General features: G+C 66.8%; 106 protein-coding genes, 4 tRNA genes and 1 pseudogene (2 of these 111 cut by a window edge). 76 read left to right on the top strand and 35 right to left on the bottom strand.

The genetic code is table 11. From position 1 onward, the window contains the following. The 3 genes from ABDW31_RS16160 to ABDW31_RS16150 all read left to right on the top strand — a co-directional run. A protein-coding gene (locus tag ABDW31_RS16160) for a response regulator (protein WP_343699103.1) crosses the window boundary here: on the top strand, positions 1-992 show its 3' portion. Its footprint begins 643 nt before the window's first position; the window shows 992 of its 1,635 coding nt (coding positions 644-1,635); the start codon falls outside the window, past its left edge; it ends in the stop codon at positions 990-992. 126 nt (positions 993-1,118) lie between these two features. Continuing rightward, positions 1,119-2,426, top strand: a complete 1,308-nt coding sequence (locus tag ABDW31_RS16155; protein WP_343699102.1) for a serine hydrolase domain-containing protein — start codon at positions 1,119-1,121, stop codon at positions 2,424-2,426. A gap of 111 nt (positions 2,427-2,537) precedes the next feature. Next, on the top strand, positions 2,538-2,732 hold the full coding sequence (locus ABDW31_RS16150) for a hypothetical protein (RefSeq protein WP_343699101.1): 195 nt from the start codon (positions 2,538-2,540) through the stop codon (positions 2,730-2,732). A gap of 457 nt (positions 2,733-3,189) precedes the next feature. Here ABDW31_RS16150 and ABDW31_RS16145 read toward each other — a convergent pair whose 3' ends face one another. The 4 genes from ABDW31_RS16145 to ABDW31_RS16130 form a co-directional block, all read right to left on the bottom strand. After that, the gene (locus ABDW31_RS16145) at positions 3,190-4,683 is read right to left on the bottom strand and encodes a Ppx/GppA phosphatase family protein (protein ID WP_184719288.1); all 1,494 of its coding nucleotides are present in this window, start codon (positions 4,681-4,683) and stop codon (positions 3,190-3,192) included. Between the two features lie 65 nt (positions 4,684-4,748). Continuing rightward, the gene (locus ABDW31_RS16140; RefSeq protein ID WP_343699100.1) at positions 4,749-5,132 is read right to left on the bottom strand and encodes a hypothetical protein; all 384 of its coding nucleotides are present in this window, start codon (positions 5,130-5,132) and stop codon (positions 4,749-4,751) included. Further along, positions 5,129-7,360 carry an RNA degradosome polyphosphate kinase gene (locus ABDW31_RS16135; RefSeq protein ID WP_184723879.1) on the bottom strand — a complete coding sequence of 744 codons (2,232 nt, stop codon included), beginning with the start codon at positions 7,358-7,360 and terminating at the stop codon, positions 5,129-5,131. The genes ABDW31_RS16140 and ABDW31_RS16135 overlap by 4 nt, the downstream gene beginning before the upstream one ends. Positions 7,361-7,545: 185 nt before the next feature. Next, positions 7,546-8,211, bottom strand: a complete 666-nt coding sequence (locus tag ABDW31_RS16130) for a chromosomal replication initiator DnaA (RefSeq protein ID WP_184719293.1) — start codon at positions 8,209-8,211, stop codon at positions 7,546-7,548. Positions 8,212-8,480: 269 nt separating this feature from the next. Between ABDW31_RS16130 and ABDW31_RS16125 the strand changes: the two genes are divergently transcribed. Both ABDW31_RS16125 and ABDW31_RS16120 read left to right on the top strand, forming a co-directional pair. Continuing rightward, complete coding sequence (locus ABDW31_RS16125) at positions 8,481-9,260, top strand: hypothetical protein (protein ID WP_184719295.1); 780 nt, start codon at positions 8,481-8,483, stop codon at positions 9,258-9,260. A gap of 75 nt (positions 9,261-9,335) precedes the next feature. After that, positions 9,336-10,076, top strand: a complete 741-nt coding sequence (locus ABDW31_RS16120) for an EcsC family protein (protein WP_184719297.1) — start codon at positions 9,336-9,338, stop codon at positions 10,074-10,076. A gap of 744 nt (positions 10,077-10,820) precedes the next feature. Here ABDW31_RS16120 and parE read toward each other — a convergent pair. The 3 genes from parE to ABDW31_RS16105 form a co-directional block, all read right to left on the bottom strand. Next, on the bottom strand, positions 10,821-12,932 hold the full coding sequence (gene parE, locus ABDW31_RS16115; RefSeq protein WP_184723882.1) for a DNA topoisomerase IV subunit B: 2,112 nt from the start codon (positions 12,930-12,932) through the stop codon (positions 10,821-10,823). A gap of 103 nt (positions 12,933-13,035) precedes the next feature. Beyond that, the gene (locus ABDW31_RS16110) at positions 13,036-14,388 is read right to left on the bottom strand and encodes an amidohydrolase family protein (RefSeq protein ID WP_184719299.1); all 1,353 of its coding nucleotides are present in this window, start codon (positions 14,386-14,388) and stop codon (positions 13,036-13,038) included. Further along, a complete protein-coding gene (locus tag ABDW31_RS16105; RefSeq protein ID WP_184719301.1) occupies positions 14,388-15,839 on the bottom strand; it encodes an amidohydrolase in 1,452 nt (483 codons plus the stop codon). Before ABDW31_RS16105 ends, ABDW31_RS16110 begins: the two co-directional genes overlap by 1 nt. Positions 15,840-15,923: 84 nt before the next feature. Here ABDW31_RS16105 and ABDW31_RS16100 point away from each other — a divergent pair, with 84 nt between their 5' ends. Both ABDW31_RS16100 and ABDW31_RS16095 read left to right on the top strand, forming a co-directional pair. Next, positions 15,924-16,268 (top strand): Kazal-type serine protease inhibitor family protein, encoded by a 345-nt coding sequence (locus ABDW31_RS16100; protein ID WP_184719303.1) that lies wholly within the window; start codon positions 15,924-15,926, stop codon positions 16,266-16,268. Continuing rightward, positions 16,265-16,606 carry a putative quinol monooxygenase gene (locus tag ABDW31_RS16095; RefSeq protein WP_184719304.1) on the top strand — a complete coding sequence of 114 codons (342 nt, stop codon included), beginning with the start codon at positions 16,265-16,267 and terminating at the stop codon, positions 16,604-16,606. Before ABDW31_RS16100 ends, ABDW31_RS16095 begins: the two co-directional genes overlap by 4 nt. Before the next feature lie 101 nt (positions 16,607-16,707). Here ABDW31_RS16095 and ABDW31_RS16090 read toward each other — a convergent pair whose 3' ends face one another. The 3 genes from ABDW31_RS16090 to ABDW31_RS16080 all read right to left on the bottom strand — a co-directional run bounded on the left by ABDW31_RS16090 (position 16,708) and on the right by ABDW31_RS16080 (position 20,982). Continuing rightward, positions 16,708-18,885, bottom strand: a complete 2,178-nt coding sequence (locus ABDW31_RS16090) for a TonB-dependent receptor (RefSeq protein WP_184719305.1) — start codon at positions 18,883-18,885, stop codon at positions 16,708-16,710. Positions 18,886-19,187: 302 nt separating this feature from the next. Continuing rightward, positions 19,188-20,597, bottom strand: a complete 1,410-nt coding sequence (glnA, locus tag ABDW31_RS16085; protein ID WP_184719306.1) for a type I glutamate--ammonia ligase — start codon at positions 20,595-20,597, stop codon at positions 19,188-19,190. 46 nt (positions 20,598-20,643) lie between these two features. Then, positions 20,644-20,982 carry a P-II family nitrogen regulator gene (locus tag ABDW31_RS16080; protein WP_184719307.1) on the bottom strand — a complete coding sequence of 113 codons (339 nt, stop codon included), beginning with the start codon at positions 20,980-20,982 and terminating at the stop codon, positions 20,644-20,646. Between the two features lie 450 nt (positions 20,983-21,432). Here ABDW31_RS16080 and ABDW31_RS16075 point away from each other — a divergent pair, with 450 nt between their 5' ends. From ABDW31_RS16075 to ABDW31_RS16055, 5 genes are all read left to right on the top strand, one after another. Beyond that, entirely contained in the window at positions 21,433-22,002 is a 570-nt protein-coding gene (locus tag ABDW31_RS16075) for a histidine phosphatase family protein (RefSeq protein WP_343699099.1), read from the top strand. 18 nt (positions 22,003-22,020) lie between these two features. After that, positions 22,021-23,472 carry an NAD(P)H-hydrate dehydratase gene (locus ABDW31_RS16070; RefSeq protein ID WP_184719309.1) on the top strand — a complete coding sequence of 484 codons (1,452 nt, stop codon included), beginning with the start codon at positions 22,021-22,023 and terminating at the stop codon, positions 23,470-23,472. Positions 23,473-23,524: 52 nt separating this feature from the next. After that, positions 23,525-23,609: transfer RNA gene (locus ABDW31_RS16065), tRNA-Leu, on the top strand. Between the two features lie 183 nt (positions 23,610-23,792). Further along, a complete protein-coding gene (tig, locus tag ABDW31_RS16060; protein ID WP_343699098.1) occupies positions 23,793-25,151 on the top strand; it encodes a trigger factor in 1,359 nt (452 codons plus the stop codon). A gap of 182 nt (positions 25,152-25,333) precedes the next feature. Beyond that, positions 25,334-25,963 carry an ATP-dependent Clp protease proteolytic subunit gene (locus ABDW31_RS16055; protein ID WP_184723885.1) on the top strand — a complete coding sequence of 210 codons (630 nt, stop codon included), beginning with the start codon at positions 25,334-25,336 and terminating at the stop codon, positions 25,961-25,963. 93 nt (positions 25,964-26,056) lie between these two features. Here ABDW31_RS16055 and ABDW31_RS16050 read toward each other — a convergent pair whose 3' ends face one another. Beyond that, the gene (locus tag ABDW31_RS16050) at positions 26,057-26,728 is read right to left on the bottom strand and encodes an HAD-IB family hydrolase (protein WP_184719313.1); all 672 of its coding nucleotides are present in this window, start codon (positions 26,726-26,728) and stop codon (positions 26,057-26,059) included. A 338-nt stretch (positions 26,729-27,066) separates the two neighbouring features. On the opposite strand from ABDW31_RS16050, the gene clpX reads away from it, so the two are divergent. The 6 genes from clpX (at position 27,067) to ABDW31_RS16020 (ending at position 34,201) form a co-directional block, all read left to right on the top strand. Beyond that, positions 27,067-28,329, top strand: a complete 1,263-nt coding sequence (clpX, locus tag ABDW31_RS16045; RefSeq protein ID WP_184719315.1) for an ATP-dependent protease ATP-binding subunit ClpX — start codon at positions 27,067-27,069, stop codon at positions 28,327-28,329. Positions 28,330-28,724: 395 nt separating this feature from the next. Next, positions 28,725-31,124 carry an endopeptidase La gene (gene lon / locus ABDW31_RS16040; RefSeq protein WP_184719317.1) on the top strand — a complete coding sequence of 800 codons (2,400 nt, stop codon included), beginning with the start codon at positions 28,725-28,727 and terminating at the stop codon, positions 31,122-31,124. A 142-nt stretch (positions 31,125-31,266) separates the two neighbouring features. After that, a complete protein-coding gene (locus ABDW31_RS16035; RefSeq protein ID WP_172271492.1) occupies positions 31,267-31,545 on the top strand; it encodes an HU family DNA-binding protein in 279 nt (92 codons plus the stop codon). Positions 31,546-31,654: 109 nt separating this feature from the next. Further along, positions 31,655-31,729 (top strand) — tRNA-Val (locus ABDW31_RS16030). Positions 31,730-31,833: 104 nt separating this feature from the next. Further along, positions 31,834-32,724, top strand: coding sequence for an SPFH domain-containing protein (locus ABDW31_RS16025; protein ID WP_184719319.1), 891 nt, complete (start codon positions 31,834-31,836; stop codon positions 32,722-32,724). 265 nt (positions 32,725-32,989) lie between these two features. Continuing rightward, positions 32,990-34,201, top strand: coding sequence for a glycosyltransferase family 1 protein (locus ABDW31_RS16020; RefSeq protein WP_184719321.1), 1,212 nt, complete (start codon positions 32,990-32,992; stop codon positions 34,199-34,201). Here ABDW31_RS16020 and ABDW31_RS16015 read toward each other — a convergent pair. From ABDW31_RS16015 to ABDW31_RS16005, 3 genes are all read right to left on the bottom strand, one after another. Then, positions 34,198-35,196, bottom strand: a complete 999-nt coding sequence (locus tag ABDW31_RS16015; protein WP_343699097.1) for an LLM class flavin-dependent oxidoreductase — start codon at positions 35,194-35,196, stop codon at positions 34,198-34,200. The genes ABDW31_RS16020 and ABDW31_RS16015 overlap by 4 nt on opposite strands. Positions 35,197-35,278: 82 nt before the next feature. Then, positions 35,279-35,355, bottom strand: a tRNA-Asp gene (locus ABDW31_RS16010). A gap of 73 nt (positions 35,356-35,428) precedes the next feature. Next, positions 35,429-35,505: transfer RNA gene (locus tag ABDW31_RS16005), tRNA-Asp, on the bottom strand. 312 nt (positions 35,506-35,817) lie between these two features. Here ABDW31_RS16005 and ABDW31_RS16000 point away from each other — a divergent pair. The 29 genes and pseudogenes from ABDW31_RS16000 to ABDW31_RS15860 all read left to right on the top strand — a co-directional run bounded on the left by ABDW31_RS16000 (position 35,818) and on the right by ABDW31_RS15860 (position 60,324). Next, positions 35,818-36,195, top strand: a complete 378-nt coding sequence (locus ABDW31_RS16000) for an NADH-quinone oxidoreductase subunit A (protein ID WP_184719325.1) — start codon at positions 35,818-35,820, stop codon at positions 36,193-36,195. Next, positions 36,165-36,779 (top strand): NADH-quinone oxidoreductase subunit B, encoded by a 615-nt coding sequence (locus tag ABDW31_RS15995; RefSeq protein WP_184719327.1) that lies wholly within the window; start codon positions 36,165-36,167, stop codon positions 36,777-36,779. The genes ABDW31_RS16000 and ABDW31_RS15995 overlap by 31 nt, the downstream gene beginning before the upstream one ends. Beyond that, positions 36,776-37,378, top strand: a complete 603-nt coding sequence (locus ABDW31_RS15990) for an NADH-quinone oxidoreductase subunit C (RefSeq protein ID WP_184719328.1) — start codon at positions 36,776-36,778, stop codon at positions 37,376-37,378. Before ABDW31_RS15995 ends, ABDW31_RS15990 begins: the two co-directional genes overlap by 4 nt. 4 nt (positions 37,379-37,382) lie before the next feature. Beyond that, positions 37,383-38,633 (top strand): NADH-quinone oxidoreductase subunit D, encoded by a 1,251-nt coding sequence (locus tag ABDW31_RS15985; RefSeq protein WP_184719330.1) that lies wholly within the window; start codon positions 37,383-37,385, stop codon positions 38,631-38,633. Continuing rightward, on the top strand, positions 38,630-38,962 hold the full coding sequence (locus ABDW31_RS15980) for a nuclear transport factor 2 family protein (RefSeq protein WP_184719332.1): 333 nt from the start codon (positions 38,630-38,632) through the stop codon (positions 38,960-38,962). The genes ABDW31_RS15985 and ABDW31_RS15980 overlap by 4 nt, the downstream gene beginning before the upstream one ends. Beyond that, positions 38,959-39,648, top strand: coding sequence for an NADH-quinone oxidoreductase subunit NuoE (nuoE, locus tag ABDW31_RS15975; protein WP_184719334.1), 690 nt, complete (start codon positions 38,959-38,961; stop codon positions 39,646-39,648). Before ABDW31_RS15980 ends, nuoE begins: the two co-directional genes overlap by 4 nt. A 1-nt stretch (position 39,649) precedes the next feature. Continuing rightward, positions 39,650-39,874, top strand: a complete 225-nt coding sequence (locus ABDW31_RS15970) for a hypothetical protein (RefSeq protein ID WP_184719336.1) — start codon at positions 39,650-39,652, stop codon at positions 39,872-39,874. Then, a complete protein-coding gene (locus tag ABDW31_RS15965) occupies positions 39,871-40,137 on the top strand; it encodes a hypothetical protein (RefSeq protein ID WP_184719338.1) in 267 nt (88 codons plus the stop codon). Before ABDW31_RS15970 ends, ABDW31_RS15965 begins: the two co-directional genes overlap by 4 nt. A gap of 3 nt (positions 40,138-40,140) precedes the next feature. Continuing rightward, the gene (gene nuoF, locus ABDW31_RS15960) at positions 40,141-41,460 is read left to right on the top strand and encodes an NADH-quinone oxidoreductase subunit NuoF (protein WP_172271475.1); all 1,320 of its coding nucleotides are present in this window, start codon (positions 40,141-40,143) and stop codon (positions 41,458-41,460) included. A gap of 5 nt (positions 41,461-41,465) precedes the next feature. Then, the gene (nuoG, locus tag ABDW31_RS15955) at positions 41,466-43,529 is read left to right on the top strand and encodes an NADH-quinone oxidoreductase subunit NuoG (RefSeq protein WP_184719340.1); all 2,064 of its coding nucleotides are present in this window, start codon (positions 41,466-41,468) and stop codon (positions 43,527-43,529) included. Positions 43,530-43,532: 3 nt separating this feature from the next. Further along, positions 43,533-44,594, top strand: coding sequence for an NADH-quinone oxidoreductase subunit NuoH (nuoH, locus tag ABDW31_RS15950; protein ID WP_184719342.1), 1,062 nt, complete (start codon positions 43,533-43,535; stop codon positions 44,592-44,594). Continuing rightward, positions 44,594-44,833, top strand: coding sequence for a hypothetical protein (locus ABDW31_RS15945; RefSeq protein WP_184719343.1), 240 nt, complete (start codon positions 44,594-44,596; stop codon positions 44,831-44,833). The genes nuoH and ABDW31_RS15945 overlap by 1 nt, the downstream gene beginning before the upstream one ends. Positions 44,834-44,856: 23 nt before the next feature. Beyond that, positions 44,857-45,054, top strand: coding sequence for a hypothetical protein (locus tag ABDW31_RS15940; protein WP_343699096.1), 198 nt, complete (start codon positions 44,857-44,859; stop codon positions 45,052-45,054). Between the two features lie 10 nt (positions 45,055-45,064). Beyond that, positions 45,065-45,556 (top strand): NADH-quinone oxidoreductase subunit NuoI, encoded by a 492-nt coding sequence (gene nuoI, locus ABDW31_RS15935; RefSeq protein ID WP_184719347.1) that lies wholly within the window; start codon positions 45,065-45,067, stop codon positions 45,554-45,556. 82 nt (positions 45,557-45,638) lie between these two features. Further along, positions 45,639-46,256 carry an NADH-quinone oxidoreductase subunit J gene (locus tag ABDW31_RS15930; RefSeq protein WP_184719348.1) on the top strand — a complete coding sequence of 206 codons (618 nt, stop codon included), beginning with the start codon at positions 45,639-45,641 and terminating at the stop codon, positions 46,254-46,256. After that, positions 46,253-46,558 carry an NADH-quinone oxidoreductase subunit NuoK gene (gene nuoK, locus ABDW31_RS15925; RefSeq protein ID WP_184719350.1) on the top strand — a complete coding sequence of 102 codons (306 nt, stop codon included), beginning with the start codon at positions 46,253-46,255 and terminating at the stop codon, positions 46,556-46,558. Before ABDW31_RS15930 ends, nuoK begins: the two co-directional genes overlap by 4 nt. An 8-nt stretch (positions 46,559-46,566) precedes the next feature. Then, entirely contained in the window at positions 46,567-48,606 is a 2,040-nt protein-coding gene (gene nuoL, locus ABDW31_RS15920) for an NADH-quinone oxidoreductase subunit L (protein ID WP_184719352.1), read from the top strand. After that, complete coding sequence (locus tag ABDW31_RS15915; protein WP_184719353.1) at positions 48,603-50,105, top strand: NADH-quinone oxidoreductase subunit M; 1,503 nt, start codon at positions 48,603-48,605, stop codon at positions 50,103-50,105. Before nuoL ends, ABDW31_RS15915 begins: the two co-directional genes overlap by 4 nt. Continuing rightward, a complete protein-coding gene (gene nuoN / locus ABDW31_RS15910) occupies positions 50,098-51,558 on the top strand; it encodes an NADH-quinone oxidoreductase subunit NuoN (RefSeq protein WP_343699095.1) in 1,461 nt (486 codons plus the stop codon). The genes ABDW31_RS15915 and nuoN overlap by 8 nt, the downstream gene beginning before the upstream one ends. A gap of 1 nt (position 51,559) precedes the next feature. Further along, entirely contained in the window at positions 51,560-52,315 is a 756-nt protein-coding gene (locus ABDW31_RS15905) for a biotin--[acetyl-CoA-carboxylase] ligase (protein ID WP_184719357.1), read from the top strand. Then, positions 52,315-53,097: a type III pantothenate kinase gene (locus tag ABDW31_RS15900; protein WP_184719359.1), complete on the top strand. Its 783-nt coding sequence runs from the start codon at positions 52,315-52,317 to the stop codon at positions 53,095-53,097. The genes ABDW31_RS15905 and ABDW31_RS15900 overlap by 1 nt, the downstream gene beginning before the upstream one ends. After that, positions 53,097-54,776: a ribonuclease J gene (locus ABDW31_RS15895; RefSeq protein WP_184719361.1), complete on the top strand. Its 1,680-nt coding sequence runs from the start codon at positions 53,097-53,099 to the stop codon at positions 54,774-54,776. Before ABDW31_RS15900 ends, ABDW31_RS15895 begins: the two co-directional genes overlap by 1 nt. After that, entirely contained in the window at positions 54,773-56,011 is a 1,239-nt protein-coding gene (locus ABDW31_RS15890; protein WP_184719363.1) for a radical SAM protein, read from the top strand. Before ABDW31_RS15895 ends, ABDW31_RS15890 begins: the two co-directional genes overlap by 4 nt. A gap of 21 nt (positions 56,012-56,032) precedes the next feature. After that, complete coding sequence (mce, locus tag ABDW31_RS15885; RefSeq protein ID WP_184719365.1) at positions 56,033-56,449, top strand: methylmalonyl-CoA epimerase; 417 nt, start codon at positions 56,033-56,035, stop codon at positions 56,447-56,449. Continuing rightward, positions 56,449-56,709, top strand: a complete 261-nt coding sequence (locus ABDW31_RS15880) for a DUF1467 family protein (RefSeq protein ID WP_184719367.1) — start codon at positions 56,449-56,451, stop codon at positions 56,707-56,709. Before mce ends, ABDW31_RS15880 begins: the two co-directional genes overlap by 1 nt. Positions 56,710-56,813: 104 nt before the next feature. Continuing rightward, positions 56,814-57,025 (top strand): annotated as a pseudogene (locus ABDW31_RS15875) (hypothetical protein); the annotation flags it as partial. 8 nt (positions 57,026-57,033) lie between these two features. After that, positions 57,034-58,365 carry a proline--tRNA ligase gene (gene proS / locus ABDW31_RS15870; RefSeq protein ID WP_343699094.1) on the top strand — a complete coding sequence of 444 codons (1,332 nt, stop codon included), beginning with the start codon at positions 57,034-57,036 and terminating at the stop codon, positions 58,363-58,365. Next, positions 58,365-59,645, top strand: coding sequence for a lipoprotein-releasing ABC transporter permease subunit (locus ABDW31_RS15865; protein ID WP_184719371.1), 1,281 nt, complete (start codon positions 58,365-58,367; stop codon positions 59,643-59,645). The genes proS and ABDW31_RS15865 overlap by 1 nt, the downstream gene beginning before the upstream one ends. Next, positions 59,638-60,324, top strand: a complete 687-nt coding sequence (locus ABDW31_RS15860) for an ABC transporter ATP-binding protein (RefSeq protein WP_184719373.1) — start codon at positions 59,638-59,640, stop codon at positions 60,322-60,324. The genes ABDW31_RS15865 and ABDW31_RS15860 overlap by 8 nt, the downstream gene beginning before the upstream one ends. Positions 60,325-60,432: 108 nt before the next feature. Here ABDW31_RS15860 and ABDW31_RS15855 read toward each other — a convergent pair whose 3' ends face one another. After that, the gene (locus tag ABDW31_RS15855; protein ID WP_184723888.1) at positions 60,433-61,392 is read right to left on the bottom strand and encodes a nucleoside hydrolase; all 960 of its coding nucleotides are present in this window, start codon (positions 61,390-61,392) and stop codon (positions 60,433-60,435) included. Between the two features lie 150 nt (positions 61,393-61,542). Between ABDW31_RS15855 and sidA the strand changes: the two genes are divergently transcribed. The 20 genes from sidA to ABDW31_RS15755 all read left to right on the top strand — a co-directional run bounded on the left by sidA (position 61,543) and on the right by ABDW31_RS15755 (position 82,889). Then, a complete protein-coding gene (gene sidA, locus ABDW31_RS15850; RefSeq protein WP_156136740.1) occupies positions 61,543-61,632 on the top strand; it encodes a cell division inhibitor SidA in 90 nt (29 codons plus the stop codon). 48 nt (positions 61,633-61,680) lie between these two features. Then, a complete protein-coding gene (gene dnaE / locus ABDW31_RS15845) occupies positions 61,681-65,112 on the top strand; it encodes a DNA polymerase III subunit alpha (RefSeq protein WP_184719375.1) in 3,432 nt (1,143 codons plus the stop codon). A 119-nt stretch (positions 65,113-65,231) separates the two neighbouring features. Next, complete coding sequence (locus ABDW31_RS15840) at positions 65,232-65,582, top strand: GFA family protein (protein ID WP_184719377.1); 351 nt, start codon at positions 65,232-65,234, stop codon at positions 65,580-65,582. A gap of 371 nt (positions 65,583-65,953) precedes the next feature. Next, positions 65,954-66,775 carry a 30S ribosomal protein S2 gene (gene rpsB / locus ABDW31_RS15835; RefSeq protein ID WP_184719379.1) on the top strand — a complete coding sequence of 274 codons (822 nt, stop codon included), beginning with the start codon at positions 65,954-65,956 and terminating at the stop codon, positions 66,773-66,775. A 149-nt stretch (positions 66,776-66,924) separates the two neighbouring features. Continuing rightward, the gene (gene tsf, locus ABDW31_RS15830; RefSeq protein WP_184719381.1) at positions 66,925-67,863 is read left to right on the top strand and encodes a translation elongation factor Ts; all 939 of its coding nucleotides are present in this window, start codon (positions 66,925-66,927) and stop codon (positions 67,861-67,863) included. Positions 67,864-68,053: 190 nt separating this feature from the next. Then, on the top strand, positions 68,054-68,794 hold the full coding sequence (pyrH, locus tag ABDW31_RS15825; RefSeq protein WP_184719383.1) for a UMP kinase: 741 nt from the start codon (positions 68,054-68,056) through the stop codon (positions 68,792-68,794). A gap of 24 nt (positions 68,795-68,818) precedes the next feature. Beyond that, entirely contained in the window at positions 68,819-69,385 is a 567-nt protein-coding gene (gene frr / locus ABDW31_RS15820) for a ribosome recycling factor (protein WP_184719385.1), read from the top strand. Positions 69,386-69,434: 49 nt separating this feature from the next. Further along, positions 69,435-70,214, top strand: coding sequence for a polyprenyl diphosphate synthase (uppS, locus tag ABDW31_RS15815; protein ID WP_184719387.1), 780 nt, complete (start codon positions 69,435-69,437; stop codon positions 70,212-70,214). Then, positions 70,174-71,019 carry a phosphatidate cytidylyltransferase gene (locus ABDW31_RS15810; RefSeq protein WP_184723891.1) on the top strand — a complete coding sequence of 282 codons (846 nt, stop codon included), beginning with the start codon at positions 70,174-70,176 and terminating at the stop codon, positions 71,017-71,019. Before uppS ends, ABDW31_RS15810 begins: the two co-directional genes overlap by 41 nt. Next, positions 71,007-72,206, top strand: coding sequence for a 1-deoxy-D-xylulose-5-phosphate reductoisomerase (dxr, locus tag ABDW31_RS15805; protein WP_184719389.1), 1,200 nt, complete (start codon positions 71,007-71,009; stop codon positions 72,204-72,206). Before ABDW31_RS15810 ends, dxr begins: the two co-directional genes overlap by 13 nt. A 21-nt stretch (positions 72,207-72,227) precedes the next feature. After that, on the top strand, positions 72,228-73,424 hold the full coding sequence (locus ABDW31_RS15800; RefSeq protein ID WP_184719391.1) for an RIP metalloprotease: 1,197 nt from the start codon (positions 72,228-72,230) through the stop codon (positions 73,422-73,424). Positions 73,425-73,441: 17 nt separating this feature from the next. Next, positions 73,442-75,802: an outer membrane protein assembly factor BamA gene (gene bamA / locus ABDW31_RS15795; RefSeq protein ID WP_184723894.1), complete on the top strand. Its 2,361-nt coding sequence runs from the start codon at positions 73,442-73,444 to the stop codon at positions 75,800-75,802. 2 nt (positions 75,803-75,804) lie between these two features. After that, positions 75,805-76,440, top strand: a complete 636-nt coding sequence (locus ABDW31_RS15790) for an OmpH family outer membrane protein (protein WP_184719393.1) — start codon at positions 75,805-75,807, stop codon at positions 76,438-76,440. 53 nt (positions 76,441-76,493) lie between these two features. Then, positions 76,494-77,513 carry a UDP-3-O-(3-hydroxymyristoyl)glucosamine N-acyltransferase gene (gene lpxD / locus ABDW31_RS15785; protein WP_184719395.1) on the top strand — a complete coding sequence of 340 codons (1,020 nt, stop codon included), beginning with the start codon at positions 76,494-76,496 and terminating at the stop codon, positions 77,511-77,513. Between the two features lie 4 nt (positions 77,514-77,517). After that, positions 77,518-77,997, top strand: a complete 480-nt coding sequence (gene fabZ, locus ABDW31_RS15780) for a 3-hydroxyacyl-ACP dehydratase FabZ (RefSeq protein WP_172271426.1) — start codon at positions 77,518-77,520, stop codon at positions 77,995-77,997. Then, positions 77,994-78,785 (top strand): acyl-ACP--UDP-N-acetylglucosamine O-acyltransferase, encoded by a 792-nt coding sequence (gene lpxA / locus ABDW31_RS15775; protein WP_184719396.1) that lies wholly within the window; start codon positions 77,994-77,996, stop codon positions 78,783-78,785. The genes fabZ and lpxA overlap by 4 nt, the downstream gene beginning before the upstream one ends. 9 nt (positions 78,786-78,794) lie before the next feature. Further along, on the top strand, positions 78,795-79,637 hold the full coding sequence (locus tag ABDW31_RS15770) for an LpxI family protein (protein ID WP_184719398.1): 843 nt from the start codon (positions 78,795-78,797) through the stop codon (positions 79,635-79,637). A gap of 14 nt (positions 79,638-79,651) precedes the next feature. Then, complete coding sequence (gene lpxB / locus ABDW31_RS15765) at positions 79,652-80,809, top strand: lipid-A-disaccharide synthase (protein ID WP_184723896.1); 1,158 nt, start codon at positions 79,652-79,654, stop codon at positions 80,807-80,809. A gap of 92 nt (positions 80,810-80,901) precedes the next feature. Next, on the top strand, positions 80,902-82,629 hold the full coding sequence (locus ABDW31_RS15760; RefSeq protein ID WP_184719400.1) for a flagellar hook-length control protein FliK: 1,728 nt from the start codon (positions 80,902-80,904) through the stop codon (positions 82,627-82,629). Beyond that, positions 82,626-82,889 carry an EscU/YscU/HrcU family type III secretion system export apparatus switch protein gene (locus ABDW31_RS15755; protein ID WP_184719402.1) on the top strand — a complete coding sequence of 88 codons (264 nt, stop codon included), beginning with the start codon at positions 82,626-82,628 and terminating at the stop codon, positions 82,887-82,889. Before ABDW31_RS15760 ends, ABDW31_RS15755 begins: the two co-directional genes overlap by 4 nt. Positions 82,890-82,945: 56 nt before the next feature. Here ABDW31_RS15755 and gltA read toward each other — a convergent pair whose 3' ends face one another. Together gltA and gltX are read right to left on the bottom strand one after the other, a co-directional pair. Continuing rightward, positions 82,946-84,226 carry a citrate synthase gene (gene gltA, locus ABDW31_RS15750; protein WP_172271417.1) on the bottom strand — a complete coding sequence of 427 codons (1,281 nt, stop codon included), beginning with the start codon at positions 84,224-84,226 and terminating at the stop codon, positions 82,946-82,948. A 67-nt stretch (positions 84,227-84,293) separates the two neighbouring features. Next, positions 84,294-85,706 carry a glutamate--tRNA ligase gene (gltX, locus tag ABDW31_RS15745; RefSeq protein ID WP_184719404.1) on the bottom strand — a complete coding sequence of 471 codons (1,413 nt, stop codon included), beginning with the start codon at positions 85,704-85,706 and terminating at the stop codon, positions 84,294-84,296. Positions 85,707-85,868: 162 nt separating this feature from the next. On the opposite strand from gltX, the gene ABDW31_RS15740 reads away from it, so the two are divergent. Together ABDW31_RS15740 and ABDW31_RS15735 are read left to right on the top strand one after the other, a co-directional pair. Beyond that, complete coding sequence (locus ABDW31_RS15740) at positions 85,869-88,037, top strand: ComEC/Rec2 family competence protein (protein ID WP_184719406.1); 2,169 nt, start codon at positions 85,869-85,871, stop codon at positions 88,035-88,037. Between the two features lie 32 nt (positions 88,038-88,069). Next, positions 88,070-88,834, top strand: coding sequence for an isocitrate lyase/phosphoenolpyruvate mutase family protein (locus ABDW31_RS15735; RefSeq protein ID WP_184719408.1), 765 nt, complete (start codon positions 88,070-88,072; stop codon positions 88,832-88,834). Positions 88,835-88,894: 60 nt separating this feature from the next. Here the strand turns inward: ABDW31_RS15735 and lexA are convergent, their stop codons facing one another. The 7 genes from lexA to ABDW31_RS15700 all read right to left on the bottom strand — a co-directional run bounded on the left by lexA (position 88,895) and on the right by ABDW31_RS15700 (position 94,608). Then, positions 88,895-89,596: a transcriptional repressor LexA gene (lexA, locus tag ABDW31_RS15730; protein ID WP_184719410.1), complete on the bottom strand. Its 702-nt coding sequence runs from the start codon at positions 89,594-89,596 to the stop codon at positions 88,895-88,897. Positions 89,597-89,767: 171 nt separating this feature from the next. Further along, a complete protein-coding gene (locus ABDW31_RS15725; protein WP_184719412.1) occupies positions 89,768-90,613 on the bottom strand; it encodes a class I SAM-dependent methyltransferase in 846 nt (281 codons plus the stop codon). 51 nt (positions 90,614-90,664) lie between these two features. After that, the gene (lepB, locus tag ABDW31_RS15720) at positions 90,665-91,462 is read right to left on the bottom strand and encodes a signal peptidase I (protein WP_184719414.1); all 798 of its coding nucleotides are present in this window, start codon (positions 91,460-91,462) and stop codon (positions 90,665-90,667) included. Positions 91,463-91,532: 70 nt separating this feature from the next. Then, the gene (locus tag ABDW31_RS15715) at positions 91,533-92,099 is read right to left on the bottom strand and encodes a lysophospholipid acyltransferase family protein (protein ID WP_184719416.1); all 567 of its coding nucleotides are present in this window, start codon (positions 92,097-92,099) and stop codon (positions 91,533-91,535) included. 86 nt (positions 92,100-92,185) lie between these two features. Then, on the bottom strand, positions 92,186-92,974 hold the full coding sequence (gene trpC, locus ABDW31_RS15710; protein WP_184719418.1) for an indole-3-glycerol phosphate synthase TrpC: 789 nt from the start codon (positions 92,972-92,974) through the stop codon (positions 92,186-92,188). Continuing rightward, positions 92,971-93,996 carry an anthranilate phosphoribosyltransferase gene (trpD, locus tag ABDW31_RS15705; protein WP_343699093.1) on the bottom strand — a complete coding sequence of 342 codons (1,026 nt, stop codon included), beginning with the start codon at positions 93,994-93,996 and terminating at the stop codon, positions 92,971-92,973. The genes trpC and trpD overlap by 4 nt, the downstream gene beginning before the upstream one ends. A gap of 15 nt (positions 93,997-94,011) precedes the next feature. Further along, positions 94,012-94,608: an aminodeoxychorismate/anthranilate synthase component II gene (locus ABDW31_RS15700; RefSeq protein ID WP_184719422.1), complete on the bottom strand. Its 597-nt coding sequence runs from the start codon at positions 94,606-94,608 to the stop codon at positions 94,012-94,014. Positions 94,609-94,723: 115 nt separating this feature from the next. Between ABDW31_RS15700 and ABDW31_RS15695 the strand changes: the two genes are divergently transcribed. Beyond that, positions 94,724-94,933, top strand: coding sequence for a hypothetical protein (locus ABDW31_RS15695; RefSeq protein ID WP_172271399.1), 210 nt, complete (start codon positions 94,724-94,726; stop codon positions 94,931-94,933). Positions 94,934-94,957: 24 nt separating this feature from the next. Here ABDW31_RS15695 and trpE read toward each other — a convergent pair whose 3' ends face one another. Together trpE and ABDW31_RS15685 are read right to left on the bottom strand one after the other, a co-directional pair. After that, positions 94,958-96,493, bottom strand: coding sequence for an anthranilate synthase component I (gene trpE, locus ABDW31_RS15690; protein WP_184719424.1), 1,536 nt, complete (start codon positions 96,491-96,493; stop codon positions 94,958-94,960). After that, a complete protein-coding gene (locus ABDW31_RS15685) occupies positions 96,493-98,454 on the bottom strand; it encodes a peptidylprolyl isomerase (RefSeq protein ID WP_184719426.1) in 1,962 nt (653 codons plus the stop codon). Before ABDW31_RS15685 ends, trpE begins: the two co-directional genes overlap by 1 nt. 139 nt (positions 98,455-98,593) lie before the next feature. Here ABDW31_RS15685 and tpiA point away from each other — a divergent pair, with 139 nt between their 5' ends. Both tpiA and aspS read left to right on the top strand, forming a co-directional pair. Then, positions 98,594-99,355, top strand: coding sequence for a triose-phosphate isomerase (gene tpiA, locus ABDW31_RS15680; protein WP_184719428.1), 762 nt, complete (start codon positions 98,594-98,596; stop codon positions 99,353-99,355). Between the two features lie 87 nt (positions 99,356-99,442). After that, a complete protein-coding gene (gene aspS / locus ABDW31_RS15675; protein ID WP_184719430.1) occupies positions 99,443-101,281 on the top strand; it encodes an aspartate--tRNA ligase in 1,839 nt (612 codons plus the stop codon). A gap of 73 nt (positions 101,282-101,354) precedes the next feature. Here the strand turns inward: aspS and ABDW31_RS15670 are convergent, their stop codons facing one another. The 3 genes from ABDW31_RS15670 to ABDW31_RS15660 all read right to left on the bottom strand — a co-directional run bounded on the left by ABDW31_RS15670 (position 101,355) and on the right by ABDW31_RS15660 (position 105,596). Beyond that, on the bottom strand, positions 101,355-102,221 hold the full coding sequence (locus ABDW31_RS15670; RefSeq protein WP_184719432.1) for a pentapeptide repeat-containing protein: 867 nt from the start codon (positions 102,219-102,221) through the stop codon (positions 101,355-101,357). A 94-nt stretch (positions 102,222-102,315) separates the two neighbouring features. Beyond that, a complete protein-coding gene (locus ABDW31_RS15665) occupies positions 102,316-102,807 on the bottom strand; it encodes a pentapeptide repeat-containing protein (RefSeq protein WP_184719434.1) in 492 nt (163 codons plus the stop codon). A 62-nt stretch (positions 102,808-102,869) separates the two neighbouring features. Further along, positions 102,870-105,596 carry a ribonucleotide reductase gene (locus tag ABDW31_RS15660; protein WP_184719436.1) on the bottom strand — a complete coding sequence of 909 codons (2,727 nt, stop codon included), beginning with the start codon at positions 105,594-105,596 and terminating at the stop codon, positions 102,870-102,872. A gap of 281 nt (positions 105,597-105,877) precedes the next feature. On the opposite strand from ABDW31_RS15660, the gene ABDW31_RS15655 reads away from it, so the two are divergent. Then, on the top strand, positions 105,878-106,273 hold the full coding sequence (locus ABDW31_RS15655) for an NADH:ubiquinone oxidoreductase subunit NDUFA12 (protein WP_184719437.1): 396 nt from the start codon (positions 105,878-105,880) through the stop codon (positions 106,271-106,273). Positions 106,274-106,278: 5 nt separating this feature from the next. Continuing rightward, the gene (locus ABDW31_RS15650) at positions 106,279-106,953 is read left to right on the top strand and encodes a DUF2155 domain-containing protein (protein WP_184719439.1); all 675 of its coding nucleotides are present in this window, start codon (positions 106,279-106,281) and stop codon (positions 106,951-106,953) included. On the opposite strand, the gene aat is transcribed toward ABDW31_RS15650, so the two are convergent. From aat to aroQ, 4 genes are all read right to left on the bottom strand, one after another. Next, entirely contained in the window at positions 106,890-107,543 is a 654-nt protein-coding gene (aat, locus tag ABDW31_RS15645; protein WP_221444899.1) for a leucyl/phenylalanyl-tRNA--protein transferase, read from the bottom strand. The genes ABDW31_RS15650 and aat overlap by 64 nt on opposite strands. A gap of 13 nt (positions 107,544-107,556) precedes the next feature. After that, complete coding sequence (gene accC / locus ABDW31_RS15640; RefSeq protein ID WP_184719443.1) at positions 107,557-108,903, bottom strand: acetyl-CoA carboxylase biotin carboxylase subunit; 1,347 nt, start codon at positions 108,901-108,903, stop codon at positions 107,557-107,559. A 5-nt stretch (positions 108,904-108,908) separates the two neighbouring features. Then, entirely contained in the window at positions 108,909-109,421 is a 513-nt protein-coding gene (accB, locus tag ABDW31_RS15635; RefSeq protein ID WP_184719445.1) for an acetyl-CoA carboxylase biotin carboxyl carrier protein, read from the bottom strand. A gap of 61 nt (positions 109,422-109,482) precedes the next feature. Then, positions 109,483-109,923 carry a type II 3-dehydroquinate dehydratase gene (aroQ, locus tag ABDW31_RS15630; RefSeq protein WP_184719448.1) on the bottom strand — a complete coding sequence of 147 codons (441 nt, stop codon included), beginning with the start codon at positions 109,921-109,923 and terminating at the stop codon, positions 109,483-109,485. Between the two features lie 79 nt (positions 109,924-110,002). Here aroQ and thiS point away from each other — a divergent pair, with 79 nt between their 5' ends. Next, complete coding sequence (gene thiS / locus ABDW31_RS15625; protein WP_184719450.1) at positions 110,003-110,203, top strand: sulfur carrier protein ThiS; 201 nt, start codon at positions 110,003-110,005, stop codon at positions 110,201-110,203. A gap of 45 nt (positions 110,204-110,248) precedes the next feature. Then, positions 110,249-111,061 (top strand): thiazole synthase, encoded by an 813-nt coding sequence (locus tag ABDW31_RS15620; protein WP_184719452.1) that lies wholly within the window; start codon positions 110,249-110,251, stop codon positions 111,059-111,061. A gap of 48 nt (positions 111,062-111,109) precedes the next feature. Here the strand turns inward: ABDW31_RS15620 and ABDW31_RS15615 are convergent, their stop codons facing one another. Both ABDW31_RS15615 and ABDW31_RS15610 read right to left on the bottom strand, forming a co-directional pair. Then, positions 111,110-111,853: a DsbA family protein gene (locus ABDW31_RS15615; RefSeq protein WP_184719454.1), complete on the bottom strand. Its 744-nt coding sequence runs from the start codon at positions 111,851-111,853 to the stop codon at positions 111,110-111,112. Between the two features lie 25 nt (positions 111,854-111,878). Next, a protein-coding gene (locus tag ABDW31_RS15610; RefSeq protein WP_184719455.1) for a M48 family metalloprotease crosses the window boundary here: on the bottom strand, positions 111,879-112,756 show its 3' portion. The gene runs 529 nt beyond the window's last position; only the last 878 of its 1,407 coding nucleotides appear in the window; the start codon falls outside the window, past its right edge; it ends in the stop codon at positions 111,879-111,881.

Here is a 112,756-nt window from a genome sequence, read left to right as displayed (position 1 = left end):
GCACCTCCGCCGTGCTGATCCGCGACGCCGGCCTGATGATGCGCACCCTGCTGACTGACCTGCTGGACCTGTCCAAGATCGAGGCCGGGCGCATGGGTGTGGAGGTGGTCGACTACGATCTGCCAACCCTGATCGTCGACGGCGTCGACCTGTGGCGCAACACGGCCGAGGCCAAGGGCGTGGGCCTTCGCCTCAACGACCTGGAGGGCGCGCCGCAGTGGGTGCGGGGCGATCCGATGCGCACGCGCCAGGTGCTGAACAATTTGCTCAGCAACGCCATCAAGTTCACCTCGCAGGGCGAGATCGTCATTTCGGTGGCGATGAGCGGTCCGGACGGCCAACGCCAGATGGCGATCACGGTGCGCGACACCGGCCCCGGCCTGACCCAGGACCAGATCGCCCGCCTGTTCAGTCCCTATGAGCAGCTGGGCGTCGAGACCGCGCGCGCCTTCGGCGGCACGGGCCTGGGCCTGGCCATCAGCCGCAATCTGGCCCGCTTGATGGGCGGCGAGCTGAGCGCGGCCAACGCGCCGGAAGGCGGCGCCAGCTTCACGCTGCGCCTGCCCGCGCCGGAGGGGACGGCGACGCCGGCCGTCGACGAGGCCGAGGCCGCGGCCCTGGCCTTGCCCGACCGCTCGCTGTCGGTGCTGGTGGTCGACGACCACGACATCAACCGTCGCACCCTGCGCCAGATGCTGGAGGCCTTCGGGGCCCAGGTCGAAACCGTCGACGACGCCCTGGCCGCCCTGGCGATCGCGGAGCGCCAGGTGTTCGACGTCATTCTGATGGACGTGCGGATGCCGGGCATGGACGGGCTGGAGGCCTCGCGCCGCCTGCGCGATCACGGCGCCAACCGGCAGACTCCGATCGTCGCTGTCACCGGCGCGGTCTCGCCCGAAGAGATCGCCGCCTGCCATGAGGCGGGCATGACCGGCTGGGTCGAAAAGCCCGTCAACGCCAAACACCTGTACGCGGCGCTGTTCGAGGGCTGAAGGGCGGGCCATGGGCCTGTCCGCCTCAATTTGGCGCACCTTTTCCGTATGTTGCCGGGCGCATGACGGGGCGAGCAGGCGTAGACTGACGGCTCGCCGAGTCCCTTACCCGTTCCGAGAGTAGCCGTGCCGGACCACCGCATTTTCGACCCCACCAAGCGCCGCCGCCAGCTAAAGCTGCTGGCCGCCAGCCTGGTGGGCGTGGTGCTGGTTGGCGGGGCGATGATCCCGCTGGCCAAGTCGCTGAAGGCCAAGCCTGCGGCGGAAGGCGAGACGGCGTTGACCAGCCTGCCGGCCAGTCCGGACCACTGGCGCGGCCAGATCGACTATCAGGCGCTGAACGACCGCCTAGCCGAGCTGATGACCGATCCGTCGATGACGGGCCTGGCCGTCGCCGTGGTCGAGGACGGCCGGCTGTCGTTCGTGAAGGGCTATGGCCGCACGTCCGTCGACAACGGCGAGCCGGTCGACGCCCACACCGTCTTCCGCTGGGCCTCGCTGTCCAAGACCGTGGCCGGGACCCTGACCGCGCGCCTGGCCGCTGACGGGGTGCTGTCGCTGAACGACCCGCTGCAGACCTTCCACACCACCCTGCGCCTGCCGGGCGACGCCCAGAACACTCTGACGGTGGAGCAACTGCTGTCGCAGCGCACGGGTCTGGGCAAGAACGCCTATGATGGCTGGCTGGAGGATGGTCGCGACCCGATCGAGATCCGCACCGCCCTCGGGCAGCTGAAGCCTGTCTGCCCGCCGGGCACCTGTCACACCTATCAGAACATCGCCTACGACACGATCAGCGAGGTCATCGCCGAGCGTACGGGCGAATCCTACGGCGAGACCGTGCGCCACAAGCTGTTCGAGCCCCTGGGCATGAAGGGCGCCAGCCTCGGCTACGCGGCCCTGACCTCGTCGGCCCATTGGGCTCGGCCGCACCGCCACGGCAATCTGCTGACCCTGTCGGAGGCCTATTACCGGGTGCCGGCCGCGGCGGGCGTCAACTCGTCCATCCTGGACCTGGCCGCCTGGATGCAGGCCCAGATGGGGCTGCGTCCCGACGTGCTGTCGCCGGCGGTGCTGAACGAGGCGCAGCGCTCGCGCGTAGCGACGGCGCGGCCCTTCGGGCGCATGACCTTCGCCCGCGAGCTGAAGTCGCCCGGTTACGGCCTGGGCATGCGCAGCTTCGACTACAGAGGCCACCACCTGATCGGTCACAGCGGCGCCGTGTCGGGCTATCGCTCGACCATGCTGTTCGATCCGGCGACCAAGACCGGCATCGTCATGCTGTGGAACAGCGACGGCAACCTGCCTTTCCGCTTCCAGGCCGAGTTCTTCGACCGCGCCTACAAGCTGCCCTTCACCGATTTCCTGGAACTGGAGCGACCGGCCCTTGCGCCGACCCAGACGGCCGGCGGGGCGCATCAGGCGGAAGAGTAGGGCGGGGGTGCCGGGCTTCGACCCTTCTCAGACCTTGCCGCACTCCTTAGCGTAGCCGAATGACCTCGGCGTCCGATCATCCATTGCTGCGTCGCCTCCGAGGAGGGTGAGTTGTCCGTTCAGGTGAAACAGGGCCTAGTTCAGGCTTTGAACGACCCGGGCACAGCCGAATGGCGGGTCTCCTGCAACACGCTTCAGGTCGACGTCTACAAGGCTGATGGACGTGCCGAGCTGTTTGACTTGCTGGAAGGTCCGGACGCGCCCGCAGAAGCGATCTCGATCGAGGACTTGAAAGCGGCCTTCTAGAAAGCCCGAAAACCACCCTAGTCGGAAGTTTCCGATGTCTGCAGCCAGCCATCGCTCCTTGCAACTAAGATGCGCACGCGTCAGATGCCGCCACTACCCACGAAGAGCCCAGTGGCGAGAAGCGCAGCCCCGGCGGTTAGAACGACGCCGAGTGCGGTTGCTAGTAGGCGAGCCGCCCCGCGTGAGAGCATCACATTTCGCCATGACGAGTAAGCGATCCCAACGACCAGAAGGGGATAGAGGCCGAACATGAAGACGCTTGTCGCCCAGATGAGCGGCAAAGCGAGAATGATCGTTCCAAGAAGTCCTAAGGGTATGATGACGCGATACAACGCGGCACCTACGTTCCCCAAGCGATCTTCATGCCTCAGTTTCTGAGTTAGCATAGCCAGAGCTTGGCCCGTTCAGGTTCACCTGACAAGGAAGGCCACCCATAACCGACCTGGCGACGTCCGCCCTATCCCGTGACGATCTTCGGCTTCAGCCCCAGGTGATGCGCAGCCGTGTTTGCCCGTTTGCTGGTCTGTTCGCCCAGCAGGATGTCGGCGAAGCCGGGTTCGGCCGTCAGGATCAGATGGCTCTTGTCCAAGGTCAGGCGCGAATGAGCCAGCAGGCTGGGGCTGCGGCCCGAGAGGTCGCAGGCCAGGCGCATCGTGGCCCCCAGGGCGCGGGCGCGCTTCAGCTGGGCCGGCGTCAGCAGCCGTTCCAGCGTCGCCAGTTCGGGCGGATGGAAATTGGTGGCGTGACGGGCGTGGGCGGCCGTGGCCAGGAAGCAGCGCTCGGCATGGCCCAGGCCCGCGATCGGGGCGCGCAGCACCTGCTCGAAGACGAGGTCGGCGCGATGGTCCGGGTGCAGGCGCGCGCCAAGATCTGAAAGGCGGCTGGCGGCGGCCACCAGTATGCCGTCGCGCTCGCCGAACAGCGGCGGCAGGGTGGCGAAGGCCGGCGCGATCCAGGCCTCCAGCGCAGGGCCCAGGTCGTCGGCCACGCCCTGGCGCGCGCCCAGGGCGTCGCAGCCCTCGATCAGCGGATCCAGCCCGCGCACGCGCGGCGGCATGGCCTCGAACAGCAGGCCTTCGCGCACGCCGAAGGCCGAGATCTCGATGCGCTTCAGCTGCAGGTGCTCGATCAGCGTCTCCAGGACCACGGCCGCGTAGGGCAGGGTCTCCGAGCGCTTCTTGCTCATGCCCTCGATGCGTTCGAGCGAGCTCTTGGACTGGTGCGCGACCAGGCGCGCGGCCTGCAGGGCCTCCTGGGCGTCGATCTGGTACTGGTGGACGACGTGCAGGGGATAGCCGGACAGCCGCATGTGCAGCAGCGCCAGATTGCGCCAGGCGCCGCCCACGGCGTGGAAGGTGTCGGTGCGGAAGTCGGCGGCCACCGGGGCGATGCGCTCGCGCGCCAGGCGGCGGACACGCTCGGCGTCGAAGCTGCCGCCGTTCGGGCCGGCCAGGCTGAACGGCCCCAGCGGCAGGGTCACGCCCTGGCCCGCGCCCGTGGGGTTCAGGCGGACCAGCTCCAGGCTGGCGCCGCCCAGGTCGCCGACCACGCCCTCGGCGTCGGGCGCCCCGGCCAGCACGCCCACGGCGGCGTAGTGGGCCTCTTCCTCGCCGGTCAGGACGCGGACCGAGAAGCCGGTCTCCTCGCGCACGCGGCGGATGAAGTCGGGGCCGTCCTTGGCCTCGCGGGCGGCGGCGGTGGCGACGGCGAACACCTCGGCCGGCTTGACCGCCTCCAGCACGGCGCGGAAGCGCTTCAGCGCCTGCAGGGTCTGGATCACGCCCTCGGGCGACAGCCGGCCGGTCTTGGCCAGGTCGCGGCCCAGGCCCGCCAGGACCTTCTCGTTGAAGACGGTCCAGATGGCGCGGCCTTCCAGCCGGTACACCACCAGGCGCACCGAGTTGGAACCGATATCGATGACCGCCGCGTCGCGCGGCGCCGGGAAGGGCATGGGGCTGATTTAGCCTATTCGGCGCACGGGGGAAGCGGTGAAAACGCGCGGAAAGCCTTTTCCGATCACGGATTGATCCGGCAAGCCACCGTCTGCCAGCCCTGGCCGTCGTCGCGGTGATAGCAGGTGCCGTAGCCCAGAGGCCGGCCGTTCGCCCGCTGGCCGCCCTTGGTCAGGGCCCAGGGGCCGGGGCCGATCAGGATCATGTCGGTCGTGTCGGCCTGCTTAGGGCAGCGGCCCCACCAGGCGATGCCGCCGCCCGGCAGGACGCCCGGGCCGTAGACGTCGCCCTGCGTTTGGGCCGCCTGCTCGATGTCCGGCGAGGTCCCGAAGGCGTCGACGCCGGGGCGGGCGGGCAGGGCCTGGATCGCGCAGATCTGCGCCTGCCGCCCGGGCTCGGGTGCGCAGGCGGCAAGGGGCAGCAGGGCGGCGAAGGCTAGACGCCTCACCGCTTGCGCTTGGGTCCCACGTGGTCGAACGCCCGCGGCAGGTCGCGCGCGCCGTGGCCGCGGCCCGACAGGCTGGGATTGGTCATGAAGTAGTCGTGGGCCGAGAAGGCGCCCTTGCTGGCCCAGGCCGGGTCGCGGGCATAGTCGCCCTCGCTGTCCAGCTTCCAGCTCTGGGCCTCGTCGTTGAGGTTGGCGACCATGATCTGGTCCAGCACCTGCTGGTGGACGGTCGGGTTCTCGATCGGCACCAGGCTCTCGACGCGGCGGTCCAGGTTGCGCGGCATCCAGTCGGCCGAACTGATGAACACCCGCGTCTGGGCGCTGGGCATGTTGGCCCCGTTGGCGAAGGCCACCACGCGGGTGTGCTCCAGGAAGCGGCCGACGATCGACTTGACCCGGATGTTCTCCGACAGGCCCGGAATGCCCGGGCGCAGGCAGCAGATGCCGCGCACCACCAGGTCGATCTGCACGCCCGCCTGGCTGGCGGCGTAGAGGGCGTCGATGACCTGCGGATCCACGACCGCGTTCATCTTGGCCCAGATCCCGGCCGGGCGTCCTTCGCGGGCGGCCTGGGCCTCCTGCTCGATCATCGCCAGCAGGTCGGGCTTTAGCGTATGGGGCGAGAACGACAGCTTCTCCAGCCGCCCGGGCTGGGCGTAGCCGGTGATGAAGTTGAACAGCTTGCCCCCGTCGCGGCCTAGGGCCGGATCGCAGGTGAAGAGGCTGAGGTCGGTATAAACCCGCGCTGTCTGCGGGTGATAGTTGCCGGTGCCGAAGTGGCAGTAGGTGCGCAGGGCGTTGTCGCCCTCGCGGCGCACCACCACCGACAGCTTGGCGTGGGTCTTCCAGTCCACGAAGCCGAACACCACGTGCACGCCGGCCCGCTCCAGGTCGCGCGCCCACTTGAGGTTATTCTCCTCGTCGAAGCGAGCCTTGATCTCGACCAGGGCCGTGACGTTCTTGCCGTTGTCGGCCGCCTCGATCAGGGCCGCCACGATCGGGCTGTCCTTGGACGTGCGGTACAGGGTCTGCTTGATCGCCAGCACATTGGGATCACGCGCGGCCTGGCGCAGGAACTGCACCACCACGTCGAAGCTCTCGAACGGGTGGTGGACCAGGATGTCCTTCTCGCGGATCGCCGCAAAGCAGTCGCCGCCGTGGTCGCGGATGCGCTCGGGGAAGCGGGCGTTGAAGGGCGGGAACTTCAGGTCCGGACGGTCCGGCGGGATCAGCTCCGACATCTGGGCCAGGCCCAGCTTGCCGTCGACCAGCACCACGTCTTCCGGCTCGGCGCGCAGGCCCTCGATGATGAAGTCGCGCAGGTCCGGCGGCATGGTGGTCTGGATCTTCACCCGCACCACGCGGCCCAGGCGGCGCTTCTTCAGCTGCGCCTCGAACTCGCGCACCAGGTCCTCGGCCTCTTCCTCGATTTCCAGGTCGCTGTCGCGGATCAGGCGGAACAGGCCGCGGCCCTCGACCTCGTAGCCGGGGAACAGGTGCTCCAGGAACAGGATGATGAAGCTTTCCAGCGCCACGATCTTGCGCTGGCGCTTCTTGCCGCGCGTGACGACGCTGCTCAGCTCCCAGAACCGGCGCACCTGCGAGGGGATCGGCGCCAGGGCGTACAGGTGCTTGTCGTCGGCGATCCGGCGCAGCTTCAGCGCCAGGCAGAAGCCCAGGTTCGGGATGAACGGGAACGGGTGGGCCGGGTCGATCGCCAGCGGCGTCAGCACCGGGAAGATCTGGTTGCGGAAGATCTCCTCGGCCCGCTTGCGGTCATCGCCCTCGATGTCCTTGGCGTCCAACAGCTTCAGGCCCTCGTCCCACAGCTCGGTGCGGACCTGGCGCCAGATCTTCTGCTGCTCGGCCATCAGCTCGAAAGCCGAGGCGTTGATGCGGTTCAGCTGCTCGCTGGGGATCAGGCCGTCCTGGCTGATCACCCGCACGCCCTCGCGCACCTGGCCCTTCAGGCCGGCCACGCGCACCATGTAGAACTCGTCGAGATTGTTGGCCGAGATCGACAGGAACCGCAGGCGTTCCAGCAGCGGGTGGCGCGGATTGCCGCTTTCCTCGAGGACCCGCTGGTTGAAGGCCAGCCACGACAGCTCGCGATTGAAGAACCGCTCGGGCGAGGCCATCAGCTCGGCGTCCAGCACCCGGGGCGCGGTGTCGTCAGCTTGCGGAGCGATGGCGGGCGAGAGCGGGGCAGCGATGGGCAGGGCGGTCATCTCGTTCATCAGGTCACTTTAGGCGCGAGTGTGTTCCGCCATGGTGAACGAGGCAAGTGACGAGACGGCGACACCGAACAGACTGTCATCCCGGCCAAGTGCGCAGCACGTCGAGCCGGGACCGCCGGATGCTCGGCGCCTGTTGCGGTCCCGGCTCTCCGCTACGCTGCGGCCGGGATGACAGTTTATTCGGTGTCCTCGCCCTCGAAGTCGCCCAGCACCTCGCGCGCCAGGGCCTTGTTCAGCTCGCGCCGCAGCTGGGCCGCCGCCTCGTCCAAGAGGTCGGCCGCCGCGATCGCCTCGGCCGCCGAACGGGGCAGGCGCGACAGCAGATAGGGATAGAGGTCCGGATCGGGCTTTAGCAGCCGCTGCGCGAAGGCCCGCCGCAGCACCGCCTCCAGCACCGCCTCGTCGGGCGCGTCGATCAAAGCTGCCGACAAGGCGTTCAACCGCGAGCGCAGGTCGGGTACCGACGTGGCCCAGGCCAGCGGCGCTTCGCGGCCGGTCAGCAGCACGGTCCCGCCGTCGACCCCGGCCATATTGAGAATGTGGAACAGGGTCTCGTCGGCCCGTTGGTCGGCGTCCTCGACCAGCACCGCGCGGCCGCGCAGGGCCGGGAGGTCGACCTCGTCGCTGGCCTCGACGACCACAGCATCAACCGCGTCGGCCCAGGCCCGCGCCAGGTGCGTCTTCCCGCACCCCGCCGGCCCGACCAGCGCCAGCCGCCCCTCGGGCCACGCCGGCCACCCGTCCAGCCGCGCCACGGCGTCCGCATTGCTGGGCGAGACGACGAAGTCCTCGCGAGCATAGGTCGGCGCAGCGGTCAGCGGCAGTCTGAACTGGGTAGGCAAGCCTGGAGCTCGGCGTGGTGAACGTCAGGCTAGGGATATAGGCGGCGGCGGCGCGGAGGGGGAGGTGGTGAGGTTGGGGATAGTGGGGATAGGGCGAGGGAGGTGTGGATTGGGCTTTGGCGAACAGCCGCTACGGGGTGCTGTTACCTGGGCTGGGGTAGAAATAGGCGGCTCTCCCGACAATGGTTCGACCCAGGTCGTGGTTCGACATCGACCGTCGTTGTCAGCCTCACAAATGTATGAAAGCGTCCCCGGCAAGGATTGGGGGAATGATGCTTCAGCGTTTCTATGAACAGCGGACGCGAGTCCAAGAGGAAGATGGCCGCACATCCTGGACGATCGCACTAGCTCATGGCGCCGGACTTGCCACACTTGGGGGGCTGATTGGCAATGTCGAGGACGTGAATTTCGCGGTTGCTCAGCTATGGCCAGCGCTAACGTGCTTTGGCGCGGGACTCGCTTTCTCGGTCGCATCCGTCCAGCGACACGCGGTAGTGATGGCGATACAGCTCGGGATCACAGTCAACGAAGCTCATCGTGAACGAATTATCGAGCAGCGAGGGGTTAAGACAACGGACATTTTCGCCCCGTTAGATCTATCTGGAGCTCGCCATATCTATGGCTCCGAGGAGGCTGCCGTCAGGGCCTATCTCGATTTCGTCAAGGCTAGTATCGAACGAGACCGAGAACGCGAGGCGCAGCTTGAAGCTGCATTCGCGTCAAGCGAAGTCGAGCTCAAGCAAAAATTTGCTGAATCGGTGCGAGAAAAGACCTTGTTCTCCAACCTTCAGAATATTGCGGTCGTATGCGCTTTTGCTGCCACCGGCGCACTAGTTTACGCTGGTGTGAATGGCCTACAGCCCAAAGGGAAGTCGAACGACGGGCAGGTGCCGGCCGTAGCTTCCGCGCCGATCAAGCCGATGCTCAAGAACTCCGAGGCATCCGAAGCAGTGCCAGAGCCATCGCCGCCTCTTCCTCCAACTGTAGGTAGACCTGCCCCTCCGGCCACTCCGGACCCGAAACCTCGCCCTTCGACAAGCTCAGGGTGAGGTTTCTACTGAACCGCATTAGCCCTCATCCTGAGCTTGTCGAAGGACGAGGGCGGACCCGCTAGAGTGGCCGACATGACTCTCTCCCCCGACCTCATCGCCTGGCGCGCCGACCTCACCCGCCCGCCCAGCGCTCTAAACGGCGTCGCGCGCGCCGCGCAGCAGCGGATCAACCGGATTATCCCCGAGAAGGTCCATGCCGCCGTCACCGCCGGGATTTCCGGCATGACGCGGGCGATGCTGACGGGGGCAGACTTCGCGACGGGATCGCCGTTGATCGGGCTGTCGCTGGATGAGCGCCGCGCGCGGGCGGCCAAGGCGATCGACGGGTGGAAGAAGGCGGCGGCGGCCGAGGGCGGGGTCACCGGGTTCGGCGGCTTCCTGATGGCGGCGGCCGACTTCCCGCTGCTGATGAGCTTCAAGATCAAGCTCTTGTTCGAGATCGCCGCGATCTTCGGCCATGACGGCGCGGCGCTGCCCGAGCGCCTGTTCATCCTGCACATCTTCGAGCTGGCGTTCTCGGACGCCGAGCACCGGGCCGGAGTGTTCGCGGCGCTGGACGACTGGGAGGCGCGCGAGCACCCCCAGCACCTGAACGACTTCGACTGGCGGGCCTTCCAGCAGCAGTATCGCGACCACATCGACCTGGCCAAGCTGGCCCAGTTCATCCCCGTGGTCGGCGCGCCACTGGGGGCCATTGTGAACTGGCGGCTGGTCGAGCGGCTGGGGCATACGGCGGTGATGGCCTATCGGATGCGGGCGGAGCAGGGCGCTTCTTCGTCGACTGGGACGAGCGTTACGATCCCTCTCTCATAGAGAGAGGGAGGGGCCCGCGCCGCAGGCGTGGGAGGGTGAGAGGTTAGGCGAAGCCGGTATGGGGTTTCGCGCATCTCGCTTGTTTTTCAGGACTATTCGGTGAGCGGTGTAACCTCTCACCCTCCCATGCTGCGCATGGGCCCCTCCCTCTCTCTATGAGAGAGGGTTCGGGTGGAGCACGAGCGTTCGCGGGCTTGCGTCCCCGGCTTCGAAACCTGGCCTATGCTCTCTTCACCTCGTCGCAGGGAAAGGGCGCAAGGCCAGCGACCGGTTGCGGCGGCGGGGTGTGATCGAGCGAGGACAGGTTCGAGGGGGATACTCGAACGGTCCGGGGACCTGCATCGCTGCCAGGCCCGCCCGCCGTCGGCGTGGTTGAAGACCAAGGGGTGTGTCTTAGCCTGAATTGGCTCGCCTTCTTCGACCTCTGGAGCTTGCCGGAAACGGCGAGATCTAGGTCCCGGTAAGGCCTGAACAGGGCCACCTGACGGGACGCTGGCGGATAACGGTCACGCGGAGCGTTCGGGCTTCGTCGAAACGGTATTCTATTCAAACACTCCGGACGTTGTCCGGCGCTCCGTGTCCCTTTCCATCGACCCTTCAGCGGCTGGCCGCGTGAGGACGATGTCACTTGCCCCCACCTGACCGCTTCGCGGTCGTCCGCCCCCGGAGGGGGGCAGACGGAAGCGCCCGTCTTCCCCCTCCGGGGGAGGAGCGCCGCAGGCGCGGAGGGGGCAAGTGCTTGGTCTACAGATCCAGATCCGCCGCCGCGAACTCAGCGTTCTCCTGGATGAAGCGGAAGCGCAGCTCGGGTTTGCGCCCCATCAGGGTCTCGACCAGGCTTTCCACCGCCTCTTCCGAGCGCGGCAGGGTCACGCGGGCCAGGGTGCGCTTCTTGGGGTCCATGGTGGTCTCCTTCAGCTGGGAGGCCATCATCTCGCCCAGGCCCTTGAAGCGGCCGATCTCGGGCTTCTTGCCCTTGAACACCGTGGCCAGCAGCTCGTCCTTGTGGGCGTCGTCGCGGGCGTACTCGCTCTTGCCGCCGTGGGCGATGCGGTAGAGCGGCGGCAGGGCCAGATACAGGTGCCCCTGGCGGATCACGTCCGGCATGGTGCGGTAGAAGAAGGTGATCAGCAGGCTGGCGATGTGGGCGCCGTCGACGTCGGCGTCGGTCATGATGATGATGCGGTCGTATCGCAGGTCTTCCTCGCGATACTTGTTGCCGCCCTGAGCCCCCAGGGCCAGCATCAGGTCCGACAGTTCCTTGTTGGCGGTGAACTTCTCGCCGCTGGCCGAGGCCACGTTCAGGATCTTGCCGCGCAGGGGCAGGATGGCCTGGTACTTGCGGTCGCGGGCCTGCTTGGCGGAGCCGCCGGCCGAGTCGCCTTCGACGATGAAGAGTTCTGCGCCGTCGACCGCGCCGCCGGCGCAGTCGGCCAGCTTGCCGGGCAGGCGCAGCTTGCGGGTGGCGGAAGCGCGGGTGACTTCCTTGTCCTTGCGGCGCTTGAGGCGTTCCTCGGCCCGCTCGATGACGAATTCCAGCAGGGCCTGGGCGTTCTTCGGGCTGGAGGTCAGCCACAGGTCGAACGGGTCGCGCAGGGCCGCCTCGACGAAGCGCTGGGCCTCGGTCGTGGACAGCTTTTCCTTGGTCTGGCCCTGGAATTCCGGGTTCTTGATGAACACCGAGATCAGGGCGCCGGCCTGGGCGACGACGTCGTCGGCGGTGATGATCGTGCCGCGCTTCTCGCCCTTGAGTTCGGCATACGCCTTGAGGCCCCGGGTCAGGGCGGCGCGGAAGCCGCTCTCGTGGGTGCCGCCCTCGGGGGTGGGGACGGTATTACAGTACGACTGCATGAAGCCGTCGTGCTCGCCGAAGCCCTGGGGCGTCCAGCTGACGGCCCATTCGACGGCGCCGGCCTCGCCCTGGCGCTCGATGCGGCCCGAGAAGCTCTCGGGCGTGATCGTGGTCAGGCCCTTGGTCCGCTCGGCCAGGAAGTCGGCCAGGCCGTTGGGGAAGTGGAAGACGGCTTCGGGCGGGGTCTGGTCATGGATCCGCGATGGGTCGCAGGACCATTTGATCTGCACGCCGCGGAACAGATAGGCCTTGGAGCGGGCCATGCGATACAGGCGCGCCGGCTTGAAGCCGACGCCCTCGCCGAAGATCTCGTCGTCGGGCTTGAAGCGCACCATGGTGCCCTTCTTCTTCGACGGGGCGATCTGCTCGATCGGGCCCAGCGGCTTGCCGCGCGAGAAGACCTGCAGATGCTCGAAGCCGTCGCGCCAGACGGTGACCTCGACGCGCTCGGACAGGGCGTTGACGACCGAGGCGCCGACGCCGTGCAGGCCGCCGGAGGTCTCATAGGCCTTGCCCGTGAACTTACCGCCGGCGTGCAGGACGGTCATGATGACCTCCAGCGCCGACTTGCCGGGGTACTTCGGGTGCGGGTCCACGGGCATGCCGCGGCCGTCGTCCTTGACCGACAGGAAGCCGTCGGCGTCCAGCTTGACCTCGATGGTCTTGGCGAAGCCGGCCACGGCCTCGTCCATCGAGTTGTCCAGCACTTCGGCGAACAGGTGGTGCAGCGCCCGCTCGTCGGTGCCGCCGATGTACATGCCGGGGCGCTTGCGGACGGGCTCCAGCCCTTCCAGCACCTCGATGTCGGCGGCCGAGTACTCGCCCGGGGCGCTCGCCTTGGACGGCGGCGGGGGCGGGGCGGCCTTGGAGGGCGGCGGCGGCGGGATCGGACGCGGGGTCGGCTCGACATGCGGTTCGACGCCGCCCAACAGCGGGGCGGCCGGAACCGGGGCCAGGGCGTCGTCGTCGCCGAACAGGGAAGGGGTCTTATCTGAGGACATCAGGGGAAATCTAAGCGATTCGGACGCGGGGGCCTCGTATGGGCCGGGCGACTTCCACTGAAAAGGGAAATCCGCCCCCAGCGCAAGGCCGGGGGCGGGCAGGGATTCAGCGATAGGCGGCGGGATAGCCGCTCTGGTCGCCGCTGGCGTAGCGGTCGCGCAGCTGCGTCTGGCGGCTGTCCTGCGGCTGCTCGACGCCGCCGACGAAGACGTTCAGCGGCCAGCTGGTCGTTTCCAGCGGATCGCCGTTCCAGACTACGACGTCGGCGATCTTGCCCACGTCCAGCGAACCGATCTTGCTATCCTGGCCCCAGATCTTGGCCGGGATCAGGGTCACGCCGGCCAGGCCCGCCGCGTAGGGCAAACCGTTGGCGACGGCCAGGCCGGCGTTCAGCCGCTCCTGGCGCAAATTGTTGAAGTCCCGCGAGCCGTTGATCGCCACGGTCACGCCGGCGGCGTTCAACCGGGCGGCGTTGTCGAGGCGCGAGCCCAGGACCTCGAAGCTTTCCGGCAGGTCGGCCTGGGGATCGACGATGACCGGCACACCGGCCTTGGCGATCTCGGGGGCGACCATCCAGCCTTCCTCGGCGCCTTCCAGGACGATGCGGATCTTCTCGTCGGCGGCCAGTTTCAGGGCCTGGCGGATGTCGGCGGCGCGGGAGACGCGGACCAGCAGCGGCACCTTGCCCTGCACGACCGGGATGAGCGCCTGCAGGTCCAGCCGCGAGAGGCCGAAGTCGCGGGTCGCGCCCTGCTCGAAGGCGGCGCGGCGGGCGGCGAAGGCGCGAGCGTCCTCGAGCGCCGAGCGGATCAGCACCAGGCTCGCGCCGCGCGAACCGCCAGCGGCGCGGGCGCCGCTCTGGCCCAGCGAGACGGTGACGGCCAGCTTGCTGGCCTCGACGATGTCCGGCGCGCCGGCCTTCAGGCGGATGAACGCGGCCTGGCCGCCGAACAGCGGCGGATCGCCGGGTCCTTCCTTGCCGGCGGTCATCTCCTCGACCTCGCCATCGTCGGCATGGACGTGGCTGCCGGCGCCGCTGCCCGACAGGACAGGCGTGACGGCCGAGCTGGTGATGCCGCCGTCGCGGGCGAGACCGATCATCGGCGAGGCCGGGTTGACGCCGTAGGCGATGTCGAAGGCGGCAGACAGGGCGTTGCCGGTGCCGTCGTCGCGGGTCTCACGGACGCCGCCGATCTCGGAGGCGCCCAGGTTCGAGGACGGGGCGACCAGGCCGGGGGTGACGACCCCGCCCTTGGCGTCGATCACCTTGGCGCCGGCCGGGACCGGGACGCTGGCGCCGACGGCGGCGATCTTGCCGTCCTTGATGACCAGCGTGCCGGCCGTGATGGTGGCCGACGAGACGGGCTCGATGCGGGCGTTGACGATGGCGATCGTCTCGGCGGCCGCGGGGAGGGCCAGGGCGCAGGCGGCGCTGGCGAGAAGCAATGACCGGATCATCAGTTGAACGCTCCCTGGCCAGGCTGGCCGAGCTCGAAATCGGACTTGGGCTGGAAGCGCTCGTCCTTGCGGTCGTAAACGAGGGCGCCGTCGACGAAGACCTTCTCGGCCTGGGCGTAGACGCTGAACGGATCGCGGCTCCAGACCACCAGGTCGGCGGCCTTGCCGGCTTCCAGGCTGCCGGTCTTGCCGTCAATGCCCATGGACTTGGCCGGGTTGGCGGTGATCCACTTGATCGCCTCGGCCCGGCTGATGCCGTAACCCAGCTTGTTGCCGGCGGTCATGGCGATGGCGGCTTCCTGGTTCAGCCGCTGGGTCATGGTCGGGTCGTCGGAGTGGATGACGACGCAGGCGCCATTCTTCCAGAGGATGGCGGCGTTGGCGTCGATGGCGTCCAGGCTTTCCATCTTGAAGCCGGTCCAGGACGACCAGGTCGCCGAGCAGATGCCCTCGCGGGCCAGCAGCGGGGCGATCTTGTAGCTCTCCACCGCGTGGTGGAACATCGTGATCTTGTAGCCGAACTCCTTGGCGATATCGACCATCACCGCTTCCTCGTCGGCGCGGTAGCAGTGATTGTGCACCAGGATCTCGCCCTTCAGCACGCCGGCCAGGGTCTCCATCTGCAGGTCGCGCTTGGGAGCGTCGCCCTTTTCGCCCTTCTGCTGTTTGGACCGATAGTCGTCCCACTTGCGGGCGTAGTCGGCGGCGTCGATCCAGGCCTTGCGATAGCCGAACACGTTGCCCATCGCGGTGGAGGGAGAGCGGCCCTTGCCGCCGTAGACGCGCTTGGGGTTCTCGCCGCAGGCCATCTTCAGGCCGTAGGGCGCGTCAGGGAACTTCATGCCCTGCATGGTCAGGGACGGCACGTTCTTCAGCGTCACCGAGCGGCCGCCGAACAGGTTGGCCGAGCCGGGGAGGATCTGCAGGGTCGTGACGCCGCCGGCGCGGGCCCGGTTGAAGCCGGGATCCTGCGGCCAGACCGAATGCTCGGCCCAGACCTGGGCGGTGTTCGGGTCGGTGGCCTCGTTGCCGTCCGAGCGGGCCGAGACGCCGGGCGAGGGATAGACGCCCAGGTGGCTGTGGGCGTCGATGATGCCGGGGGTCAGCCACTTGCCGGTCGCATCGACCTTGGCGACGTCGGCCGGGATCGGCGTGTCGGGACCGCCGATGGCGACGATCTTGCCGCCCGACGTGATCACCACGCCGTTCTCAATCTGCTGGCCGGTGGCGGTCAGCACCGTGGCGCCGACGAAGGCGGTCGGGCGCGAGGGCAGGGGCTGATAGGTCGAGGGGAAGCCGCTTGAGGCCTGGCCGTCCAGGCCCTTGGGCAGCGGCCTGGCCTCGGCCTTTTCGGGCGGCTTGGCGGGCGCTGTCGTCCCGGTGGTGGCGCAGGCGGAAAGCCCAAGCGCCAGCAGGCTCGCGGCAGCCGCCGCGTTACGCCATCTAATCATGAAAAACCCCGACTCTCGAAGAGGCGGGAAGGACAGACGAAAAGAACCGGCTTATCAAGTCACACCCGATAACGGAGGTTGCTCATGCGCCGTCTGCTCGCCTGCCTGGCCCTGATCCTCGTGACCGCTTGCAGCGCGCCGGGACAGTCCACTCCGCCGCCGTCGGGAGGCCCGCGCACGCCGGTCGCCGAGGGCGGTATGTGCGGCGGCTTCGCCGGCTTCCAGTGCCAGTCGGGCCTGACCTGCGAGATGAAGGCCGGCCAATGCCGCACGGTCGCCGACGCCGCCGGCGTCTGCCGCAAGAAGCCGGACATGTGCCCGATGATCTACCAGCCGGTCTGCGGCTGCGACGGCAAGACCTACGGCAACGCCTGCCAAGCGGCCGGCGCCGGGGTCAGCGTCGCCGCTCAGGGCGAGTGCAAGGCATGACGATTCTCGACCGGCGCGACGTGCTGGCCGGCGGTCTCGCCGTCGTGGTGATCGCGCCAGCCGCCCAAGCTCAGGAGAAGAAACCGATGTACGGACTGATTGGTCAGATGCTGGCCGCGCCCGGCAAGCGTGACGACCTGCTGGCGATACTCGGCGAGAGCACCGGCGACATGCCCGGCTGTCTGTCCTACGTGATCGCCAAGGACCCGGCCAATGCTGACGCCCTGTGGATCACCGAGGTCTGGACCGACAAGGACGCCCATGCCGCCTCTCTGAAACTTCCAGCGGTGCAGGCCGCCATCGCCGAGGCCCGGCCGATCATCGCAGGTTTCCCATAGCACTTCGAGACCACGCCGGTCATCGGCCACGGGCTGAAGGCCTGACAAGAAAAAGGCCGCGGATCGCTCCGCGGCCTTTCCGTTTCGAAGTCCCGAAGGGCTTAGAAGCGAGCGTCGACCGAGACGCCGATGACACGCGGTTCGTTGACGAAGGCGGTCAGGTTGTTGAAGTCGATCGCGCCCTTGATGTTGTGCTCGTTGGTGATGTTGCGCGCGAACGCGGCCAGTTCCCAGCCGCCTTCCTTGTTGGCGTAACCCAGCTTCAGGCCGCCCTCGAAGTCGTTCTTCGAGTAGAACTCCTTCGACTGGTACAGGAACAGGTTGGTGTAGCCCTGGCGCTTCCAGTCGGTGAAGGCGAACAGTTCGCCAGAGGCGACCGGGTACGAGTAGCGCGCGGTGAAGTCGAAGGTGTAGCGCGGCGCGTTCGGGAACGGGTTGCCGTTGACCAGGGCCTGGCCGGCGGCGTTCAGCGGGTCGGTGACCGTGCAGGCGGCGCAGGGCGCGACGGCCAGGGTCGCGTCCTTGATCTTGGTCTGGGCGAAGCTATAGCCCGCCGTGACCACGAAGTTCGGGGTGATCACGAACTCGCTGTCCAGCTCCAGGCCGAAGGCCTCGCCCTTCTTGGCGTTGATCAGGCGGTTGGAGTTGCTGCCGCCGCCGACGGCGCTGAACTGCGGGTCGTCGACGGTGTAGGCGAACATCGCGCCGTTCAGGCGGATGCGGCGGTCCAGCAGTTCGCTCTTCAGGCCGACTTCGTACGACATGATCGTCTCGGAGCGGGCGGTCGAAGCGGGCGAGCCGAAGGCGATGTCACGGCCCTGGATCGACGGACCCCGGAAGCCCGAGGCGACCTTGCCATAGACGCTGACGTTCTCGTCCAGTTTCAGGAATGCCGAGACGTCCCACGAGAGATGATCGTCGGAGACCGAAACGGCCGGTGCGGCGTTGCCGAACATGACCTTCAGGTCCTTGTCGTCCTCGGTGTAGCGCAGGCCGCCGGTCAGGGTGAACGCTTCGGTGACCGCGTACGAGGCCTGACCGAACACGGCCCAGGCCTTGTTCTTCTGCTGCAGACGGGTGGGCGGCATGAAGAAGGGGTTGGTCTCGATGGCGTACTTCGTGTCGAAGTAGAAGCCGCCGACCTGCCAGCTCAGCGGGCCGTCGGTGTCGCTGGCCAGGCGGACTTCCTGGGTCCACTGGAACAGGTTCGGGATCGCGTCCTGGGTGTCCGACTGGAACGGGATGAAGCCCGGGCCAGCGGGGTTGCCGCCGTCAATGTCGCCGCGGCTGTAGCCGTGGGTGTTCTCATAGGCGGTGATCGAGGTCAGCTTGGCGCCGCCGAAATCGTACTGGATGTTGGCCGAGGCGCCGTAGCCCTTGTAGCGCTGGTGGTTACCGCCGCCGGCGTCGTAGGCGACCTTGTCGCGGTCGTAGTTGCTGTTCAGCTGGTTGGAGCCCTTGGTCAGCACGTTGGCGCGGAACACCGCGGCGGTGCCGTCCAGGTCACGGGCGTGGACGTTGAACAGGGCCGACAGCTTCTCGGTCGGGGTGAACAACACCTGCAGGCGACCGGCCTTTTCCTCGAAGCCGCCAAGGGCGTTCTCGGTCTTGGTGAAGGTGTTGTCGATCCAGTCGTCGCGGCGCTGCAGCAGGGCCGAGGCGCGGACCGCGACCTTACCCGGGACGATGGCGCCGCCGACGCCGCCGTCGAAGGTGAAGGTGTTGAAGCTGCCGTAAGAGGCGGCGACGCGACCCTTGAACTCTTCGCTGGGCTTGACGGTGTCGAACTTGACGATGCCGGCCGTGGTGTTGCGGCCGAACAGCGTGCCTTGCGGGCCACGCAGGACTTCGACGTGGTCGAGGTCATAGATCGGCGAGCTCTTCAGCACGACGTTCTCAAGGACGACTTCGTCCTGGATGATCGACACCGGCTGCGAGGCGGCCAGGTCGAAGTCGGCGTTGCCCAGGCCGCGGATGTAGAAGCGCGGGGCGGCGCGGCCGTTCGAGGACTCGGCGTACAGGCCCGGGGCCTTGGCCGACAGGGCCAGGATGTCGTCGCCGGCGGCGAAGGTGGCTTGCAGCTTCTCACCGCCGATGGCGGCGACCGAGACCGGGACGTCCTGCAGGTTTTCGCTGCGGCGCTGGGCGGTGATGATGATCTCGCCGACCTTGGAGTCCTGGGCGAAGGCGGCCGGCGCGGCGGCCAGGGCCGAGGCGAGTGCGGCGGCGCCGCAGGAGATCGTCAGGGCGCGACGAAGGGTGCGATGGGCATGATGCATGGAGAGAGATCCTGTCGTGATCGGTCGCCGCGTCGCCAACTCTGAACCGGGGCGTTGGCGGCGATTCCGTTAGGTTTGCGATAGGCCAAGTCTTGGCCGCCCGGATATCTCGCGCCGTCCGATTTCGCCCCGGATAGGTTGATTGCGTCACTTATGTTGCGAACTTGCGACATTTTTGCTCAGCATCTGCCCGTAAGTAATAAGTCGTTCCCAGTCTTGAGGCTGTATCGACCTGCCCGCGCAACGAAAAAGGGCCGGAGATCGCTCTCCGGCCCTTCGCATTCGTCTAAGCGCTTACGCGACTAGCACTTGTAGTACATTTCGAACTCGACCGGGTGCGGGTGCAGTTGCAGACGCATCACTTCTTCCATCTTCAGCTCGATGTAGCTGTCGATGAAGTCGTCATCCATGACGCCGCCGGCCTTCAGGAAGGCGCGGTCCTTGTCCAGGCTTTCCAGGGCTTCGCGCAGCGAGCCGCAGACTTCCGGGATCTTCTTCTGCTCGCGGGGCGGCAGGTCGTACAGGTTCTTGTCGGCCGGAGCGCCCGGGTCGATCTTGTTGATGATGCCGTCCAGGCCGGCCATCAGCAGGGCGACGAAGGTCAGGTACGGGTTGCCCATCGGGTCGGGGAAGCGGGCCTCCAGGCGCTTGGCCTTCGGGCTGTCGACGTGCGGGATGCGGATCGAGGCCGAACGGTTACGCGAGCTGTAGGCCAGCTTCACCGGGGCTTCGTAGCCGGGCACCAGGCGCTTGTACGAGTTCGTCGTCGAGTTCGAGAACGCGTTGATGGCCTTGGCGTGCTTGATGACGCCGCCGATGTACCACAGGCATTCCTGCGACAGGCCAGCGTACTTGTCACCGGCGAACAGCGGCTTGCCGTCCTGCCAAATCGACTGGTGCACGTGCATGCCCGAGCCGTTGTCGCCGAACATCGGCTTGGCCATGAAGGTGGCCGTCTTGCCGTAGGCGGCGGCGACGTTGTGGATGACGTACTTGTAGAGCTGCATCCGGTCGGCCATGACGACCATGGTGTCGAACTTCAGGCCGAGTTCGTGCTGGGCCGGGGCCACTTCGTGGTGGTGCTTTTCCGGCTTCATGCCCAGCTCGCCCATGACGGCCAACATTTCGCCGCGCAGGTCTTGAGCGCTATCGACCGGGTTGACCGGGAAGTAGCCGCCCTTGGGGCCCGGGCGGTGGCCCATATTGCCTTCCGGATAGGCCTTGCTCGAATTGACCGGCAGTTCGGTCGAGTCGAACGCGTAGCTGGTGTCGTGCGGGGCGGTCGACCAGCGCACGTCGTCGAAGATGAAGAACTCGGCTTCCGGACCGAAGTACACAGTGTCGCCCACGCCGGCCGACTTCACGTAGTTCAGCGCGGCCTTGGCGATCGAGCGCGGGTCGCGGTTGTAGGGGGTGCCGGTGTCGGGGTTCACGACGTCGCAGAACAGCGCCAGCGTGGTCTGCTGATAGAACGGGTCGATGATGGCGCTCGACAGGTCGGGACGCAGCTTCATGTCCGACTCGTTGATGGCCTTCCAGCCGGCGATCGACGAGCCGTCGAACATGGTGCCGTCGTTCAGGAAGTCGTCGTCGACCAGATCGATGTCGAACGTGACGTGCTGCATCTTGCCGTGAATGTCGGTGAAGCGCACGTCGACGTACTTGACGTCCTTTTCCTTGATCAGGTCCAGGATTTCCTTGGCGGTGCTCATTCCGTATCCCCTTGGTAGAGTTCTGTAGCGATTAGACGGTCAGGCCTTAGACGGCGGCCGGGCCGGTTTCTCCGGTTCGGATGCGGACCACTTCCGCGATCTCCGAGACGAAAATCTTGCCGTCGCCGATGCGGCCCGTGCGGGCGGCGCGGGTGATGGCGTCCAGAGCGGCGTCCAGCTGGCTGTCCTCGACGACGACCTCGACCTTGATCTTGGGGAGGAAGTCCACGACGTACTCGGCGCCGCGATACAGCTCAGTGTGGCCCTTTTGGCGGCCATAGCCCTTGGCTTCGAGCACGGTCATGCCCTGGACGCCCATCTCCTGGAGGGCCTCCTTCACCTCATCCAGCTTGAACGGCTTGATGACGGCTTCGATCTTCTTCATCGGTTCCACTCGGTCCCGTCGGCGGCGAACCGCCCATTGCTGAGGCGCACCGATCACGCCGCCTTGAGCGCCGCAAGCGAGCCGGTGCGACAAAGGTCGGCGGACGATCGACTTCCAGGCATGTGATCGAAATTTGTGCAGACTTCGCCCGAGAAATGCACATTTCCGGAATGGCGGCCAAATGGCCTTGCTGTGAGCGCTTCGACACCTAGGATCGCATCGAACGTCCGTTCGAACCGGGGCGAAACCCCGTCAGGACGCGCAGCGCGTGTTCGAAGCGGGCCGATTTCGCGAAGGGGCTTTTGTGGGAAATCAGCTTTCTCCCGGAAAATTGCTGAATCTTGCGGCGGAATGCGCAGCCTGGGTTGGCGCGTCAAAAGGGTCGGTTCTTGCCGGTCGTGAAGCTTTGGCGACAGTGAAGATGCGCAAGGCCGGTTGGGGAGCCGCCGCATGAGCCGCGTGTATGTGATCCGCCACGGGCGTCCGGCCTCGACCTGGGGCGGGGCGGACGAGGATCCGGGCCTGGACGCCGAGGGCAGGGCGCAGGCCGAAGCGGTGACGAGAGAGCTTCTGGCGCTGCCGCCGCAGGAGCGGCCGACCCGCGTGGTGTCCTCGCCGTTAAAGCGCTGCCGCGAGACGGCCCAGCCCTTCGCCGACGCCCTGGGCGTGCCGGTCGAGATCGATCCGCGCGTCGGCGAGATCCCGACCCCGGCGGCGCTGACCGCGGCAGAGCGGCCGGCTTGGTTGCGCCAGGCCTTCGATGGCCGCTGGGACGAGGTGGTCGGCGACCTGGACTATGTCGCCTGGACCCAGAGCGTCGCCGCCGCGCTGGCCGAGCACGACGGCGCAGCGGTGTTCAGCCACTTCGTGGCCCTGAACGCGGCGGTGTCGGCGGCGACCGGCGATCCCAAGGTGGCGGTGTTCCGGCCCGACCATTGCTCCCTTACGGTTTTCGAGATCGCCGGTGACCGCTTGATCCTGGCGCGCAAAGGGCGCGAAGCTCACAGTCAGGTGCTCTAGCGTCTCGGGGATAATGGCGTGCCGCGTGAAATCCTGACCGTCGCTGAGATGGCCGCCGCCGACCGGGCGGCCGTGGAGCGGGGAACGTCGACATCGGTGCTGATGGAGCGGGCCGGTGAGGCTGTGGCCCAGGCCGTGCGCGCCCGCTACGCCCACCGACCAGTCGTCATCTGGTGCGGCCCTGGCGACAATGGCGGCGACGGCTATGTCGCCGCCCGTCACCTGCGCCGGCGCGGCTGGCAGGTCGTGGTCGAGGCGGCCTATCCGCCGTCCACCGATGCCGCACGCAAGGCCGCCGCGCGCTGGAAGGGCGAGGTCCGTCCGCTGTCGTCCGAACTGTCGGTCGGCACGCTCTATATAGATGCGCTGTTCGGGGCGGGACTGTCGCGAACGCTTGAGGGGGAGGTCGCCCAGCTGGCGCGGGCCAGCGCCGAGTGGTCGCCAAGCATCGTGGCGGTCGATGTGCCGTCCGGCGTTCACGGCGACACCGGCCGCCCCCTGGGTGAGGCGGTGTTCCGCGCCGACCTGACTGTGACCTTCCATCGTCGCAAGCGCGCCCATGTTCTGGTCGAGGGCCGCAAGGCCTGTGGTGAGATCGTCGTGGCCGACATCGGCCTGACGCCCTCGGACGAGGCGACGCTGTTCGAGAACGGTCCGGCGCTTTGGGCCCGCCGCTTCCCGTGGCCGGCGCTGGACGCCCACAAGCACACGCGCGGCCGGCTCAAGGTGGTCAGCGGCGAGATGTGGAACACAGGAGCGGCGCGACTGGCGGCGCGCGGCGCCCTGCGGATCGGCGCCGGCGCGGTGACCGTGCTGTCGCCGCCGGGCGCCCTAGCGGTCAATGCAGCGCATCTCGAGGCGATCATGCTGGCGCCCTTCGGGGCGGAGGCTGATTTGGCCGTCGCCGCCGAGGAGGCCGATGCGGTGATCATTGGGCCGGCGGCCGGGGTGGGGGAGGCGACCGCGCAAAACCTGCAGGCCCTGGCCCGCACCGGCGCGGCCCTGGTCGTCGACGCCGACGCCCTGACCAGCTTTCGTCACGACCGCGAGGCGCTGTTCGCCTGCCTGGACCGCGACGACGTGCTGACGCCGCATCCGGGCGAGTTCGAACGAATCTTCCCCGGCCTACTGGTCGCCTCCACCGATCGCATCGCCGCCGCCCGGACCGCGGCTGAGCGCGCGGGGGCTGTCGTGCTGCTGAAGGGCGCCGACACCGCGATCGCGGCGCCGGACGGTCGAGCCGCGGTGTCGTTGAACGGCTCGCCCTGGCTGGCCACGGCCGGCTCCGGCGACGTACTGGCCGGCTTCATCGGCGGGCTGATCGCCCAGGGCATGGAGAGTTTCGAGGCAGCCTGCGCCGGCGCCTGGATCCACGCCGAATGTGGGGCGCGCCATGGTCCGGGCCTGATCGCCGAGGATCTGCCGGGCCTGGCGCCGGCGATCCTGGCCGAGCTGCACGCCCGGCGCTGAGCGCGACAGTGGACTTGCGCGGTCCGATGTAAGTCCGTAAGCCCCGACCCACGCGGATGTGGCGAAACTGGTAGACGCACTAGATTTAGGTTCTAGCGCCGAGAGGCGTGGAGGTTCGAGTCCTCTCATCCGCACCACTCTTCTCGCGGGCTTTCCAGGCCCGCGTGAGTTTTATCGCTGCTGCTCTTGGATGCACGCGAACGTCGTGACATAAGAGCGCTCTTTCGCCGCCCCCGGCTCTCGCGGGCGGCGTCGATCTTTTGGACCCCAGGGCGGAGCTCGGGCGCGCGGCGCCCCGGACCCGAGAAATAAGAATGTCGATGCAGATCGTTGAAAAGTCGGGCGAAGGCCTCAGCCGCGTTTTCGGTGTCACGGTGCCCGCGAGTGAACTGGCCACGCGCCTGGAAGCGCGCATCGCCGAAGTCGCGCCGCAGATGAACGTGAAGGGCTTCCGTCCGGGCAAGGTGCCGACGGCCCACGTTCGCCGCCTGTACGGCAAGGGCCTGATGGGTGAAGTCATCGAGCAGGCGCTCAACGAGACGACCACCAAGGTCCTGGAAGACAACAAGCTGCGTCCGGCCGGTCAGCCCGAGCTGAACCCGACCTCGGACATGGAAAAGGTCATGAACGGCGGCGAAGACCTGGTCTTCGACCTGGCCGTCGAAGTCATGCCGGAATTCGAGCCGATCGACCCGTCGACCATCGAGCTGGTCAAGCCGGTCTACAAGATCGAAGACGCCGAAGTCACCGAAGCTCTGGAAGAGCTGGCCAAGCAGGCCCGCACCTATGAGCCGCGCACCGGCAAGACCGCGAAGGCCAAGGACGGCGACCAACTGGTCATCGACTTCGTCGGCACCATCGACGGCGTCGAGTTCGCCGGCGGCAAGGCCGAAGGCGCCGAGCTGGTCCTGGGTTCGGGTCAGTTCATCCCGGGCTTCGAAGACCAACTGGTCGGTTCGAAGGCCGGCGACGACGTCGTCGTGAAGGTGAAGTTCCCGGAAGACTACCAAGCCGCCGACCTGGCCGGTAAGGACGCGGAGTTCGCCACCAAGGTCACCGAAGTCCGCGCCCCGGTCGACGGCAAGGCCGACGACGAGCTGGCCAAGCGCCTGGGTCTGTCGGACCTGGCCGCCCTGACCGACCTGCTGCGCTCGAACCTGTCGGGTCGCTACGACAACTCCTCGCGCTTCAAGCTGAAGCGCGCCCTGCTGGACGTGCTGGACACCAAGCACGACTTCCCGCTGCCGCCGCGCATGGTGGAAGCCGAGTTCGCCGGCATCTGGCAGCAAGTTGAATCCGACAAGGCCCGTGGCGGTTTGCCGCCGGAAGACGCCGAGAAGTCGGACGACGTCCTGAAGGACGAGTACCGCAAGATCGCCGAGCGCCGCGTGCGTCTGGGCCTGGTCCTGGCGGAAATTGGCCGCAAGAACGACGTGGTCGTCACCGACCAGGAACTGACCGACGCGATCATGCGCGAAGCCCGCCAGTACGGCCCGCAAGCCCAACAGGTCTTCGACATGTACCGCCAGCGCGCCGACCTGCAGGCCGCCCTGCGCGCCCCGATCTACGAAGACAAGGTCGTCGACCTGATCTTCGGCAAGGCCAAGATCGAAGAGAAGGAAGTCTCCAAGGACGAACTCCTGGAAGAAGACGACCTGCCGGAAGGCTACGGCGGCTAAAACCTCCGAACGTCAGACGAAGCGAGGCGCGGTTCGCAAGGGTCGCGCCTTTTTCGTGCGTGCTCGAAAGGCAGGGCTCCTTGCAACCTGTTAAGCGCCACGCGATATGCGTGAGCGACGGCGCGCGGGGGCTGATTCGTTTTCGCGCCGCCAGCACCACACGACGAAGGGCGAACCCCATGATGTACGATCCGATGGCGACGGCGATGAACCTGGTTCCGATGGTGGTCGAGCAGACCAGCCGCGGCGAGCGCGCGTTCGACATCTTCTCGCGCCTGCTGAAGGAGCGGATCATCTTCCTGACCGGTCCGGTCGAGGACGGCATGGCCAGCCTGATCTGCGCCCAGCTGCTGTTCCTGGAGTCGGAGAACCCCAAGAAAGAGATCGCCATGTACATCAACTCGCCGGGCGGCGTGGTGACGGCCGGTCTCGCGATCTACGACACCATGCAATACATCAAGAGCCCGGTCTCGACGGTGTGCATGGGCATGGCCGCCTCGATGGGCAGCCTGCTGCTCGCCGCCGGCGCCGCCGGCCAGCGCATCGCGCTGCCGAACGCCCGCATCATGGTCCACCAGCCCTCGGGCGGCTTCCGCGGCCAGGCCTCGGACATCGAGCGCCACGCCGAGGACATCATCAAGACCAAGCGTCGCCTGAACGAGATCTACGTCAAGCACTGCGGCCGCACCTATGAAGAGGTCGAGCGCACCCTGGACCGCGACCACTTCATGAGCTCGGAAGAAGCCAAGGCCTGGGGCCTGGTCGACCACGTCTACGACACCCGCGACGCGGCCGAGGCCGGCGCCGAATAAGGCGCTAAGGTCTCAAAACGACAAAGCCGCTGACTCTCGGGTCAGCGGCTTTTTCTTTGTCTGGATTGTCGGTCTGGGCGAGGCGAGGGGGCTCTAGGACGCCGGCTTGCCTCGGAAGACGCGGTAGCCCTTCTCGTCGGCGATCGCTAGCATCTCAGTGTCGCCGGAGGTGTCGCCGTAGGCGGCCGTCAGGTGGACGTCGGGGCCGAACACTTCGCGCAGGCGCAGCACCTTCTCCTTGGCGCGACAGTTGTTGCCGTCCAGGCCGCCCAGCACGCGGCCGTCCTCGCTGGTCATCAGGCGGGTGCCGATCAGCATGTCCGCGCCCAGGCCGCGGGCGAACGGAGCGACGGTGATCTCGGGTGAGGCGGTGACGATCACCAGCTTGGCGCCCTTTGCCCGCCACGAGCGCCAGACGGCCAGGGCGTCGGGACGCAGCAGCGAAGCGGCATGGTTCTGGGCGAAGGTGCGCGCGTCGTTCTCAATCTGGGCGACGGTGGCGCCCTTCATGAACTCGCGGATCGCCGCGGCCTTCAGCTTGGCGCGGTTACGATCGAAGACATAGGTGATCAGGGCCGGGGTCAGGCGAATGACGCCGCGCGTCCACTTGCGGCCCGCGCGCCACTTCAAGAAGGCGTTGAAGCTGTCCTTGACCGTCAGGGTGCCGTCAAAATCGAACGCCACCAGGGCGGGCTCTTCACCCAGGTCGCCGGTCATCGGACGCGAGGCGCTCAAACCCTTGGCCATCAGAGAACGCTTCGCCATCGATCCTTCCGTGTGAGCTCACCGAACACGCTCCGTTTCAACGATTCCGGCTCTCGTCATACGGGGTTACGCACACCGCCGTAAGGCCCAAGGCGCGGGATGGGTTGCGTCCTGCCGCCAATCGCCCAAATTAGACGACGAGGTCATGACACGATCCGGCGCTTTGAGGCGTTTCAGGCGGAAAGGAGCCGCCAAGGCTTGTGAAGCGAGCCCGGATCGGGGAATGTCAAGGATTAGACAACTCCCGGCGTATATCCTGTCTGCTTCGGTGGCGGTGTGTGCGCTCGGAGGGGCGTCACCGGCGTAAGCCGTAAGTCGCCATAGTGTGAGAAGCGATCATGACGAAAGCCGCGAGCGGCGACACCAAGAGCACTCTGTATTGTTCTTTCTGCGGAAAGAGCCAGCACGAGGTGCGCAAGCTCATCGCAGGGCCGACGGTGTTCATTTGTGATGAATGCGTCGAACTGTGCATGGACATCATCCGCGAAGAGCACAAGATCGCCTTCGTGAAGTCTAAGGACGGCGTGCCGACGCCGCGCGAGATCTGCGAAGTCCTGGACGATTACGTGATTGGTCAGGGCCACGCCAAGAAGGTCCTCGCGGTCGCGGTGCACAATCACTACAAGCGCCTGAACCACGCTTCGAAGAACAACGACGTCGAACTGGCGAAGTCGAACATCCTGCTGGTCGGTCCGACCGGTACGGGTAAGACCCTGCTGGCTCAGACGCTGGCCCGAATCATCGACGTGCCGTTCACGATGGCTGACGCCACGACGCTGACCGAAGCTGGTTACGTTGGCGAAGACGTCGAGAATATCGTGCTGAAGCTGCTGCAAGCCGCCGACTACAATGTCGAGCGCGCCCAGCGCGGCATCGTCTACATCGACGAAATCGACAAGATCAGCCGCAAGTCGGACAATCCGTCGATCACGCGCGACGTGTCGGGCGAAGGCGTGCAGCAGGCCCTGCTGAAGATCATGGAAGGCACCGTCGCCTCCGTGCCGCCGCAAGGCGGGCGCAAGCATCCGCAGCAGGAATTCCTGCAGGTCGACACGACGAACATCCTGTTCATCTGCGGCGGCGCGTTCGCTGGCCTCGAGAAGATCATCTCGGCGCGCGGTGCGGCCAAGTCGATCGGCTTCGGCGCCAAGGTGACCGATCCGGAAGAGCGCCGCACCGGCGAGATCCTGCGGAACGTCGAGCCTGACGACCTGCAACGCTTCGGCCTGATCCCGGAATTCATCGGCCGTCTGCCGGTGGTCGCGACCCTGGAGGACCTCGACGAGGCCGCCCTGGTCAAGATCCTGACCGAGCCGAAGAACGCCTTCGTCAAGCAGTACCAGCGCCTGTTCGAGATGGAGAACATCGGCCTGACCTTCACCGACGACGCCCTGCATCAGGTCGCCAAGAAGGCCATCATCCGCAAGACCGGCGCCCGCGGCCTGCGTTCCATCATGGAAGGCATCCTGCTGGAGACCATGTTCGAGCTGCCCAACTACGAGGGTGTCGAAGAAGTGGTGGTCAATGCCGAGGTTGTCGAAGGCCGGGCTCAACCGCTGCTGATCTACGCCGAGAAGAAGGGCGGGGCCGCTTCGGCGTAAGTCGAAGCGTCACCGCAAGAATTGGGCGCGTCTCCATTTCGGGGGCGCGCCTTTTTCGTGGATAAATCTGAGGCTGATAGCCTTTGGATGACCCGTGCGGCGCCCGCGCCACGGACAGCTTGAGCGAGCAAAAGCCTCGAAAAGTCGGGTGGTTGGCCTAACTTGCCCGTCAAAGGCGGGCAGGGGGCATGGGCGATCCAGCTTCACCAGACACGCGCGACGTGTCGCCGCTGTCGTCCCGTCACGCTTGAACCCTGTTGTAAAACGTCCACATAAATAGCGACCATCCGTCCAGTCACGGGCGGACGGGCCGATCGACTCAGGCGCATCGTCTGAAGTTACGGCGGTCCGCAGGGCCAGGCGCTAGGGGCGCTGAGGCCGGGAGTATAGAGCACATGTCCGAACTACGTACGCTTCCTGTGTTGCCGCTCCGGGACATCGTTGTGTTCCCGCACATGGTGGTGCCGCTTTTCGTGGGCCGCGACAAATCCGTACGCGCCCTCGAAGAGGTGATGCGCGGCGACAAGCAGATCCTTCTGGTGACCCAGAAGAACTCGGCGGATGATGATCCGGCGCCGGGCGACATCTTCGACGTCGGCGTACTGGCCACCGTGCTGCAGCTGCTGAAGCTGCCCGACGGCACCGTCAAGGTGCTGGTCGAAGGCAAGGGCCGCGCCGCGGTCGTCAAGTTCACCGATCAGGAGTCCTACTACGAGGCCCAGATCGGCGAAGTCAGCGAAGACGAAGGCGCCGGCCCCGAGGCCGAGGCCCTGTCGCGCGCGGTCGTCGAGCAATTCGAAAACTACGTGAAGCTGAACAAGAAGGTGCCGCCGGAGGCCCTGGCGTCGATCCCGCAGATCGCCGAGCCGGGCAAGCTGGCCGACAGCATCGCCGCGCACCTGTCGGTGAAGATCGGCGACAAGCAGCACCTGCTGGAAATCTTCGACGTCACCAAGCGACTGGAAAAGGTCTTCGCCCTCATGGAAGGCGAGATCTCGGTGCTGCAGGTCGAGAAGAAGATCCGCTCGCGCGTGAAGCGCCAGATGGAGAAGACCCAGCGCGAGTACTATCTGAACGAACAGATGAAGGCCATCCAGCGCGAGCTGGGTGACCCCGATGACGCGCGCGACGAGCTGATCGATCTCGAGAAGCGCATCAAGAAGACCAAGCTGTCCAAGGAAGCCCGCACCAAGGCCGAGAGCGAGCTGAAGAAGCTGCGCAATATGAGCCCGATGTCGGCCGAGAGCACGGTCGTCCGGAACTATCTGGACTGGCTGCTGTCGATCCCGTGGGGCAAGGCCAAGACCAAGAAGATCGACATGGCCGAGGCCGAGGGCATCCTCGACGCCGACCACTACGGTCTCGAGAAGGTCAAGGAACGGATCCTCGAGTACCTGGCCGTCCAGGCCCGGACCAACTCGCTGAAGGGCCCGATCCTGTGCCTGGTCGGCCCTCCCGGCGTTGGCAAGACCTCGCTGGGCAAGTCGCTGGCCAAGGCCACGGGCCGCGAGTTCGTGCGCATGAGCCTCGGCGGCGTGCGCGACGAGGCCGAGATCCGCGGTCACCGCCGCACCTACATCGGCTCGATGCCCGGCAAGGTCGTCCAGTCGATGAAGAAGGCCAAGACGACCAACGCCTTCGTCCTGCTGGACGAGATCGACAAGATGGGCAGCGACTACCGCGGCGACCCCGCCTCGGCGCTGCTGGAGGTGCTGGACCCGTCGCAGAACTCGACCTTCGGCGACCACTATCTGGAGGTCGACTACGACCTGAGCCAGGTGATGTTCGTCACGACGGCCAACAGCCTGAACATGCCCCAGCCGCTGCTGGATCGCATGGAGATCATCCGCATCCCCGGCTACACCGAGGATGAGAAGCTGGAGATCGCCAAGCGTCACGTTCTGCCGAAGCTGTCGAAGGACCACGGCCTGAAGCCGGCCGAGTTCATCGTTCCGGACAAGGCGATCCGCGATCTGATCCGCTACTACACCCGGGAAGCCGGCGTGCGGTCGCTGGAGCGGGAACTGGGCGCCCTGGCGCGCAAGACGGTGCGTGACCTGGCCCGCGAGAAGCTGACCACGATCACTATCGATGACGAGCGTCTGGCCAAGTACGCGGGCGTCAAGAAGTACCGCTACGGCGAGACCGACGAAGTCGATCAGGTCGGCATCGTCACTGGTCTGGCCTGGACGGAGTTCGGCGGCGACATCCTGACCATCGAAGCCGTGAAGATGCCGGGCAAGGGTCGCATGCAGATCACCGGCAACCTCAAGGAGGTCATGAAGGAGTCGATCGCGGCGGCCAACAGCTACGTCCGTTCGCGCTCGCTGCAGTTCGGCATCAAGCCGCCGGTGTTCGAGAAGACCGACGTCCACATCCACGTGCCGGACGGCGCGACGCCCAAGGACGGCCCGTCCGCCGGCGCGGCCATGGGTCTGGCCATCGTGTCGGTGCTGACGGGCATCCCGATCCGCAAGGACATCGCCATGACCGGCGAGATCACCCTGCGCGGCCGGGTCACCGCTATCGGCGGCCTGAAGGAAAAGCTGCTGGCGGCTCTGCGCTCCGGCGTGAAAACGGTTCTGATCCCGCAGGAGAACGAGAAGGACCTCGCGGACGTCCCTCAGAGCGTGAAGGACGGCCTGGAGATCATTCCGGTCTCGACCATGGACGAAGTGCTGAAGCTGTCCCTGACGGGCCCACTGACGCCGGTCGAATGGAACGAGGCCGAGGAGCCGATCGGCGGGGCATCCAAGAAGGACGACAGCGATGGCGACGCCGTCCTGACCCACTGATTGTAACTTATTGGTGATAACTTGTGCGGCGCGGGAGTTTCCCGCGCCGCTCTCGTTTGACGACAATTTTTCAACAGCCATAATCCCCGCAGAGCGAAGCGCCGTAAGCGAAAACACGTCGCCGCTCGGCTGGGAGAAAAACATGACCACTAAAGCCGAACTCGTTACGGCGATCGCCGAGAAGGCGGGCATCAACAAGAACCAGGCCAAGGACGCTCTGGAAGCGTTCATCGACGCCGTCACCGACTCCCTGAAATCGGGGCAGGACGTTCGGCTCGTCGGTTTCGGCACGTTCAAGGCCGTGGCCCGCGCCGCCGGCACCGCCCGCAATCCGCGTACCGGCGAGACCGTGAATCGTCCCGCGTCCAAGACCGCGCGCTTCCAGGTCGGCGAGGGCCTGAAGTCGTCGCTGAACGGTTGATACAAGTTTCCGCGTCCAGAACGGGCGGGGCGCCGGAGGTTGGCGTTCCGCCTTTTCGTTTTCGCGCTTTGCGCCAGGACTTTGGCCCGTTAGAAGCGGCCTCCCAAGTGGGCAGTTAGCTCAGCGGTAGAGCGTCTCGTTTACACCGAGAGGGTCGGGGGTTCGATCCCCTCACTGCCCACCACTCCTTCCATCTCTTCACGGATTCCACCCCCAGGCGTGCGACCGCCTTGACGAAGCGCTGCGATCAAAGTGATATCACTTTGAAATCGAAACTGGAGGGAGCTCATGACCGACGTCCGAACCATCAACCCCACCACCGAGCGTCCGCATGCGGGCATGAACGGCGGCTTGGCGCTGCTGATCACGCCGCTGCTGTTCGCGGCCGGGATCTGGGCGATCAGCCAGGCCAAGAGCGGCGGCGTGGTGTTCGGGGTGACGGGCGCCGTGCTGGTCGCTGCGGGGCTGCTGATGGCCTGCGGCTTCTATGCGCTGCAGCCCAACGAGGGCTATGTCATCACCCTGTTCGGCGCCTATACCGGCACCGACCGCAAGACCGGTCTGCGGTGGATCCTGCCCTGGTACGGCCGCAGCAAGATCAGCCTGCGGGTCCGCAACGTCACCAGCGAGACGCTGAAGGTCAACGACAAGCGCGGCAACCCGATCGAGATCGCCGCCAATGTCGTCTGGCGCGTGAAGGACTCGGCCCAGGCCCTGTTCGACGTCGATGACTACGCCACCTTCGTGAACATCCAGATCGAGACTGGCCTGCGCGAGGTCGCGACCCACTACGCCTACGACCACGCGGAGGAGGGCGAGCCGACCCTGCGCGCCGACGCCGAGGAGGTGGGCGACCGCCTGCGCAAGGATCTGCAGCAGCGCACCGCCGTGGCGGGCGTGGCCATCGACGAGGCGCACCTGATGCACCTGGCCTATGCGCCCGAGATCGCCGGTTCGATGCTGAAGCGTCAGCAGGCCGAGGCCGTCCTGGCCGCGCGCCGGACGATCGTGGCCGGCGCCGTCGATATGGTGGAAAGCGCCCTGGGCCAGCTCAGCGAGCGGGGCGTCGTCACCCTGGATGACGAGCGCCGCGCCTCGATGGTCTCCAACCTGCTGGTGGTGCTGTGCGCCGACCGCGAGGCCCAGCCCGTGGTCAACACCGGCACGCTGTACGGCTGACGTGGCGGGCGATCCCGCGGGGAAGGGCGGACGGCGTGCGTTCCTGATGCGCGTCCGCCCGGAGGTTCTGGCGGCCGTCGAACGGCTGGCCGGCGCCGAGTTGCGCAGCGTGAATGCTCAGGTAGAAGTATTGCTGCGAGAGGCTCTGGGACGGCGCGGCGTCTCCTTGAAATCGTCCGGGGACGGCGAGGAACCCTGAGCGTCGCAAAAGCTTTATCGTTCCGGGGCCGAATGGGGCGGCTTGCAGTACCGATGAGGATTCGGCGTGACCGATACGAGATCGACCCGGCCGCTCGGCCCGCGCGGTTTTTCTCTGCGTGCCGATCCGCCGTCTGACGGTAGCGCCCGCCTGGTCGACACCACCATGCTCTACGCCCCCCGCAGCGGCGGGGTGCGTCGCTATCTGGCTTCCAAGCGCGCCTGGCTGGCCGCCAATCGTCCGGAAGTGCGCCACACCCTGGTCGTGCCAGGGGCTCGCGATTCCTATGATGGTAACGGTCGGGTCTCGATCTACGCCGCGCCGTTGCCGTTCGGAGCCGGCTATCGCTGGCCCGTCGTTAAGGCCGCCTGGACCGCGCGGCTGATTCGTCAGCGCCCGGACGTCATCGAGGCCGGCGATCCCTACACGCCCGGTCTGGCGGCTCTGCGCGCCGGCGACGCCCTGGGTGTGCCGGTCGTCGGCTTTTGCCACACGGACCTGGGCGCCCTGGCGGCGCTGCACATCGGTGAGTGGGCGGAAAAGCCGGTCCAGAAGCGGTGGGCTGCGATCTATCGCCAGTTCGATCAAGCCGTGGCTCCCAGCCGCTTCATCGCCGGACGGCTGATCGAGGCGGGCGTACATAACGCCATCGGCCTGCCGCTGGGCGTCGACACCGACATCTTCCATCCCACCCGCGCCGACCGTGACGGCCTGCGTCGCCGTCTGGGCGTCGCGCCGGACGAGCGCCTGCTGGTCTTCGCCGGCCGCCCGGCGCGCGAGAAGCGGCTGGACGTGTTGGTCGGGGCGGTCGAGCGCCTGGGCGCGCCCTACAAGCTGCTGTTCGTCGGCGCCGGCGGCGGGGCGCCGGTCAGCGATCGCGCCGTCTGCCTGGACTATGTGCGCGACCCGGCCGAGCTGGCCGGTGTGCTGGCCAGCTGCGACGCCTTCGTCCACGCCAACGATAACGAGCCCTTCGGCCTGATCGTGCTGGAGGCCATGGCCTGCGGTCTGCCCGTGGTCGGCGTCGCCTCAGGCGGCGTGGCCGAATCCGTCGACGACGAGGTCGGCCAGCTAGCGGCGCGCTCGGAACCCGCCGCCTTCGCCGAGGCGATCGAGGCGCTGTTCGCACGCGACCTCTCCGTCGTCAGCGCCGCCGCCCGTCTGCGCGCCGTCGAGCGGCACGGCTGGGACGCGGTGTTCCGCCAGCTGTGCGCGATCTATGGCGGGCTGACAGGCAACGCCGCGTTCGGCGGCCAGGTCCCGCTGCGCGACCACTAGCCTTTCTTGACGTCGGCCAGGATCTCGTAGCTGCGTTTGCGGGCGCCGTGATCGTAGATCTGCGAGGCGAACATCAGCTCATCGGCCTCGGTTAGGGCCAGCACATGCTGGATCTTGCGCTTCACGGTCTCGGCCGAGCCGATCGCCGAGTACTTGAAGGTGTGATCCAGGCCGGCCAGCTCCGCCTCGGAGGCGTGCTCGCGGATGTCGTCGACCGGCGGCGGCAGCAAACCGGGGCGGCCGCGGCGCAGGGCCAGGAACTGCTGCTGAGTCGAGGTCGCCAGGCGCGTGGCCTCCTCGTCGGTGTCGGCTGCGCAGACGCCGATGCAGACCATGGCGTAGGGCTTGTCCAAGGTCTCCGACGGCTTGAAGTTCCGGCGATAGAGCAGCAGCGCCTCCAGCAGGGCGTCAGGCGCGAAGTGGGCGGCGAAGGCGTAGGGCAGGCCCAGGGCCGCGGCCAGCTGCGCGCCCCAGGTCGAAGAGCCCAGCATCCAGATCGGTACGTCCTGGCCTTCGCCCGGCACGGCGCGGACGTTCTGGTCGGGATCGGCCGGCTTGAACCAGTGCTGCAGCTCGACGACGTCCTGGGCGAACGAATCGACGGCCCCGGCATAACGGCGCAGGGCGCGCATGGTGGCCTGGTCGGTGCCCGGCGCGCGGCCCAGGCCCAAGTCGATCCGGCCGGGATAGAGCGCCGCCAGGGTGCCGAACTGCTCGGCGACCATCAGCGGGGCGTGATTGGGCAGCATGACCCCGCCCGAACCGACTCGAATCGTCTTCGTGCCGCCGGCCACGTGACCGATCACGGCTGCCGTCGCGGCCGAGGCGATTCCCGGCATGTTGTGGTGCTCGGCCAACCAGTAGCGGTGGAAGCCGAGAGATTCGGCGTGCTGGGCGAGGTCCAGGCTGTTGTGAAGCGCCTGACCGACGGGCATGCCGTGCGGAACCGGAGCCAGATCGAGGACGGAGAACGGCGGGAAAGCGGTGCTGGTCATAGGCGCTAGATGGCGCGCGCACACAGCAACTCAAGATGTTGCTTCGACCATTATCGATTTGAGGAGAAGATCCACCGGACGGTGGCGCGAATGACGGGACTCGAACCCGCGACCTCCGGCGTGACAGGCCGGCGCTCTAACCAACTGAGCTACATCCGCATCGTAGCGCCAGGGCGCGACGGTCGTCCGTAAACCGAGGGGAGGGCGCTCTCCAACCCCTTGAAAAGGGGGATGGCGCGAATGACGGGACTCGAACCCGCGACCTCCGGCGTGACAGGCCGGCGCTCTAACCAACTGAGCTACATCCGCATATCCCTTCGCCGAAGCGAAAGTGCGACCCGCCCTGCGGCGAGGGGCGTCTGATATGTCGGGCTGAGACTCGTGTCAACGCCGATATCGAAGAAGCGACAATTCGCGTTGTGGACGCCTTTGGATCGAGCTTGGCCCTACGCGTGCGCGCGTCATCGCGGGCGCGTTACGGGTACATTCGTTGCAAAGGGTTTCGGACGATCGACGTTACGGAAAGCAAGACTAGTTGCGATCGTTTCTCAATGTGCTTCGGGCGTTTGAAGCGTTGGCGACACTGGGCTACAACCCGCTCGATTCAAGCCAAGGGCTGTCATGACCGCCTTCCTTCTCCAGTACCTGCCGATCGTGATCTTTCTAGGGATCGCGGCCGTTATCGGCATCGTCTTCATCCTGGCCGCGGCCGTGCTCGCGCCCAAGGCACCGGACCCGGAAAAACTGTCCGCATACGAATGCGGCTTCAATGCGTTCGACGACGCGCGGATGAAGTTCGACGTCCGGTTCTATCTGGTGTCGATCCTGTTCATCATCTTCGACCTGGAAGTGGCGTTCCTGTTCCCGTGGGCGGTCACGCTGATGAAGCTCCCGCAGGACGTGGCCCAGTTCGCCTTCTGGTCAATGATGGCCTTCCTGGGCGTGCTGACCGTCGGCTTTATCTATGAATGGAAGAAGGGCGCCCTCGAATGGGAGTGATCGTTCCCGCCAACTCGGCGCCAGGCTCTTCAGGGGTATCGGCGCTGTCGGCCGGCCGTTCGACGGTCCAGGGCTATGACCCCAAGCTGCACGACCCGTTCTTCGACGGCGTCTCGCAGCAACTCGCCGACAAGGGCTTCATCACGGCTGCCGCCGACGACCTGATCACCTGGGCCCGCACGGGTTCGCTGATGTGGATGACGTTCGGCCTGGCGTGCTGTGCCGTCGAGATGATGCACTCGGCCATGCCGCGCTACGACCTGGAGCGCTACGGCTTCGCGCCGCGCGCCAGTCCGCGTCAGTCGGACGTGATGATCGTCGCCGGTACGCTGACCAACAAGATGGCTCCGGCCCTGCGCAAGGTCTACGACCAGATGCCGGAGCCCCGCTACGTCATCTCGATGGGCAGCTGCGCCAATGGCGGCGGCTACTACTATTACAGCTACAGTGTCGTGCGCGGCTGCGACCGCGTCGTGCCGATCGACATCTACGTCCCGGGCTGCCCGCCCACGGCCGAAGCTCTGGTCTACGGCGTGCTGCAGCTTCAGAAGAAGATCCGTCGCATGGGTACGATCGAGCGATGAGCCAGGACCTCGAAACTCTCGGCCAATCGATCGTCGCCAACAGCACCGGCGCGATCTCCGGCTATGACGTGGCGTTCGGCGAGCTGAACGTCCATGGCCCGGCGCACCGCGTCGTCCAGGCTCTGGAACTGCTGCGCGACCATCCCGACTATCGCTTCCACCAACTGGTGGACCTGACGGCGGTCGACTATCCGGAGCGCGCCCAGCGCTTCGAGGTCGTCTACCACATGCTGTCGATGGTGAAGAACGTCCGCATCCGCCTGAAGGTGCAGACCGACGAGGACACCCCGGTGCCCAGCGCCACGCCGGTGTTCCCGGTCGCCGACTGGTTCGAGCGCGAGGCCTTCGACATGTACGGCGTGTTCTTCGACGGACACCCGGACCTGCGCCGCATCCTGACGGACTACGGTTTCCACGGCCACCCGCTGCGGAAAGACTTCCCGATGACCGGCTATGTCGAGGTTCGCTACGACGATGAACTCAAGCGCGTCGTGTACGAGCCCGTGAAGATCACCGAGTTCCGCGCCTTCGATTTCCTGTCTCCGTGGGAAGGCGCCAAGTACGCCCTGCCGGGCGACGAGAAGGCGGAGAAGGCATAAAGCCATGACTGGTACGAACGCTCCGGCGGCATCCACCGACTTCTTCCGCGACGAACCGACGGTTCCGGGCATCCCGGAAACGCCCGTCCGCAAGTTCAACATCAACTTCGGCCCGCAACACCCGGCTGCGCACGGCGTGCTGCGCCTGGTGCTGGAACTGGACGGCGAAATCGTCGAACGCGTCGATCCGCACATCGGCCTGCTGCACCGCGGCACCGAGAAGCTGATGGAAGCGCGCACCTATCTGCAGAACATCCCGTACTTCGACCGCCTCGACTACGTGGCGCCGATGAACCAGGAGCATGCGTTCTGCCTGGCCATCGAGAAGCTGCTGGGCGTCGAAGTGCCCAAGCGCGGCCAGATCGTGCGCGTGCTGTTCTGCGAGATCGGTCGCATCCTCAATCACCTGCTGAACGTGACGACCCAGGCCATGGACGTCGGCGCCCTGACGCCGCCGCTCTGGGGCTTCGAGGAGCGCGAGAAGCTGATGATCTTCTACGAGCGCGCCTGCGGCGCTCGTCTGCACGCCAACTACTTCCGTCCGGGCGGCGTCCACCAGGACCTGACCCCCGAGCTGATCGACGACATCGAGACCTGGGCGAAGGCGTTCCCCAAGATCTGCGACGACATCGAAGGCCTGATCACCGACAACCGCATCTTCAAGCAACGCAACGTCGACATTGGCGTGGTGAGCAAGGAAGACGCCTGGGCCTGGGGCTTCTCGGGCGTGATGGTGCGCGGTTCGGGCATCGCCTGGGACCTGCGCCGCAACCAGCCGTACGAGAACTACAACGAGTTCGAGTTCGACATCCCCCTGGGCAAGAACGGCGACTGCTACGATCGCTATCTCTGCCGCATGCAGGAGATGCGTGAGTCCACCAAGATCATCCTGCAGGCCGTCGCCATGCTGCGCGCCACGCCGGGTCCGGTCCTGAGCGAAGACAACAAGGTGGCTCCGCCCCGTCGCGCCGAAATGAAGCGCTCGATGGAAGCCCTGATCCACCACTTCAAGCTCTACACCGAGGGCTTCAAGACGCCGGAAGGCGAGGTCTACGCGGCCGTCGAAGCGCCCAAGGGCGAGTTCGGCGTCTACGTCGTCAGCAACGGCACCAACAAGCCGTACCGTTGCAAGATCAAGGCCCCGGGCTTCTCGCACCTTGCGGCCATGGACTGGATGAACCGCGGTCACCAGCTGGCCGACGTTTCGGCCATCCTGGGCTCGCTCGACATCGTGTTCGGCGAGGTCGACCGATGAGCTTCGAAGCGATCGCCCAAGCGCAGCTGGACGCCTACAACGCCCAGGATCTGGACGCGCACTGCGCCCACTTCGCCGACGACGTCGTCGTGGCGAGCCTGAACGGCGATGTGGCGCGCACGGGCCTGGATGCCTACCGCGCCTTCTATGAGAAGACCTTCGCCGAGTTCCCCAAGAACAACGCCAAACTCCTGAACCGCATCGTGGTCGGTTCGACCGTTATCGACCATGAGCATGTCGACCGCGGCAACGGCGATGCGCCGTTCCAGGTCGCCGCCATCTACACCTTCAAGGACGACAAGATCGTCCGCGTGGATTTCGCCCGATGAGCGTTCGTCGTCTCGCCAAAGAGCAGCCCGCCAGCTTCGCCTTCTCGGCCGACAGCCAGGCCAAGGCCGACTGGTGGAAAGCCAAGTATCCCGCCGCCCGCAAGCAGTCAGCGGTGATCCCGATGCTGTGGCTGGCCCAGAAGCAGGAAGGCTGGATTTCCGAGCCGGCGATCCAGGAGATTGCCAAGCAGCTGGAAATGCCGGTCATCCGCGTGCTGGAAGTCGCCACCTTCTACGTGATGTTCCAGCTGCAGCCGGTCGGCAACGTCGCCTTCGTGCAGCTGTGCGGCACCACGCCGTGCCAGCTGCGCGGCGCCCTGGACCTGAAGAAGGTCCTGAAGGACAAGATCGGCGATGCGCACCACGTCTCGGCGGACGGCAAGTTCAGCTGGGAAGAGGTCGAGTGCCTGGGCGCCTGCTGCAATGCGCCGATGGCCGCGATCAACGACTACTACTATGAGGACCTGACGCCGGATAGCCTGGCCCAGATCCTCGACGACTTCGCGGCCGGCAAGGACCCGAAGCCGGGCAGCTACGACGGCCGCGGCGCGTCGGAGCCGAAGGGCGCCATTCACACCCTGACGGATCCGAAGCTGTACGACGGCTCGTACGCCAAGAAGATCAAGATTCCGAACCTGCCCGAGAAGCCGAAGGCGACGAAGGCAAGGCCGGAGCCGACCGCCTAACATGACCGCCGACGCCGTCCTTCAAAAGAAGCGCCTGACCGTGATGCTCGCCATCACCGTGGTCTGCTTCGTGCTGGCCGGCGCGGCGATCTTTGGCGCGGTGTCGCTGAAGATTGACTGGCTTCTGCCGGTCTTCCTTCTGGCGGTCGCGGGCGGCCTGGGCGCGCAGATCTGGTTCATCCTGGGCTGGATGCGCGCGACCAAGCGGGAAGGGGCCTCGTCATGATCGACGATAGCGCCCTGAACCTGCGCAAGGCGGCCTATGCCGACACCATCCGAGGCCTGGGCCGTCGTGAACGCGGCGCGGGTTTCGTGGCGAGCCTGATTGGCGTGATCCTGTTGATCTGGGGTCGCACCGTTGAAGGCGCGCCAACCTGGGCGGTCGCCGCCGGCCTCGTCATCATCGGCGCGGCCTGGCTGCTGTTCGTCTATGTCATCATTCGTCGGGTGAGCTATGTGCGCGCCCATCCATTCGATCCGCAAAGCTGAGTCATGGTCGGTATCCTCGAAGACAAGGACCGCATCTTCACGAACCTCTACGGTCTCCAGGATTGGGGCCTCGAGGGCGCGAAGAAGCGCGGCTGCTGGAATGGCACCAAGGACATCCTGGACGCGGGGCGCGACTGGATTATCGACAACATGAAGAACTCCGGCCTGCGCGGCCGGGGCGGCGCCGGTTTCTCGACCGGCCTGAAGTGGTCGTTCATGCCTAAGGAAGTGAAGGACGGTCGTCCGCACTATCTGGTCGTCAACGCCGACGAATCCGAGCCGGGCACCTGCAAGGACCGGGAGATCATGCGGCATGATCCGCACCTCCTGATCGAGGGCTGCCTGATCGCTTCGCGCGCCATGCTGGCCCATGCCTGCTACATCTACATCCGCGGCGAATACGTGTTCGAGCGCGAGCGCTTGGAGGCGGCGATCAAGCAGGCCTACGAGGCCAACCTCGTGGGCAAGAACAACGTCCACGGCTGGGACTTCGACATCTACGTCCACCACGGCGCCGGCGCTTATATTTGCGGTGAAGAAACCGCTCTGCTGGAAAGCCTGGAAGGCAAGAAGGGCCAGCCGCGCCTGAAGCCGCCGTTCCCGGCCGGCGCGGGCCTGTACGGCATGCCGACCACGGTCAATAACGTCGAGAGCATCGCCGTCGCCGGTACGATCCTGCGTCGCGGCGCGGAGTGGTTCGCCGGCTTTGGCCGTCCGAACAACGCCGGCACCAAGCTGTTCTGCGTCTCGGGCCACGTGAACCTGCCCTGCAACGTCGAAGAAGCCATGAGCATCCCCTTCCGTCAGCTGATGGAAGACCACTGCGGCGGCATCCGCGGTGGCTGGGGCAACCTCAAGGCCGTTATCCCGGGCGGTTCTTCCGTGCCGATGATCCCGGCCGAGCAGTGCGAAGATCTGCCGATGGACTTCGACGCCCTACGCAACCTGCGCTCGGGCCTGGGCACCGCGGCCGTCATCGTCATGGACAAGGACACCGACCTGGTCCGCGCCATCGCCCGCCTGTCGTACTTCTACAAGCACGAGAGCTGCGGCCAGTGCACGCCGTGCCGTGAAGGCACCGGCTGGATGTGGCGCGTCATGGAGCGCATGGCGACCGGCGAGGCCGATCCGAAAGAGATCGACACCCTGCTGGACGTCACGACCCAGGTCGAGGGTCACACCATTTGCGCCCTGGGCGACGCGGCCGCCTGGCCGATCCAGGGCCTGTTCCGCCACTTCCGCCACGAGGTGGAGGAGCGGATCGCTTCCTATCGTAGCGGTCGCCTGCACGTGCAGGGCGCCAAGCTGATCGCGGCGGAGTAACAAGAATGGCTATCGCCAAGGTCAATGGCGTCGAGGTCGAGTTCGAGCCCGGCATGACGGTTCTGCAGGTCGCGGAACTGGCTGGGGAAGAGATCCCGCGCTTCTGCTATCACGAACGTCTGTCCATCGCGGGCAACTGCCGCATGTGCCTGGTCGAGGTTAAGCCCGGCCCGCCCAAGCCGCAGGCGTCGTGCGCCCTGCCGGCCGCCGAGGGCCAGGAGATCTTCACCAAGACTCCGATGGTCAAGAAGGCTCGCGAAGGGGTGATGGAGTTCCTGCTCATCAACCACCCGCTGGATTGTCCGATCTGCGACCAGGGCGGCGAGTGTGACCTGCAGGACCAGGCGGTCGGCTACGGTCGCGACGACAGCCGCTACGAAGAGAACAAGCGCGCGGTCGAAGAGAAGGCCATGGGCCCGCTCATCAAGACCGTGATGACGCGCTGCATCCAGTGCACGCGCTGCGTCCGCTTCATCACCGAAGTCGCCGGCTCGCCGGAAATCGGTCTGATCTCGCGCGGCGAAGACGTTGAAATCACGACCTATCTGGGCGCAGCGGTCACGTCGGAACTCAGCGCCAATGTCATCGACCTGTGCCCGGTCGGCGCTCTGACCTCCAAGCCCTACGCCTTCGAAGCCCGCCCGTGGGAACTGAAGAAGACGGAAAGCGTCGACGTCATGGACGCCCTGGGTTCGTGGATCCGCGTCGACGCCCGCGGCTCGGCCGTGCTGCGCGTCCTGCCGCGCAACAACGACGACATCAACGAAGAGTGGATCTCGGACAAGACGCGCTACGCCGTCGACGGCCTGGGCCGTCAGCGCCTGGACCGCCCTTATGTCCGCGACGCCGCCGGCAAGCTGAAGCCCGCCACCTGGAACGAGGCCTTCGCCGCCGTCGCCGCCAAGATCAAGGCGACCGCCCCTGAGCGTATCGGCGTCATCGCCGGCGACCTGCAGGACGCCGAAAGCCTGAAGGCGACCAAGGACCTCTTCACCGCCCTGGGCGTGAAGAACCTGGACAGCCGCCAAGATGGTTCGGCCCTGGGTCAAGGCCCGCGCGAAGGCTGGCTGTTCAACTCGACCATCGCCGGCATCGAAGACGCCGACGTCGTCCTGTTCGTGGGCGCCAATCCGCGCCTCGAGGCTCCGGTCCTGAACGCCCGCTTCCGCAAGCAGTGGATCGCCGGCAAGACCCGCTTCGGCGTCATCGGCGAAAAGGCCGACCTGACGTTCGACTACGACTATCTCGGCGCCGGCGCCCAGACCATGTCGAGCCTGGCCAAGAGCAAGAGCGATTTTGTCGCCGCCCTGAAGGCCGCCGAGCGTCCCGCGATCATCATCGGCCAGGGCGCTCTGGCCCGCGCCGACGGCGCCGCGATCCTCAAGGCCGCCGCCAGCCTGGGCAAGACCATCAAGGTCGTCCGCGACGGCTGGAACGGCTGGAACGTCCTGCACACCGCCGCCGCGCGCGTCGCCGGCCTCGACATGGGCTTCGTCCCGGCCGAGGGCGGTCTGGCGACCAGCGACATGCTGAAGCCGGGCGCCGTTGACGTCCTCTTCCTGCTGGGCGCCGACGAGTGCGAGGCCTCGGCCTCGGGCGCGTTCAAGATTTACCTCGGCACGCACGGCGACGCCGGCGCGCACAAAGCCGACGTGATCCTGCCGGGCGCCGCCTACACCGAGAAGAACGGCCTGTACGTGAACCTCGAAGGTCGCGTGCAGATGGGCAAGCGCGCCGTGTTCCCGAAGGGCGAGGCCAAGGAAGACTGGTCGGTCCTGCGGGCGCTGTCGGAAGTGCTGGGTCAGAAGCTGCCTTACGACAGCCTGGACCAGTTGCGCGCCAAGCTGTTCGCCGACCACCCGACCTTCGGCCAGATCGACTTCGCGCCGGGCAGCGTCCCGACGTCGTTCGACATCGGCGCCCTGGGCGCTGACGGCGAGGTTTCGGACGCGCCGTTCGAAAGCCCGATCAAGGCCTTCCACCTGACCAATCCTGTCGCGCGCGCCAGCGTGACCATGGCCGAATGCGCGGCCGTGGCTTCCGGCGCCGCCAAGATCGCTGCGGAGTAACCCGTGGGTCCGACGAATCCGCTTCTCTGGTTTGGTCTCACGACGGGCGGCATCCTGCTGGTCGTGATCTGGGTTCTGCTGAGCCTGGCCTTCCTGCTGCTGGCCGACCGCAAGATCTGGGCCGGCGTCCAGATGCGCAAGGGTCCCAACGTCGTTGGTCCCTTCGGTCTGCTGCAGTCCTTCGCCGACTTCTTCAAGTTCGTGCTGAAGGAAATCGTCATCCCGGCCGGCGCCGACAAGACGATCTTCCTGCTGGCGCCGCTGGTCAGCCTGATCCTGGGCTTCGTCGGTTGGGCCGTCGTGCCCTTCGCGCCGGGCTGGGTCGTGTCGAACCTCAACGTCGGCATCCTGTATCTGCTGGCGATGAGCTCGCTGGGCGTCTACGGCATCATCATGGGCGGCTGGGCTTCGAACTCGAAGTATCCGTTCCTGGGCGCGCTGCGTTCGGCGGCGCAGATGGTGTCGTATGAAGTCTCCATCGGCCTGATCATCATCACCGTGATCCTGCTGGCCGGTTCGATGAACCTCTCGACCATCGTCGAGAAGCAGTCGGGCTGGATCTGGAACTGGAACGTCTTCGGCGGCGGCCTGCACAACATCGTGCTGCTGCCGGTGATGATCGTCTCGATGGGCATGTTCTACATCTCGGCCCTGGCCGAAACGAACCGCCCGCCGTTCGACCTTCCTGAAGCCGAATCCGAACTCGTGGCCGGTTACCAGGTTGAGTACAGCTCGACCCCGTACCTGCTGTTCATGGTGGCCGAGTATTCGAACATCGTTCTGATGTGCGCCATGATCAGCGTGCTGTTCTTCGGCGGCTGGAACCCCGGCTTCCCGATCGACTTTGCCGCCAACTGGCCGCCGTTCCTGGTCAACTTCATGCTGGCCTTGGTGTTCTACGCCAAGATCTGCTTCTGGTTCTTCATGTTCGCCATGGCCAAGGCCATCGTGCCTCGCTACCGCTACGACCAGCTGATGCGCCTGGGTTGGAAGGTGTTCCTGCCGACCTCGCTGGTGCTGGTGGCCGCGGTCGCCGCGTGGCGCGTGTTCGGTCCGGCGGCCTGATGCGCTCAAGCCTTCTCATAACCCTGGGCCTGACCGGCCTGGCGCTCACGGCCTGCGCGACAGGTCCGGCGCCGGTCCGCTCATATTCCCTGGGCGAGGGGGTGGTGGCCTATGACGACCTCAAGCGGGCGGGCGAGAAGTGCCAGTCCGAAGGGGGAACGATCCGGGCCAAGCAGGACGGGGGAGACCCCGCCCAGCTGTCGAACTACAGCTGCGTCATTCCCCCGAGTGGGAAATGAGGCGGCTCGTCCTCGGGATCGTGATGGTCGGCCTGCTGGCTGGCTGTTCGAACTGGGGGCGCGGTATTCAGCGACCGCCGCAGCGGACGCACGATGAGCAGGTCGAGGCGCGACGAGATCGCGACGCCAAGACCAACAAGTGCGTCATCGAGCAGACGATGCGGCGGCAGCAGAAAGAGCAGGGCAGGGACGTCCGTCCTTTCCCCAAGGAAAAGTGTTAGGAGAGCTCTGGTGTTCCAGCGCATCACTCAAGCGGCCAAGGGCGCGGCCCTTCTGGACTTCGCCGGTGCCTTCGGCCTGGCCATGAAGTACCTGGTCGCGCCGAAGAAGACGGTGATCTACCCGAACGAGCGCGGCCCGCAGTCGCCGCGCTTCCGGGGCGAGCATGCCCTGCGCCGCTATCCTTCGGGCGAGGAGCGCTGCATTGCCTGCAAGCTCTGCGAAGCCATCTGCCCGGCCCAGGCCATCACCATCGAAGCCGAACCGCGTGAGGACGGCAGCCGCCGGACGACCCGCTACGACATCGACATGGTCAAGTGCATCTACTGCGGTCTGTGCCAGGAGGCCTGCCCGGTCGACGCCATCGTCGAAGGCCCGAACATCGAGTTCGCGACCGAGACCCGCGAAGAGCTCTACTACGACAAGGAACGCCTTCTCGATAACGGCGACCGTTGGGAGCGCCTGATCGCGAAGAATCTGGAGTTGGACGCGCCCTACCGCTAAACGGTCGGACGAATCCTCGGAGGCGATGCACCGACCGGTTCATCGTCATTGGACTTAAGTTTTCAGGGGAGCACCTGGGCCAATGGCCTTGCAGGCGATCGCTTTCTATCTGCTGGCATTCGTGACCATCGCGGCGGGTCTTCTCGTCGTGTCGGCGCGCAATCCCGTGCACTCGGTGCTCTTCCTGATCACCGCCTTCTTCTCGGCCGCCGGCCTCTTCGTCCTGCTGGGCGCGGAGTTCCTGGCGATGCTGCTGATCGTCGTTTACGTCGGCGCGGTGGCGGTGCTGTTCCTGTTCGTCGTCATGATGCTGGACGTCGACTTCGCCGAGCTCCGCCAGGGCTTCGCCCAGTACCTGCCGATCGGCGGTCTGGTCGGGGGCATCCTGACGCTGGAGATGGTGTTCGTCGCCGCCACGGTGGCCACCAACGGCGCAGCGGCCAAGAACAGCCTGCCGAACGCCTCGCCGGGCGGCGTCCCCAACACCGAAGCGATCGGTCGCGTGCTCTACACCGACTACGTCTTCTTCTTCCAACTGGCGGGCCTGGTGCTGCTGGTCGCCATGATCGGCGCCATCGTGCTTACCCTGCGCCACAAGCCGGGCGTCAAGCGCCAGGACATCGGCGCTCAGGTCGCCCGCACGCCCAAGACCGGCATGGAGCTGGTTCAGATCAAGCCGGGTGAGGGGATCTCCGAATGATCGGCCTGCCGCACTATCTCGTCGTCGCCGCGATCCTCTTCACGATCGGCGTCTTCGGCATCTTCGTGAACCGGAAGAACATCATCGTCATCCTGATGTCGATCGAACTGATCCTGCTGGCGGTGAACATCAATCTGGTGTCGTTCTCGGCCTTCCTGCACGACGTGGCGGGCCAGATCTTCGCCATGTTCGTCCTGACCGTCGCCGCCGCCGAGGCGGCCGTGGGTCTGGCGATCCTCGTCACCTTCTTCCGCAACCGTGGCGACATCGCGGTTGACGACGCCAGCATGATGAAGGGCTAAGCGACGTCATGCAGACGCTTGTAACCATCCTCGTTTTCGCGCCGATCATCGCCGCGGCCATCGCCGGCCTGTTCGGCCGCCGCATCGGCAATCTGGCGTCGCAGTCGGTCACCACCGGCGCGCTGATCCTGGCCTGCGGCCTGTCCTGGTACACGTTCAGCCAGTGGACCTGGGGGCACATGGAGGCCTTCACCGTCCACCTGCTGCCGTTCATCCATGTCGGTGACTTCGTCGCCAACTGGTCGATCCGCATCGACGCCCTGTCGGCGACCATGCTGATCGTGGTCACGACGGTCTCGGCCCTCGTGCACATCTATTCCTGGGGCTACATGGCCGAGGACGACAGCAAGCCGCGCTTCTTCGCGTACCTGTCGCTCTTCACCTTCGCCATGCTGTCGCTGGTCACCGCCGCCGACTTCATGCAGCTGTTCTTCGGCTGGGAAGGCGTGGGTCTGGCCTCGTACCTGCTGATCGGCTTCTGGTTCAAGAAGCCCTCGGCCAGCGCCGCGGCGATCAAGGCCTTCGTGGTCAACCGCGTCGGCGACTTCGGCTTCGCGCTCGGCATCATGACGGTCTACTGGGCCTTCGGTACGATCAACTTCGCCGAGCTGTTCCCGATGATCCAAGGCGGCGCCAGCCGCACCTGGGAGTTCGCCGGCCACACCTGGCCGCTGATCGACATCGCCTGCTTCCTGCTGTTCATCGGCGCGATGGGCAAGTCGGCGCAGTTCTTCCTGCACACTTGGCTGCCGGACGCCATGGAAGGCCCGACCCCCGTGTCGGCCCTGATCCACGCGGCGACCATGGTCACCGCCGGCGTCTACATGCTGTGCCTGCTGTCGCCGCTGTTCGAATACGCGCCCGTCGCCAAGAACATCGTCACGGTCATTGGCGCGATCACGGCCCTGTTCGCCGCGACCGTCGGCCTGACCCAGAACGACATCAAGCGCGTCATCGCCTACTCGACCTGTTCGCAGCTGGGCTACATGTTCTTCGCGGCCGGCGTCGGCGCGTACCAGGCGGCCATGTTCCACCTGTTCACGCACGCCTTCTTCAAGGCCCTGCTGTTCCTGGGCGCCGGTTCGGTGATCCACGGCATGCACCACGAGCAGGACATGCGCCGCTACGGCGCCCTGGCCAAGCTGCTGCCGGTGACCTTCATCGCCATGACGATCGGCACGATCGCCATCACGGGCCTCGGCTTCCCGCCGCTGCACCTGGGCTTCGCCGGCTTCTACTCGAAGGACACCATCATCGAAGCCGCGTTCGCGGCGGGCGGTCACAACGCGTTGGCGATGTTCGCCTGGGTGATCGGCGTGCTGGTGGCGGGGCTAACCTCGTTCTACTCGTGGCGCCTGGCCTTCTTCACCTTCAACGGCAAGGCGCGCTGGGGTCATGACGACCACGGCCATGACGCTCACGCTGCCGACGCGCACGATCATGCGGCCCATGACGATCACGGCCATGGCCACGATCACAAGCCGCACGAAAGCCCGTGGGTGATGCTGTTCCCGCTGGTCGTACTGTCGATCGGCGCCATCGCCGCCGGCTTCGTGTTCACCGGTTACTTCGTGGGCCATCACCAGGAAGAGTTCTGGCGCGGCGCGATCTACACCGCCCCGACCAACCACGTGCTGCATGAAGCGCACGAAGTTGAGAACTGGGTGAAGTGGAGCCCGCTGATCGCCTCGCTGCTGGGCCTGCTGATCGCGGTCTATGTCTACCTGATCAAGGGCAACGAGCGCCTGGGCCTCAAGCTGGCCGAGCGCAAGGGTCCGCTGTACGTCTTCTTCTACAACAAGTGGTTCTTCGACGAACTCTACGCGGCCACGTTCGTGCGCTTCGCCAAGTTCCTCGGCGACCTGTTCTGGAAGGGCGGCGACCAGAAGATCATCGACGGCCTCGGCCCGGATGGCGTCAGCGCGGTCTCGTATGAGGTCGGCAAGCGCACCGGCAAGCTGCAGACCGGTTACGTCTACCACTACGCGTTTGTCATGCTGCTCGGCGTCGCCGGCCTGCTTGGCTTCGCCCTGTTTGCCTTCCGTTGAGGGGGACGGAGCTAATGAGCGGCCTTCTCAGCCTTACGACCTTCGCGCCCCTGGTCGGCGTCGCGGTGATCCTCGCCGCGCGCGCGTTCAATGGAGCCAGCGAAAAGACCGATAACCTGGCCAAGTGGATCGCGCTGGTCGCGACCCTGGTCACCTTCGGCCTGTCGATCATCCTGACCGTCCAGTTCGACCCGAAGAACCCGGGCTTCCAGTTCGTGGAAGACATCGCGTGGTTCGCGGGCCTGCACTACCGCATGGGCGTCGACGGCATCTCGGTGCTGTTCGTCCTGCTGACCGCCTTCCTGCTGCCGATCTGTATCGTGGCCAGCTGGAAGTCGGTCGAGAAGCGGGTCGTCGAATATCTGATCGCCTTCCTGGTCCTGGAGACCCTGGTGATCGGCGTGTTCTGCGCGCTGGACCTGATCCTGTTCTACCTCTTCTTCGAGGGCGGCCTGGTTCCGATGTTCCTGATCATCGGCATCTGGGGCGGTAAGCGCCGGGTCTACGCGGCCTACAAGTTCTTCCTCTACACGCTGCTCGGCTCGGTGCTGATGCTGGCCGCCATCCTGGCGATGATCAGCATCTCGGGCACCTCGTCGATCCCGGACCTGATGACGTTCAAGTTCGCGCCGTGGCTGCAGACCTGGCTGTGGCTGGCCTTCTTCGCCTCGTTCGCGGTGAAGATGCCGATGTGGCCGGTGCACACCTGGCTGCCCGACGCCCACGTCGAGGCCCCGACGGCCGGTTCGGTCATCCTGGCTGGCGTGCTGCTGAAGATGGGCGGCTATGGCTTCATGCGCTTCAGCCTGCCGATGTTCCCGAACGCTTCGGAGCTGTTCCAGCCCCTGGTGTTCGCGATGTCGGCCATCGCCATCGTCTACACCTCGCTGGTGGCCTTCCGTCAGACCGATATCAAGAAGCTGATCGCCTATTCGTCGGTCGCCCACATGGGCTTCGTGACCATGGGCATCTTCTCGGGCAATGCGGCGGGCGAGCAGGGCGCTCTGTTCCAGATGCTGAGCCACGGGGTGATCTCCGGCGCGCTCTTCCTCTGCGTCGGCGTCGTCTACGATCGCATGCACACCCGCGAGATCGCCTTCTACGGCGGCCTGACCAACCGCATGCCGCACTACGCCTTCGTGTTCCTGCTGTTCACGATGGGTAATGTCGGCCTGCCGGGCACCTCGGGATTCGTCGGTGAAATCCTGACGATGACCGGCGTCTACCAGGCCTCGACTTGGACGGCGATCGTGTCGGCCACGGGCGTCATCCTGTCGGCCATGTACGCCCTGACCCTGTACCGTCGCGTGATGTACGGCGAGATCACCAATCCCGAGCTGAAGACCATCAAGGATCTGGACGCTCGCGAGATCACGCTGTTCGTGCCGCTCATCATCATGACCCTGGTGCTGGGCTTCTATCCCAATCTCGTGTTCAACCTGACCGCGACGTCCGTGGACTCGCTGGTCGGCGCCTGGCGCGCCGCCGTGGGTGGGTGAGGAGCCTATGACCTTTACCGCCAACTTCACGCTCGTCCTGCCTGAGATCGTCCTGGCGATCGCGGCGCTCGTCCTGCTGGTCGCCGGCGCGTTCCGGGGCAAGGTCGGGAGCATCTTCACCCTGGCCGCAGTCGCCTCGCTGATCGCGGCCGCCGCCACGGCGGTGCTGGGTCCGCACGGCATGGCCTTCAACGGGGTCTACGCAGCCGACGCCGCAGCGACCTACGCCAAGGTGGCCATCTATCTGTCGAGCGCCGTGGCCATCGTGCTGGGCGACCGCTGGCTGGCCCAGCGCGGCGACCAGAAGTTCGAGTTCGCCGTCCTGGTGATCCTGGCCGCCGTCGGCATGGGCGTCACCGCCTCGGCCGGCGACCTGATCAGCCTGTATGTCGGCGTCGAGCTGCAGTCGCTGGCTCTGTACGTCCTGGCCGCCATGCGCCGCGATGACGCCAAGTCGTCGGAAGCGGGCCTGAAGTACTTCTTGCTGGGCGCGCTCTCGTCGGGCCTGCTGCTGTACGGCTCGTCTCTGATCTACGGCTTCACCGGCACGACCCGCTTCGACCAGATCGCCCTGGCCGCCGCTCACGGCGGATCGCACGGCGTGGGTCTGCTGTTCGGCCTGGTGTTCCTGATCTGCGGCCTGGCGTTCAAGGTCTCGGCCGCGCCGTTCCACATGTGGACCCCGGACGTCTACGAAGGCGCCCCGACCCCGGTCGTCGGCTTCTTCGCCGCCGCGCCGAAGCTGGCCGCCATGATGATGTTCGCCCGCGTGCTGGGCGACGCCTTCCCGGGCTCGGTCGACCAATGGCGTCAGATCCTGGTGATCGCGGCCCTGCTGTCGGTCTTCGTCGGCGCCTTCGCCGGCCTGGCCCAGACCAACCTCAAGCGCCTGTGGGCCTATTCCTCGATCGCCAATGTCGGCTACGCCCTGCTGGGCGTCGCGGCCGGCGGCGAAGTCGGCATGCAGTCGATGCTGGTGTTCATGGTGCTGTACATGGTCGACGTCACCGGCTTCTTCGCCTGCCTGCAGGCGCTGAACCGCGACGGCAAGCCGATGGAAACCATCGAGGACATGGCCGGTCTGGTGAAGCAACGTCCCGGCATCGCCCTGGCCATGACCGCGTTCTCGCTGTCGGCCCTGGGTCTGCCGCCGTTCTCGGGCTTCTGGTCGAAGTTCTACGTCTTCAAGGCCGCGCTCGGCACGGGCGACGTGATGATGCAGTGGGCCGCCGTCCTCGGTCTGGTCGGCTCGGTCGTCGCGGCGTTCTACTATCTGCGCCTGATCAAGGCGATGTGGTTCGACGCCCCGGCCGGCGCCGTCGACGCCCCGTCGCCTTCGGCCCGCGCCGTCGGCTTCGCCGCTGCGCTGTTCTCGTTCCCGGTCGTCCTCGTGGCCCTGGTCTGGCTGGATCCGGCCGCCAAGGCCGCCGCGGCCGCCTTTGGTCACGCGTGACGTGACGGGCGTCCCGCCCGCCACCCTTCCGTCGATCGTCGTCCTCGACGAGATCGACTCCACCAACGCCGAAGCCCGTCGCCGGGCCGAGGCGGGCGAGGCCGGGCCGGTTTGGCTGCTCGGCCTGCGTCAGACCTCCGGGCGCGGCCGTCGCGGTCGCGCCTGGGAGACCGGCGAGGGCAACCTCGCCGCCACCTTGCTCCTCCGCACCGACAAGCCGCCGGCCGAAGCCGCCCAGGTGTCGTTCGTGGCCGCCTTGGCCGTGGCAGACATGCTGGCCCACTATGTGCCGGCCTCGCTGGTCAGCCTGAAGTGGCCCAACGACCCGCTGCTGGGTGGGCTGAAGGTCAGCGGAATCTTGATCGAGTCGGGCGCCTCGCCCCAGGGCGGGCTGTGGCTGGCCGTCGGCATCGGCGTGAACCTGGCCCGCAAGCCGATCGACAGCGAACGTCCCGCCACCTCGATCGCCACCTATCGTGAAGTCCCGCCGCCGCATCCGACCGAGGCCGCCGAGGTCCTGGCGGGCGCGTTCGAGCGCTGGCGCCGCACCTGGACCAGCCTGGGCTTCCCCGCCATCGCCGACGCCTGGACGGCGCGCGCTCACGGCCTGGGCGAGCCTTGCGTTGCCCGCCTGGGCAACGAGACCGTCGAAGGCATCGCCGAGGGGCTGGATAATGACGGCGCCCTCAGACTGAGACTTGACGACGGCCGCGTCCGCCGGATTACCGCTGGCGACGTCTTTTTCGGAGTCGCGTAATGCTGCTGGCCATCGAACAGGGTAACACCAACACCATGTTCGCCATTCACGACGGTCAATCGTGGGTGGCGCAGTGGCGCTCGGCCACAGAGAGCACCCGCACCGCCGACGAATACGTCGTCTGGCTGTCGCAGCTGCTGTCGATGCAGGGCATCGGCTTCCGAGCCATTGACGCGGTGATCATCTCCAGCGTCGTGCCGCAGTCGATCTTCAACCTGCGCAACCTCAGCCGCCGCTACTTCAACGTCGAGCCGCTGGTGATCGGCGAGAACGCCAAGCTGGGCGTCGAGGTCCGGATCCAGAAGCCGTCCGAGGCCGGCGCCGACCGCCTGGTCAACGCCATCGGCGCGTCGATGGTTTATCCAGGCCCGCTGATCGTCATCGACAGCGGCACGGCCACCACCTTCGACATCGTGGCGGCCGACGGCGCCTTCGAGGGCGGTATCATCGCGCCCGGCATCAATCTCTCCATGCAGGCCCTGCACGAGGCGGCGGCCAAGCTGCCCCGCATCGCCATCCAGCGGCCTGCCGGTAACAGGATCGTGGGCACCGACACCGTGTCGGCCATGCAATCGGGCGTCTTCTGGGGGTATATTTCGCTGATCGAAGGCCTCGTCTCGCGCATCAAGGCAGAGCGCGGCGAGCCCCTCACCGTAATCGCCACCGGCGGCGTCGCCTCCCTGTTCGAGGGCGCCACCGACAGCATCGACCACTTCGACTCCGACCTGACGATACGGGGTCTTCTCGAAATTTATCGTCGAAACACCATTTCTGAGACCTGATGAAAAAATCCAAGAGCGACGAGCTCGTCTTCCTGCCGCTGGGCGGGTCGAACGAGATCGGCATGAACTTCAATCTGTATGGCTTTGGCCCGTCGCACGATCGCAAGTGGATCGTGGTCGACCTGGGCGTGACCTTCGGTGACCAGACGACGCCCGGCGTCGAGATCATTCTACCCGATCCGTCGTACATCGAGCCCTATGCTGACGACATCGTCGGCATCGTCCTGACCCACGCCCACGAAGACCACCTGGGCGCCGTGCACTGGCTGTGGCCGCGCCTGAAGGCGCCGGTCTACGCCACGCCGTTCACCGCCTTCCTGTTGCGCGAGAAGCTGCGCGACGCCGGCATCCTGGACGACGTCTCGATCACCGAGGTGCCGCTGGGCGGTGAATTCAAGCTGGGCCCGTTCGAGCTGGAACTGATCACCCTGACGCACTCGATCCCTGAGCCGAACGGCCTGGCGATCAAGACGCCGCTGGGCACGATCCTGCACACCGGCGACTGGAAGATCGACCCCGAGCCGCAGCTGGGCGCCCCGACTGACGAAGCCGCCATCCGCCGCCTGGGCGACGAGGGCGTGCTGGCCATGGTCTGCGACAGCACCAACGTCTTCCAGGAAGGCGAGGCCGGTTCGGAAGCCGATGTTCGCAAGGCATTGGGCGACCTGATCCAGAGCCTGTCGGGCAAGATCGCCGTGGCCTGCTTCGCCTCGAACGTGGCGCGCATGGACACCGTGATCCGCGCGGCCCAGGCCTGCGGCCGCAAGGTCAGTCTGGCCGGCCGCTCGATGCACCGTATGGCCGCCGCCGCCCGTTCAGTGGGTCTGCTGCAGGGCCTCGAGCCCTTCATCAACGACGACCAGGCCAAGCACCTGCCCGAGAACGAGGTCCTGTTCCTCTGCACCGGCAGCCAGGGCGAGGCTCGCGCGGCCCTGTCGCGCATCGCGGACGGCAGCCACCCGCATGTAAAGCTGGGGCAGGGCGACCACGTGATCTTCAGCTCGCGGGTCATCCCGGGCAACGAAATCCCGATCCGCAACCTGCAGAACAAGCTGGCCGACCGCGGTGTGCGCCTGCACACCGAGCGCGACACGCCCGGCATCCACGTCTCGGGCCACCCGTGCCGTGAAGAGCTGCGCCAGATGTATTCGTGGGTGCGACCGCAGATCGCTGTGCCGACCCACGGCGAGCGTCGCCACCTGATCGAGCACGCCGCCTTCGCCAAGGACCTGCAGATCCCGCATGCCGTTAGCCCTCGCAACGGCGACATGGTGCGCTTGGCGCCGGGCCATCCGGAGATCATCGACGAGGTGCCGGCCGGGCGCCTGTACGTCGACGGCGGCGTCATGACGCCCGAGAACGGCGAGGCCCTGCGCGAGCGGCGTCACGCAGCGTTCAACGGCATGCTGGCTGTGTCGATCGTGCTGGACGGCCGCAACAAGATCGTCTCGGGCCCGCAGGTCCGCGGCATCGGCATGACCGGCGACGAGGAGTACTCTCTGGAGGACGCCCTGGACGATCTCGCCGAGGAAGCCGAGAGCGCCTACAAGCGCCTTGGCGGCGACGATCGCGAGATCGACGAGACGATCGAAAGCGCTATCTCCCGCGCCGTGAAGAAGGCCGCGTTCCGCATCTGGGAACGCAAGCCGGTTGTCGAAACGACGGTCCTGCGCCTGTGATCTTCCGCCGCCGTTCCCAGACGCAGGAGGCGAACCCAACCGCCGCCACGGCGGACGGGAACGGCTACGCGGCCCAGATCGTCCGCCATCTCTATCGCGAGTTGCTCAAGCGCGAGCCCGACGAGGACGCTCTGGCCGCCTGCGTGGCTTGGATGGGTGATGGCGCGACGGTCGGGGACATCAAGGCCGAGATCGTCGGCTCGCCCGAGTATCGGCAGAAGGCCGGCAGCCATCCGATCGCCAAGTTCCCGGCCATCTACACGCCGGAGAACATCTCGTACTTCACGCACCGCGGGCGTTTCCGTCCGCTGGCGCTGAGCATCGAGACGGTCAACATCTGCAACAACGACTGCGTGATCTGCCCGTACTCAATCCAGACCCGCAAGAAACAGGGCATGGATATGGCGATCTTCGCCAAGATCGTGTCGGACTATGCGGCGCTGGGCGGCGGCCCGGTCACCCTGACGCCGATGGTCGGCGAGATGCTGCTGGACAAGCAGCTGCTGGAGCGCCTGAAGCTGCTGCGCGCCACGCCGGCGATCGCCCGCGTTTCGGCGATCACCAACGCCACCATGGCCTATCTCTATTCCGACGAGGAGCTGGCCGAGTTGGCCGGCTATTTCGATCGGGTGACGGTGTCGGTCTACGGCCTGGACGCCGAAGAGTTCGCGCTGATGACGCGCAAGGACCAGTACGACCAGTTCATGGAGTCGCTGGGCCGGCTGATCCGGGTCTTCGGCGTCGACAAGGTCGGCCTGGGCGCCCGCCACCTGCGCGCCCGCACGGCCGAAGAGATCGACGCCTGGCTGGCCGAAGTGGCCGAGCGCGCCGGTGTCGATGCGGCCAAGCTGTCGCTGCCGGGGACCAGCACCTATGCCAACTGGACGGTGTTCGACACCTCCAAGCCGCTGCCGCTGGACGCCGAGTGGATGGCGCCGCAGCAGAACACCGAGCAGTGCGCGCTGCCGCTGATCAGCCTGCAGGTGCTGTCCAGCGGCAAGGTGTCGTTCTGCGGCTGTGCCGATTTCGACGGCAAGACCGCCCTCATGCTGGGTGACATCCGCGACGCCAGTCTGGCCGAGCTTCTGAACTCTGAGAAGGTGCGCCAACTTTGGGACTGGCAAGGCTGCGGCGTGCCCGAGCCCTGCAAGGGCTGCAGCTTCTACGTGCCGATCAGCAAGCTGGCCGAACTGCCCTCGGCGTTCCCGGATCCGCTGGGCACCTTCGGCGGATAATCAAGAAACGGGAGGAAAGACATGATCGGCAAACTCAACCACGTCGGCGTCGCCACGCCGTCCATCGACGACTCGGTGAAGATGTACCGCGACCTGCTGGGCGCGACCTCGGTCACCGAGAAGTGGGCGATGCCGGAGCAGGGGGTCTGGGTCTGTTTCGTCAACCTGCCCAACAGCCAGATCGAGCTGATCGAGCCCTATGGCGAGAGCTCGCCGATCCACGGTTTCCTGGCCAAGAACCCGAAAGGCGGCCAGCATCACATTTGCTTCGAGGTCGAGAACATCTACGAAGTGCGTGACGATCTGGTGGCCAAGGGTGCGACCGTGCTGGGCGAGCCCCGCATCGGCGCCCACGGCACAATGATCATCTTTGTACACCCCAAGGACATGGGCGGCCTGCTGGTCGAGCTCATGGAGACGCCCAAGGAAGCTCACTGATGAGCCCGATTACCTGGTTCGCCATCTACATGACCATCTGGTGGACAGTGCTGTTCGCCGTCCTGCCGCTGGGCACGCGCAGCTATTACGACGCCGGCGTCACCCCCCCAGCCGGCGTGGATCCGGGCGTGCCGATGAATCCGAATCTCAAGCGCAAGTTCATCACCACGACCTGGGTTTCGGCCATCGTGTTCGTGCTGCTGTTCGTCACGTTCCACTTCCACCTGATCCGCTTGCCCGACCTGCCGGCTGCCGCCTGACGTGCAGTTGCACAAGCCTTGGGCGCAGCGTGGGCGATTTGCCCGCTTTCGCCCAACTGTTGGGCGAAAGGGTGCGATGTCAGCGCTGCCGTCGCATGACCGTGCCCAACGCCCGTTCGGTGGGTAAGGTGACTTCAGGAGATCGGCCTCGCCGGTCTCGCTCTGTGGCGTCTTCCCCGACGATGAACTGACAGGCCGCGCGGCGATCCGCGCGGCCTTTCTTTTTATTCGCTAGCGGAGCCATACTTTGGCCTCGCGCGTTGCCAAGCTGCCGGGGGAGGGGCTATCTCAGGCCCTTCTCGAATTCCCGGAGTTTCGACGCGCATGCGCTTGTCGCGCTATTTCCTGCCGGTGCTCAAGGAAGCACCGTCCGACGCCCAGATCGTCTCGCACCAGCTGATGCTTCGCGCCGGCATGATCCGCCAGGAAGCGGCGGGCATCTATGCCTGGCTGCCACTGGGCCTGCGCGTGCTGAACAAGGTCGAGCAGATCGTCCGTGAGGAAATGGATCGCGCCGGCGCCATCGAGCTGCTGATGCCGACCATCCAGCTGGCCGACCTGTGGCGCGAGAGCGGCCGCTACGACGACTATGGCGACGAGATGCTGCGCATCACCGACCGCCATAAGCGCGAGCTGCTGTTTGGCCCGACCGCCGAAGAGGTCGTCACCGACATCTTCCGCGCCTCGGTCAAGAGCTACAAGGACCTGCCCAAGAACCTCTACAACATTCAGTGGAAGTTCCGCGACGAGCGCCGCCCGCGCTTTGGCGTGATGCGCGGCCGCGAGTTCTACATGAAGGACGCCTACAGCTTCGACCTCGACGCCGAAGGTGCGCGCAAGTCCTACAACTGCATGTTCGTGGCCTATCTGAACCTGTTCGAACGGATGGGCTTGAAGGCCGTGCCGATGCGCGCCGACACCGGCCCGATCGGCGGCGACCTGAGCCACGAGTTCATCGTCCTGGCCGAGACGGGTGAAAGCGCCGTCTTCTGCCACAAGGATCTGGTCGAGATGCCGGCCCCCGGTCCCGATTTGGACTGGATCAATGGCGACCTGCAGCCGATCGTGAACCAGCGCACGGCGCTGTACGCCGCGACCGAGGAAATGCACGACGACGCCGCCTTCAATGCGCTGCCGGAAGGCGACCGCCTGTCGGCCCGCGGCATCGAGGTCGGTCACATCTTCTCGTTCGGCACGAAGTATTCTGAGCCGATGAAGGCCACGGTCCAAGGTCCCGACGGCCAGCAGGTCCCGGTTCAGATGGGCAGCTACGGAGTCGGCGTCTCGCGTCTGCTGGGTGCGATCATCGAGGCCAGCCATGACGAGGGCGGCATCATCTGGCCGGAAGGCGTCGCGCCGTTCGATGTCGGCATTGTCAACATGCGCCAGGGCGACGCCGCCTGTGACGCAGCGTGCGAGACCGCCTACAACGCGCTCAAGGCCGCCGGCCGTGAGGTGCTGTACGACGACACCGACGCCCGTGGCGGCGCCAAGTTCGCGACCATGGACCTGATCGGCCTGCCCTGGCAGCTGATCGTCGGCCCCAAGGGCATCGCCGAGGGCGTGGTCGAGATCAAGAACCGCAAGACCGGCGAACGTCACACCGCCTCGCTGGAGTCGGTGCTGGACGGCCTGACCAAGAGCAAGAACGCCTGATGCCAGACATCCGCGCCGCCGGTCCCTTCAGTCGCTGGGAGCGCTCTGTCGCTCGCCGGTACCTGTTCGCCAAGCGCAAGAACGGCGGCGTGGCGCTGATCTCGATCATCTCGTTCTGCGCGGTGACCCTGGCGGTCTTCGCCCTGATCACCGTGATGAGCGTGATGAACGGCTTCCGGGCCGAGCTGCTGGGCCGGATTCTCGGCTTCAACGGCCACCTCTACGCCCAGTCGCCGCTGATCAATGGCCCGGACCGCGACACGATCATCCGTCGCATCCGGGCCGCGCCTGGCGTGATCCAGGCCGCACCGATGGTCGAGGCCCAAGCCATGGTCATTGGCCCGACGCAGGTGACCGGCGCCATTGTGCGGGGCGTCAGCACGTCTGACCTCAAGCACATGTCGTTGATCTCCGGGAACATCAAGAAGGGCACGATCGACGGCTTCGGCCAGGGCGAGTACGGCGGCGACATCGTGCTGATCGGCGAGCGTATGGCCCAGAGCGTTGGCGTACAGGTCGGTGACGCCATCACCCTGATCTCGCCCTCGGGCCCGGCCACCGCGTTCGGCTCCTCGACCCGCGAGAAGAACTACATCGTCGGCGGCGTCTTCAGCGTCGGCATGAGCCAGTTCGACGAAGCCTTCGTCTACATGCCGCTGGAGCAGGCGCAGTTGTTCTTCGGCCGCGACACCTCCATCGACTATGTCGAGATCAAGCTGGACGACCCTGACCAGGCCAAGGAGCTGAAGCGTGCGGTCGAGATCGCCGCGGGGCCCGGCTCGCTGGTCAGCGACTGGATGGACAAGAACCACAGCTACTTCACCGCCCTCCAGGTGGAGCGGAAGGTGATGCGGCTGATCCTGTTCTGCATCGTCGCGATCGCCACCCTGAACATCATCTCCAGCCTGGTCATGCTGGTGAAGAACAAGGGCAAGGACATCGCCATCCTGCGCACCATGGGGGCGGGGCAAGGGTCCATCCTGCGCATCTTCCTGATGGCCGGCGCCTCGATCGGCGTGGCCGGAACCCTGTGCGGCCTGGCCCTGGGCGCGCTGTTCTGCACCTACATCACCCCGATCCAGAACTTCGTGGAGTGGGCGACCGGCACGGCTGTGTTCAGCGCCGACGTCTACATGCTCTCGCACATCCCGGCGAAGATCGACTGGACGGAGGTCGCCGGCATCGTCGGGGCCTCGGCCCTGATGAGCATCCTGGCGACCCTGCCGCCCGCCTGGCGCGCCTCGCGTCTCGATCCGGTGGAGGCGCTTCGTTATGAATAACCCAATCCTGGCCCTGCGTGGGGTCGAGCGCGTCTACAAGACCGAGGCCGGCCCGCTGCCGGTGCTGCGCGGCGTCGACATCGACGTCTATCCCGGCGAGGTCGTCGGTCTGATCGGGCCTTCGGGCTCGGGCAAGTCCTCGCTGCTGCACTCGGCGGGCCTGCTGGAACGTCCCGACGGCGGCCTGGTGGCCCTGGAAGGCCGCGACTGCTCCAAGCTGTCCGAGCGCATCCGCACCCGCATCCGCCTGGGCACGGTGGGCTTCGTCTACCAGTTCCACCACCTGCTGCCCGAGTTCTCGGCGCTCGAGAACGTGGCGATGCCGCTAACCATCTCGGGCAAGAGCCGCAAGGAAGCCGACACGCGCGCGCGTGAGCTCCTGGAAGGCCTGGGTCTGGGTCATCGCCTCGACCACCAGCCCGCCCAGATGTCGGGCGGCGAGCAGCAGCGCGTAGCCATTGCTCGCGCCCTGGCCAATCGTCCCAAGCTTCTGCTGGCCGACGAGCCGACCGGCAACCTCGACCCGGCGACGTCCTCGGCGGTGTTCCAGGCGCTGTACCAGATCTGCCGCGACCAGGGCGTGGCCGCGGTGATCGCCACGCACAACATGGAACTGGCCCGCTACATGGACCGCGTCCTGGCCCTGAAGGACGGGCACCTGGAAGCGCAGACCTTCTAGAGCGTGGCAGCCGAAAGTGTGAGCGGTTTCGGCGCTTGCCACGCTCTAAATGTTTGAATTGGAGCCTTTTTTTGACGCCTCACATGATTCCATGTGAGGCTAAAAGCTCTAGGCGAGCGCCGCCTTCATCGCCGCGAAGAAGCCTGCCTGGTCGATCGCCTTGATCACCCGGGCGTTCGGCGGGCGGCGCTTCAAGGCCGGGTCGGCGATCTCGATATCCGGCAGGATCGAGTGCGACACCGACAGGTATCCGCGCGTCAGCTCGCCCATCGTCTCAACATCGACGACGCAGTCCTCGGCTTCCAGGATCAGGCTTTCGTCCAGAGCGATGGCGCAGGTCAGGGCGTCGGGGTGCAGGCTGCCGTCCAGCCCCTCGGTCTCGCGGGCGAAGGCGAGGGAGGCGCGGTTCACGTCGGTGAAGAACCGGGCCTTGTCGGTGCCCAGCGCCTCCAGCTCGGCCAGCTGCGCCGTACTCCACAGGCCGTCCTGCAAGGTCAGGGTCCAGGTGGCGATCGACAGGTTGAAGCCGGCGTTGACGACGATCTTGGCCGCCTCGGGATCGACATAGAAGTTGTACTCGGCCGCCGGGGTGACGTTGCCGACACCATTGTCCGTGCCGCCCATGACCCACAGGTGTTTCAGCGCCTTGGAGATGCGCGGCTCGCGCAGATAGGCCAGGGCGATGTTGGTCAGCGGGGCCTGGGCGATCAGGGTGATCTCGCCCGGCGCGTCCATGATCCGCCGCACCAGCTCGTCGGCCGCGTGGCCGTCGGACGGGCGCTGGGCGGTCTTGGCGAAGCCGCTATCGCTCATGCCGTCGTGGCCGAACACATAGGCCGCATCCAGCGGCGCGCGGTTGAATGGCGCCTGGGCGCCCAGATAGACCGGAACCTGGCCGGCCTTGCCGCAGCGGTCCAGCGTGACCAGGGCGTTCTCGGCGTGCTGGACGAAGCCCACATTGCCGTGGGCGATGGTGATCGCCTCCACCGTGACGCCGGGGCGGGTGAGGGCGAGCATCAACGAGAAGACGTCGTCGCCGGCGGTGTCGGTGTCGATGATCAGGCGCATGGGCACGGTCTGAACCGATCCGCTCCGCTTGGCCATAGGGCGCCTTTCGAATGACTCGCGGAAAGAAAATGTGGTGGAACGTCGCGGAACATCTTGTGAACAGAACAAAAGCGGAATATGGAACAAAACAAGAAATCTGTGGAGGTTCCGATGATCCGTATCGCGCGTGAGTCTTTGGCCCTTGTGTCGGTCGCCAGCTTCGTCTGGATGATGTGCACGGTCGCCCAGCTGGTGGCCTGAATCATGTAGAAGGCCTGCTTGGTAGGCAGGCGTAACGGAGGATCGGTCATGGCGGACGCGGAAGGACAAGGGTTCGTCCACCTGCGGGTCCGTTCGGCCTATTCACTGCTGGAAGGGGCCATCAAGGCCGACCAGATCGGCAAGTTGGCCGCTGCGGCCGGCATGCCCGCGGCCGGGATCGCCGACCGCGCCAATCTGTTCGGAGCCCTGGAATATTCGTCCTACGCCAAGGATGCGGGCGTCCAGCCGATCATTGGCTGCGCCATTCCCATCACGGGCATCGGCGGCGGCCCAACCGAGCGCTGGGCCCGTGCCCCGACGATCATGCTGCTGGCCCAGAACGAACTGGGCTATCTGAACCTCTCGGAACTGTCGTCGATCGCTTATCTCGATAGCGCCGAACTGCCCGAGCCCGTGGTGCCCTGGGCCAAGGTCGCTGAATATAGCGAGGGCCTGATCCTGCTGTCGGGTGGGACTGATGGTCCGGTCGACGCCCTATTCGCCGCCGGCAAGAGCGCCGAGGCTTCTGCGGCCCTGGCCGAGATGCAGCGGGTGTTCGGCGACCGCTTCTATGTCGAGCTGCAGCGCCATGGTCTGCCCAAGCAGGCGGCGGCTGAGCCGGGCCTGGTCAATTGGGCCTATGACCACGACGTGCCGCTGGTCGCCACCAACGACGTCTACTTCGTCAAGGAAGGCTTCTACGACGCGCACGATGCGCTGCTGTGCATCGCCGACGGCTCTTTCGTCGGTCAGGACGAGCGCCGTCGCGTCACGCCCGAACACTGGTTCAAGTCGCAGGACGACATGCGCAAGCTGTTCTCCGACCTGCCGGAGGCCTGCGACAACACTCTCGATATCGCCCGCCGCTGCGCCTTCATGGTGCACAAGCGCGCGCCCATTCTGCCCAGCTTCCCGACCGGCGATGGTCGTAACGAGGCCGAGGAACTGCGCCACCAGGCTAGGGAAGGCCTGAAGATGCGTCTCGAGGGGTTGACCATGTCAGCCACGCTCGAGGAGTACGAAAAGCGCCTCGAGTTCGAGCTCGGCATCATCGAGAAGATGGGGTTCCCGGGCTACTTCCTGATCGTTTCCGACTTCATCAAGTGGGGCAAGACCCACGGGATTCCGGTCGGTCCGGGGCGGGGTTCGGGCGCCGGTTCGCTGGTCGCCTGGGTGCTGACCATTACCGACCTGGATCCGCTGCGCTTTGGCCTGCTGTTCGAACGCTTCCTCAATCCTGAGCGGGTTTCGATGCCCGACTTCGACGTCGACTTCTGTCAGGAGCGACGCGAAGAGGTGATCTCCTACGTGCAAGAGAAGTACGGCCGCGACCGCGTGGCCCAGATCATCACCTTCGGTTCGTTGCAGGCCCGCGCCGTGTTGCGCGACGTCGGCCGCGTGATGCAGCTGCCGCTGGGCCTGGTCGACCGCCTCTGCAAGATGGTGCCCAACAACCCGGCCGCGCCGGTGACCCTGGCCCAGGCCATCGATCTCGAGCCGCGTCTCAAGCAGGCCAAGAAGGAAGACGCCAACGTCTCGGCCTGTCTGGACGTGGCCCTGCAGCTGGAAGGCCTGTTCCGTAACGCTTCGACCCACGCCGCCGGCGTGGTGATCGGCGACCGGCCGCTGACCCAGCTGACCCCGCTCTACAAGGATCCGCGCTCGGACCTGCCGGCCACCCAGTTCAACATGAAGTGGGTCGAAAGCGCCGGCCTGGTGAAGTTCGACTTCCTGGGCCTGAAGACCCTGACGGTGCTAGACCGCGCCGTGAAGCACCTGAAGAAGCGCGGCTTCGACATCGACCTGGGCAAGCTGCCTTTCGATGACACCACCACTTACGAGTTGCTCGCCTCCGGCCAGACGGTCGGCGTGTTCCAGCTCGAAAGTCAGGGCATGCGCGACACGCTGCGCAAAATGCGCTGCGGTTCGATCGAGGAGATCACCGCGCTGATCTCGCTCTATCGCCCGGGCCCGATGGATAACATCGACACCTTCGTTGACTGTAAGTTCGGCCGAAAGCCTGTCGACACCCTGCACCCCTCGCTAGAGACGGTGTTGAAGGAAACCTACGGCGTCATCGTCTATCAGGAACAGGTGATGCAGATCGCCCAGATCCTGGCCGGCTACAGCCTGGGCGAGGCCGACCTTCTGCGTCGCGCCATGGGTAAGAAGAAGAAGGAGGAGATGGATCTCCAGAAGATCCGTTTCGTCTCCGGCGCCAAGGAAAAGAACGTCCCCGAGGAACAGTCGGGATCGATCTTCGAACTGGTGGCCAAGTTCGCCGGCTACGGCTTCAACAAGTCGCACGCCGCCGCCTACGCCTTCATTTCGTACCAGACGGCCTGGCTGAAGGCGAACACGCCGGTCGAGTTCTTCGCCGCCTCGATGAGCCTCGATCTGTCGAACACCGACAAGCTGGCCGTCTTCCACCAGGACGCCCGCAAGTTCGAGATCACCGTGCGCGCGCCGGACGTCAATGTCTCGGGCGCCGACTTCGAGGTCGAGAACGGCGAGGTGCTGTACGCTTTGGGCGCCATCCGGAACGTCGGCCTGGAGGCGATGAAGCACTTGGTCGCCATCCGCGAAGAGGGCGGGCCGTTCCGCGATATCTTCGACTTTGTCGAGCGCATCGACCCCAAGCAGGTCAACAAGCGCGCCATCGAAAACCTGGCCCGGGCCGGGGCCTTCGACCAGATCCACAGGAACCGCGCCCAGATCGTGGCCTCGGCCGACGTGCTGATCGCCCATGCCCAGAGCTGTCACGCCGACCGCCAGGGCGGGCAGGGCGGTCTGTTCGGTTCGGACCCCGGCGCGGGCCGTCCGCGCCTGGCCAAGACCGAGAACTGGAACCAGGTCGACCTGCTGGATGAGGAACTGTCGGCCGTCGGCTTCTATCTGACCGGCCACCCGCTGGAAGACGTGGTCAACATGCTGCGTCGCAAGCGCGTGGCCATGGTGACCGAGGCCATGGCTCAGGCCGAGGCCGGGATGGAGGCCCTGCGCATGTGCGGCGTGGTGCGCCGCCGTCAGGAGCGCGCCTCGCAGAGCGGCGAGAAGTTCGCCTTCGTCTCGCTGTCGGACCCGTCCGGCGAGTATGAAGTGCTGTTCCCGCCCGAGAGCCTGCGCAAGTGCCGCGACGTGCTGGAGCCAGGCAAGGCCGTGGTCATCAAGGTCCGCGCCAAGGCCCGTGACGGCGAGGTCCGCTTCTTCGGTGACGACGCTGAGCCGCTCGAGAAGGCTATCGAAAACGTCGTGGCCGGCCTGCGCGTACATCTGTCGCCGTCGGCCACCGAGATCGAAGCGCTCAAGCGCCGCCTTGATCCCGCCCAGGGCCATAAGGGCGGGGAAGTGACCTTCGTCGCCGCGATCGGCGGCGGCCGCGAGATCGAGCTGCGCCTGCCGGGCCGCTACACACTGGATGCGGCCCTGCGTGGCGCACTGAAGACGGCGCCGGGCGTGGCGCTTTTAGAGGATGTGTAGGAATATTTTCCTATGTTACTTGCTTTGGCGGTGAGGGATTCGTGCACTCGATGGATTGGTGTCGCCGGCGAAGGTGAGGGAGCGGCTCGTCGCTGTTCCAACATGAGGGGAGAGGTCTGATGGCTCAGCATGAGGGCGGCTGCCAGTGCGGTCGCGTGCGCTTCGCGGTCGAGGTCGTGTTGGACGAGGTCATCAGCTGCAATTGCTCGCGCTGCGGCAAGCTGGGCTCGATCCTGGCCTTCGCGCCGGCGGACGCCTTCGATCTGAAGAGCGGCGAGGATGCGCTGACGACCTACCAGTTTAACAGCCACAAGATCTCGCATCTGTTCTGCGAGACCTGCGGCATCCAGTCGTTCGGCCGCGGCACGGCGCCGAACGGCGCGAAGATGGTGGCGATCAATGTCCGCTGCCTGGACGGCGTCGACGTCTTTGCCCTGAAGCCGCAGCAGGTGGACGGCAAGTCGTTCTGATCGCCTAGGGACAGCTTCGTGAGAGCGAGGAGCTCCTGAGCGCAAGGCCGCTGAAGGGGCGTAAATGCGGGCCGCTGCCTGATCGCGCTTTGGCTAGGGTTGAGGCTTCCGCTAGCGCTGTGTGCTCTTCGGCGCGGTGCATGGATTATCCAGTGTCCGACACAGTGGTGCATAACGAATGCGCCGAACCCCTCTCCGGCGACTAGGACTTGCAATCGGTCCCGTAAGGGACTATCTGCGCCGCCATTCCACACGTGGACGTTCGGCTGCACCGGGGAGACATCCCGGCGTCGCCGTTCCGGTCCTGCTTCCAGAATGGTCTGGAGCGGGGGTGTCCACGGAGGTTCAACCGGAAAAAGGATAAAGGCCCGATGGCTCTTCCCGAATTCTCCATGCGTCAGCTCCTGGAAGCCGGCGCCCACTTCGGTCACCAGACGCACCGCTGGAACCCGAAGATGGACCGCTACATCTTCGGTTCGCGCTCGAACATCCACATCATCGACCTGTCGCAGTCGATCCCGCTGCTGCACCAAGCCCTGGTGAAGGTCCGTGAAGTCGCCGCCGCCGGTGGCCGCGTGCTGTTCGTCGGCACCAAGCGCCAGGCCAGCGACCCGGTCGCCACGGCCGCCAAGCGCTGCGCCCAGTACTACGTGAACCACCGTTGGCTCGGCGGCACGCTGACCAACTGGCGCACCGTTTCGGGCTCGATCGCGCGTCTGCGCGAGCTGGAAGGCGTCCTGTCGGGTGAAGGCCAAGGCCGTTCCAAGAAGGAACTGCTGCAGCTGACCCGCGAGCGCGACAAGCTGGAGCTGTCGCTGGGCGGCATCAAGGACATGGGCGGTATCCCCGACATCATGTTCGTGATCGACACCAACAAGGAAGCGATCGCGATCCTGGAAGCCCGCAAGCTGAACATCCCGGTCGTCGCCATCCTCGACACCAACTGCGATCCGGACGGTATCACCTATCCGATCCCGGGTAACGACGACGCCGCTCGCGCGCTGCAGCTGTACTGCGACCTGATCGCCGACGCCGTTCTCGACGGCCTGGCCGCTGGTCAAGCCGGCGCTGGCGTCGACCTGGGCGCCGCCGTCAACCCGACCGAGCCGGCCCTGGCCCGCGCTCTGGCTCCGGAAGCCGCTGCTGAAGAAGCCCCGGCCGCCGAAGCTGCTCCGGAATCGGCCGAAGGCTGATTTCCCTGCGCGCTTCCGCGCGGCCTAGGGCCGCTCGCGGGAGCCGTCGCGACCCTGACATGCGACCGGGCTACTAGGCCCGGTCGCTCTTTATCGATTAGGCGGGCTATCAAGCCCGGTCGCTAACCGTTTGAATCTGGAGATTTTCGATGGCTGAGATCACCGCCGCCCTCGTCAAGGAACTGCGCGAAAAGTCCGGCGTCGGCATGATGGACTGCAAGAAGGCGCTGTCGGAAAACAACGGCGACATCGAAGCGTCCATCGACTGGCTGCGCGCCAAGGGCCTGTCCAAGGCCGCCAAGAAGGCTGACCGCGCCGCCGCTGAAGGCCTGGTGGCCGTCGCCACCGCCGACCAAGGCGCGGGCGAAACCGCCACGGCCGTCGAAGTGAACGCCGAAACCGACTTCGTGTCGCGCAACGACCTGTTCCAGGGCGCTGCTCGTCAGATCGCCGGCGCGGCTCTGGACACCGACGGTTCGGTCGACGCCATCACGGCGGCCAAGCTGGCCGGCGGCGAAAGCGTTCAGGACCACCTGACCAACCTGATCGCCACGATCGGCGAGAACATGATGGTCCGTCGCGCCGCCAAGTGGACGGTCGAGAACGGCGTCGTCGCCTCGTACATCCACAACGCCACCGCGCCGGACCTCGGCCGCATCGGCGTGCTGGTGGCCGTCGAGTCGACCGGCGACAAGGCCGCCCTGCGCGACCTGGGCCGCAAGATTGCCATGCACGTGGCCGCGACCGCTCCGCTGTCGCTGTCGCCGGACGATCTGGACCCGGCCGCCATCGAGCGTGAAAAGGCCGTGTTCACCGAGCAGGCTCTGGAATCGGGCAAGCCGGCCGCCGTCGTCGAAAAGATGATCGAAGGCCGTATCCGCAAGTTCCTGGAAGAAGTCGTGCTGCTGAAGCAAGCCTTCGTCATGAACCCGGACCAGACCGTTGAGCAGCTGGTCGCCGAGACCGCCAAGACCTTGGGCGCCCCGATCACCATCAAGGGCTTCACGCGTCTGGCCCTGGGCGAAGGCGTCGAGAAGAAGCAGGACGACTTCGCCGCCGAAGTCGCCTCGATGACCGGCCAAGCCTAAAGCGACCGTCGGGAGCTCTCATAAGCTCCTGACAAACAATCAGGGCGCGGCGCGTTTAGACGCGCGCCGCGCCCTTTTTGCGCCTGCCAGGCAGCGCTTCGCGAGAAGGCGCGCTCCGGTTGGCAAAACCCATCCCACTTTTGTAGAACGCACCGTAATGTGCGTCCCGACGACTCAGGAACAGCGGTCCATGTCCGATACCAACGCACCTTCGAAGTACCGCCGCATCCTGCTGAAGGTGTCGGGCGAAGTTCTGATGGGCGACACGGGCTACGGCATCGACACCAAGACGGTGCAGTCGGTGGCCGACGACGTCGCTGAGATCGTCAAGTCCGGCGTCGAGCTGTGCCTAGTCATCGGCGGCGGCAACATCTTCCGCGGCATGGCTGGCGCGGCCAAGGGCATGGAGCGCTCCAGCGCCGACTACATGGGCATGCTGGCCACGGTCATGAACGCCTTGGCCATGCAGGACGCGCTTGAGCGTATCGGTGTCCAGACCCGCGTGCAGTCGGCCATTCCGATGGCCACGGTCTGCGAGCCCTACATCCGCCGCCGCGCCCAGCGTCACCTGGAGAAGGGCCGCGTCGTGATCTTCGCCGCCGGCACCGGCAACCCGTTCTTCACGACCGACACCGCCGCGGCCCTGCGCGCCGCCGAGATGCAGTGCGACGCCCTGTTCAAGGGCACCAGCGTCGACGGCGTCTACACCGCCGACCCCAAGAAGGATCCGTCGGCCGAGCGCTACGACCGCCTGACCTATATGGACGTCCTGGCCAAGGACCTGCGGGTCATGGACGCCTCGGCCGTGGCGCTGATGCGCGACAGCAATATTCCGATCGTGGTCTTCTCGATCAAGGGACGCGGCAACCTGCTGAACGTCCTGCGAGGCGAGGGGACCCACACCGTGGTCGCCGAAGACCGCGCCGCCTAACCTCCAAAGAAGAGAGCCCGACCCATGGCCGCTCCCGAAAAGCCCGTCCTGTCCGGATACAAGGACCGCATGGAAAAGTCCGTGCTGTCGCTGAAGGAAGACTTCGCCGGTCTGCGCACTGGTCGCGCGTCCTCGAACCTGCTCGACCAGATTCTGGTCAACGCCTATGGCTCGATGGTGCAGCTGAACACGGTCGCCTCGGTCAGCGTGCCTGAGCCGCGCCAGATCAACGTCAACATCTGGGACAAGGGCGTCGTTTCGGCGGTCGAAAAGGCGATCCGCAGTTCGGATCTGGGCCTGAACCCGGTCGTCGAAGGCAACAATCTGCGGATCCCGATCCCGCCGCTGACCGAAGAGCGCCGCAAGGACCTCTCGAAGATCGCCGGCAAGTACGCCGAGACCCAGAAGGTCGCGGTGCGGAACATTCGCCGCGACGCCAACGACGACCTCAAGAAGGCCGAGAAGGCCAGCGTCATCAGCGAAGACGACCAGAAGAAGATGGAGACGGAGGTCCAGAAGATGACCGACGAAGCCATCAAGCGCATCGACGAGGCCTTGAAAATCAAGGAACAAGAGATCATGCAGGTTTGATCGCCTTCCCGGTGGGTTTTGGGGAGACGACGAGGGAAGGTTGAAGCGAATGCCGCTGACCACCGGCCTGCAGAACGTGTCGGCGCGCGCTGGGGGCGACGCGCCGGAGACGCGGCTGCATGTGGCCATTATCATGGATGGCAACGGCCGCTGGGCTAAGCAGCGGGGGATGCCGCGCGTCCTGGGCCATCGCGCCGGGGTCAACGCGCTGAAGCGCACCGTCGAGGGCGCTCAAAGCCAGAACGTCGGCGTGCTGACGGTTTTCGGTTTCTCGACCGAGAACTGGCGCCGGCCGGCGCACGAAGTGTCCGAGCTGATGAGCCTGCTGAAGGCCTATGTCGAATCGGACCTCGAGCGTCTCGCGCGGGCCGGGGTGCGCGTGCGCATCATCGGCCGCCGCACCGGTCTGTCGGCCGACATCGCCGAGGTGATCGAGCGCGCCGAACAGCGCACCGCTCAGAACACCCAGTTCACCTTGCAGGTGGCGTTCAACTATGGCGGCCAGGCCGACATCACCGACGCCGCGCGCGCCTTTGCAGAGGCTGTGGCGCGGGGCGAGGCCCAGCCTTCTGACCTCACCGAGGCGACGTTCGAGCGCTATCTGTCGACCGCCGCCGCTCCGGCGCCGGACCTGATCGTGCGCACCAGTGGCGAGCGTCGGATCTCGAACTTCCTGCTGTGGGAATGCGCCTACGCTGAACTGATCTTCCAGGATGTGCTGTGGCCGGACTACGGCCCCGAGGCGCTGGCCGCGGCCATCGCCGAGTATCGCCGTCGTGATCGACGCTATGGAGGGATCGCGGCCGATGACGTCGCCGTCGCCGGCTAAGCGCTTCAACTGGGGCAATCTGCGGATGCGTGTGGTCTCGGCCACCGTGCTCGTACCCACCGTCGTGGTCGCTGTGTGGCTGGGCGGCTTCTGGTTCCTGGCCCTGGCTCTGGTCTGCACGGCGCTGCTGGCGCTGGAGTGGGGCAAGATCAGCGCGCCCAAGGCTCATCGGGCCGTCGGCGCCGTGGTCGGCGTCTTCTGTGCGGTCGCCGTGGTCGCCGCCTTCCTGCATCAGTTCTTCATCGCCTGGGCCGTCGTGCTGGCCGGGGCTTTCCTGGCGGGGCTGATCGCCCGGGGCGCGGTCGATCGCCGGGCCGACGCGGCCTATGGCGTCGTCTATATCGCGCCGGCGGTCATCGCCCTGGTCTGGTTGCGCTCGCTGCCGGACGGCCTGTGGTGGACGCTGCTGCTGTTCGTGGTCACCTGGTTCGCCGACATCTTCGCCTATGTGGTCGGCAGCATCTTCAAGGGCCCCAAGCTGTGGCCCCAGATCTCGCCCAACAAGACCTGGTCGGGCTTCATCGGCGGTCTGATCGCCGCCACCCTGGGCGCGATCGTCGTGGCCCATCTGGCCAATCTGCGTCTGGTCTGGCCGGCCGCGGCTCTGGTCGGCTTCCTGGGCGGCCTGGCGACCATGGCCGGTGACCTGTGGGAATCGATCCTGAAGCGCCGCTTCGGGGTCAAGGACAGCGGCGACATCATCCCGGGCCATGGCGGCCTGCTGGACCGTGTCGACGGCTTGATGTTCGCCGTGATCGTCGTGGCCGCCATTCGTCTGGTCGACCACTGGGGATGGGCCCATTGACCTTACCGCGTAAGGTGGTGGTGCTAGGCTCGACCGGATCGATCGGCCTTTCGACCTTGAGCCTCTTCGAGGAATCCGGCGTCCCGGTCGAGATCCTGGCCCTGACGGCCGGACGTAATGTCGAGCGGCTGATCGCCCAGGCGCGCCAGTGGCGCCCGGCCGTGGCCGTGATCGAGGACGAGACCAAGCTCGCCACGCTGAAGGATGGCCTGGCCGGAACCGGCGTGCGCGCCGCTGCCGGCGCGGCCGCCGTCACTGAAGCCGCGGCCATGGGCGCCGACTGGGTGATGTCGGCCATCGTCGGCGCGGCCGGCCTGGCGCCGACCGTGGCCGCCGCTCAGACGGGCGCGGTCATCGCCTTGGCCAATAAAGAAAGCCTCGTCTGCGCAGGTCCGGCGCTGCTGGCCATCGCCAAGGCCGCCGGCGGTTCGGTGATTCCCGTCGATTCCGAGCATTCGGCGATCTTCCAGGTGCTGCAGCCCGACTGCGCTCACCGGGTCGCGCGGCTGATCCTGACCGCGTCGGGTGGTCCGTTCCGCACCTGGGACAAGGTCGCCATGGCTGCCGCTACGCCCGAGCAGGCCATCGCCCATCCCAACTGGTCGATGGGCGCCAAGATCTCGGTCGATTCCGCGACCATGATGAACAAGGGCCTCGAGATGATCGAGGCGTCCTATCTGTTCGACACGCCAGAGGCCAAGATCGACGTCGTAGTCCATCCGCAGTCGGTGATCCACAGCCTGGTCGAGTACACCGACGGCTCGACCCTGGCTCAGCTGGGCCCGCCGGACATGCGCAGTCCGATCTCCTGCGCCTTCGCCTGGCCCGATCGCCTGGAATGGCCGGCCGCGCGCCTGGATCTGGCCGCCTATGGTCAGCTGACCTTCGAATCGCCAGACCTGGATCGCTTCCCGCTGCTGAACGTCGCGCGCGAAGCTCTGCGCCTGGAAGGCGGCGCGCCGACGGCGATGAACGCCGCCAACGAGGTCGCCGTTGCGGCCTTCCTTGACCGGCGCATTGGCTTTCTCGATATTGCCGCCGCGGTGGCGGGGACCCTCGAGCGTATGAACAGTCTGGGTAACCTCGCCGTCGCGCAAAGTGATGCGGTCGAGAACGCGATGATGATCGACGCCAGCGCTCGCCGTATTGCGGCCGAGGTTGTCGCGCAAAAGCATCGCCGGCTCTGATCCGGGGGACCCGGCCACCAAATGACCGACGTATTGATCTTCGTCCTGTCCACGGTCTTCGTGCTGTCCGTCGTGGTGACGGTCCACGAGCTGGGACACTATTGGGCGGCCCGCGCTTGCGGCGTATCGATCGACTGCTTCTCCATCGGCTTTGGCGCGGCGCTGATCTCGTGGCGCGACAAGCATGGGGTCGAGTGGCGGATCGCCTCGATCCCCCTGGGCGGCTATGTCCGCTTCTCCGGCGACGAGAACGCCGCCAGCGTGCCTGACCAGAACGACCTGGACGCCATGCGCCGCTCGATCGCCGAGCGGGAAGGGGAGGCGGCCCTCTCGCGCTATCTGCATTTCAAGCCAGTCTGGCAGCGGGCGATCATCGCCGTGGCCGGGCCGGTCGCCAATTTCGTCCTGGCGATTCTGATCATGGCCGTCTTCATGGTCATGATGGGTACGCCGCAGCGCGCGGCCACGATCAGCGGCGTCGTGCCGGGCGGCGTGGCCGAGGCGGCCGGCTTCCAGAAGGGCGACCTAGTCACCGCGGCCGACGGCCGCAAGATCACCAGCTTCCAGGACCTGCAGGGCTACGTTTCGCTGCGGGCCAGGATGCCGATCGACTTCACGGTCCAGCGGGGCGGCCAGGAGCTGCACCTGACCGCGACGCCCCGGCTGGTCGAGGTCAACGACAAGATCAGCGGTCGCATGAAGACCGGCATGCTGGGCATCGAGAACGGGGGCGTCACCCAGTTCAAGCGCTCGACCGTGCTGATGGCCATCCCCGACGCCACCGTCGAAGTGTGGCGCATGATCAAGACGATCGGCTTCTACCTGGGTCGTCTCGTCACCGGTCAGCTGCCGGCCGACCAGGTCAGCGGCCTGATCGGCATCGGCCACACGGCCGGCGCCGTCACCAAGGCCAGCGCCCACAACGCGCCGGACGTCGGCACCATGGTGTTCCGGGTGTTCGTCTCGTCCATGCTGCTGATCGCCAGCCTGTCGGTCAGCATCGGCTTCATGAACCTCCTGCCGATTCCGGTTCTCGATGGCGGCCACTTGCTGATGTACGCCTATGAAGCGATCGCCAAGCGGCCCTTGCGGGCCGAGGTCCAGGCGGCCGGCTTCCGAGCGGGGCTTGCCTTCATCCTGTGTTTCATGCTGTTCGCCGCGTGGAACGACCTCAACCGCTACGACGTGTTCAAATTCATCGGCGGGCTCTTCACGTGAACGCCCGTCCTCCGTCCATGATTGGTCACATGCACAAACTACGCGCCCAAAGCGCCGCCTTCGCCACCGGCGTGGCGCTACTCCTCGGCTCGACGGCTCTGACGGCGCCGCAGCAGGCCTACGCCCAGGCGCAGACCGGTGTCGTCCAGCGCATCGTCGTCCAGGGCAACGAGCGCATCGAGCAGGGCACGGTGCTGTCCTATCTGCCGATCCAGCCGGGTGACACGGTCGACGCCCAGCGCCTCGACCTGGCGTTGAAGACCCTGGCCCGCACCGACCTGTTCGCCGACGTGAAGATCGAGATGCAGGGCGGCGACCTGATCGTGAAAGTCGTCGAAAATCCGATCATCAATCAGGTGGTCTTCGAGGGAAATTCGTCCCTGAAGGAAGACAAGCTGAAGGACGAGGTCCAGATCCGTCCGCGCGGCATCTTCACCCGCGCCAAGGTGCAGGCCGATGTTCAGCGCATCATCGAGCTGTACCGTCGTTCGGGCCGCATCTCGGCGACCGTGACGCCCAAGGTGGTCGAGCTGCCGCAGAAGCGCGTCGACCTGGTGTTCGAAATCGCCGAAGGCCCCAAGAGCGGCGTCCTGGGCATCAACTTCCTGGGCAACAGCGAGTTCTCGGACAACGACCTGCGCGACGTGGTCGTGACCAAGGAAAGTCACTGGTACAAGTTCCTGACCAGCAACGACAATTACGACCCGGACCGGATCGAGTACGACCGCGAGCAGCTGCGCAAGCACTACCGCAACCGCGGCTTCTTCGACTTCCGCGTCGTCGCCTCGGTGGCCGAACTGGCGACCGACAAGAACGGCTTCGCCGTCACCTACACCCTGGAAGAGGGCCCGAAGTACAAGTTCGGCAAGGTGACTGTCGAGACCGAGCTGAAGAAGCTGGACGGCAACCTGCTGGCCCAGATCCTGCCGATCCGCGCCGGTCAGCTGTATGAAGACGAGCGTATCGAGCAGGCCACCGACGCCTTGACCTTCGCGGCGGGCGCGGCCGGCTTCGCCTTCGTGGATGTGCGTCCGCGCTATGTGCCCAACCGCGAGACCAAGACCGTCGACGTCGTCTTCCAGGTCCGTGAAGGTCCGCGCGTCTACGTCGACCGCATCGACATCGTCGGCAACACCCGCACGCTGGACTACGTCCTGCGTCGCGAGCTGGAAGTGGCCGAGGGCGACGCCTACAACCGCGTGCTGGTCGACCGTTCCAAGAACAACATCCGCCGCCTGGGCTTCTTCAAGGAAGTCAACATCGAGGACACTCCCGGCGGCGCGCCCGACCGCACCAGCCTGCGGGTCAAGGTGGAAGAGCAGCCGACGGGCGAACTGTCGTTCAGCGCCGGCTACAGCTCGATCGACAAGCTGGTGCTGGACGTTGGCATCACCGAGCGCAACTTCCGTGGCCGTGGCCAGAACCTGCGGGCCCGCGCCTCGATGGGCTCGCTGCGTCAGCAACTGGACTTCGGCTTCAGCGAGCCGCGCTTCCTGGGTCGCAACCTGGTCGGCGGCCTGAACCTGTACACCTTCCGCTACGACCTCTCGCAGTTCGCGGCCTATGACACCAAGTCGGTCGGCGGCGACATCCGCTTCGGCTTCCCGCTGACCCAGAACTCGTCGATGAGCCTGCGCTACACGATCCGCCAGGACGACGTGAGCGTGGCCGACAGCCTTTGCACCAGCGGTTCGGTCTCGCAGATCCTCTGCCTGCAGCGCGGCGCCTACATCACCTCGATGATCGGCTACGGCCTGCGCATCGATAAGCGGAACGACCCGATCAACCCGACCCGCGGCTGGTTCGCCGACCTGAACCAGGACCTGGCCGGTATCGGCGGCGACGTGAAGTATCTGAAGACCGAGGCCGACGCCGGCATCTACTACGGCTTCACCAAGGACCTGGTGTTCAGCGCGACCGGTTCGGTCGGCTACATCCAGGGCTGGGGCGGCGACAACGTCCGCATCAACGACCGCTTCTACCGTGGCGGCACCTCGTTCCGCGGCTTCGAGATCGCCGGTATTGGTCCGCGCGACATCTCGAGCACGAACAACTCGATGGGCGCCAAGCTTTACGCCATCAGCACCTTCGAATTGACCGTCCCGACCTTCCTGCCCGAGCAGTACGGCATCAAGGCCGCCCTGTTCAGCGACGTGGGTACGGCCGGTCTTCTGGATGATGTGGATCGTCAGAGGTCGCCTGGCGTCTTCGATCCGAACATCAAGGACAACCTTGGTCTGCGCGCCTCGGCCGGTATCTCGATCGACTGGAAGTCCCCCATGGGCCCCATCCGTTTCGACATCAGCCGTATTTTGGCCAAGGAAAGCTACGACCGAGTCGAAACGTTCCGGTTCTCCACCTCCACAAGGTTCCAATAATCATGTCTAAGTTTCTGTCTGCGGCCGCTTCCAGCGTCGTCGCCCTCGCTCTCGCGACCGCCGCTTCGGCCCAGACGGCTCCGGCCGCCGCGCCTGCTGGTCCGGCCGTCACGCACGGTCCCGCCATCGCCGGCGTCTGCATCTTTTCGAGCCAGCGCGCTGTCGGCAGCTCTCTGGTCGGCAAGGCCGTCGACACGCGCCTGAAGACGATCATCCAGCAGGTCAACGCCGAGCTGACCGGTGAGCGCACCGCCCTGGACACCGAAGCCAAGGCCCTGGACGCCAAGAAGGCCACCCTGGCCCAGGACGTCCTGGAACAACAGGCCAGCGCTCTGCAAGTGAAGGCCAACGCCTGGCAGCGTAAGGGCCAGCTGCGTCAGCGCGAAGTCGAGGCCACCGAGCAAAAGGCGCTCGCGCGCGTCTATCAAGAGCTGGATACGCCGATCAAGCAGGTCTACCAGGCCCAGAAGTGCGGCATGCTGATCGATCGTGAGTCGGTCATGCTGGCCAACCCGTCGATGGACATCACCGACGCCGTCGTCACCGCTCTGGACGCCCGCATCAAGACCCTGACCTTCGACCGCGAACGTCTGGACCAGGCCCCGGCCGCCGGCGCCCTGCAACCGACCAATAAGTAAGCGAATCAAGTCCTTTAGGTTTACCTAGGGGAACGAATTCGCTGTGAGGAACCATGCCGGACCCGCGTTTCTTTGACAGCCTGGGTCCGGCATCGCTTTCCGAGTTGGCCCGGGCCGGCGCCGCCGAATTGGCGGCGCCGGCTTCGGCTGATCTCCAGATCGCCACCGCTGCGCCGCTCGACACCGCCGGCCCCGACGCGATCACCTTCTTCTCCGACGCCAAGCGCAAGGACGCCGCCGCCGCCACCCAGGCCGGCGCGTGTTTCGTGCGTCAGGAACATGCCGACGCCCTACCGCCGGGCTGCGTCGCGCTGCTGACCCGCCATCCGCAAGCCGCCTGGGCCGCCGCTGTCGGTCTGCTGCTGATCCCGCGCCGCCACGACCCGTCCGCGCCCGCCCTGCACCCCGAGGCGGTGCTGGAAGAGGGCGTGCTGCTGTCGCCGAACGTGACGATCGGGCAGGGCGCGCGGATCGGGCGTGGCACGCGGATCAGTCCCGGCGCCGTCATTGGTCCGGGCGTGTTGATCGGGCGGGACTGTGTGATCGGCCCCAACGTCGTCATCGGCTTCGCCCTGCTTGGTGATCGCGTGTCGATCTCCGCCGGCGCGGTGCTGGGCGAGGCAGGCTTTGGCGCCGCCCCGGGTCCGAAGGGGATGGTCGACCTGCCGCAAATCGGCCGGGTGGTGATCCAGGACAACGTCACGATCGGCGCCAACAGCTGCGTGGACCGTGGCGCGTTCGCCGACACGACGATTGGCGAGAACACCAAGATCGACAACCTCGTGCATGTCGCGCACAACGTCCGTATCGGGCGCAATTGTGTGCTGGCCGCCTATACGGGGATTTCCGGCAGCACGGTCGTCGGCGACGGCGTGGCTTTCGGCGGCAAGGCCGGCGTGGCCGACCATTTGAAGATCGGCTCGGGCGCGAGCGTCGGGGCGGCCGCCTCGGTGTTCAAGGACGTGCCGAACGGTGAAACTTGGACGGGCTTCCCCGCGCGACCGCTGAAGCGGTGGCTGCGGGAGACCGCATGGCTGTCGCGCAAGGCGGGCGGCCGAGGGACGAAGGACTAGGACCATGAGCGAGAACGCCGAGCAAACGGTGCAGACCAACATCGATATCGCCGAGATCCTGGCGCGTATCCCGCACCGCTACCCGTTCCTGCTGGTTGATCGGGCCGAGGACTACAACCCGCACAAGTCGATCGTCGGCATCAAGTGCGTGACGGTCAATGAGCCGTTCTTCCAGGGCCACTTCCCGGGCAATCCGGTGATGCCGGGCGTGCTGATCATCGAGGCCCTGGCCCAGACCGGCGCGGTGCTGATGAGCAAGAGCCTTGAGGTCGACACCGAGGGCAAGACCATCTTCTTCATGTCGGTGGACAACGCCCGCTTCCGCAATCCCGTGCGCCCCGGCGACGTGATCCGCATGGAGGTCGAGGTCGTGCGTGCGCGCTCGACGATCTTCAAGTTCAAGGGCGTGGCCAAGGTGGGCGACAAGGTCGCCGCCGAGGTCGAGTTCGCCGCCATGGTCGTCGAGACGGGGCCCAAGGCATGACGATCCACCCCAGCGCCCTCGTCGATCCCGCCGCCAAGATCGCCTCGGACGTCGAGATCGGTCCGTTCAGCATCGTCGGTCCCGATGTGACGCTGGAAGCCGGTGTGCGCCTGCTGTCGCACGTCGTGATCGAGGGGGCGACGACGATTGGCGAGAACTGTGTCGTCCACCCGTTCGCCAACCTCGGCGGCCCGCCGCAGCACCTGGGCCACAAGGGTGAGCGCACCGAGCTCTTGATCGGCCCGCGCAACATCATTCGCGAGCACGTGACCATGCATACGGGCACGGCCTCGGGGAAGGGCGTGACCCGGATCGGTTCGGATGGCCTCTACATGGTGGGGTCGCACGTGGCTCACGACTGCGAGCTGGGCGACTTCGTGGTCATGGCCAAGGGCGCGACCCTGGGCGGCCATGTCAGCGTCGGCGACTACGTGTTCATGGGCGGCCTGGCCGCCGCGCACCAGTTCTCGCGCATCGGCCGCTACAGCTTCATCGGCGGCCTGGCCGCGGTGACCAAGGATGTCATTCCGTACGGTTCGGTGTGGGGCAACCACGCCCACCTGGAAGGGCTGAACCTGGTCGGTCTCAAGCGCCGGGGCTTCTCGCGCGAGACGATCAACGCCCTTCGCGCCGCCTATCGCCTGATGTTCGCCGACGAAGGCACCTTCCAGGAGCGGCTGGACGATGTGGCCGAGATCCATGCCGGCAATCCGGAGGTCATGGAGATCGTCGACTTCATCCGCGCCGACGCCAATCGGCCGCTTTGCCTGCCCGAGCGCGAGGTCTAGTCTTCCGTGATGCGTAAGCTTGGCCTGATCGCCGGCGGCGGTTCGCTGCCCGTCGAACTGGCGGCCCACTGCGAGGCCGCTGGGCGCGCCTTTTCGGTGATGCGCCTGAAGAGTTTCGCCGAGCCGACCCTGGCCCGCTATCCGGGCCTTGAGGTCGGACTGGGCGAGTTCGGCAAGGTGTTCAAGACCTTGCGGGAAGAGGGCTGCGAGGTCGTCTGTTTCGCCGGCAATGTCAGCCGTCCCGACTTCGCCACCCTGATGCCCGACGGTCGAGGCCTGAAGGTGCTGCCGGGCCTGATCGTCGCCGCGCGCAAGGGCGACGACGCCCTGCTGCGCCGGGTGCTGGACGAGTTCGAGAAGGAAGGCTTCGACATCGAGGGCGCCCACGAGGTGATGGGCGAGATGACCCTGCCTCAGGGCCGCCTGGGCAAGTGGTCGCCGACCGAGGCCCACATGGCCGACATCGACAAGGCTCTGCTAGTGGCCCGCGAGATCGGCCGCCTGGACGTGGGGCAGGGCGCCGTGGTCTGCGACGGCCTGGTCCTGGCCGTCGAGGCCCAGGAAGGCACCGACGCCATGCTGCGCCGGGTCGAACAGCTGCCGACCGCGATCCGTGGCGTGGCCGAACGTCCGCGCGGCGTGCTGGCCAAGGCGCCCAAACCGATCCAGGAGACCAAGGTCGACCTGCCCACCATCGGCGTCGCCACCATCCAGCGCGCGGCTCGTGCGGGCCTGGCCGGTGTGGTCGGTGAGACTGGCCGCCTGCTGGTTGTCGACCGCGACGCGGTGATCGCCTGCGCCGACGAACTGGGCCTCTTCGTGCTGGGGGTCGATCCGCAGGGGCGGCTCTAGTGGCTCTCAAGGTCATGCTGGTGGCCGCCGAGGCGTCCGGCGACGCGCTGGGCGCCGGCCTTGCCAAGGCGCTGCGGGCCCGGCTAGGTGACGAGGTGACTTTCGTCGGCGTCGGCGGGGTCAAGATGGCCGAGCAGGGGGTGCAGAGCCCCTTCGACATCGCCCAGCTGTCGATCCTGGGCATCTGGGAGGGCTTGAAGGCCTATCCGACGGTCAGGGCGCGCTTGGACGACACGGTGGCCCTGGCGGCTCGGGAAAAGCCCGACGTGGCGGTCCTGATCGATAGCTGGGGCTTCACCATCCGCCTGGCCAAGGCCTTGCGTAAGCTGGATCCAGAGTTGGCCCTGGTGAAGTACGTCGCGCCCCAGGTCTGGGCGCATAGCGAACAGCGCGCCGGCAAGTTGGCCAAGGCGGTCGACCTGCTGCTGTCGATCCAGCCGATGGACAAGGCCTATTTCGACGCCGTGGGTCTGAAGAACGTCTTCGTCGGCAACTCGGCCCTGGCCAAGCGCTTCGACGCCGCTGATCCGGCGCGACTGCGCGCGGCGATCGGCGTGTCGGCGGAGGCGCCGATCCTGCTGGTGCTGCCCGGCAGCCGTCCGTCAGAGATCGAGCGCGTCCTGCCCGCCTTCGAGGGCGCCGTGAAGCGTCTGAAGGCCGACCGGCCGGAACTCACCATCGTCGTGCCCGCGGCCTACACCGTGGCCGAGGCGGTGAAGGCGCGCGTCGCTGGCTGGCCGTTCCGCGCCCATGTGATCGAGGATGAGGGCCTGAAGGACGACGCCTTCGTCGCCGCCGACGTCGCCCTGGCCTGCAGCGGGACCGTCACCACCGAACTGGCCCTGGCCGGCGCGCCGATGGTGGTGGGCTACAAGACCGGCGCGATCACCTACGCGATCATGCGCCGACTGATGAAGCCGAAGTGGGTGACGTTGTTCAACATCGCCGCCGGCGAGGCCGTGGCTCCGGAACTGCTGCAGCACGCTTGCGAGGGTGAGGGGTTGGCCCGCGAGATCGGGCGTTTGCTGGACGATCCGAACCTTCGCCGGACTCAGGCCGCGGAGCAGTCCGCGGCCCTCGACAAGATGGGGCGCGGCATGCCCGACCCATCCGAAGCGGCCGCCGACGCCCTGTTGGGCTTCCTGAAAACCCGCGGGATTTCACAAGCTTAAGCTTGGCGCGCGGCCAATGGGCGCGGCGAGACTTAACGCCTGATTTACGACTCGGCCTCAGTCTCTAAGCATCTGCCGCTTGGAGCCGCGTCGTGGCCATCGACCCGACCACGCCCCTGACCTCGATGCCTCCGACCCTTCCCGTCGGAAAGACGCCCGACGCTGTGGCCATGCTGCAGTCGATGGCGCGCCAGGCCATCGCCAACACCACCCAGCAACTGAGCGAGATCGTCGGGCGTCCACCGGCCACGCTGCAGCCCAGCGCGCCGATCGAAGAGGTCGGGCAGGCCGGCGCCCAGATCGGCAATCTCGACACCAGCCAGACCAAGGCGGCCCCCCAGGCCCCTGTCCAGGGCGCGGTCGTCCGCGATGCCCAGGAAAGCCTCATGGCCCGCGCCGTTCGCGTGGCCGCGGCCGAAGCCGCGCCGCGCCAGGCGGGCCTGGCGCCGTTGATGGCCAATGTCCGCGCCGTCATCGAGCGTCCGGACACGCCTACACCGGTGCGCGAGGCGGGCAGGGCGCTGCTGGCCAGCGCTCCGCCGATCACCGACTTGACTACGCCCCAGGGGCTGCGTCGCGCCGTCGAGCGCTCGGGCGCATTCCTGGAGGCCAACATGGCCCGCGCATCCGCGACGCCCGCCGCCGAGGCCCAGTCGCGCCCGACTGACATGAAGGCGGCGCTGCTCGTGTTCCGCGGCGCGCTGTCGGCCTGGCTTGGCAAGGCGCCGATAGCCAGCGGTGCGCCCGCTGCCGATGCGCCTGCGACGGCGCCGGACGCCGAAGCCGAGCTGCCGACATCGTCTCAGGTAACAACCAGCGCAAAGCCGGTCGCGCCTCAAACCGTCCAGACCGCACAACGCGCTCAGGCCGGTACGCCGCCAACATCCGCCAACGCCGCAACGCCCCAGGGTGAGGCCGAGGCGCCGCAGCCGGCGCTCACGCCTCCGACCGCTGCAGAGCCCAAAGCCGTCGAGGCCGCGCCGCGTCCGCCGCCGGGCCAGACCCCGCCGCCCGAGGACGAAGCGCTGGAAGCCCGCTTTGGCGCCTTTGTCGCCGCGCCCAAGACCGCGCCGACTATCCAGCAGCCGGTTCGCGCCGCGCTGTCGGCGCTCGTGCAACTGGGCCTGATCGCCGAAGAGGCCGTCGCGCCCGAGACGTCGGACGCCCCGGCGGCTGAGCCCAAGGCCCTGGTCCCACGCGGCTACGGCGCGCCGGCCGAGACCACGCGCTCATCGACCCCGCCGCCGCCCTATGCGGGCGGTCCGATGGCCGGTCAAAAGCCGGCGGCGATGTCGCTGGCCTCCGACCTGCCGATCGCCGACGCGGTCCGCAACCTGCTGAAGGCCACCGGCGGCGCCCTGGCGCGGCAGGACCTGATGCAGATCGCTTCGCTGCCCGATGGCGCCCGGCCCGATGCCGATGGTCACGAGGTCCGCCAGCAGGGCGCGCGCCTGAACCTCGACCTGCCGTTCGTGACGCCGCAAGGTGTGGCCGTCGCCCAGTTCGAGATCGGCCACGACGGCGGCGGCTCCGGCGGCTATGCGGGCGGTCCGATCGAGCGCACCTACAAGGCGCGCTTCTCCATCGACCTGGAGCCCATGGGTCCCGTCCACGCCCTGGTCACTCTGACCGGCTCTCGCACCCGCGTGTCCCTGTGGGCTGAACGCGCCGAGACCATCGCCCGCCTGCGGGCTGGCGAGGAGGTGCTAGGCGCGGCGCTGCGGGAGGCCGAGCTCACGCCTGAGGTCGCCGTCCACTCCGGTGCCCCCTCGGTCCCAGGCTCCAGTCCGCTGGGCCATTTCGTGGACCAGGCGTCATGAGCGGGATCACCGGACCTTCGGCGCGGCCGCGCATCGCTGTCGCCTTGCTCTACGAGGAGCCCAACGCCCCCAAGGTCGTGGCCTCGGGGCAGGGCTTCATCGGCGAGAAGATCATCGAGACGGCCCGCGAGCACGGCGTGCCGATCGAGGAAAACCCGGTCCTGGCCCAGGCGCTATCAACCCTGGAGGTCGACGAGGAGATCCCTGAGGACCTCTATCGCGCCGTGGCCGAGGTCTTAAGCTTCATCCTGCGGGGCTGAAACGAAAAAGGCCCCGCCGAAGCGGGGCCTGATCCGTTGTCGCGATGACGAAGCACTTAGCGCTTTTCAACCGGCACGTAGTCGCGTTGCGTGGCGCCCGTGTAGAGCTGACGCGGACGACCGATCTTGCGGGTGGGGTCCTCGAACATTTCCTTCCACTGGCTGATCCAGCCCGAGGTGCGGGCGAGGGCGAACAGCACGGTGAACATGTTGGTCGGGAAGCCCATCGCGCGCAGGGTGATGCCCGAATAGAAGTCGATGTTCGGGTACAGCTTGCGGTCGATGAAGTACGGATCGCTCAGGGCGACCTTTTCCAGTTCCTGGGCGACCTGCAGCAGCGGGTCGTTGTTGTGGCCCAGTTCCGCCAGCACTTCGTGTGCGGTCTTCTGCATGACCTTCGCGCGCGGGTCGAAGTTCTTGTACACGCGGTGACCGAAGCCCATCAGCTTGTACTTGCGGTCCTTCACGCCCTGGACGTAGTCCGGGATGTTCTCGACCGAGCCGATGGTTTCCAGCATCTCCAGGGCTTCCTGGTTGGCGCCGCCGTGCGACGGGCCCCACAGGCAGGCGATGCCAGCGGCGATGCAGGCGAACGGGTGCGCGCCCGACGAGCCGGCCAGACGGACGGTCGAGGTCGAGGCGTTCTGCTCGTGGTCGGCGTGGAGGATGAAGATCCGGTCCATGGCGCGGGTCAGCACCGGGTTCGGCTTCCACTCTTCGGCCGGCACGGCGAAGCACATGCGCAGGAAGTTTTCCGAGTACGACAGGTCGTTGCGCGGCGACACGAACGGCTGGCCCACCGTGTACTTGTAGGCGCGGGCGGCGATCGTCGGCATCTTGGCGATCAGGCGATGGGCGCTGATCTCGCGCTCACGGGCGTCGTCGACATTGATGCTGTCGGCATAGAAGGCCGACAGGGCGCCGACGGCGCCGGTCATGACGGCCATCGGGTGGGCGTCGCGACGGAAGCCTTCGAAGAAGCGGTCGAACTGGGCGTGCAACATCGTGTGGTAGGTGATGTTGTGTTCGAACTTGGCGAACTCTTCAGCCGTCGGCAGTTCGCCGTTCAGCAGCAGGTGGCAGACCTCGAGGAACGAGGACTTCTCGGCCAGCTGGTCGATCGGATAGCCGCGGTGCAGCAGAACGCCGGCGTCGCCGTCGATATAGGTGATCTTGCTTTCGCACGAAGCGGTCGAGGTGAACCCCGGATCGAACGTGAAGTGGTCGCTTTCGCCATAGACCTTGCGGATGTCCAGAACGTCCGGACCCGTGCTGCCCTTGAGGATCGGCAGGTCGTAGTTCTTATCGCCGATCGTCAGCGTGGCTTTATCGGTCATACTTAGACCCCTTCATAATTGGAACGGTCAGTCCAACTTTCGCTTTTCGCGGGTGCGTTATAGCGCCTCATGCGCGCGGCGCCAGGGCGTCGTCAAGACGGCCCAAACTCTCTTCGCGCGTGAGGGCGGCCATGGTCTTGTTCAGATCCGGAGCCTGAGCGCCGCCCGTCAGGACGCCACGCAGGGCCGGACCGAACTTGCCGAAACCGACGCCTTCAGATTCCGCGAAGGATTTCAGCACGGTATCCAGGGTGTCGGCATCGAACGCCGGCGCGGCGGCCAACTGGTCGCGCAGGCGTTTCAGGCGCTCGACCGTCTCCTCGGTCAGCTGCTTCTGCGTCTTTTCCTCGAGCGGGAACGGACGCGTTTTGAGGGCGAATGCGCAGTGATCGACCAGTTCGAGGATGGTCTTGGCGCCTTCCTTGACCTGCGGAACGGTGCGAGCGATGCGGTCCTTGGCGTCGGCGGGCAGGGGCTCGCCACGCTTCTGGGCGGCGTCGAACGCCAGGTCCGTCAGGCGTGCATCGTCGGCCAGGCGCAGGTGCTGGGCGTTGATGTGATTCAGCTTGGCCCAGTCCAGGCGCGCGGGCGCCTTGACCACGTCCTTGACGTCGAACCAGCTGATGGCCTGCTCGTCGTTGAACACTTCGTCGTCGCCGTGGCCCCAGCCCAGGCGGGCCAGGTAATTGCGCATGCCCTCGGCGATGTAGCCCAGGTCGGCGAACTCGCCGACGGCTTGGGCGCCGTGGCGCTTGCTGAGCTTGGCGCCATCCGGCCCGTGGATCAGCGGAATGTGGGCGAAGGCCGGCACGTCCCAGCCCAGGGCCGAATAGATCAGGCTCTGGCGGGCGGCGTTGTTCAGGTGGTCATCACCGCGGATCACGTGGGTGACGCCCATGTCGTGGTCGTCGACCACCACGGCCAGGTTGTAGGTCGGGGCGCCGTCGGCGCGCAGCAGGACCAGATCGTCCAGCTCGATGTTCTTAAAGGTCACCGGACCCTTGACCAAGTCGTCGACCACGGTCTCGCCGTCCAGCGGGCCCTTGAAGCGAATGACGTGCGGGACCGACAGGTCGCCTTCCGGAGCGTCGCGCCAGGGTGAGCGAATGGCGCGGCCTTCGGCGCGGGCCTTCTCGCGGGCGACTTCCAGTTCCTCGACGGTCATCCAGCAGCGATAGGCGCGGCCGGCCTCAAGCATCTGCTGCACGGCCTCGACGTGGCGCGAGGCGCGGGTGTGTTGGAAGACCACCTCGTCGTCGGACTTCAGGCCCAGCCAGTCCAGGCCTTCGAAGATGGCGGCGACGGCGGCTTCGGTCGAACGCTCGCGATCAGTGTCCTCGACGCGAACAAGGAACTTCCCACCCGTATGGCGCGCATATAACCAGTTGAACAGCGCCGTGCGAGCGCCGCCGATGTGCAGGAAGCCGGTGGGCGAGGGCGCAAAGCGCGTGACGACACCGGTGGGGGAGGAGTTCGACATGGACTTCGGGACTTCAGGACGGGGCGCCGGAACGGCGGCGGAAAACGCGGGCCGCAAAACGGCTTGGGCGTGGCGTCTTAGCACGGCGGTTCGGCGTGGGACCAGCGGTTTTCCGCATCGCGGCAAACTTGGCTTAACCGTCAAAAATGCAGCGGTTTCCGAATGTTAGGCGCAGAACTTGCCGAAGCGCCGCCCGTAGTCACATCGCCGCGACTGTCCTGGCGGGCGCTGGCAGAATCGGCGCGCGCCCAGCTCTCGACCAACCTGGAGCGGGTGTTCCTGTGGAGCCCTGTGGCGTTCGGCCTGGGTGCGGCCGGCTATCTGGAGGCCCCCGCCGAGCCTTCGGTCTGGATCCTCGCGGGCGTGGTGCTGGCTCTGACCGCTGCATGGTGGACCGCGCGGCGCTGGACCGCGACGCCGGCCTTGATCGTGCCGCTGAGCCTCCTGGCGTTCGGCGCGGCGGGCGGCCTGGCGGCCAAGGTGCGCAGCGACCGCGTCGCCGCCCCGCTGATGGGCGGTGAGCGGGTCGTACGGCGTGTCGAGGGCTTCGTGATAGACGTTGTCAGCCCCGGGGCGGGCGGAACGCGGTTGCTGATCGCGCCGGCGGCCATCTCGGGCCTCTCGCCGGAGGCCACGCCGCGCCGGATCCGCGTCACCATCGGCGAGAACGAGACCCCGGCGCCGGGTCAGGCTGTGCGGTTGAAGGCCATGCTGGGCCAGCCGCCGCCGCCCGCCGCGCCTGGATCCTACGACTTCGCCCGGGACGCTTGGTTCGACTCGATCGGCGGCGTCGGCTTCGTGATCGGCGACATCGCGGCCGCACGGCTGGATCCGCCGCCGCTGCGCCTGCGGATCTCGATGGCGGTCAACGCCTTCCGCTGGGGTCTGGCACAGCGGATCCTGACGCGAATGGGCCCCAGCAGCGGCGGCATCGGTGCGGCCATGGTCACTGGCCACGAGGCCTGGATCAGCGAGGACCAGACCGAGGCCATGCGCGCCTCGGGCCTGGCGCATATCCTGTCGATCTCGGGCCTGCACATGGCCATTGTCGGCGGCTTCGTGTTCGCCGCCGTCCGTCTGGGCGTCGCGGCCTGGCCGTGGCTGGCCTTGCGTGCGCCGGGCAAGAAGATCGCCGCCAGCGCCGGCCTGATCGCCGTGCTGGGCTATCTGGTGATCTCGGGCGCGCCGCCGCCGGCTGAGCGGGCGGGGATCACGGCCAGCGTCGCGTTTCTGGCCATCCTGTTCGACCGACGCGCCATCACCTTGCATGGCTTGGCCCTGGCGGCGCTGCTGATCCTGGCGCTGAAGCCCGAGACGGCCGGAGAGCCCGGCTTCCAGATGTCGTTCGCCGCCACCGCCGCCCTCGTGGCCCTGGCCGAGTCCTGGCCCCAGCCAGTGAAGGAGATCTCGACACCCTGGTGGATCCGTTGGCCGCAGGCGGCGATGACATGGCTGGCGGCCAGCGTTGCGGCCAGTCTAGTGGCGGGCTTGGCCACCGCGCCATTTGCCATGCAGCACTTCAACCGCGTCGCCGTCTGGGGGTTGCCGGCCAATCTGGCGGTCGCGCCTCTGTCGTCCTTCGTGATCATGCCGTTCCTGGCGATCGGCACCTTGCTGGAGCCGTTCGGCCTGGGCGCGCCATTTCTAGCCATCGCCGGTTGGGGCGTGGACGGCATGGTCGGGATCGCCAATGGCTTCGCCGACGCCCACGGGGCGCAGCGGATTGTGGCCAGCGCGCCGCCGCAGGTGCTGGTCGTGGCGTTCCTGGGCCTAATGATCCTGTGCCTGTGGCGCGGAAGCCTACGCTGGATCGGCGCGCCGATGGCCGTGGCGGTCGCGTTGTGGCCCAGGCCCGCGCCGCCCGACGCCTGGATCGCCAATGACGGGGCCACCGCCGCCGTCCGTTCGGGCGATGCCGCCGTATTGCTGCGGACTGACGCCAAGCGGTTCGGGGCCGAACTGTGGGCGCGTCGCCGGGGTCTCGAGCCGGCGACCTGGAGCCTCTATACCTGCGACAAGCGGATCTGCGCGCCGGCCGTGGGCGCGCCCGTGGGGCTATCCTTGGCCTGGAGCCGCCGGACGCCCGACGCCGAGACCCTGGCCGGCCTGTGTGTGCAGAGCGAGGTGGTGGTGATCCGCGGTTCTGCGCCCGAGCGCGTTCCGCCGTTGTGCGCCGAGACCGTGTTGCTGACCGCCGAGGACTTCGCGCGCGGCGGGGCGGCCGAACTCTATCGCCGGCCCGACGGTTGGCGCATCGTCTGGGCCCAGCCGCTGCGCGGCGATCGGCCCTGGAGCCGCTTGCTGACACCCGCTGTCACCAGCGCCCGCTAGACCTTCAGCAGCGCCATCTGGGAGACGCCGCCATGACCCATCCGTACGCCGCCCGCCGCGCGGCTTTCCGCGCTCTGCACGCCGAAGGCTGTTTCGCCCTGCCCAACCCCTGGGACGCCGGCAGCGCGCGCCGGCTGGAGGAGCTGGGCTTCAAGGCCTTGGCGTCGACCAGCGCGGGTATGGCCTGGGCGCTGGGCAAGGACGACGGCAAGGTCACCCGCGACGAGGTTATCGACCACCTGCGGATGCTGTGCGCCGCCACCGACCTGCCGGTGAACGCCGACTTCGAGGCCGGCTTCGCCGAGACGGCGCAGGGCGTTGGGGAGAGCGTGACCCTGGCCATCGAGGCCGGCGTCGCCGGGCTCTCGATCGAGGACTGGTCGGGTTCGGCGCTGTACGACCTGCCGACCGCCGTGGCGCGGATCAAGGCCGCCCGCGCGGCGATCGACGCCTCGGGCCAGGACGTGGTGCTGGTCGGCCGCAGCGAAGGCTTCCTGCGCGGCGCGCCGGACCTGGCGGCGACCATCGAGCGCCTGCAGGCCTATGCCGAAGCCGGCGCCGACTGCCTGTACGCGCCGGCGGTTACCGCGCCTGACGACATCCGCGCCATCGTCGAGGCCGTCGCGCCCAGGCCGGTCAATGTCCTGCAATGGGGACCGGACATGACGGTCCAGAGCCTGGCCGCCCTGGGCGTGCGCCGGGTCAGCACCGGCGCGGCGCTCGCTGCCGCGGCCTGGGCGGGGTTCGACGCCGCCGCCAAGGCGCTAAGCGACCAGGGGGGCGAGCAGGGCGCCTGATACGAAAAGGCCCCGATCCTCTTGTGAGGTCGGGGCCGATTTCTGGAGCCTTGCGAGGGGCTAGTGGTAGCGGCGGATCAGGCCGACCAGCTTGCCCTGCACCTCGACCTGGTCGGGGCCGAAGATGCGGGTCTCGTACTTGGGGTTGGCCGCTTCCAGGGCGATCGAGCCGCCCTTCTTACGCAGGCGCTTCAGTGTGGCTTCCTCGCCGACCAGGGCGACGACGATCTCTCCCGAGGTGGCGGTGTCGCCCTTCTTGATGATCACATAGTCGCCGTCGAGGATGCCGGCCTCGATCATCGAGTCGCCTTGCACTTCCAGGACATAGTGTTCACCGCCGCCCAGCATGGCCTCGGGCACCGGCAGGCGCTCGCGCTCGTGCTGGATGGCGTCGATCGGCGTACCGGCGGCGATCTTGCCCAGGATCGCCAGTTCGCGGCTGTCATTGGCCGGTGCAGACGCGGCGGGGGCGGGCGGCGCGCCGCCGCCTTCGAACACTTGCGGGCGGAACGAACCGCGGCCCTTGGGCGGCGCGGCCGTCGTCGCCTGCTGCGGCAGTTTCACGACTTCCAGCGCCCGGGCCCGGTGAGCCAGACGACGGATGAAGCCGCGCTCTTCCAGGGCCGTGATCAGGCGGTGGATCCCGGACTTCGACGCCAGATCCAGCGCCTCCTTCATCTCGTCGAACGAGGGGGAGACGCCCGTCTCCTTGATGCGTTCGTGGATGAACATCAGCAGTTCGTGCTGCTTGCGCGTGAGCATGACGACCTCGGCTGGAGCGCGGAACAAACCGCAAACCTTGCGAATGTTCTCTAGGCGTTCCGCGTTAATGTCAAGTCGAGGTAAGGACGCGTCGGAAAAGCCTGCAAAATCAAGGCGTAGCTTGGCCAATAGCGTAAATGTCGACCAGAATCAAAAGCTTAACGAAACCTTTCAGGCTCGTTTGCGCGCCACGACGATGTCCTGGTCCTGCATCGGTTTGCGCCGCCAGACGCCCAACGCCAGATTGACGATATCCAGGCCCAGGGCGTCGTACTGCGCCTGGATCGGGGCCAGGTCATAGCCGATCACCGCCTCGGGCAGGTCGGGCGTGGCGGTCCAGCACCCGTCCAGCGGATGGACGAAGTCGAAGGCGATCTGGCCGTTGCCGGTGTTGGCATGGGCTTCTTCGTCGATCAGGTACCAGGACACGATGCTGATGCCGCCGGGCTTGAGCACCCGGGCGATCTCGCGGGCGAACTGGGCCTGGTCGGCGGCCAGCAGGTGGGTGAACACCGAACCCAGCCAGACATAGTCGAAGCTGGCGTCGGGATAGGGGAAGACGAAGGCGCTGGCCGGTTGCGAGCCTTCCGGATTGTACCGGTCGCTGTGCATGTCGGCATGGACGAACGCGAAGCGCGGGTCGCCGACGGCGATGTTGGCTTTGCACCAGTCGATGGCCTGGGCCATGACGTCGAAGCCGCAGTAGCGGCCGTTCTTGTCGAGATAGTCGACCAGCGGGGCTGCGGCCCGGCCGATGCCGCAGCCGACGTCCAAGATCGCGTGATGCGGCTGCAGGCCGGCCTGCAGGAACAGCTGCTTGAACTCCTGGCCCACGCGCACGAAGTCGGCGTCGGCGGCGCCGACCAGGTGCCACAGTTCCTGCGGTGCGGCGACGGCGTTGGGATCGGTCGGGGCGGCGGCGGCCGGCTTGGCGACGAAGGCGCGGCGCAGGCGGCCCAGCACCGGGCGCAGAGGCGCGGGCGTGGCGTTACGCAAGCTGGTCAGGAAGCCCGACATCCGATTCCCTTTCGGCACTGAAGCGGGCGGACCCTAGCGGCGCGGCGGGTCTCAGCCAACCTTCTGCGCGGGCAGCTTCCGGAACGTACGCTCCAGGCGCAGGCCGCTGCCGGTCCACGAGAACAGGATCCGTTCGGCGCGGCCGACCAGGTTCTCGGCCGGGATGAAGCCCATGCCCAGTTCCGCCGGCAGGTCGGCGTCGCGGGCCACGTCCCAGGCGCAGGAGGCGTAACCCTCGGCCGTCGAGCCGGGGTTGAAGCGGCTGTCCAGCGAGTTGTCGCGATTGTCGCCCATCACGAAGAAGCAGCCCTTCGGCACGGTGTAGACGCCGGTGTTGGCGGCCAGGGTGTCGGCGCCGAAGCTGTTGGTGGCGTAGGTCCGGCCGTTAGGCAGGGTTTCGCGCAGGTGACGAACGGGGATCGGATAGGCGCCGGGCGCGCCATTAGTGTCAATGCCGGTCAGGGTCTGGGAAACCGGCGCGCCGTTGATGTGGACCACGCCGCCGCGCATCTGGATGCGGTCTCCGGGCAGGCCGATGACCCGCTTGATCACATCGGTGCGACCGTCGGCGGGCTTCTTGAACACGACGATGTCGCCGCGCTCGGGCGCCTTGTCCATCAGACGGCCGTGACCGACCGGCGGGCTGAAGGTGAGCGAGTGGCGGCTCCAACCGTAGGGATATTTCGAGACCAGGATGTAGTCGCCGACCAGCAGGGTGGGCTGCATCGACTCCGACGGGATCGTGAACGGCTGGCAGAAGACCGCCCGGGGGATCAAGGCGATGGCCATGACCAGGGCGACGGTCTTGGCGGTCTCGATCAGGCCTTCGGCCCAGCGCGGCTTGCTCATGGTGGTCGTCCCTCCCTGTTCGCGCCAGGGTACGGCCGCAAGCTTGGCTAAATCGTGGCGTCGGATCGCGCTAGAGGACGGTCTTCAGCTCCGGGTGCTTAGGCGTCACCGGCGCGTAGAAGGCCGCCAGAATCGCCAGGTCCTTCTCGTAGTCGCCGCTGGGCATCATCGCCGGCCCCAGGCCCACGACCTTGCGCTCATAGTCCATGAAGCCGGGCACCATCGGTACGCCGGCCTTCAGAGCGATGTTGTAGAAGCCGGTCTTCCAGCCGCCGGCCTTGCCGCGCGTGCCCTCGGGCGCGATCGTCAGCATGAACTCGTCGCGGCGAGCGAATTCGTCGGCCATGGCTTGGACCGTGTCACGCGATTGGGAGCGGTCGATCGGTACGCCGCCCAAGTCCTTCATCAGCTTCTCGAACGGCCATCGAAACAGCGAGGCCTTGCCCATGAAGCTGAGCTTCAGGTTCAGCGCGTCGGCCGCGCCCAGGAAATAGACGAAGTCCCAGTTGCTGGTGTGCGGGGCGGCGATGACCACGAACTTGCGGGTGTCCGTGGGGGCCGAGCCCTCAATGGTCCAGCCTTCACGCTTGAAGAAGGCCACGAGGAACCAATTCACCAGACGGGCGAACCAATGCATGCGCGTTTCCTCGCCTGTCGGCTTCTTGCTTTAGAGAACTTTGAGGGGGCGAGGGGAAAAACGCCAGATGGCGCGTACCCGATCCCTCAGCCGATCAGCGCCTGGGTGGCGGCGGTGACGTCGGCCTGACGCATCAGGCTTTCACCGACCAGCATGGCCTTGGCGCCGGTTGCTTCCATCCGCACGACGTCGTCGTGGGTGAAGACGCCGCTTTCGGTGACTAGCAGGGCGTTGGCCGGCGCCTGGGCCGACAGCCGCTCGGTGACGGCCAGATCGACGACAAAGCTCTTCAGGTCGCGGTTGTTGATGCCGACCAGATCCGAGCCCAGGGCGCCGGCGCGGGCCATCTCGGCCTCGTCGTGCACCTCGACCAGCGCGTCCATGCCCAGGCGCTTGGCTTCGGCCATCAGTTCGGCCGCCAGGACGTCGTCGATCATCGCCAGGATGACCAGGATGGCGTCTGCGCCCAGGGCGCGGCTTTCGGCCACCTGCCAGGGATCGACCAGGAAGTCCTTGCGGATGCAGGGCAGGGTGGTCGCGGCCCGGGCGTCGATCAGATAGGCGTCGGCGCCCTGGAAACTGGGGCCGTCGGTCAGCACCGACAGGCACGATGCGCCGCCAGACTGGTAGGCGCGGGCCAGGGCGAGCGGATCGAAGTCGGCGCGGATCAGACCCTTGGACGGCGAGGCCTTCTTGATCTCGGCGATCAGCGACAGCTTGCCGGGCGCGTGGCCGTCGACCAGGGCCTGCTTGAAGCCGCGCGGGGACGAGGCGCTCTTGGCGGCGGCGTCGACGGCGGCTTGAGCGCGGCGGCGTTTGCGGTCGGCGACCTCTTCGCGCTTGTAAGCGGCGATTTTCGCAAGGATGTCGGTCACGCGGGCACTTCCGTATTGGTGGCGGCCACCAGGCCGGCGAGGGCGGCCTTGGCGGCGCCCTTGTCGATGACGTCAGTGGCCAGGTCGATGCCTTCGGACAGGGTCTCGACCTTGTCGGCCACGAGGAAGGCGGCGGCGGCGTTCAGCAGCACGATGTCGCGATAGGGGCCCTTTTCGCCGTCGAACAGGCGGGTCAGGGCGGCGGCGTTGAAGGCGGGCTCTCCGCCGGTGATGTCGGCCAGCGACGCACGCTGCAGGCCCACGGCCTCCGGCGTGATCGTGAAGAGATGCATGCGGCCGTCGCGCCATTCGGCGACCTCGGTCTCGCCGGTGGTGGTCAGCTCGTCCAGGCCCGAGCCGTGCACCGACCAGGCGCGCTCTGCTCCAAGGGCTCCGAGGGCCTTGGCGATCGGCTCGACGAAGCGCGGGGCCGAGACGCCCACCACCTGTCGCTTGGCGCCGGCCGGATTGGTCAGAGGGCCCAAGAGGTTGAAGATCGTGCGGAAACCCAGCTGCTGGCGGATCGGCGAGACGTGCTTCATCGCCCCGTGATGAGCCTGGGCGAACAGGAAGCAGATGCCGGCCTCGTCCAGGGCCCGGCGCTGCTGCTCGCGGGTGGCGTCGATATTGACGCCCAGGGCGGTCAGGACGTCGGCGGTGCCGGACTTGGACGTGATGGCGCGATTGCCGTGCTTGGCGACCTTCAGCCCGCCACCAGCGGCGACGAAGCCGACCGCCGTGGAGATGTTCAGCGTGTGCAGACCATCGCCGCCAGTGCCGCAGACGTCGATGACCTCGTACGGATGCTCCAGCTGGACGGCGGCGCGACGCATGGCGCGGGCGCAGGCGGCGATCTCGCCGACCGTCTCGCCGCGCAGGCGCATGGCGGTGACGGCCGCGGCCACCTGGGCCGGGGTCGGCTCACCGCGCAGGCAGGCGGCGAAGAAGATCTCGGCGTCTTCGTCGCCCAGGGTCTGGCCGTCGGCCAGCTTGGCCAGCAGCGGCTTGAATGCGTCGGACATGGTGCTGCTCTCGCCCTAGACCCAGGTCGCCGCGTCGCGCTTGACGCCGGCCAGGTCGATGAAGTTGGCCAGCATCTGGTGGCCGCCCTCGGTGGCGATGGATTCGGGGTGGAACTGCACGCCGTGGATCGGGCGGGTCTTGTGCTGCACGCCCATGATCTCGCCGTCATCGGTCCAGGCGGTGACCTCCAGGTCGGCCGGCAGGTCCTCGCGGCGGACGGCCAGCGAGTGGTAGCGTGTGGCGGTGAACGGGTTGGGCAGCCCCTTGAAGATGCCCTTGTCCTCGTGACGCACCTTGCTGACCTTGCCGTGCATGACGGCCTTGGCGCGGATCACCTCGCCGCCGAACGCTTGGCCAATGGCCTGGTGGCCCAGGCAGACGCCCAGGATCGGCAGGTCGACGGGAGCGTGGTTCAGCAGCGGCAGGCAGATGCCGGCCTGGTCCGGGGCCTTGGGGCCGGGCGACAGCAGGACGGCGGCGGGCTGCAAGCCCAGCGCTTCCTGAACGGTCAGGGCGTCGTTGCGGTAGACGACGGTCTCGGCCCCCAGCTCGTTCAGATAGTGAACGAGGTTGTAGGTAAAGCTGTCGTAGTTATCGATGACCAGGATCATGACGCCGCCTTTCGAGGTGCGGTTCTAGCCTGAGCGCGGCCTTTGTGTAGCGGCATTTTCGCGCGCGGCCTTCAGTTACGGTTACAGCGGTCGCGGAGTTGAGCATCATGTGCGCATGGACCCGCGTGATTCCGCCCTGGACCCCGTCGCCGTCGCCTATGCCCGTGCTCTGCTGCGGCAGAAGCAGCGTGTGCAGAAGATGGCGCCGGTGCTGGCCGCCGCGGCCTTCGCCGCGGTCTGTGCGCTCAGCTTCGCCACGGTGATGGTGCTGGCGCCGCCGGCGGTCACCCAGCACCTCCCGGACGACCGGCTGGGCGGTCCGTAGAAGCGGAAGAAACAGCCCTAAGGCTCAGCTGAATCGCCAGGCTTCCTCGGCCGCGCGCTTGAGGGCGCGGGACTTGTGCAGGGTCTCGTCGTATTCTCCGTCCGCATCGCTGTCAGCGACGATGCCGCCGCCGGCCTGGACGTACATCATGCCATCCTTGACCAGGGCCGTGCGCAGCACGATGCAGGTGTCGACCGAGCCGTCGGCGCCGAAATAGCCGACCGCGCCGGCGTAGCCGATGCCGCGCTTCTCGACTTCCAGCTCGTCGATGATCTCCATGGCCCGCACCTTGGGTGCGCCCGACAGCGTGCCGGCAGGCAGGGCGGCCATCAGCACGTCGACCGGATCGACGCCTTCGGGCGCATTGCCCTCGACGTTCGAGACGATGTGCATGACGTGGCTGTAGCGCTCGATCTTGAAGCTCTCGGTGACGCGCACCTGCGGGCCCTTGGCGACCTGGCTGGGCTGGTTCTTGCCGGCCTCGCGCAGCATGGCCACGCGGCCCACGTCGTTGCGGCCCAGGTCCAGCAGCATCAGGTGCTCGGCGCGCTCCTTGGGATCGGCCAGCAGTTCGGCTTCCAGCGCCGCGTCTTCGGCGGGCGTGGCGCCGCGCGGACGGGTGCCGGCGATCGGCCGGATGGTGATCTTGCCGTCGCGCAGCCGCACCAGGATTTCGGGGCTGGAGCCGACCAGGTTGAAGCCGTCCAGGTTCAGGAAGAACAGGAACGGCGACGGGTTGGTCCGGCGCAGCGAGCGGTACAGCGCGAACGGCGGCAGATCGAAGGGGGCGCGGAACCGGTGGCTGGCCACGACCTGGAAGATGTCGCCGGCGGCGATGTAGTCCTTGGCCTTGGCCACCACGTCGGCGTAGTCGGCGCGGCTGACCGGAGTGGTGAACTCCATCGGACCGCGCGGCGGGCGCGGGGCGTCATGCGACAGCGGCCGGTGCAGGTCGGCCATCACCGCTTCGATGCGCGTACGGGCCGCGGCATAGGCGTCCTTGGCCGAGACGCCGGCTTGCGGGCGCACGGCCGTGGTCAGGATGATCTCCTGGGCGATGGCGTCGAAGATGGCCACGATCTGCGGGCGGGTCATGATCCCGTCCGGCAGGCCCAGTGTGTCCTCGTTGATGTCGGGCAGGCGCTCGACCAGGCGCACCAGGTCATAGCCCAGAGCCCCGAACACGCCGGCGGCCATCGGCGGCAGGCCGGCCGGCAGCTCCATGCGCGACTGGGCGACCAGATCGCGCAGGCTGTCCAGCGCGCCGCCAGCTTGAGCGACGTAGCGACCGGCGGCGATGTCGTCGCCCTGGGCGATCTCGGCCTGGTCGCCGCGGCAGCGCCAGACGAGGTCAGGGTTCAGGGTGACGATCGAATAGCGGCCGCGCCAGGCCCCGCCTTCGACGCTCTCGAACAGGAAGCTGTACGGACGCGCCTGGGCGATCTTCAAATAGGCCGAGACCGGGGTCTCGAGATCATCGATCAGGCGGGTCCAGACGACCTGCGGTTTTCCGGACTCATAGGCTTCCGAAAAGGCGTCGAACGCGGGTTCCAGACTCATTACTCGGCTTTCTTTCCGCCCTTGGCCGCCTCGGCCTTGGCCAGGGCGTCCGTGTCGACGCCGATGGCCTGGCGGGCCAGGGTCAGGTTGGTCTTGGTCTTCAGCTGGGCCTTGGCGGCGCTGCGCGAGGCTTCGCCCAAGTCGCGCATCAGGCCGCTGCCCGATTGGGCCTGGCCCATGACGGCCAGACGGGCGACATCGGCGGTCGGCGCGCCGCGCACGGCGTCCAGCTTGGCCACGACATAGGCTTCACCCTGCGGACCGGCGCGCGAGACGAACACCTCGCCCGGCTTGGCGCTGAAGGCCGAGGTCAGGAACTCGCGGCCCAGGCCCATGTGCTGCTGGGCGTTCTGACGCGACAGGTTGTCGACCTTCTGCACCTTCGACTGGGCCGAGGCGGCGATCGCGTCCAGGGTCTCGCCTTTCTTGGCGCGGGCGGCCAGCTCGTCGGCCTTGGCCTTCAGGCGCTTGCCCAGCTCCTGGCCCTGCCAGACGGCGGTCAGTTGCGGCTTGATGTCGGCCAGGGCCGGCATGGCGGCCGGAACGACCTTCTCGACCTTCACGGCGTAGTACTCGCCTTTGCCGGCCTCGATGAGCTCGCTCTCGCCGCCCTGCGACAGGTCGAAAGCGGTCTTCAGGATGTCGGGGGTCAGGCCGGGGACCGGCTGGCCGGTCTGATCGGCGCCTTGGGCGGTAATCGGCGCGGTCGTGACGACCAGGGCGCCGGCCTTGCTGGCCGCGGCGACTAGGTCCGAACCCGCGTCGTGGGCGTCCTGATAGATCTGAGTCTGGTCGTACGCCTTGCTCTGCGCCGTCTGGGCGCGAACCTCGGCCTCGATCAGCGGGCGGACCGACTCGAGCGTGGCGGCGACGCCCGGCGTGACCTTGGTGACCTTGATGACCGAAACGCCCAGCTCACCGGCGATCGGGGCGCTGACCTGGCCGGCAGTCAGGCTGAACGCCGCGTCGGCGACCTTGCGGTCGGGCAGCGCGGTCTTGGGCTTGTCGACGATGGCCACCGGCGTGCGGCTGAACGCCTTGGCGACCACGGCCGGGTCCTCGCCCTTCTGAAGGCGCTGCGAAATGGTGGCGGCGGCCTTGGCGTCGGGCGCCACGATCTGGATCAGCGAGCGCGTTTCCGGCTTCGCCAGAGTGTCCTTGCGGAAGTCAAAGGCCTTTTGCAGGTCGGCCGGGTTCAGGGCCACGGTGGGCTCCAGAGCCTTGGCGCTGACGCGCATGATCGACAGTACGCGCGTTTCCGGCCGCGTCAGGCGCTCGCGATTCTCGTTCATGAACGCGGTCAGCTGGGCGTCGGTCGGCTGACCGGGCTTTTCGACCGAGGCTGGGTTCACGGCGAAGGCCGAGACGTTGCGGCCTTCCATGGCGAAGGCGGCCTGCAGGGCGGTGTAGACGCGCGGGGCCTTCAGGCCGCCGGCGACCGCCGAGAAGAAGTGGCCTTGGGCGATCTCGTCGCGGAGCGAGGCTTCGTACGACTGGGGCGTCAGATTGTTCTGGGCCAGCAGGGCCGCATAGAGCTTGGGATCGAACTTGCCGGTGATCGAGTCGAACGGGCGCTGGCCGGGCGGCAGCTGGCTCATCTGCTCGTGGACGATCTTGGCGACCAAGGCGTCGGACGGGACGACGCCCATCTTAGTGATCGACGCGGCGACCGATTCCTGCAGGGCCAGTTCCTGAAGGATCTGGCGGTCCACGCCGCGCTCGACCGCCTGGTCGGGCGTCATGGCTTGGCCGTTCTGCTGTTCCATCGCCTTGCGATAGTTGTCGAACCGGACCTTGAAGTCCTGGGCCGACAGGCTGCGCGAGCCGGCGCTGATCACGCCCGAGCCGCGCGGCCCCTTAAAGACGTCGCTGATGCCGAAGATGGCGAAGCTGACGATCAGCAGGCCAAACAGCAGCACCGCGAACGGCGATTTGGCGAAGGAACGGAAACCGGCGAGCATGGGAGCGAAAACCTTCCAGTCGGACCGCCAAGCGAACGAGCAAAGCGGTCGAGAGCAGCGGGTATAGTAGAGCCGAAGGCGAGGGGGCAAGCGGCGCGGACTTGACTTCCCCGGCAAGCGTGGCCCCAAGAAGGCGCTCATGACCCTTTTGAGCACGACTCCCCGACCGCTGGTCGCCGGCAACTGGAAGATGAACGGCCTTTCGGCCGCTCTCGACGAAGCCCGCGCCGTCGCCGCCGCCCTGGACCAGAAGCCGGCCGCGGCCCGCGTGGCCATCTTCCCGTCCGCTCTGCTGCTGCACCGGCTGGCGGAAGCGGTGGAAGGTTCGACTGTGCTGGTCGGCGCCCAGGATTGTCACGGCAAGGCCAGCGGCGCCCACACCGGCGACATCTCGGCCGAGATGGTCGCCGACGCCGGCGGGACGTTGGTGATCGTCGGCCACTCGGAGCGTCGCACCGATCACGCCGAAACCTGCGCCCAGGTGGCCGGCAAGGTCGAGGCGGCGTTGGCCGCGGGCCTGGAGCCGATCATCTGTGTCGGCGAACCGCTGGAAAAGCGCGAAGCTGGACAGGCCGTGGACTATGTCGTGGCCCAGATCCGCAACTCGCTGCCGGCCAGCCTGGCGGGGCAGGCGTTCAACGTCGCCTACGAGCCCATCTGGGCGATCGGCACCGGTCACGTCGCCTCGATCGACAATATCGTCGAGATGCACGCGGCCATCCGCGCCGAGCTGGTCGCCAAGTTTGGCCAGCAAGGCGAGGCCGTGCCGATCCTCTATGGCGGCTCGGTCAAGCCCGACAACGCCCGCGAGATCCTGGCCGCGGCCGAGGTCGGCGGAGCCCTGGTCGGCGGCGCATCCCTGAAGGCCAAGGATTTCCTGGCCATCATCGAGGCTGCTTGAGGCGTAAAAGGTCCCAGAATCCTTGACATCGGGGCGCCCACGTGCGCCTGTCCGCGCCTTACAAATCACCGCGTATTCAAGACTTTCATGACCTCCATGCACGCCTATCGCACCCATAACTGCGGCGCTCTGCGCGCGTCCGACACCGGTTCTTCGGTGCGTCTGTCGGGCTGGATCCATCGCAAGCGCGACCACGGCGGTCTGGTCTTCATCGACCTGCGCGACCACCACGGCCTGACGCAGCTGGTCCTGCACCCGGAAACGCCGGGCTTCTCGACCGTCGAGCGCCTGCGCGCCGAAAGCGTGATCAAGATCGACGGCGAGGTCATCGCCCGTGACGCCAGCGTGGTGAACGCCAACCTGCCGACCGGCGAGATCGAGATCCGTGTCTCGGCCGTCGAGGTGCTGTCGGAAGCCGCCGAGCTGCCGCTGCCGGTCTTTGGCGAGCCGGACTATCCCGAAGAGATCCGCCTCAAGCACCGCTATCTCGACCTGCGTCGCGAGACGCTGCACAAGAACATCGTCCTGCGCTCGCGCGTGATCCAGTCGATCCGCAACCGCATGTTCGCCCAGGGCTTCAACGAGTTCCAGACGCCGATCCTGACGGCCAGCTCGCCGGAAGGCGCGCGCGACTTCCTGGTGCCGTCGCGTCTGCACCCCGAGAAGTTCTACGCCCTGCCGCAGGCGCCCCAGCAGTTCAAGCAGCTGCTGATGGTCTCGGGCTTCGACCGCTATTTCCAGATCGCCCCGTGCTTCCGTGATGAAGACCTGCGCGCCGACCGTTCGCTGGAGTTCTATCAGCTCGACGTCGAGATGAGCTTCGTCACCCAGGAAGACGTCTTCGCGGCCATCGAGCCGGTGATGCATGGCGTGTTCGAGGAATTCTCGAACGGCAAGCCGGTCTCGCCGATCTCGGGTACGCACACCTTCACCAACGACGTTGGTCAATCGTTCGAGCACCAGGGCTTCGAGCGCCTGACCTATGCTCAGTCGATGAAATGGTACGGCAGCGACAAGCCCGACACCCGCAACCCCATCAAGATGCAGGACGTCTCCGAGCACTTCCGTGACGGCGGTTTCGGCCTGTTCGCCAAGATCCTGGGCGCGGACGCCAAGAACGCCATCTGGGCGATCCCGGCGCCGACCGGCGGCAGCCGCGCGTTCTGCGACCGCATGAACAGCTGGGCGCAAGGCGAAGGCCAGCCGGGCCTGGGCTACGTCTTCTGGTCGGAAGACCAGGGCGGCTGGGGCGGCCCGATCGCCAAGAACCTGGGCGAGCCGACGCAGGCCCTGATGGAATCGCTGGGCCTGGGCTCGGGGGACGCGGCCTTCTTCGTGGCCGGCGACCCGGCCGTGTTCGCCAAGTTCGCGGGCCTGGCCCGTACGCGCGTCGGCACGGAGCTGAAGCTGGTCGACGAGAACCAGTTCAAGTTCTGCTGGATCGTCGACTTCCCGATGTTCGAGTGGAACGAGGACGAGAAGAAGGTCGACTTCTCGCACAACCCTTTCTCGATGCCGCAAGGCGGTCTGGAAGCCCTGGAGACCCAGGACCCGCTGACCATCCGCGCCTATCAGTACGACATCGTCTGCAACGGCTACGAGCTGTGCTCGGGCGCGATCCGGAACCACAAGCCCGAGATCATGCTCAAGGCCTTCGCCACCGCCGGCTACGGCCCGGAAGTGGTCGAGGAGCAGTTCGGCGGCATGCTGAACGCCTTCCGTTACGGCGCGCCGCCGCACGGTGGTCTGGCCCCCGGCATCGACCGCATCGTCATGCTGCTGGCCGAACAGGTCGCCATCCGTGAAGTCATCGCCTTCCCGCTGAATCAGCAGGGCCAGGACCTGCTGATGAACGCTCCGGCCAACGTGCTGGACAAGCAGCTGAAAGAGCTGCACATCCGCACTGCGCCGCCCATCAAGGTCTAGGCAGCGGAAGCCTGAAACGAAAAAGCCCTCCGGTCTGACGATCGGAGGGCTTTTTCTTGTTTTGATTACCGGCTTAGCGCGGCGGGCGGGGAGGTGCGGGTGGAGCCGGCGGCGCGGGCGGCGCCTTGGGCATGTCGCGCAGCAGGATGATCCGCGTGCTGCGGCCATTGCAGGCCCGGATCGACAGGCCACCCGGCAGCCGCGTGCGGTTGTCGCCACAGGCCTCATCCAACTGGTCCTGGTCCAGGTTGCGAGCGCCGGATAGATCCGCACCGCTCAGCACGACGCCGTCGATGTCGGCATTGCGGAAGTCGGCCCGCACCAGCGAGGCGCCCCGCATGTTGGTGCCGCTCAGGTCGGCGTTGCGAAAGCTGGCGCCGTCGAAGCGACCGTTCTGGAAGTTGGCGTGGTTGATATCGGCGTTCGAGAAGTCGGCGTCACGCGCGTTGACGTTCATGAAGTTCGAGCCGGTCAATTCGATATTGGCCAGCCTGGCGCCCTGCAGGTTGGCGCTTTCGAACTGAGCGCCGTGCATCTCGGCCGACGACAGGTCGACCCGGGCCATCATCGCTTCGGTGAAGTTGGCGCCGCTGCTCTCGATGCCCGACATCTTGGCGCCGGTGAAATTGGCGTAGCTGAAATTAGCGCCGCGCATCTCGGCCCCGCGCAGGTCGGCGCGGCTGAGATCGGCCTTGGCGAAGTTGCTGCCGTAGAACATCGCGCCGCGCAGGTCGGCGCCGATCAGCGTGGCCTTGGCGAAGTTTGCGCCGGTGAACTTGGCGTTCATCAGCTTGCGGCCGGCGAGGTCGCAGTTGGCGCACATGCCCCCGAACGAGGTGAGCTTGGCGACGTCCTTGTCGTCCATCGACGCATGCGCCTGGCCGGTCATGGCCAGCAGGCTCAAGGTCAAGGCGGCAATGGAAACGCCCAGGCGGGACATCGAACTCTCCGTGCAGTCCATACGCGACTGTGTGAGTTACGGTTTGGACCGACGCCGGGTCTGAGACCACTTAAATCGCGGTAATGACGGGGATTTAACGGCAGCGGGGGATGGAGAGACCGCGTGGAGTCAACGTGGAGTCGTCGCCGCAGGCCTGGTTCAGCTGCCCCTGGGTCAGACCGGTCGCACGGTTCATTTCCGCGCCCGAGAAGTTGACGCCCGACAGTCTGGCGCCGGCGAAGTTAGCCCCTTGCAGATAGGCGCCCACGAAGCTGGCGTTGGTCAGGTCGGCGCGGGCGAAGCTCACGCCGGTCAGCACCGCGCCATAGGCGTTGACGTCGCGCAGATCACCGCCGGCGAAGCTGGTGCGGTTCATGACCGCCGTCGAGAAGTCGGCTTGGCGCAAGCGGGCCCCAGCCAGGTTCTTGCCGTTCAGCGTCAGGTTCGACAGGTCGGCCTGGAAGAGGTTACAGCGCGGGCAGCTGGCGCCCTTGCGGACAGACGCGATCTGGCCGGCGTTCTGGGCGCTGGCGGGAACAGCAATGGCGAGCGTGGCGAGGGCCGCGAGCAGGGCGATCGGTTTCATTCTGGCGCAAGTCCTACGCGAAAAGGTCCTATTCACCCTGACGCAGCAAGCTTAACGCCAACTCAAGACGACGCGACAGGCCCCGGACGGTCCGACTGCGCGCCGCAGGTATCGCAGACCGTCATGCCCCCGCGACGGACCAAGGAGAGGTCGCCACAAGCCGGGCACATCTCGCCCTCGTTGCCCGGACGATCGGCGCCCTCGACGCGCGGACGGCCGAACGAGGCGAACACCAGGTTGTCGGGCGTGGCGCCGCGCGAGAAGCCCTTGGAGATGAACCGGCTGGCCGGCACCGGATCGGGTTCGGCGTCGCCAAGCGTCTCGTCGTCCAGGTGCTTGCCTGCGCCCAGGCCGTCGGCGTTGAACTCGCCGGGATCGCCGTTGGCCAGATCGTCGCGGCCCAGATACGACACGCCCAGTTCGCGGAACACATAGTCCAGGATCGAGGTCGCCGACTTGATCGAGTCGTTGCCGGTCACCGGGCCGGCCGGTTCGAACTTGGTGTAGACGAACGCCTCGACGAACTCGTCCAGCGGCACGCCGTGCTGCAAGCCAAGCGACACGGCGATGGCGAAGTTATTCATCAGGCTGCGGAACGCCGCGCCTTCCTTGTGCATATCGATGAACAGCTCGCCCAGCTCGCCGTCCTCGTACTCGCCGGTGTGCAGATAGACCTTGTGGCCGCCGACGGCCGCCTTCTGGATGTAGCCCTTGCGACGGTCGGGCAGGCGGCGGCGCGAGCGGTCGCGCTCGACGATCTTCTCGACCACGCGCTCGGTGACGACCGGCTCTCGGGCGGGCGTCGCCGCGCGGGTCGGTTCGGGAGCCGGCTCTTCGGGCAGGTCCAGCTTGAAGTCGGCCGGGGCCTCGGCCCGCTGCAGGCGCAGGGCGCGGATGCCGGCGCGGGCGGCGGCGGCCTGGGCGCGCACGGCGTCGGCGGGACGGCTGTCGAAGGCCACGGGAATGGTCACGGGGCTGGGGCGGCAGGCGAAGCTCTCAACCGCGGCCAGCATGGCCAGGCGATCGGCGAAGGTCGGCGCCTCCACCGACTGGAAGGCTTCGCGCAGCTCCGGGTTCAGGGCGTCGCAATCACCCAGGCGACCCGCGCCCAGGGCGTGGCGCTCGGCCACGGCGATCTCGGTAGCTGAGAAGTCCGCGAAGGCCAGGGTGTCGAAGTCGCGGCGGGCGACGTCCTCGGCCGAAGCGCCCAGCACGTCGCGCAGGAAGCCAGCACCGACCACGGCCGGGGCGAAGGCGTCGCGCAGGCCATGGTGATCGCGCAGGGCGTTCTCGGCCTTTTCGATCTCGTGGGCGGTGAAGCCGCGGGCCTGCAGCATCACGTGGTCGATGGCTGGGCTCTCGGCCAACGAGCCGTGGCCCAAGGCGTGGCGGCGCGCGGCGTCCAGATCGACGCCCTCGGTCGACAGCGCCTCGAAGGCGGCTGGGCTGAAGGTGGGCAGCAGGAAGCCATCGGCGGTCTGGCTGACCGAGATCGGCGATTGCGCGCCGGCTGCGCCGACGGGCGAGCCGCCCAGGCGCAGAGTGGCCTCGGCGTCTTCGAACGGACCGACCATGGCCGCCGAGCGCAGGCCGTGCTTGCGGGCCAGGGCGTGGGCGGTGGCCAGGGCGGCGGCGGCTTCCGTGGACAGGGCCGAGCGCAGGGCGGCGGCGCGAACGCGGCGTTCGGCCAGGGTCTTCAGCACGCCCTGCTTGTCCTGGGCGAAGACGGGGTCCTGACCCAGCACGGCGGCGGCTTCGGCGCTGGCTGACAGGGCCGCGCCGACGGTCAGGGCCCAAAGCGCCGCGGCGCCGTCGCGGCCCTCGACGCTGGTCTGGGCATAGCCGAGGCTGAGCAGGCAATCGCCGACGCCAGCCAAGGCCAGACGGGCAGGGGCCTCGCCGCGATCCAGCTCCAGGGCCGTGCCCCACAGGTGGCAGACATAGGTGAAGCGCTCGACGTCGAAGCCGTCGGCATCCAGGAAGGCGCTGGCGTCGATGGCCGCGCCGACGCCCACGCCGCGCGAGAGCAGCTCGGCATCATTCGGCGACAGGGCCAGGGTCAGGGCGCTGGTTTCCCAGCCGACCTGGGCGGCCAGGGATGCGCCTTCGTCGCCCGCCGCCACGCTCTGGCGCGTGGCCGAGGCGATCATGGCCAGCTCGGGCTCAGGCACGGCCTCCAGCGGCGCGACGCGCGGGGCGTCTGCCGTGGCGATGGCGTCGAGAATGGTGCGGTCGTCGGCGCCCAGCTCACGCGCCTTGCGAGCGGCGCGGGCCAGGGCCGGGTTCTTGCGCACGTCCATGCAGGCGCGGATGTCGCCCGAGCAGCGGCGGACGGCGTCGGCCACTTGAGCCAGGGAGGCGTCCAGTCGCGCGGCGGCCTGGGCGGCGAGGATCCGGCCGCGACGACGCGCCAGGCGGTCCTTGACCGTGCTTTGGAACTCGAACTCGACGATCTCGGGCAGGAGATCGAGGCCTGCCTGGCCGCCAGCCGGGGTTGCGATGCCCGAGAGCATGGTGGCGAGCAGAGCGTCCTTGAAGGCGGCGGCGTCAGCCTTGTCGCCGAACACGCCGCGTGAAAGGCCGATCTTGGCGATGCGCTCGGCATAGCGGGCGGGGCCGCCGCCCAGCGGGGCCTTGGGCTCGATCTCGCCGGCCCAGTCCAGCCAGGCCTCGACGCGGGCGTCGCTCCAGGCCGGCGGAGCGGAAACCACCACGACGCTGTCGGCGCGCTCGAGGTCGCGCCATTCCATGGCGGGAACCAGTCCGGCGGCTTTGGCGGTCGTGCGCATGGCTACTTCCTGGTCTGGGTCTGCCAGTTCATAATCTTACCAAATCCCTAATGCCCGATTCTAGATGCATGGGATGCGCGTAAGGTCGCACCTCAACGTAGAGCCTTGGTTGACCAGCCTCAATAGATGTTGCGGGTCGGTAGCGCTCGATCCACAAGATGTTGAAGTCGCGCCAAGCCGGGCAGCGCTGGACGCTGAGGGCCTGGAGCCCTATAGTCCGGCCGCTTCGTCGCGCCCGCCGCGACGCCTTTTGAGCCCTCAGATTTTCGGGTGCGAACGTAGTGCTGAAAGCGATCTTTACCTGGTGGAACGGCGCGACCTTGGGTCAGCGCTTCCATATCGGCCGCCGCGGCGTGTTTGTGGGCCAGGACGAGCAAGGCAACCGCTACTTCGAAGCCCGCGATAACAGCGACAGCTACGACCAGCGCAAGCGTCGCTGGGTGATCTACAACGGCTATGCAGAAGCCTCGAAGGTCCCGCCGGACTGGAGCGGCTGGCTGCACTACACCTTCGACGAGCCGCCGACCCAGGTTCCGCTGAAGCGCCGCGAGTGGGAAAAGGATCACCTGCCCAACCTGACCGGCACCGTCCACGCCTGGCGTCCTAAGGGTTCGCTGACCCGTGGCGGTGAACGTGCGGCCGCCACCAGCGACTATCAAGCCTGGAAGCCGGAATAAGCCGCATGGCCCGCCGGGCGTCTCTGGTCGCCGCTGCTGCAGTCTTGTCCGGCTTGGCCGTGACGGGCGTGGCTGTGGCGCGTCAGAACGCCCAGTACCAGCCGCCGGCGGCGCCGATCGCGCCACAAGCGCCCGTCGCGCCGACGCCGCGTCCCGCTGGGCAGACGCCGGCGACCGGCGCCGCGCCGACGGGCGAGCAGCGCGCGGCCCAGCCCGTGCAGGTCTCGCCGGCCGTCGCCAATCCCAATCCCCCGGCCTCACCGCCGCCGACGCCGGTCACAACGCCCAAGCCGCCGGCTGAGGCCAAGCCGACCGAGCCGGCCAAGCGCGGCCGCTACACGATCGCCATCATGCAGGCGCTGGACAAGGTCACGACCGAAACCATGCGGTTCGAGGTCCCGGTCGGCCAGCCGATCCGCTACAAAACCCTGATTTTCACCGTCCGCGCCTGCGAGACGGCGGCGTCGGACGAGCTGGCCCCGGAAACGACGGCCTATGTCGTGGTCGACACCCAGCCCAAGGCCCAGGCCGGGCGCGCCGCGCCGCCCGGACGTCAGGTCTACAAGGGGTGGATGTATTCGAGTTCGCCGGGCCTGCACCCGCTGGAACACCCGGTCTATGACGCTTGGCTGATCGCCTGTAAGCAGGCCGCCCCGGTCGCGCCGCCCGCCAAGCCGTAGAAGTCGCCCGGGACCGCCAGGGCCTTGGCCAACCGCCGGCGATAATCCGCGCGGCTGATCTCGACCGTACCGAACTGCATCAAATGGTCTGTGATGAACTGGGTGTCGAGCAGCTGATAGCCGCCGGCCAGTAGCCGCGCGACCAGATGGACCAGCGCCACCTTGCTGGCGTCCCGCGCGGTGGAGAACATGCTCTCGCCGAAGAACGCCCCGCCTAGCGACACGCCATACAGACCGCCAACCAGCTCACCGTCCAGCCAGGTCTCGACGCTGTGGGCCAGGCCGCGCGCGTAGAGCTGGCCGTAGAGCCGCTGAATGGGGTGGTTGATCCAGGTCTCGACCCGGCCCGGCTTGGACGCCGCGCAGTGCTCGATTACCGCGTCGAAGGCGGTGTCGACCCGCACCTCATAGGGGCCGGTGCGGACGGTGCGCGCCAGGCGCTTGGGGATGTGGAAGTCCCCGAGCGGCAGGACGCCCCGCCGCTCGGGATCAATCAGGAAGACGCTTTCGTCTTCACGAGCGTCCGCCATGGGGAAGACGCCGCGCGCATAGCAGGCGATCAGGTCGTCGACCGAGAAGGTCTCTTCCATCGCCATTCCGGACTTAGGCTTCTTGGGCTTTGATCCAGCGTTCCAGCCAGTGGATGTTGTACTCACCGGCCAGGATATCGGGCTGCACCAGAAGGTCCTGGAACAGCGGGATCGTGGTCTCGACGCCACCGACAACCATTTCGGCCAGGCAGCGCTTCAGGCGGGCGATGCACTCGGCGCGGTCGCGACCGTGCACGATCAGCTTGCCGATCAGGCTGTCATAGTACGGCGGGATCGCGTAGCCGGTGTAGATCGCCGAATCCAGGCGAACGCCCAGACCGCCAGGGGCGTGGAAGTCGGTGATCGTGCCGGGCGAGGGCGTGAAGGTCCGCGCATTCTCGGCGTTGATCCGGCACTCGATGGCGTGGCCCTCGAAGACGACGTCTTCCTGGGTGAACGACAGCGGCAGGCCGGCGGCGATGCGGATCTGCTCACGCACCAGGTCGATGCCGGTGATGGCTTCGGTGACCGGGTGCTCGACCTGCAGGCGGGTGTTCATCTCGATGAAGAAGAACTCGTCGTTCTCCCACAGGAACTCGATGGTCCCGACGCCCAGGTAGCCGATGGCCTTCACGGCATCGACGACGATCTTGCCGATCTTGGCGCGACCTTCAGCCGACAGAGCCGGCGAGGGGGTTTCTTCCAGCACCTTCTGGTGGCGGCGCTGCAGCGAGCAGTCGCGTTCGCCCAGGTGCACCACGTTGCCATGGCTGTCGGCGATCACCTGCAGCTCGATGTGGCGCGGCTTCTGGAGGTAGCGCTCCATATAGACCGTGTCGTCGCCGAACGCGGCGCGGGCCTCGGCGCGAGCCGTCGAGACGGCTTCAGCCAGGTCTTCGCGCGTCTGGGCGACCTTCATGCCACGACCGCCACCGCCGGCGGCGGCCTTGATCAGCACGGGGAAGCCGATGCGATCGGCGGCCTCAAAAGCCTCTTCCTCGGTCGAGACGCCGCCGTCCGAGCCGGGGACAACCGGGATGCCGGCGTCCTTCACGGCCTGCTTGGCGGTGATCTTGTCGCCCATCATCCGGATGTGCTCGGGCTTGGGACCGATGAAGGTGAAGCCGTGCGCGCCGACGATCTCGGCGAAGCGGGCGTTCTCCGACAGGAAGCCGTAGCCCGGGTGGATACCCTGGGCGCCGGTGATCTCGGCCGCCGCGATGATCGACGGGATGTTGAGATAGCTCTTGGCGGCGGGCGCGGGGCCGATGCAGACGCTTTCGTCCGCCAGGCGCACCCACATCGAGTTGCGGTCGGCCTCGGAGTGGACCGCCACGGTGGCGATGCCCATTTCCTTGCAGGCGCGGTGAACCCGGAGCGCGATCTCGCCCCGGTTCGCGATCAGGATCTTATCGAACATGGCCGTTACTCGATGACGACGAGCGGCTCGCCGAACTCGACGGGCTGCGCGTCGGCGACCAGAATCTCGACCACCTTGCCGGCCTTGGGGGCGGCGATCGGGTTCATGGTCTTCATGGCTTCGACGATCAGCAGGGTCTGACCGGCGGTGACGGTGTCACCCACCTTGATGAACGGATCAGCGCCCGGCTGCGACGACAGATAGGCGGTGCCGACCATCGGCGACTTCACGGCGTCGCCACGGACGGCGGCCGGAGCCGGAGCGGCTTCAGCGGCCGGGGCGGGCGCAGCGGCGACCGGAGCAGCGGCAGGCGCCGGGGCGTAGGCCGGAGCCGGCGCCTGGACGTAGTTGACCGGCGCGGCGGTCAGTTCGCGCGCCACGCGGATCTTCAGGCCGGCGTGTTCGACTTCGATCTCCGAGAGACCCGTGTCCTTTAGGATGTCCGCCAGCTTGCGGACCAGACGGGCGTCGATGGCCGGAGCTTCGACCGGATCGGCGGGGGCCTTGGGGTTCGACATGGAAGCTTACCTTGTTCTTCTGTAGCGCCACGGCGGCGGAAAACGCCGGACGTTATCGTTGTTAAACGCCGATCAGGCCGAAAGCGGCCTCGATCGCCAGTTCGTAGCTCGCCGCGCCGAACCCGGAGACGATCCCCGTGGCGGCCAGCGAAACATAGGTGTGGCGGCGGAATTCCTCCCGCGCCGCCGGATTGGACAGGTGGCACTCGATCACCGGGATGCTCAAGGTCTTGAGCGCATCCAGAAGCGCGATCGAGGTGTGGCCGTAGCCAGCCGGGTTGAGCACCAACGCCGAGGCCGACTCACGCGCCTCCTGAACCCAATCGATCAGCACACCCTCATGATTGGACTGGCGGAAAACCACCGAAAGCCCACGCGAAGCCGCCCGCGCCTCGCAGCGCGCCCGGACATCGTCGAGGGTGTCCTTGCCGTAAATCTCAGGCTCGCGGGTCCCCAACAGGTTGAGATTGGGTCCGCTCAGCACGTGGATCGGTTTTACCATGCGGCTCCGCCGTCGATTCCGGGAGGTCTTGTATAGCCGCTTCCTCCGGGTCACAAGCACGGCTCGCTTCGGAGGTGAGATGAGGCTTTTGCTGAACGGGGAAGAACGGGACGTGGCCGGCGTGGTCACGATCGCCGATCTGGTGGCCCAGCTGGGCCTGGACGCCCGCAAGGTGGCGGTCGAGCGCAATCTCGAGATCGCCCCGCGCTCGACCTATGGCGACACCGCCCTGGCCGACGGCGACCGCATTGAGATCGTCACTTTTATCGGCGGCGGCTGATCCTGGACATTTGAAACGGCGGCTGACGGGGCGTAAACCAGCCGTATGAACGCGCACGTTTCCCCCGACTCCGTCACGGCTCCTGAAGCCGAAGAAACCTGGACCGTCGCCGGCCGCACCTTCCGCTCGCGACTGATCGTCGGCACGGGCAAGTACAAGGACTATGCGACCAACGCCGCCGCCGCCCGTGCGGCCGGGGCCGAGATCGTCACCGTGGCCGTGCGCCGGGTGAATCTGACCGACCCGACCCAGCCGCTGCTGGTCGACTACATCAAGCCCACGGAATTCACCTATCTGCCCAACACGGCGGGCTGCTTCACCGGCGAAGACGCCGTTCGCACCCTGCGCCTGGCGCGAGAGGCCGGCGGCTGGGATTTGGTGAAGCTGGAGGTCCTCAGCGACCCCAAGACCCTCTATCCCGACATGGAAGAGACCCTGCGCTCGCTGAAGCTGCTGGTCTCCGAAGGCTTCCAGGTCATGGTCTACTGCTCGGACGACCCGGTCTACGCCAAGAAGCTGGAAGAAGCGGGCGCAGTGGCCATCATGCCGCTGGGCGCCCCGATCGGCTCGGGCCTGGGCATCCAGAACAAGGTCAATCTGCGGATCATCGTCGAGAACGCCAAGGTCCCGGTGCTGGTCGACGCCGGCGTTGGCACGGCCTCGGACGCGGCCATCGGCATGGAGCTGGGCTGCGACGCCATCTTGATGAACACGGCCATCGCCGAGGCCAAGGACCCGATCCGCATGGCCAAGGCCATGAAGCACGCGGTCATCGCCGGTCGCGAAGCCTATCTGGCCGGCCGGATGCAGCGTCGTCTGTACGCCGATCCCAGCTCGCCGCTGGCAGGTCTAATCTAAAACAACTAGCCCTCGCCCAGCGCTTGTCGCGGGGCGAGGGCGGCTGTCTCAGCCTTTGGCCTTGCCGGCCCGGACCTGCTCGATGGCCAGCTTCAGGGCGTTCATGTCCGCGCCGGGGACCAGGGTGTCGCCGACGATGAAGGCCGGGGTGCCTTGCAGGCCAAGGGTCTTGGCCAGGGCGCTGGTGTCGGCCAGGTGCTGGGTCACGGCTTGGCTCTCGCCGACCGCCTTGGCCTTAGCTAGATCGACGCCCAGGCCTTGGGCGATGCGCAGGGCGCCGGCGGCGTCCAGCGCGTTCTCAGCCATCAGCGCCTTGTAGAGCTCCAGGCTCTTGCCCTGTTCCTTCGAGCCCAAGGCGATACGCGCGGCGGCCTCGCTGTCGTTGCCGAAGATCACGAAATCCTTCAGCACCAGGCGCACGTCGGGGTTCTTCTGGACCAGCTCGACGATCTCGGGCGTGGCGTGACGGCAGAAGCTGCAGCGATAGTCGAAGAACTCGGTGACGGTGATCGTGCCCGCCGGATTGATGACGATGTCGCGCGGGTCGCGCTCGATGGCCTGGCGGTACTGGCCGATGGACTTCTGGGCGTCGGCCGCCTGTTGGGCGACCTGCTTCTCCTGCAGCTTGGCGCTGGCTTCCATCAGCACTTCGGGGTGTTCCAGGAGATAGGCGCGGACCTTCTCGCCAAAGCGGTCGCTGGGCTTGGCGTCCGGCCGCTCGCAGCCGGCGAGGGCCAGGCCGGCGACGGCTAGGGGAAGGGCGATGGTCGCGGCGCGACGGAGCAGGGTCATGGAGATCTCGAGTCGGTAGGCGGCCCTAGTGGCCGGCAGGAGAAGGCGCCAGACCGTCCTTGGCCAGGTCCTTCAGGTCCTGGTTGGACGGCCGCGAGGCCAGGACGATGTCGGTGGCGCGGCGCCAGTCGGGGGTGTTCTTGGTCAGCAGCTCGCGGGCCCGCATGGCGAAGACCTTGGCCTCGCTGACCGCGCCCAGGGAATAGTACTGCTCGGCGGTGGCCAGGCGCGCCTCGCCGTCCTTCTTCTGGGTGTCGTAGGCCTGGGCCAGCAGCCGCCAGGCGACCGAGTTGTCGGGTTCGTTCAGCAGGCTGCGCTTGAGCTCCTGGACGCCTTCCTCGACCTTCTTGGGGTCCTTGAGGCCGATCAGGGTCTGGCCCAGATTGACGCGCAGCAGGGCGGCGTCGGGCTTCAGCGCCACGGACTTGCGCTGCGGCTCCTCAGCCTGCTCCACGCGGTTGAACTCGAACAGGACCTGGCCCTTCAGCTCCCACAGATAGGGATTGTCGGGGTGGTCGGCGAGCAGGCCGTCGATCAGGCCCAAGGCCCGGTCCGGGTCCTTCATCTGGTAGTAGGCGATGGCCCGGGCGTAGCGCGCCGGGAAGCCCGTGTCGGTTTCCTTGTACTTCATCAAGGCGACCTGAGGATTGAGGAAGCCTTCCAGCTTGGCCTTCATGACCTCGTGCTGGGCCAGGTCCTCGGGCGTGTCGACGGCGGTGTAGTGCGGCTGGCGCTCGACCCGGCTGCGCAGCACCTCGATCCGTTCGGACGACAGGGGGTGGCTGCGGAAATAGGCAAAGCGGCGGGCCTGGTCGAAGACTTCCTGGTAGCGGAAGTTGTCGAAGAACTCGACGAGGCCGCGGCCCGACTGCTGGGTGGCTTCCAGAAAGCCGGCGCCGGCCT

It is taken from the genome of Caulobacter sp. (assembly GCF_039596335.1).
Lineage (GTDB): Bacteria > Pseudomonadota > Alphaproteobacteria > Caulobacterales > Caulobacteraceae > Caulobacter.
This window is presented reverse-complemented; position numbering and strand designations above follow the sequence as displayed.

Bases quoted from the DNA above. Each gene is read 5' to 3' on its own strand.
- ABDW31_RS15940 (WP_343699096.1), top strand. From the start codon at position 44,857: ATGGTCGGCCTGCTGGCTGGCTGTTCGAACTGGGGGCGCGGTATTCAG.
- ABDW31_RS15965 (WP_184719338.1), top strand. From the start codon at position 39,871: ATGATCGACGATAGCGCCCTGAACCTGCGCAAGGCGGCCTATGCCGAC.
- ABDW31_RS16095 (WP_184719304.1), top strand. From the start codon at position 16,265: ATGACGATTCTCGACCGGCGCGACGTGCTGGCCGGCGGTCTCGCCGTC.
- aroQ (WP_184719448.1), bottom strand. From the start codon at position 109,923: ATGGTAAAACCGATCCACGTGCTGAGCGGACCCAATCTCAACCTGTTG.
- ABDW31_RS15880 (WP_184719367.1), top strand. From the start codon at position 56,449: ATGAGCCCGATTACCTGGTTCGCCATCTACATGACCATCTGGTGGACA.
- ABDW31_RS15840 (WP_184719377.1), top strand. From the start codon at position 65,232: ATGGCTCAGCATGAGGGCGGCTGCCAGTGCGGTCGCGTGCGCTTCGCG.
- lpxA (WP_184719396.1), top strand. From the start codon at position 77,994: ATGACGATCCACCCCAGCGCCCTCGTCGATCCCGCCGCCAAGATCGCC.
- ABDW31_RS16105 (WP_184719301.1), bottom strand. From the start codon at position 15,839: ATGATTAGATGGCGTAACGCGGCGGCTGCCGCGAGCCTGCTGGCGCTT.
- lon (WP_184719317.1), top strand. From the start codon at position 28,725: ATGTCCGAACTACGTACGCTTCCTGTGTTGCCGCTCCGGGACATCGTT.
- frr (WP_184719385.1), top strand. From the start codon at position 68,819: ATGGCCGCTCCCGAAAAGCCCGTCCTGTCCGGATACAAGGACCGCATG.
- tsf (WP_184719381.1), top strand. From the start codon at position 66,925: ATGGCTGAGATCACCGCCGCCCTCGTCAAGGAACTGCGCGAAAAGTCC.
- trpD (WP_343699093.1), bottom strand. From the start codon at position 93,996: ATGTCCGACGCATTCAAGCCGCTGCTGGCCAAGCTGGCCGACGGCCAG.
- ABDW31_RS16025 (WP_184719319.1), top strand. From the start codon at position 31,834: ATGACCGACGTCCGAACCATCAACCCCACCACCGAGCGTCCGCATGCG.
- proS (WP_343699094.1), top strand. From the start codon at position 57,034: ATGCGCTTGTCGCGCTATTTCCTGCCGGTGCTCAAGGAAGCACCGTCC.
- trpE (WP_184719424.1), bottom strand. From the start codon at position 96,493: ATGAGTCTGGAACCCGCGTTCGACGCCTTTTCGGAAGCCTATGAGTCC.
- nuoK (WP_184719350.1), top strand. From the start codon at position 46,253: ATGATCGGCCTGCCGCACTATCTCGTCGTCGCCGCGATCCTCTTCACG.
- ABDW31_RS15755 (WP_184719402.1), top strand. From the start codon at position 82,626: ATGAGCGGGATCACCGGACCTTCGGCGCGGCCGCGCATCGCTGTCGCC.
- ABDW31_RS16080 (WP_184719307.1), bottom strand. From the start codon at position 20,982: ATGAAGAAGATCGAAGCCGTCATCAAGCCGTTCAAGCTGGATGAGGTG.
- accB (WP_184719445.1), bottom strand. From the start codon at position 109,421: ATGTCGAACCCCAAGGCCCCCGCCGATCCGGTCGAAGCTCCGGCCATC.
- ABDW31_RS16055 (WP_184723885.1), top strand. From the start codon at position 25,334: ATGTACGATCCGATGGCGACGGCGATGAACCTGGTTCCGATGGTGGTC.
- ABDW31_RS15945 (WP_184719343.1), top strand. From the start codon at position 44,594: ATGCGCTCAAGCCTTCTCATAACCCTGGGCCTGACCGGCCTGGCGCTC.
- tig (WP_343699098.1), top strand. From the start codon at position 23,793: ATGCAGATCGTTGAAAAGTCGGGCGAAGGCCTCAGCCGCGTTTTCGGT.
- ABDW31_RS15665 (WP_184719434.1), bottom strand. From the start codon at position 102,807: ATGAAACCGATCGCCCTGCTCGCGGCCCTCGCCACGCTCGCCATTGCT.
- ABDW31_RS16075 (WP_343699099.1), top strand. From the start codon at position 21,433: ATGAGCCGCGTGTATGTGATCCGCCACGGGCGTCCGGCCTCGACCTGG.
- dxr (WP_184719389.1), top strand. From the start codon at position 71,007: ATGGGCCCATTGACCTTACCGCGTAAGGTGGTGGTGCTAGGCTCGACC.
- ABDW31_RS16135 (WP_184723879.1), bottom strand. From the start codon at position 7,360: ATGACCGCCCTGCCCATCGCTGCCCCGCTCTCGCCCGCCATCGCTCCG.
- ABDW31_RS15620 (WP_184719452.1), top strand. From the start codon at position 110,249: ATGAACGCGCACGTTTCCCCCGACTCCGTCACGGCTCCTGAAGCCGAA.
- gltX (WP_184719404.1), bottom strand. From the start codon at position 85,706: ATGTCGAACTCCTCCCCCACCGGTGTCGTCACGCGCTTTGCGCCCTCG.
- ABDW31_RS15715 (WP_184719416.1), bottom strand. From the start codon at position 92,099: ATGCATTGGTTCGCCCGTCTGGTGAATTGGTTCCTCGTGGCCTTCTTC.
- lpxB (WP_184723896.1), top strand. From the start codon at position 79,652: ATGCTGGTGGCCGCCGAGGCGTCCGGCGACGCGCTGGGCGCCGGCCTT.
- ABDW31_RS16000 (WP_184719325.1), top strand. From the start codon at position 35,818: ATGACCGCCTTCCTTCTCCAGTACCTGCCGATCGTGATCTTTCTAGGG.
- ABDW31_RS16110 (WP_184719299.1), bottom strand. From the start codon at position 14,388: ATGATCCGGTCATTGCTTCTCGCCAGCGCCGCCTGCGCCCTGGCCCTC.
- ABDW31_RS16090 (WP_184719305.1), bottom strand. From the start codon at position 18,885: ATGCATCATGCCCATCGCACCCTTCGTCGCGCCCTGACGATCTCCTGC.
- rpsB (WP_184719379.1), top strand. From the start codon at position 65,954: ATGGCTCTTCCCGAATTCTCCATGCGTCAGCTCCTGGAAGCCGGCGCC.
- ABDW31_RS15895 (WP_184719361.1), top strand. From the start codon at position 53,097: ATGAAAAAATCCAAGAGCGACGAGCTCGTCTTCCTGCCGCTGGGCGGG.
- accC (WP_184719443.1), bottom strand. From the start codon at position 108,903: ATGTTCGATAAGATCCTGATCGCGAACCGGGGCGAGATCGCGCTCCGG.
- ABDW31_RS15995 (WP_184719327.1), top strand. From the start codon at position 36,165: ATGGAAGAAGGGCGCCCTCGAATGGGAGTGATCGTTCCCGCCAACTCG.
- aspS (WP_184719430.1), top strand. From the start codon at position 99,443: ATGACCTCCATGCACGCCTATCGCACCCATAACTGCGGCGCTCTGCGC.
- nuoF (WP_172271475.1), top strand. From the start codon at position 40,141: ATGGTCGGTATCCTCGAAGACAAGGACCGCATCTTCACGAACCTCTAC.
- ABDW31_RS15660 (WP_184719436.1), bottom strand. From the start codon at position 105,596: ATGCGCACGACCGCCAAAGCCGCCGGACTGGTTCCCGCCATGGAATGG.
- ABDW31_RS15855 (WP_184723888.1), bottom strand. From the start codon at position 61,392: ATGCGCCTGATCATCGACACCGACACCGCCGGCGACGACGTCTTCTCG.
- ABDW31_RS15990 (WP_184719328.1), top strand. From the start codon at position 36,776: ATGAGCCAGGACCTCGAAACTCTCGGCCAATCGATCGTCGCCAACAGC.
- tpiA (WP_184719428.1), top strand. From the start codon at position 98,594: ATGACCCTTTTGAGCACGACTCCCCGACCGCTGGTCGCCGGCAACTGG.
- ABDW31_RS15985 (WP_184719330.1), top strand. From the start codon at position 37,383: ATGACTGGTACGAACGCTCCGGCGGCATCCACCGACTTCTTCCGCGAC.
- lepB (WP_184719414.1), bottom strand. From the start codon at position 91,462: ATGAGCAAGCCGCGCTGGGCCGAAGGCCTGATCGAGACCGCCAAGACC.
- ABDW31_RS15900 (WP_184719359.1), top strand. From the start codon at position 52,315: ATGCTGCTGGCCATCGAACAGGGTAACACCAACACCATGTTCGCCATT.
- ABDW31_RS15670 (WP_184719432.1), bottom strand. From the start codon at position 102,221: ATGTCCCGCCTGGGCGTTTCCATTGCCGCCTTGACCTTGAGCCTGCTG.
- ABDW31_RS15860 (WP_184719373.1), top strand. From the start codon at position 59,638: ATGAATAACCCAATCCTGGCCCTGCGTGGGGTCGAGCGCGTCTACAAG.
- lexA (WP_184719410.1), bottom strand. From the start codon at position 89,596: ATGCTCACGCGCAAGCAGCACGAACTGCTGATGTTCATCCACGAACGC.
- ABDW31_RS15865 (WP_184719371.1), top strand. From the start codon at position 58,365: ATGCCAGACATCCGCGCCGCCGGTCCCTTCAGTCGCTGGGAGCGCTCT.
- clpX (WP_184719315.1), top strand. From the start codon at position 27,067: ATGACGAAAGCCGCGAGCGGCGACACCAAGAGCACTCTGTATTGTTCT.
- ABDW31_RS15740 (WP_184719406.1), top strand. From the start codon at position 85,869: ATGTTAGGCGCAGAACTTGCCGAAGCGCCGCCCGTAGTCACATCGCCG.
- bamA (WP_184723894.1), top strand. From the start codon at position 73,442: ATGATTGGTCACATGCACAAACTACGCGCCCAAAGCGCCGCCTTCGCC.
- gltA (WP_172271417.1), bottom strand. From the start codon at position 84,226: ATGACCGATAAAGCCACGCTGACGATCGGCGATAAGAACTACGACCTG.
- ABDW31_RS16050 (WP_184719313.1), bottom strand. From the start codon at position 26,728: ATGGCGAAGCGTTCTCTGATGGCCAAGGGTTTGAGCGCCTCGCGTCCG.
- ABDW31_RS16120 (WP_184719297.1), top strand. From the start codon at position 9,336: ATGACTCTCTCCCCCGACCTCATCGCCTGGCGCGCCGACCTCACCCGC.
- ABDW31_RS16035 (WP_172271492.1), top strand. From the start codon at position 31,267: ATGACCACTAAAGCCGAACTCGTTACGGCGATCGCCGAGAAGGCGGGC.
- ABDW31_RS15685 (WP_184719426.1), bottom strand. From the start codon at position 98,454: ATGCTCGCCGGTTTCCGTTCCTTCGCCAAATCGCCGTTCGCGGTGCTG.
- nuoE (WP_184719334.1), top strand. From the start codon at position 38,959: ATGAGCGTTCGTCGTCTCGCCAAAGAGCAGCCCGCCAGCTTCGCCTTC.
- ABDW31_RS15810 (WP_184723891.1), top strand. From the start codon at position 70,174: ATGGAGGGATCGCGGCCGATGACGTCGCCGTCGCCGGCTAAGCGCTTC.
- ABDW31_RS15980 (WP_184719332.1), top strand. From the start codon at position 38,630: ATGAGCTTCGAAGCGATCGCCCAAGCGCAGCTGGACGCCTACAACGCC.
- ABDW31_RS15800 (WP_184719391.1), top strand. From the start codon at position 72,228: ATGACCGACGTATTGATCTTCGTCCTGTCCACGGTCTTCGTGCTGTCC.
- ABDW31_RS16125 (WP_184719295.1), top strand. From the start codon at position 8,481: ATGATGCTTCAGCGTTTCTATGAACAGCGGACGCGAGTCCAAGAGGAA.
- aat (WP_221444899.1), bottom strand. From the start codon at position 107,543: ATGGAAGAGACCTTCTCGGTCGACGACCTGATCGCCTGCTATGCGCGC.
- ABDW31_RS16145 (WP_184719288.1), bottom strand. From the start codon at position 4,683: ATGCCCTTCCCGGCGCCGCGCGACGCGGCGGTCATCGATATCGGTTCC.
- ABDW31_RS15735 (WP_184719408.1), top strand. From the start codon at position 88,070: ATGACCCATCCGTACGCCGCCCGCCGCGCGGCTTTCCGCGCTCTGCAC.
- ABDW31_RS16100 (WP_184719303.1), top strand. From the start codon at position 15,924: ATGCGCCGTCTGCTCGCCTGCCTGGCCCTGATCCTCGTGACCGCTTGC.
- ABDW31_RS15700 (WP_184719422.1), bottom strand. From the start codon at position 94,608: ATGATCCTGGTCATCGATAACTACGACAGCTTTACCTACAACCTCGTT.
- ABDW31_RS15615 (WP_184719454.1), bottom strand. From the start codon at position 111,853: ATGACCCTGCTCCGTCGCGCCGCGACCATCGCCCTTCCCCTAGCCGTC.
- lpxD (WP_184719395.1), top strand. From the start codon at position 76,494: ATGCCGGACCCGCGTTTCTTTGACAGCCTGGGTCCGGCATCGCTTTCC.
- ABDW31_RS15695 (WP_172271399.1), top strand. From the start codon at position 94,724: ATGGACCCGCGTGATTCCGCCCTGGACCCCGTCGCCGTCGCCTATGCC.
- glnA (WP_184719306.1), bottom strand. From the start codon at position 20,597: ATGAGCACCGCCAAGGAAATCCTGGACCTGATCAAGGAAAAGGACGTC.
- nuoL (WP_184719352.1), top strand. From the start codon at position 46,567: ATGCAGACGCTTGTAACCATCCTCGTTTTCGCGCCGATCATCGCCGCG.
- thiS (WP_184719450.1), top strand. From the start codon at position 110,003: ATGAGGCTTTTGCTGAACGGGGAAGAACGGGACGTGGCCGGCGTGGTC.
- ABDW31_RS15770 (WP_184719398.1), top strand. From the start codon at position 78,795: ATGCGTAAGCTTGGCCTGATCGCCGGCGGCGGTTCGCTGCCCGTCGAA.
- dnaE (WP_184719375.1), top strand. From the start codon at position 61,681: ATGGCGGACGCGGAAGGACAAGGGTTCGTCCACCTGCGGGTCCGTTCG.
- ABDW31_RS15970 (WP_184719336.1), top strand. From the start codon at position 39,650: ATGACCGCCGACGCCGTCCTTCAAAAGAAGCGCCTGACCGTGATGCTC.
- ABDW31_RS15725 (WP_184719412.1), bottom strand. From the start codon at position 90,613: ATGTCGGGCTTCCTGACCAGCTTGCGTAACGCCACGCCCGCGCCTCTG.
- uppS (WP_184719387.1), top strand. From the start codon at position 69,435: ATGCCGCTGACCACCGGCCTGCAGAACGTGTCGGCGCGCGCTGGGGGC.
- ABDW31_RS15790 (WP_184719393.1), top strand. From the start codon at position 75,805: ATGTCTAAGTTTCTGTCTGCGGCCGCTTCCAGCGTCGTCGCCCTCGCT.
- pyrH (WP_184719383.1), top strand. From the start codon at position 68,054: ATGTCCGATACCAACGCACCTTCGAAGTACCGCCGCATCCTGCTGAAG.
- nuoG (WP_184719340.1), top strand. From the start codon at position 41,466: ATGGCTATCGCCAAGGTCAATGGCGTCGAGGTCGAGTTCGAGCCCGGC.
- mce (WP_184719365.1), top strand. From the start codon at position 56,033: ATGATCGGCAAACTCAACCACGTCGGCGTCGCCACGCCGTCCATCGAC.
- ABDW31_RS15930 (WP_184719348.1), top strand. From the start codon at position 45,639: ATGGCCTTGCAGGCGATCGCTTTCTATCTGCTGGCATTCGTGACCATC.
- fabZ (WP_172271426.1), top strand. From the start codon at position 77,518: ATGAGCGAGAACGCCGAGCAAACGGTGCAGACCAACATCGATATCGCC.
- ABDW31_RS16015 (WP_343699097.1), bottom strand. From the start codon at position 35,196: ATGACCAGCACCGCTTTCCCGCCGTTCTCCGTCCTCGATCTGGCTCCG.
- sidA (WP_156136740.1), top strand. From the start codon at position 61,543: ATGATCCGTATCGCGCGTGAGTCTTTGGCCCTTGTGTCGGTCGCCAGC.
- ABDW31_RS15650 (WP_184719439.1), top strand. From the start codon at position 106,279: ATGGCCCGCCGGGCGTCTCTGGTCGCCGCTGCTGCAGTCTTGTCCGGC.